Raw genomic sequence first — 115,343 nt, 5'->3', positions numbered from 1 at the left:
TGTGAATAAGATTTTGCACGATCCGATGGTACAGTTGCGCGCTCAGCAGGATATTGAGGCGCGGCGGCAAGCGATGCAAACTTTGCAAACACTGTTTAATTTGGATGTGGATGTCAATCAGCAGTACAGCTAGTTTGTCATTAGTCATTGGTCATTAGTCATTAGTCAGTTGACAGGAAAGCAGTTAGCCGTTGACCCGAAAGCAAAAGTCATATTGTGTCCGGTCAATTACCATGAATAAAAATGCCTCCAACCCTTGCGGCAAAAGCATCATTCGGGAGGGTAAATTGCTCGAACCTGATATCAGTTATCATTCAACCAATAACTAATGACTAATAACTAATGACTAATAACTAATGACTAATAGGCGAATTTATCAAATAATCCTACTGATTGCGGGGCTATGGCTGGTTTTTGAATTTGCCTCCCGCATTGCGGCAGAAATTCTCTGGTTTCAGGAAGTTGGATATCTTCAGGTTTTTCTGTTAAAGCTGAAAACTCAAGGGTTGCTGGGGGCGATCGCAATTGCTGTTTCTTCTGCCTTTTTGCTCGGAAATTTGGCTTTAGCCCGCCGCCTGCAACATCCCGCAGAGGAAATGAAATCGCCGGTTGCGGGGCCCCTATTCGCTTCACTGAGGGCGAACAAAACGGGGAAGAGTTACGAATTACCGGTTGCTAAATCCCAAATTACCTTTTCCTGGCTGCTGTTGGCGGTATTCGGATTGAGTTCGATCGCAACTTTGACAGTAATTCACTGCGGGCTGTTAGCTGCAAACAGCCTCACCTATTTCGGTATAGCTGACAATTTGCCTGCACCGCCCGTGCAATTGGGAATAGAGTCAATCCAGCAAATAGGGGTGCAGCTATTTTCTCGCTGGTGGGAGTTGGGCTTGCTGCTGGGGACAATGTTAGCTGTAGCAATTAAGCCTGATTTTTGCCTGCGGGCGATCGCCCTTTTTCTCAGTTTGGCGATCGGGCTGATTGCCGTCAGTCGCTGGACAAAAGTTTTGCAATATTTCCACCATACTAATTTTAACACAACCGATCCTCTTTTTAATCAAAATATTAGCTTTTATGTATTTATTTTGCCAATCTTAGAGTTGCTAGGATTCTGGCTGACAGTTGTATTTTTGTACGGTTTAGTATCTTGTGCTTTAACATATTTGCTGTCTGGAAATAGCCTGATTCAAGGGAGATTTTTGGGGTTTTCTCGATCGCAGCAGCGGCACTTGTACGGGTTGGGTGCAGCTTTTATGCTAGCCACTGCATTCAGCTACTGGCTGGGGCGCTACGCATTGCTGTATTCACGGGGAGACGTTAGTTACGGGGCGAACTATGCTGACGTGACGGTACGGCTGCCCTGCTATGGATTTTTGAGTATGTTGGCGGGGGCGATCGCACTTTTGATGCTGTGCCAGGTTTGCCAACTCAAAATTAAAAATGAACTCATAAAAAAGATTATTTTAGCGTGGCTAACTTTAAGTTGTTTGGGAAGTTGGCTGCTGCCAACAATTGTGCAGCAACTCCTAGTTAAACCCAACGAACTAGCACGAGAACAGCCGTACATCCAGCACAGCATTGCCTTTACTCAAGAAGCCTTTGACCTCAAGCAAATTGAAATAAAAACTTTCGATCCCGTCGGGAAACTTACTTATGCCGACTTAGAAAAAAATAAACTTACTATTAGCAACATCCGCCTCTGGGACAAGCGACCGCTGCTGCAAACCAACCGACAGTTACAGCAAATCAGACCCTATTATACATTTCCTGATGCCGATATCGATCGCTACACAATCAAAAATGAAAAAACAAAAAAGGGAGCTTCTGAAAGCCAACAAGTGCTTCTGGCAGCGCGGGAATTAGATTACACAGCAGTTGCCCCCGAAGCTCAAACTTGGGTGAACCAACACCTGGTTTACACTCACGGTTACGGCTTTACTCTTTCTCCCGTAAATACAGTCGGTGTCGGCGGTTTACCCGATTATTTGGTCAAAGATATTGGAGTTGCAGCCCAGAAAGGAAAGACTGCTTTGGAAATAACAAGCGATCAAATTCGGGCCAGTATTCCGATCGGCTATCCGCGAATTTACTACGGCGAAGTAACCGATGCAGACGCGATGACGCCCACAAAAGTCAAAGAATTCGACTATCCCAGCGGCGAAGACAATGTTTACAATACTTACAGCGGTAGGGGCGGAATTGCGATCGGCTCTATGTGGCGGCGCTGGCTGTTTGCTAATTATCTCAAAAATTGGCAAATGGCGCTCACCCGCAATTTTACGCCAGAAACTAAATTGCTGTACCGCCGAAATATTAACAAAAGAGTCCGGGCGATTGCTCCTTTTTTGCGCTACGATTCCGACCCGTATTTAGTAGTAGCAAACGCCAATCTTAGCAAAGATGATATAGAAAAAGAAAAGGATGAAAATGGCAACGAGATTAAGGCTTCACCCTCGGCAACTGATAAATCTCCTAACTATCTTTACTGGATTATCGATGCCTATACAGCCAGCGATCGCTATCCGTATTCTGACCCGGGAAATCATGAGTTTAACTACATCCGCAACTCCGTTAAAGTAGTAATTGATGCCTACAACGGGTCTGTTGACTTCTATGTTGCCTATCCCTCCGATCCAATTATTAACAGTTGGATTGCTATCTTTCCCGGAATCTTCAAACCCCTTGACAAAATGCCTCCGGCTCTCCGCAAACATATCAGATATCCAGTAGATTTGTTGAGCATTCAATCGGAACGCTTGCTAACTTATCATATGGAAGACCCGCAAGTATTTTACAATCGGGAGGATTTGTGGCGAGTTCCCAATGAAATTTATGGCAGCGAACAGCAGCCCGTAGAACCGTATTATTTGATTACGAAACTGCCAACGGAAACAGCAGAAGAATTTATTTTGCTGCTCCCATTTACACCAGTAAGCCGCAACAATTTAATTGCTTGGATTGCAGGGCGATCGGATGGTGGCGATTACGGAAAATTGCTGCTGTATCTGTTTCCCAAACAGCGATTAGTTTACGGCCCGGAACAAATAGAAGCTTTAATTAACCAAGATCCAGTTATTTCCGAACAAATATCTCTCTGGAATCGCCAGGGTTCCAAAGCAATTCAAGGAAACTTATTAGTAATTCCGATTGAACAATCTTTACTGTATGTGGAACCTCTTTACTTAGAAGCCGATCGCAATAGTTTGCCAACTTTAGTCAGAGTTATTGCTGTCTACGAAAACCGCATCGTCATGGCAGAAAATCTTAATTTGGCACTCAAGGCACTTTTTCAGGGAACATCCACCAATAAACCCGCAATTGTGCGACCTGTAGAAGGAACTAAACCAGCTTTAAAGAGTGAATGAACCGCAAATGACGCAGAGATAAGAGAAAGCGATAAGATGGGAGAGATAATTTTTTTTGTTTATAAGTCGCGGAATTGATGTTAATTAGTAGTCTTGATATCCTGCCACCAAACATCGACATAGGGCCACATCAATCTCTCGTCTCCTCCAGAATCTAGTTTCACTGTCACCTCATAACGGTCAATATGCGTGAGCTCGCCAGTTTTGCCATTCAAATACAATTGTTTGAGATTGTCGGTGATAATTTCTACTCTTTGATTCAACAGCGGAAGCATCTGGGTAGAAGAACCCTGAAACGGATTTTTGCCTTTGATTGCATAGCTACCTATCAAAAATAAGCACATTGAAGCTAGGAAAAATACCGTACAGAAACCCACAATTAGCAGTGTTTTTTGTTGCCCAAAATTGGTATAAACGCTTGCAATTCCTACGATGATACTTCCGACAAATAAAAGACTTGGCACTCACAGGCTATCTCCCAGAAACTCGCTACCAAAAAACATCAGGGCTATCTGAAAACCACATAATGCAGCCACCCAACTCCACCCAGTTAACAACGATGCAGATAGTAGCCAATTCATTGCTACAGTAAAGGCGAGCGCCCTTACTATTGCCCCAATCTGAAGGGAAGAAGAACAAAAAAGACTAAAGCATAAGCAAAACCCGCAAAAGCCAGTGCTAATCCACTAATTATTTCGTTCCAGTTCAGCATGACAAGGGATTTTTGGAGCAGTAAAGTAAAGCGTTCATCTTCTGTTCTGATAGTAGCCGTTGAAAATTCCAAGCGGACTAAGGCTAGGAAATCTAACGTTAGGGTACACCACAAGCAGCTTACCGCTATATTTGGGGGAGCGAACCAATTTGTTAGCCTCGCGTGCTATCCCAGTTTCCGAAGGCAGAAGTCAGCCGGATCTGAAGGTAGAATTTTCAAAAAACCAGATTATTTAGGGTCGATCGACTTAACAAATTGTTGCACAGGTTGCGGTAGAGCCGGCACAAAAGTCTTTCTAAAACCCTTAACATCGAACACTCGCCACAAAATACCCACCGCTACCGTCAAGAAAAATAACGCTCCCAAAAAATTGAACGCACTAGACAAAAAACCGCTGTTCCTTTTTGGCGGAGGTGTAATATGTTTCAGGCGATATACAGCCGGCTCGTAATCTCTGGACTCCTCGCGACTGCGGGGCGGCGTTTTGGGGCGGGAACTCGCACTGCGCCTCTCAGTCAAACCCGTTTTATGAGTTTTACTAAAACTGCTGGACGACTTCAATTCAGAATCGGCACGCGTCCCCGTTAACTTGCTAGCAGAAGCCCCCGTTTGGCCTACGGCAGCCTCCTGAATTCTGCTGTTAGAGCGCTGAGTCGATTTGCGATCGGCGAGGCTGCGCATCAAACTTTGCAATTGCTGAGTCGCCGCCGGCGGGCGTTCCCCTTTCCTCGCCCAATTTAACAGCATCGCCCCGGTAATCCCGCAAAGATTCGCAGCCCCCACAGAAGCCAGCCGCTTCAGCAGAGGCTGGCTGTTGGACACAAAAATCACCAATGTGTCGGGGTGTTCCTGAGCCAAACCATAAACGCACTGAGCCGTCGCTACCACGAGCATTGCTGGCTTGCTTTGATTTTTGATCGAAGGTTCCAGAGCTCGGTGTGTTTCCTGAGCGTCAGTTGCAATCCAGCCGCTGTCGGCAAAAAAGCGCATAAACTCTCTAGCTACTTGCTCTTGAGCTTTTTCCACCGCTTGCCCTGTCAGACGATCTATTTCGTCGTACACTACTTCCGGGATATAGCAAGTTCCCACCTTGGCATATTCTTGCCACACTTGAGTTCTGCCAGCCATTAAAACATCTGCATCAAAAGTTACCAATACAGGAGGAAGTTGATTAGCCATGACTTTATCCTATAGGCTCAGATAAGTTATTTAAACTCGATCTATCAAGTTTAAACAAATTTTGGGTTATAAAAAAATCAACTTTTGGTAATAGATAAATTTCCCAGGGCGGGGTTCTTAATTGGAAATTAGTAGTTAGGAACCCGATCGCCCGAATTTCCCCAGTTCGATCGCTCAATTCCTATATGCCACTAATTTACTGCAACCCTAGAGCCTATTACCAAAGACGCACCGCTACTGTTAGTTTCCGATTCCCAGACGGCCCGCCAAAGCCGGAGTCAACGGCAACAGCGAAGCAATCATCAAGAACAAAGCTAGCAAACCCAAAGCCGCGCGAGCGTCGTCAGGCTCAGTTAGCTCGTTGAGGCTCGGCCGCTCCAGATTGCGCTGTAAAATCAGAATCACGATCGCCCAATAGAGAGCCAAAGGATTAACTAAAGAAGCGATCGCCAGCACCACAAACGTCGCCAAAGTAGCGCGACTTGCTATTTTCCGACCGTAGATGGCTTGCACGATTCTACCCCCGTCCAACTGTCCCGCCGGCATCAAATTAATCGCCGTTATTACCAAGCCCAACCAACCGATAACTACCAGCGGGTGAACGTCAACAATCTGCTGCTGCAAGGCCGAACCCAAAACCACTTTTGCCAAAGTTCCCACCAAAACCGAGCCCTTGAAAAATTCTGCGGGAATTTGAAACAAACTGCCGGGGTGAGACAGCAGCAAACCCGTTACCAGCATTAGCAGAGAAACTATTCCCCCAGCGGCTGACCCGGCAAAAGCGATGTCAAACAAAACTTTACGGTTGGGCAGCAGCGACTCAAAACGGTCGATCGCTCCAAAACAACCTATCTGCAAAGTTGGTATAAAAAACGGCCAACTCAAGCCAACTTTGTACCGATTTGCCAGCACTCGGCGAGCAATTTCGCCAGAGCCTAAAACCGCCCAAATTCCGGCTGCAATTGGCAGAACTTCTAGATATCTAGTCGGCGAGTTAAAGAAATCGAAACCTAGCAGCAAACCGCCTGTCTCTAAGCTAGTAGCAATTGTTGCCAGCAGCAGCACGATTGCTAGGATTTTTTGAGATACGGTAGTTGGCTGCGGGTCGTTGGTGCTGGGCAAGATAATAACTACTGGCTTGTCGTCCTGATTTTCTACTAAAAATAGGCGGTAGCGATCGTTTAATTTTTCTTCCAAACTTGCCGTCAAACGTGAGTGTACTTGTTCTGGGTCTCCCCGGAGATTGCCTTTCAAGATTACCCCATCTTGATAGGGAATCGTTTCTGTGGCAAAGAAAGTATCAATGCCAAAGATGCCTTTAATTGCCTTGAGGTCTTCACCTGGAACGGGAATTATTTCTAATTCATTATTCGCAGGCGAGGAGGTGACGATCTTAATGGTTTCTTTGGCTGGTGTTGGCTGCGAGTCAGGGGCCGAGAAACCATCGCTTTGGGACTTTACCTCAGCAGCATCGGGGCGCGATCGCAGCACTGCATCGGATGCAGCCTTACGCAATTCCCGGCCCAGATAAATGTACAATCCCGTGGATGCCACCAGCAGCAACAATACCGCAACTAGATTGAGGTAAATCCCGGCGGCGAATAAACCAAAGAACAGCAGCCAGGGACTCATCAGCGCAACAGACTGCAACCAAGCCAAAATTCCCAGTTTGCCAAAAGGTCTGGCGCGATAAAATCCCCAACCCAGAATTCCCAGAGCAACCAATACGAGCGCAATTGTTGCCGTATTTTCCGATGCAACTATAGGCATTCCGGTTGCTTGCGCGAATAGGGGCTTTAATCGGTCGATCGCGCTGCGGTCGAGTAATAGCATTAAATTTTGGGAAATATGAAATAGAGTTGTTGGGAACATATCCAAACCTGTCGGAAACTAGCCTGATTACTAAGGATAACCCCTGAGGGCTACTCAGCCCACAAGCGGCTGCTGGTGCTGTTTTAACATCGCAGGCGCTTGGCTATTGACACAATAGCCTCTTTATGATACCACCTCGGCTGCGGCAAACATATACTCACAAGGGTAGGAGTGTCGATCGCCCGGAAGCGGGAAGATCAACCCGGGTTTTGCAGGCGGGGCTTTTTCAAGGATTTGTTTCGGATTCGAGCATCCGAAACAAATCCGAAACAAATAAGATTTCAACCGCTCTCTCCTTTTAGGTAAAAAAGTGCTGAAACCCTTGATATCATTAAGTTTGTGTAACGGGTACGGCAGGACTTGAACCTGCGGCTCGCTGCTTAGAAGGCAGCTACTCTATCCAACTGAGTTACGCACCCAACTCAAAAATTGCTAACAAGATTATTGTATCGGTGCAGTGTGCGATCGAGCAAGTAAATAATGTTATGACTTACGCATAAACCGGTTTGATGTACGAAAATACGGGGTGGATCGCGAGGGATCGGGAAAAAAACCAAGGTGATGAGAGTGCTTGTGCGTCCAAGAGTTTATCTGACAAAAGCTGGAGCGACTCACCTGCAAACAGCACAATTGTAAATTTACAATCAAAATTAGGTAGGACGTGAACTAATGTAAGGTATTTAGAGGTCGAGTTAAAACCCAAATATTTTGTTGCTCGGATATCTCCAGAAAATAAGACGGAGCTCAGACATGATAAGAGTCACAGGTGCTTTTTCGGAGATGTAGATCTGTTATGTTAACATCCGATAGTGGTAAAGCCTAAAACGCTGACCGCATTACCGAAAAATCAGAGATCGTCCCCTGATTTTAGGCATGAGTTGAGCCATAATGACTAATTTGCTGATATTTAGTTATGTTTCCTAACATTGTGCTCGACTTGATATTTGATAAAAATGTGGTAGAACTAGGATTGAAAGACTCATGTGAAAATCCTTGATGCTATGGAGCCTGTATATAAGCTTCCTCTACGGCATTAAAGCAAAAGAGTCAATCGACCGCTCGGTACGAGCGCGAAAATCAAGCGTTGCCAGTACAGCAGTTGTAAATTGTGGGCGGGGGATTTTCCTTCGTGCATTGATTGATACGCCAAGGCTGAGAGACAATCTCAGCTTAGATACTTGTTAGCATTGGTTAGCAAAAAAGTATCGGAACCCTTGAGGAGAGTACCATCTCTAGGTGATCGGGAGCAATCCTGCTAATTTAAGTGGACTCGCTGAATCAAGAATCCCCTCGCCTTTAGGCATGGGGAGTGTCAAAAGCACAGCACCTCGGCCATGACAGGAGTCAAATCGCAGTGTCATGTTTATTCTGAAACGGCAGGATGTTGAAATAACCAATTTTCAACACCCAAAACGGGATCAACAAATTCCCATTCTCAATTATCAGGGGCAGACTTTTCGCCTAATCAGCGCCTTCAACGGCAAGCAAGCAGAAGACGCCAGAGCCTTGTGGCGGGACTTAACCGACAACCGAGGCAAAGCCTGTGTTCTGCTAGAAGAGCCGGATCGATATAGCGTCTGGGGAAAAGTCCGTTTAGATCAGCTTGCCGGTGAAGAACCGGCAGGTAATGAAGCAGCAGCCAAAGCACCGCTGTTCGCGCAGGGTTGTCTGCTGCTCCTCCAAGCTGTTTACTTCGATGTAGAAGACCTCTTAGGCGCAAGGCAAGCCGCATCGTTTCAGAAAGATATCGCCAAGGTATTTCAGCAGGGAAACTTCCCCCAGGCAGACTCCGCTGATGCGATCAAAAATTGGCTAACCGTTAGTCCATTGCAAAATCACAAGGCGCCCCCTTGGCAAGAGCAGCATCTCAAGACCTTATTGCAAGAACTCCACCGTTTGGGCAAATCATACTTTGGCAATACGGACTTCGCTGAGGGAGTCAGCGATGTGCTGCAAGATATGTCAGCACCGGATCGCACTCAGTTTATAGATTGGCTGAAACAATCAGCCCTCAACAAGTTGTGGATCGCAGCATAGAAGATATTTGACAATTGCTCAGACAATTGGGCCCAGATAATTGAGTCCAGATAATTGCACTGTAGGGGGTACGCGATATACAGGTTGGATTACCAACGTGTATTAAGCAACCAAATTGTTGAGTCGTTTTGGAAGCCAGTTAATGTCTGGCCATTTAACTAAATTTCGATCGCTCGCACTCCCCTACCCATAATCATTGATATGAGTGGGGGAGTGTGGAAGTAAAAAAACAGATACAGCAACATTTGAGGGTATAATTTCAGAGGTAGATTTGGTACTGTAAAAGCCTTAATGGTGGAGACATATACCGTATTTCTATCATTAATTTCCGGGAAAAAGATCGACTAACGACTAATTCCTTGAATTAGTAAATGGATATTATTCTTGCTTAGTCTTTCTAGAGTGTACGAGGGCAAAAGTCCCAAGGACACGCTGAGGACGCCAGTTTTTCCGGGAGCGTCAGACAAAGCCTCTGTTGCGAAAGAATCCTCATCTACAATCAAAGATTGAGATGGGGTGCGTTCAACCGCTAGTTATGTCTCGTGGAATCCCTATGAGTAGCACTTCAGAAAAGTCATCTACATCTTCATCTTTACTGTCAGCTCAGACCCTAGTGATTGCGGGCATTGTCTGGGCTGTAATGGCGCTGCTGTTCTTTTTGCTGTTCAGCGTCCCCTTCTCAGCAGAAGAGGGTTTACCTCTTTGGTACTCGATCGGCACTTATATTTTTGAATGCGGAGCATACTTCGGAGCGGCTTTAGTTTGTTTTAGAAACTGGAAAAGCCCGCACATGGTCAGCGGGCGCAACGTCTGGCTGGGCATTGGTCTGGGGATGCTGTTCTATTTCATAGCCGGCGTCCTGTTCGGGGTTTGGGAACTCTATTTCGAGTTAGACCCGGACGTGTCTCCGGCAGATGCGTTTTATCTGGGCAGCTATGTGGTACTGATCGGGGGGATGGTTATAGCTGTGACTTCCAAGCGGCTGAATCTAGAAATTTGGCAGTGGGGTTTGTTAGGGGGAATTGCCGCCTTCGGGATTGCTGTAGCTATCTGGGTTGCTGCACCTGACTCTTGGAGGACACAGCTAGGAATGGCTCCCCCAGCCACTCAGGAAGTAGTGACAGAATCTGCACCAGCAACCGCGGCCAAAGGAAGAGCGCCTGCTTTGGACAATTCGTCCAAGTTACAGGCAAAAGGAGCAGCAGCGACTGATGCTGAATCAGCACCCGAAGAAGAAGCAGCAGCAGAAACCAAAGCTCCGGCATGGGTGATGGCACTTGACAAGCAACTGTTGCCTTACAAAAATGCAGTCAATTTGTTTTACATCGTCGGGGACGTTTTTCTGCTGATTATTGCTACTGCACTGCTGCTGGCGTTTTGGGGAGGACGTTTTTCCCAATCTTGGAGAATGATTGCGGCTGCAACTTTTTCGCTTTACATCGCAGATATGTACTTTAAATGGCGCGATACTCAGGCTGAGGGTACTTATCAAAGCGGCAGTTTGCTGGAAGTCTTTTTTGTGTTCAGCGCCATCCTGTTCGGGATTGGAGCTATCTTGGAACATGACATCTCAACGCGTTCTCGCCAGAGCAGACGCAGTCGTCGCGCAGCGTAGCGATTTGAGATTGGGGTTGGTTTGGCAAGCGAGGGGGACGCGAAAGCTTTTTTGCCCTTGTCGGCATCTCTGAGCTTGAAATCGAAGATGAAAAATCACAGTTCGCTGACTGCTAGCCTGCGTCTTTTCACGTCTTTTTCCTGGAAAACTTGGCATGACGCCTACAAAACTCTCCGATTCAGACAAACGGGAACTCATCAGGCTGTACCGACAGTCAAACGAGAATACTATCACTCTGGCAAAGCGCTACGGAGTGAGCAGTTCGACTGTGAGGCGCATCATTCAGGGGGCTTTGTCGGAGCCGGAATACGAATTTCTCGTCCAGCAAAAACAAAAGCGTGTGTCCGATCGCACAAGTGTTTCTGAACCGACAGAGGCCACTACTGAGTCGTCGGCCGATCGCGAAACCGATCCTGTAGCTGTCCCCCTGTCGGAGTCAGTCCCTGTCCCGCAGTCAGCCTCAAATTCGAGACCGACGATCCGAAAGCGTTCGGGATCAGCCCCTGAACCAGTTGCAGAACTCGAATTTCGAGGAAATGTAGAGTCGGATTTGGATGTTTCTGATTTGCCAGATGCCCAAGCGGCCAATGTTGCCGATGGCAGCCACCGCGCTGTTGTGACTGGTGAATTAAAGGCAATGCTGCCAGCAGAAGGGCTGCTGGCAGGTGAAGATTTTAGCGATTTTGAGGAAGATGAGGAGGAGGATGAGGATGAGGATGAAGATGATTTAGATGACGACTTCGACGAAGATTTAGAGGATGAAGATTCTCTGTTTGAAGGCAGTCTGCTGGGTTCAATATCGTCGGGGGAGTCGATCGAGCTTCGGGCTACAGGGCTGATTCAAGTTTTGCCTTTAAGCGAAGCATCTCTTCCCAAAATTTGTTATTTGGTGGTCGATCGGGCGGCGGAGTTAATCACTAGACCTCTAAAAGCTTTTGGCGAACTGGGTCAAATTCCGCCTGCGGAAATTCGCGAGAAAACCCTGGCAGTGTTTGACAATCACCGAGTGGCCCGCCGATTTGCTACTCGCAATCAAAGGGTTTTCAAGATTCCTGACAGCAGTATGCTGCAAAAAGCGGCGCCTTATTTGCTAGCTAAGGGAATTACTCGGTTGCTGATTGACGGTCAGGTGTATTCCCTCTAAAGGTTCAAATCTACTTAATATTGTACGGTGTCGGATTCTTCGGGATTTGCCTGAAATTTAGGACGCGAGTTTTGGGAATCTGAAAGGTTCCACAGCGGTTGCAGTAGCGCACCTCCGATCAGTCCTGCACTCATGCTCATTGCCAATACTACTCCTACGGGTATTTGTATCGATTTAAAAAAGATAAAATTTAAGGATACTGGGGCAGCGTTCTGCACGGAGATAATGCCGATCGCGCTTGCTAAAATTGCTACTAAAAAACTAATGGCGAGCAGAGGAATTGTTTTCATAAACGGGTTTACAGGCTAATAATTTAACTTATATACTTGTTTTATAATCTCAATATGTGTAAAAATTTTATTTTTGCAAACCGCCCACTATATAATAGTCTACAATAAGATTAGGGAAAAGTCAAGTAGATGCGGAAAAAGTTGAGTATTTTTTTCGATCAATTAAAACTCAAACAAACATGAATAAATTTACACATACCAAACTTAAACAAATCCAAGTGTATTGCAAATATATAACTGGCCCAGCAGTATTGATGATGAATGTTCAGAGGCTTTATAAAATTTATAAAAAATATGTAAGGTGCGCATTGCGCACCTTACAATCTCAAGCGGTAGGGAAAAAACCCCGCGTTGGAATAGGTAGAAATTTAAACAGGTTCTAACTGGGAAATTACCTTTTCCATGTGTTGGGCAACTTGGCTTTCTTTTTCCACAGAATTGGTTTCCATGTAAACGCGCATCAGGGGTTCGGTTCCCGAAGGCCGCAGCAGTACCCACCCACCGTCTTCAAGATAAAGTTTAATCCCGTCTTTGCGGCCGATTTCCTTAACGCCGATACCTGCTACTTCTTTGGGGGGATTCTTGGTAAAAGATTCCAAAACGGCTGCTTTGTGGGCGTCATCTAGGTGCAAGTCCAAGCGTTTGTTGTACAGGGGGCCGTCGGCTTCTTTAATGGCTTCTTCGACTAGCTGAGAAAGCGGTTTGCCTTCATAGGCGATCGCCTCAGCAACTAGCATATCAGCCAAAATCCCGTCTTTTTCGGGGATGTGACCCAAAACGCTCAAACCGCCAGACTCTTCGCCACCGATGAGCACCGCTGTTTCCCGCATTTTTTCGCCGATGTATTTAAAGCCGACTGCGGTTTCGTAGATTGTTAAACCGTACTTGGCGGCCAAATTGTCCAGCAAGTGGGTAGTTGCGACTGTACGGACGATCGCCCCAGTCAAGCCTTTATTCTTCACCAAGTGACGCGCCAGCAGCAACAGCACGGTATTTGGAGTCAAGACATTTCCCAACTCGTCAACAATACCAAAACGATCGCTGTCGCCATCCGTAGCCAAACCCAAATCCGCCGAATCCTTCTTAACAGCTTCCACCAACTCGACTAACTGTTCGCCCTTGGGTTCGGGCATTCCGCCGCCAAACAGCACGTCGCGGTAGGTGTGAAAACTTTCGACATCGCAGCCGCAGTGTTCCAAAACACCGTCGAGATAGCCGCGAGAAGTCGAATAAAGGGCGTCGTACTTCACCTTCAACTTAGCAGAGCGAATCCGCTCCACATCTATCAAAGTATAAAGAAACTTCAGATATTCGGGTTTCGGGTCAAAAGTGGAAATTTTATCGTTGTGACTGCCTTTGGCTGGGGCATCAGAAGCACCAGCAATATTTGCCACAATTGTATCGGTAATTTCCGGGGTTGCGGGGCCGGCGTAGTCGGGGATGTATTTGATGCCGCAGTAAGGTGCGGGATTGTGCGAAGCCGTGAACATCAAAGCTCCTGCGGAGTTGAGATGCTTGGCGCTGTAGGCGATGACTGGTGTGGGGCAATCTCGATCGACCACTTTCACAGTCCATCCCAAATCTGCCAATACTTCAGCCGCCGTGCGGGCGAACTCGTCTGCCAGAAAGCGGGTATCGTAGGAGACTAGAACTGGGCGGTCTTTGGTGTAAGCGGTTTCTAGGTAACTGGCGATCGCCCTGGTTACTTTTCGCACGTTGGCAAAAGTAAAGTCATGGGCAATCAGTCCCCGCCACCCATCGGTTCCGAACTTGATTTCTGTTGAATTGCTGCTGGCGCTCATTTTATCCACTTCCTCTCGTCCTATTAATCCTACCCGAAGGCATAGCCTTAAAGACGTACTGGCCGTGCTGTTTGTGAGGAGAGATCGCCCGTGGGGCCCAATCAACCCCATCTTATCGCTATGGGGGCAAGCTCTCTCTGCAGGAGGAGGACTCGAACCAGCCGGAGTTGATAATCTTGAAGAGCGATCGGGAGAGCCTATGTAAATTCCGGTTTTGAAAGGTGGTTTGGCGATCGAATAAACGCTTCAATAAACGCTTATCAATTGCGGGCGGTTGGAAAAGCTAAAAAAAAGCTAAAAAACCGCGATGGCAATGGCATTAACGAAACGCACATCAATTTTATTGTAATCTTAAATTTAATTATTTATTTATAAAAGCAGCTCGTTTTATTTGTGACGGTTTCCTAACAACCGCAAGGCTAAAAATACATTTCTCATTTAGCTAGGGAAATAAATTAATCCAAATCACCGCTCGCTGGTGCTTTAGCGTAGGTTTTTTGAGAAAGTAGGGCGATCGACAAAAGCGATTTAAAACAAAGATAAAATATTTCAAAGCTGAGTTTTTTTGAGACACAATTGACTTAAAGTCTAAACTTTTAAGACAAATTAAATTTATTTACTGCGGGTTTTACTGGTAAAAAAAAAATAGGGTGGCGATTCACAGGATGACTGTGTTCTAAAGCACAATAAATAACGTTATTAACGTATATATTATAAAAGATGCAGGCAGTAGAGCCAAATGGCCTTTAGTTTTAAGCACAATGGCGGATGACTGTCAGCGTACAAATGCAGAAAATTGTAGTTAACTACATTAAAAATTAGGAGAACAGATCGAGTGCGACTTTCTAAAAAAACGAGGTTTCTCATGACGGGTATTTCACAAGTATCTTCAAAGTCTTTACCAGCAGCAAACGAAATTCAACAGGGCGACAGTCTTGCGTCACAGGGTATTACCGACTCGGACACTCACAAACTCCCAGAGGCTAAAAGTGTCAGCGTTTCTTCCTTCGCAGTTAGCTGGGCAAAAAAATATTACAGTACAGTGGCGGCACGAGAAAACCAAGCCCCACGACAAATTCCCCCAAGCCCAGAGTTGACTAATTTTGAGGGAAATCGAGCTAAAATAGTTGACAAATTGACAAATACCCTGAAATTAGCCAGCGAGATAGCTTGGAGTAGAGTAGAAGCTGTTTTAGGGGAACAAATAGAGCGGCACGCGATCGATCCGAGCTTAATTAATCCTTTAGAAATTGCTGCCGACACTAGCACTTTATATCGGAAAGCAATAGACGCTTACGCCGATAGAGAACCTGTTTTCCGCTTGTCAGTGCTGGTGGGAAAAGATATTATCCAAGTGAGGCGGAAATACTCAGAGACAGATCCGTTAGTGCTGGGATTTGTGACGTTAGAGTTTCAATACACTAGCAAAATCTTGTTAGGATGTCTTTCGGAGTCAGAGCGATCGGAATTTACACCATACTTAAAAGTTATAGACGACTACCTGCACATTCCCTACGGAGAGATTAACGAGGCTGCTGCGAATCAGCCCCCGAATTCAAGAGCTCTATTAGCCGTTCAGGATTTGTTGCAGCATACGACTCAGATTGCTAGTGCAGTGTACGATCGGGCTAGTTCCCAGCATCAAGGATACCGCAGCAGCAGCGGTTATTTAAGCGATCGGGAGGTAAAAATTTCTGGCATCCGGGATGTCGAGATTTTTCAAAGCTATTTGTGCTGGTGCGTTTTGGAAGGTACCATTCGCCCGGTACAGCAAGAATTGTTTCCAATTTGCGTGATGTTGTACCCCAAACTTCATGTAAGTTGGGAGTTAGTGCAGGATATGCTGCTGATTTTGTTTTGGGAAATATCCGATCGGCTTCCTGATGAAGATTTAGCGGTATTTTTACCTTACTTGCGTACTTTGACAGAGATGTTTTCCAGCAATGTATTTGATAATTAGGTAATTGGTAATTGGTAATTGCGTCAAAATTTACCAGTTGCCTATTTAAAATTAAAAGCTGCAACTGCCAAAGATCCCCAACCGACAATAAAAGCAACTCCCCCCAGCGGCGTAATTGCACCCAGCCATTTGATGTCAGTCAAACTCAGGGCGTACAAACTGCCGGAAAAGACGATCGTGCCGGCAATAAAAGCCCATCCAGCGACTGCAAAAAAGGTTTGAGACTCTTGGGCGGTGCTCAAGAGTAAAGCGACAAGTAATAGAGCCAGGGCATGGTACATTTGATATCGAGCGCCGGTCTCAAAAATTACTAAAGCTCGATCGCTCAATTGATTTTTCAAAGCGTGGGAGGCGAAAGCACCGCCTGCAACGGATAAACCTCCGAATACGGCTGCGGCTGCTATAAAAATGCGCATTAAAATTAGCGTTGACATAATATTTATTTAATTGGGAATAAGCAAGAAGGAAGAAGGAATAAGGCAGAAGAAACACATCTAATTGTTGAGCGAGAAAGTGGGCGGTGCGTGCCGTACTTGTCATTGCGGGCGAGAGCGAAGCAATCGCAGAGTATGGAGGTTCACTGGCGTAACTCTGGGAAGGGAAGGTGCGCGGTGCGCACCCTAGGTTTACGATCGATTAGCTTTTTTGCAGATATTTTTAACCTATCTCCGCACAGCTTCCAGCAAGCGAGAATAGTAAAAGCTAGTGCTATTCATGGCTGTTCTTTTAACAACAAAGCCGTTGCTTTCTAAGATTTTGATAATATCTGCTTCGCGGTGCTGGTAAGCGCGGGTAGTTTTGCTCGGGCCGGGGAAAAGTTCGCCAAATTTTTTGAGGGCGGTGAGTGCTAAAGTTTTGGGGGCAAAACTGAGAATTAGTCGCGATTGGGCGATCGAACTTAGGTGAGCGATCATTTCAGCAGCCTTATTTTGAGGATAGTGGATTAGCACGTCCAAACAAATCACTGTGTGGAAATTGCCGGTTAAAGCTTCCAAATCTTGGGCGGCGAAGGATATGTTGTAGAGCTTGCCGGGAACTGCTGTCGATCGATCGTAAGCTTCTGCTACCATTTTTTCAGAGATATCGCTAGCGCAAACAATTGCCCCAGCCTCAGCTAGAGGAATGCTCAGAGATCCCACACCGCAGCCGGCATCGCAGACGGAAAGCCCGGGCAAATTGCCGTCAGCTTGCAGCCATTCGATGACTGTATCCACCGTTTTCTGGTGCCCGGTGCGGATGTCTAGCTGAACTTTATTGACTTTGCCATCGCCGTAAATTCGCTGCCAGCGATCGAATCCCGTCGAGTTAAAATACTGTCTAACAATAGTCTTGTCGTCTACCAAATTCATCGATCTGCCTGCTGCTGAGTTATTGCCAACGGTTAGATATTATATAGCAATCCGGTTCGGAAAACGCGCAACTGGCAACCATCGATTTTAGATTGGCGATTTGAGATTTTATATCAAATCCGGTAGCATCGGAATTAATATAACCCGCAATCAGGACACGGCAGTGTCGTGTCCCTACAATAAATCTGGCGCGCAAGAAACGGCACTGCCGTGTCTTCTATATCATTCCGGCGCAGCCGGAATTGATATTAGATTAAAACCGCCAATCTACAATCTCAAATCGATCGGGTAATACCAGTTCCCACATTCCCAATTCTTGAATTCTTTAATCTAAAATGGTATAACAGGTTAAAAGAGCCGATGCCAAGTCAATTCCTTGGTCGCCGCATTTAAGTTCCAGCGCAACAATTGAGTTGCCGATTTGCCAATAATTTCGGAAATTCCGATCGCACTTCTCGGAGATTCAGTTGCCAGCGCGATCGCACTTTCGGCGTCGCAAATTCCCCATTTCACCAAATTCTGCACTCCCGCCAACAGCGGCAGAGTTGTGCCTGCCAAAGTAGCAGATTCCAGGGGCGAGTGGTAATCTAATCTGACCCAAGCCGTACCTTTTCTCACTTCAATTTGTCGGGAATCCCAAGGATAAACACCGTCAGGCATACCCAAAGGAGCCAAAGCATCGCTCACTAAAAAAACGCCTTTTTCATACCTACCAGCGCGCAGCAAAAAATCAATCATTGTCGGAGAAACGTGCTTGCCGTCAGCAATTAAACCGCATTTTACCCCCGGATAAACGATCGCCGCTCCCAACAAACCCGGTTCTCGGTGGTGCAAACTCGGCATCGCATTAAAAGCGTGAGTTACCATTGAAGCTCCCCGAGCAAATGCTTGCTGGGCTTGCTCAGCCGTCGCTTGGGAGTGTCCGAGGCTGACGGCAATTCCCAAACTTTGCAAATAAGAAATGACTTCGCCCGTGCTGTCTAACTCCGGCGCTAAAGTAATTATTTTGACAATATCGGCACAATCTCCTAAAACTTGCTTGACATTTTCTATAGTTAGCGGTAGTAAAAACTCAACTGGGTGAGCTCCTCGCTTCTGGGGGTTGAGAAAAGGGCCTTCGAGGTGAACACCGAGAATTTCCGCTGTTTTGGTTTTATTGATTGCCGGAGCAGCGGTTTGTACAGTGCGGATATAATCAGCTATAGTCGAGAGCGATCGCCGAAATTTATCGAGCGAAGTTGTTACCAAAGTCGGCAAAAAAGCATCGACTCCCTGATTCCACAAAAATTGACAAATTTTCGGCAAAATTTCAATTTGCTTGCTTTCTAAATCGGGGAAAGCAAAACCCAGGGCCCCGTTAATCTGCAAGTCAACACCGCCCAGAGAAAGCCAATCGCCTGCTACATCAACAACTTGCAAATCGGGAGGACAAATCCGTTTAAATACGGCGTCCATCGGCCAAACTTCTTGAATGATGCCCGTTTCGTCAACAGCAAGCATCTGCAAATCCTTGTAACCCGGGAGGCGAGCATTGAGAATATCTGTGGGGGCGGCAGTTGGGGTTGTGGGTTCAGTCATCCGATTTTAGATTTTAGATTTTAGATTTTAGATTTTATATTCGCTACGGATAAATCCGGTGGCTGGCGATGAGGATGGACAGCTTTTTGCTGGCAGCACGGCTGCTCAGACTGTCGCTGATGGCAAAATTGCTTTTAAGGGTCAGTTTTGGTACAAAATATCTAAATTTGAGTTAACGCAATCATTTAAAATTAGCATTTATCTGAAATCTGAAATCGGAAAATTGCATGAATCAACCGACAGTTGGAATTATCATGGGTAGCGATTCGGATTTGCCAACCATGAAAGATGCGATCGCAGTTTGCGAAGAATTCAGCGTTGCTTGCTCAGTGGCGATCGTCTCGGCGCACCGCACGCCGGATCGCATGGTGCAATACGCCCAAACCGCGCACCAACGAGGCTTGAAAGTCATTATCGCAGGTGCCGGGGGAGCGGCACACCTTCCGGGTATGGTAGCATCTTTAACGCCCTTGCCAGTAATTGGGGTGCCGGTACCGAGTCGCCACCTGCAAGGCATAGATTCGCTGTACTCGATCGTGCAAATGCCAGCCGGGATACCCGTAGCAACAGTGGCGATCGGCAATGCTAAAAATGCTGGGTTGCTGGCAGTTCAAATATTAGCAGTTTACCAGCCAGAATTGCTAGAGCGAGTCTTGGATTACCGCAAAACTTTGTCGGAATCTGTAATGAAAAAACAAACTCAGCTAGAAGAGCTAGGCTATCAGAAGTATCTCAATCTGAACCAATAACCTCTAAAGTTTTGTAGTATAATTGGGAGTTTTAGGAATAGGGCTGAGCAGATTAGTTGTAAAAAGGGTGAAAATGATTAAAATGACTGTCGGAAAGAAAAACTCGAAACAAGTCAGGCGGGAGGCTTTAAATTTGCCAGCAGCTAACTTTTTGACGAAAGTCAAAAGGTTCAAAAAATTACAAAGGACGATCGCCCGCCTCAGTCCAAGTTGGCAAGCCTGCATACCAATAGCAGCAATCATCGTCTTGGTGTGGGGATATGCGGCGGTAGCCCAAACAGCTCCCAGGCCAACAACCGAGGAACAATTAGCAAGTCTTAAGGTGGGCATGGATACCATGTGGGTGATGCTTGCTGCGATGCTAGTGTTCTTTATGAACGCCGGTTTCTGTATGTTGGAAACCGGTTTTTGCCGCCAAAAAAATGCAGTCAACGTGCTGTCAAAAAACTTGATTGTTTTTGCACTTTCTACGATCGCCTTTTGGGCGATCGGCTTTGCATTAATGTTCAGCAACGGCAACGGTTTTATTGGCAGCAGCGGCGGATTTTTCCTGTGGAATGTAGCGGACAACAGCCCCGCCACAGGAGACGCTTATCAAGGCATTTTCAGCTCATTAAACTGGACGGGAGTCCCCCTCAACGCTAAATTCTTTTTCCAATTAGTTTTTGCCGGAACGGCTGCCACGATCGTTTCTGGAGCAGTAGCAGAGCGAGTTAAATTCATTGACTTCTTAATTTTCAGCTTGCTGTTAGTAGGCATTGCTTACCCAATTACCGGACACTGGATTTGGGGCGGCGGCTGGCTGGCAAAAGCAGGCTTCTGGGATTTTGCCGGTTCGACAGTGGTTCACTCGGTAGGCGGTTGGGCTGCTTTGATGGGAGCGGCATTTTTGGGGCCGCGGATCGGCAAGTACCGCGACGGCGATACTGTGGCGATGCCGGGACACAATATGAGCATTGCCACCCTGGGCTGTTTGATTCTCTGGTTGGGCTGGTTCGGGTTCAATCCCGGTTCGACAATGGCAGTCGATCCAAATGCGATCGCCCACATTGCGATCACCACCAACACGGCGGGTGCCTTCGGGGGAGTTGCTGCAACGATTACTGCTTGGCTGTACCTAGGCAAACCCGACCTTTCGATGATTATCAACGGCATCCTCGCCGGCTTAGTCGGCGTAACAGCGAGCTGCGCTTGGATCAACGTACCCAACTCTGCCATAATCGGCACGATCGCCGGTATCCTGGTAGTTTTCGCAGTAACTTTCTTCGACAACTTGAAAATTGACGACCCTGTAGGGGCAACTTCAGTTCACTTAGTCTGCGGCATCTGGGGAACTCTGGCAGTTGGCTTGTTTGCTGACGGGCCTACAACTGGACTTTATACCACAGGCCCGGCAGCCGGATTGCTCGTGGGCGGAGGTTTCGGTCAACTCTGGTGGCAGTTGGTCGGCATTATCTCTGTAGGCGGGATGACCGTGCTGCTGAGTACGATTTTTTGGATGGCACTAAAAGCTTTGCTGGGTATCCGCGTTTCTGCTTTAGAGGAGGCTGAAGGTTTGGATATCGGCGAACACGGGATGGAAGCTTACACCGGGTTTGTGAAGGAAACGAGCTTGGACAACAGAATTGAGGGTGGCTACGGCGGTTATGCTGGGGGTTCTGGAGGTAGGACTACCAAACTGTAGAGCGTGCGAAGAGATCGACCAATTCAGCTTTCGTGTCCTAGATTAGCTATTTATAAGCTAATTTACCCCTTTATATCAATTCCGGTTACACCGGAATGATTGGGAGTGGGGAGTCGGGAGTCGGGAGTCGGGGAATGTGGAATTATTGATCTTGACTTGATCATTCCCATGCAACCGGAAACGATATTATTCAGAAAAACCGCAATCTGAAATAGCCGGTAACTTATGGCTGTCTATCGTTGTGCTCGCGTTTCAATCTTCGATGCGAACGCGGGCATATTTTTAATTGTTAGTTTACTTTTAATGGCTACATATAGCAGTTTTCGATTGCCTGAGATGTGCGCCGATAATTAGTAGTTGGTAATGGGGAAATGGGAATTGAGAATCTGTAACTGACTAGCGTTGCAAACTGGTGTATTGGTTAGAGTTTATCGGCAATTGCTTTAAGTTCTTCAACGATGCGCTTATTCTTGGAATTCCTGCTGCCATAAAGGCGGGCTGATAACATGGTGATTATTTCTAGTATATCTTTAGCTACATCCTCCTCACAGCTAGCATCTTCTGTGTGATTGATAATCACTACCTCTGTCCCAAAGTGTTCGCACAAACTAAAAATTAGTTCAGAACCAAATCTCAGCATTCTGTCTTTGTGAGTTAACACCAACCTTTCTACTTGATTGTCTGCGATCGCCCGAATTAGACGTTGTAAACCCCGCATACTGTAATTAACCCCAGAACCCACATCATCAATGATTTGGAATTGCCAGCCGTGAGATGCACAAAACAATTCCAAAATTTGTTTTTGTCTGTCTAAATCATCTTTTTGGTCGTGACTGCTAACCCGAGCGTAAGCAACGGTTAAAGCGCCGTTGGGTTTTAAGCCGAGAAGATGAGCTAGGTCATACCGTCTGTGACCGTTAGCCGTGCGTTCCGGTATTAGCTTGCCTTCGGCTTCCCACCTGCGTAAGGTGGAAGCGCTCACACCTTTAATTTTGGCTGCTTCAGTTATAGTTAATTTTTTCATTTTTGGATTTTAGCATCAGAAATGAGTAAGTTCGATCAGTTTTAGATATATTTTTGTGCAGTGCAGCGGCTTTGACAAATCCGATTTCGGTGCAAGAAAGTTTGGTAGCCAGATTTTTTATGGTAAAGTAGTGCGAAAAAGCAAAGTTCTGCATCGCTGTCGCGCCCAACACAGCACAGTGCTTGATTCTTACAAGAATTGAGGCTTTAATTGAGCGGTAAAATTTGATGCAGCAATGAGTGCAAATTATTCGGTGTGATGCCTGCAGATAGCTTGAGTTTATGGAGAAGTTTGGAGGAGGTAGCAGAAGTAGAACTCATAAATCCCTCTTAGGGATGGAAGTTAGCCGATCGAAAACTGTTCCGGTTTGGGCTTTGCTATCTTTGGTGACGAACGGGGTACTGATGCTCACCGTCGCTCAACTACTGCTGCGGGGACAAAACTTGACAGAAAGCTTCCAGGCTAATGATGCGGTGACGGCAGAAAGCGCCCAGGAACAAATTGACCAACCGGTGACCTCTGCAAACGCAGTGCTAGACGTGCCCGTTCCAGGACCGCGACATAAATGGACTTACCAGCAGTGGGTGACGCAGTTGGGTCGCGAAGCTGAAGCGGCGGCGGCGAATCGACCCTCCAGACTGAGTGTTTTGGCTGGGGATTCTCTGAGTATGTGGTTTCCGACGAAGCTGTTACCGGTCGATCGAATTTGGCTGAATCAAGGGATTTCCGGGGAGACTTCCGTGGGTTTGCTGAAGCGGTTGCAGTTGTTCGATCGAACTGTGCCGGATACGGTGTTTGTGATGATCGGGATTAACGATTTGTTGCGGGGGGCCAGCGACGAAGGGATTTTGGACAACCAGCGGCAGATTATTCGCGATTTGCGGTGGGCTCACCCCAAAGCAGAAGTAGTTGTGCAGTCGATTTTGCCGCACAGCGGGGAACAAGCTACTTGGGAAAATCGCGATCGGCTGTTGGCGATTCCTAACAGTCGGATTCGCGCAATAAATCGGCGGCTGAAAGAAATTGCTAGTTCTGAAAATGTTTTGTATCTGGATTTGTACCCGCTGTTTGCGGATGCTGACGGCAATTTGCCAACCGAACTCAGCACAGACGGCTTGCATCTTAACGATCAAGGTTATCTGGTTTGGCGATCGGCCCTGCAACTGTTCGGTCAGATGCAGTTGAAAAATTAGTCATGAGTTATTAGTCGTTAGTTAGAAAGATGAAGGATGAAGTCATATTCTCCCCGACTCTCCCCCTCTCCTCCTCCCACTCTCCCCAACTCAAAACTTTCCCCCTCTCCTCAACTCGCCCTCCCCAAATACTCTGCTGTCAAAGGCTATGTCAAGTAGCGACCGATAGATTAAGAAATACGATCGTTAGCTATTTAGTATAGGGTGATACAGAAGTCCTGTTTGTACAAATGGTGCAATCCAAAAGGCATAGACCATTGAATTGATAGTTGACAAATTTAGATGAGTCCGGCTATACGAAGTCGGGGGTTGAGGATTGGGGAATTATCTATTGAAGATTTGTTCCGCTAAAACAGGGACTTAAAACCAAAGCACTATTGCATCTAAAATCCTCGCATCTAAAATTGGCCCGGTCTTCCCTGAAAATTGCTGAGTATGAGAAGGTACAACTAACGTGATCAAAAAAAGTTTAACGATCGGCATCATCGCGCTGTGGCTGTTAAGCGTGCCGCTGACGAACAATGCCTTAGCTCAAGATGCTGCTGGTGCTGCAGCGGTGGCCCCTAATCCGATCGACACCGGCGATACGGCCTGGATGTTGGTCTCCTCAGCACTGGTATTGCTAATGACACCGGGGCTGGCGTTTTTCTACGGGGGACTGGTGCGATCGCGCAACGTCCTCAACACCATGATGATGAGCTTAGTCATGATGGGACTGATCGGCGTCACCTGGACGCTGTGGGGCTACAGTTTGGCATTTGACGTTTCGACTCCAGCGTCCGAAGGCTTTGGTAAAGGGATCGAAAGCTTCATCGGCGGCTTCGACTGGATGTTCTTGAACAACGTCACTGCAGACAAACCAGATCCGATCGGCTACGCACCGACAATACCCCACCAAGTCTTCATGGTGTACCAGATGATGTTCGCGATCATCACTCCAGCCTTGATTTCCGGGGCGATCGTCGAACGGGTAACATTTAAAACCTATTTCTGGTTCGTGCTGCTGTGGTCTACCTTCATCTACTCTCCTTTAGCCCACTGGGTTTGGGGTAGAGGCTGGCTGCAGGCGATCGGAGCTCTCGACTTTGCCGGTGGCACTGTCGTACACATCAGTTCCGGCGTATCAGCCGTAGTCGCAGCTTGGGTAATCGGGCCCCGCAAAGACCACTTAAACAAGCCCCACACCCCCCACAACGTACCCTACGTGTTGCTGGGAATTGGGATGCTGTGGTTCGGCTGGTTTGGCTTCAACGGCGGTAGTGCTTTGGGAGCTGGTTCTTTAGCAACAGTGGCTTTTGTCACCACGATGATTGCTACAGCAGCCGGCGGTTTAACTTGGACAATTGTGGAATGGGTGCTCAAAGGCAAACCCACAGCAGTGGGAATTGCTAGCGGTTTCCTAGCGGGATTAGTGGGCATCACACCTGCGGCTGGATTCGTGCTTCCAGTGGGAGCGCTTTTGATCGGATCGATCGCTGCTGTTTGCTGCTTCTTTGCCGTTAGTTTCCGGGCTAAGCTGGGATTTGACGACTCTTTGGATACCTTCCCGATTCACGGCGTCGGCGGGACTGTGGGCGCGATTCTGACTGGCGTGTTTGCGACTAAAGCGGTTAACGCTGCCGGAAATGACGGGCTGTTTGCCGGGAATCCGGGGCTAATCGTGACCCAGTTGGTAGGCGTTCTAGCTACTTACGTGTTTGCCGCTGTGGGCACTTTTGCGATCCTGAAAATTTTGGGGCAGTTTATGGAACTGCGAGTGCCCTCATCTGCTGAAGACCAAGGTTTGGATATCGGCCAGCACGGGGAAGAAGCTTACGGTGAGGATTTTGCCGGCGGTTTCAGTTCGTTTGAATCGAGCTCTCCTTTTGCGCCGAAGAAGGTTTGAAGCTGATTTTCTGAATAAGTTCGATCGTGCAGAGACTCAGCTATCTGGGTCTCTCGGCTTTTTTTAAGTTTTTTTTTACGAACCGCGAAGGCGCGAAGAGCGCGAAGAAGGAAGAGGAAGAAGGGTTAAGATGAGAGAATTATGCGTTTGATGCCTTCTTTGAGGATCGGAACGTTGAAGTTGATCAGAAGGCCTAGGGTGTTTTTGGTCATTTTAAGATAGGAGATAACTTGGGCTTCATGGATGGGAGCTAGCTTTTCGACAGCTTTTAATTCGACAATCAGGATATCGCCAACCAGAAAGTCTAATTGACCTTCGCCAACTGGATAACCTTTGTAGGTGATTGCTACTAGCTTTTTGGGGTGACAAGCTATCCCCCGCATCCGAAATTCAACTTCTAAGGATTCCTGATACACTGATTCTAAAAATCCTGGCCCCAAAAGCCGATGCACCTCAATAGCCGCCCCAATCGCTCTATAAGCCAACTGTTCTACCTGTTCGCCCAATTGTCTCATTCTTCTTTCGCGTTCTTCGCGTCTTCGCGGTTCATTGCTTCTTGCTTCTCCATGTGTCGATCGTATAAATAGCATATCCCCTCTTCGCTATTGAGCCAATAATCCCGATCGCACCCCAGGCATTCTAAAATCAAAGGTAATTAACCTAGATTTCTACTCGATACGCATGGATACTAAAGCTTTTAAACGATCGCTCCAACAGTCTGAGAACTACCACCGCAAGGGTTTCGGACACGAAGTTGAGGTAGCTGGCGTGATGCAGACGGCTTATCAAAGCAGTCTGATCCAGCAAATTCGCGACAATAATTACAGGCTGGAACGCGGCGCAGTCACGATCCGACTGGCTCAGGCTTTTGGCTTTTGCTGGGGGGTGGAACGCGCTGTAGCTATTGCTTACGAGACTCGCCAGCATTTCCCCTCCGAACGGATTTGGATTACTAATGAGATTATTCACAATCCGTCTGTAAATCAGCATTTGCGCGATATGGAAGTTGGTTTTATTGCTGTTGAGAAGGGGCAGAAAGATTTTTCAGTTGTCGATAGCGGTGATGTGGTAATTTTACCGGCTTTTGGGGCGAGCGTGCAAGAAATGCAGTTGCTTAATGATAAGGGCTGCAAGATTGTTGATACTACTTGTCCTTGGGTTTCTAAGGTTTGGAATACTGTTGAAAAGCACAAAAAGAGGGATTACACTTCGATTATTCACGGTCAGTACAAGCATGAGGAAACTGTTGCTACGAGTTCTTTTGCTGATAAGTATTTGATTGTGCTGAATTTGCAGGAAGCTGAATATGTCAGCAATTATATCTTGCACGGTGGCGACCGGGATGAGTTTCTGGCTAAGTTTAGTAAGGCTTATTCTGCTGGTTTTGACCCGGATCTGGATTTGGAAAGGGTGGGGATTGCTAACCAAACTACTATGCTCAAAACTGAGACAGAGAATATGGGCAAGTTGTTTGAAAAAACGATGATGCGGAAGTTCGGTCCGGAAAATCTGAATGAACATTTTCTGAGTTTTAATACTATCTGCGATGCGACTCAGGAACGGCAAGATGCTATGTTGAGTTTGGTTGAGGAAAAGTTGGATTTGATGCTGGTGATTGGGGGTTTTAATTCTTCTAATACTACGCATTTGCAGGAAATTGCGAGCGACAAAACTGTTCCTTCTTATCACATTGATTGTGCGGAGCGCATTTTACCGGGAAATCGGATCGAACATAAGCCTTTGGGGGCTGATTTGGTGGTAACTGAAGGTTGGCTACCCGATGGTAAAATTGTGGTAGGCGTGACTTCGGGTGCTTCTACGCCTGATAAGGTTGTTGAAGATGCGATCGATCGCATTTTGGCGATGAAAGCCCCTGCGGTTGCCTAATTATATCGTTTCCGCTGGCATCGGAATAATCATTTTTCGAGTGCAGTGCGAGCGTCTCGCTCTGTTGGCGAGCCAGACGCTCGATCGCGCTCGCAAACAGAGTATTATTCCGATGTTACCGGATTTGATATTCAACTAATTTCAACCGATGAATTCTCCGCTGTTACCCGATCGCTCGCCTTTGTGATACTATTCACCCGCGTCATCGCTTCTGTGAATTTCTCCCTGCCTCCAACAGATTATTTTTTAAATAAAATATGAAAAGTTGGCCTTTTTTTGTGGCTAAAAAGCTTGACTTGGCTATTTTGATAATGTATTATTTAATAATGGAAATATTGGCAAAATTTAAATTTATCTCAACACTCCCATTATTTAAAATATACCCCAAAAATCAACTTAAGTCAATAGGTAAAAACTCTTTTCTTCGCGCCGCAATTTGAAACTGCCAAAGGAACACGAACGATACAAAAATCGATGCAAAAAAAGGCGAATTCAGCTTTGCAGGCTATCCTAGATTGTCTGGTGTCTGGCTGAATTAGGAGACGCAAGAGAGCGACTTATTGCATCTCTGACTTAAGAGGGATGCGAGAAGGAGCGAGGCTAAACTACACACAAGATCGATCGCACATTTGAGCCTTAAATTTATAGGCTTTGGCCGCCTGCCTGCCCGCACCAAAAATTCGGCTAGTATTAATCCAGCTAAAATAAAAGAAAAAGCAGGACTCGCGTGCCGAGTATTTCATGAAACAATCGCTGACTAGCCAAATCACCGCAGGTATCGGAATGGCCGTGGCGCTACTGATTTTCAATGCGGCAACTTCCTACCGCAACACTCTCAAGTTAGTCGAAAACGAACGCTGGGTTGGCCACACTCACCAAGTTTTAACCGAGCTCGAAGCCACGCTTTCCACGTTAAAAGATGCTGAAACCGGACAGCGCGGTTATTTGCTGACGGGAGAAGAACGCTATTTAGAACCGTATCACAGCGCGATCGCCCGCATCAACGAACAAGTAGTCGGATTGCAGCAGCTAACCGCCGACAACAACCGACAGCAACAGCGCATTCGCGACTTGAAAGTTGCGATCGACTCTAAATTAGGCGAACTTGAAAAAACCATCAATTTGCGACGCCAACAAAACTTAGAAGCAGCCCTGCGGCGAATAAAATCAGGTAGGGGAAAGCAAATCATGGGCGACATTCGGCAGCAGATAGCCGCCATGACTGCCGAAGAAACTCAGCTATTGCAGCAGCGCGCCCGAGAATCTCAAGCGAGTGCTAATTTGACAATCCTGACTTTTACCGTTGCCGCTTTAGTAAATTTCCTGTTGATGGTGTTGGTTTACTATTTGGTGAAGCGCGATCGAACTTTGCGCGACAATGCCGAAATCAAGCAAAATCAAATGTTAGAACAGCTAGAACACGATCGCCACTCCTTAGAATTAACCGAAGAACGTTTCCGCCGCGCCATTCTCAACGCCCCGCTGCCAATTATGCTGCACGCTGAAAACGGAGAAGTTTTGCAAATTAACTGCGCTTGGACAGAACTCTCAGGCTACCAACACTCAGAAATTCCCACAATTGAAGATTGGACAGAAAAAGCTTACCACAGCCGCAAATCGTTAGTGAAAGCAGATATAGATCGGCTGCACCAATTAAACGCGCGCATTTCTGAAGGCGAATATATGATTGCCACAGCCAGCGGCGAAAGTCGAATTTGGGACTTTTATTCCGCACCTTTAGGCAAGCTTTCCGACGGCAGAAGTTTAGTAATTAGTACCGCCATTGACGTAACTGCGCGCAAACAAGCAGAAGCAGAAATTCGGATGCTCAACGCTACCTTAGAACGGCGAGTAGAACTCCGCACCAATCAACTTCAAGCAGCTAACGAAGAATTAGAAGCTTTCACCTATACCGTCGCCCACGATTTGCGCGCTCCCCTGCGGGGAATGCAGGGATTAGCTGAAGCTTTATTAGAAGATTACCGCGACCTCCTCGACGAACTCGGTCAAGAATACGCCCAGCAAATTGTTAATTCTGGGCAACAATTAGAAGCATTGATCCAAGATTTGCTAGCTTACAGCCGCCTGAGCCGCGCTGATTTATCGCTGCAAGTTTTAGAGTTAGAATCTGCTGTCACCGAGGCAATTGCTATGGTACAAGCCGACGCTAAATCCAGGCACGCTCAAATCAGTGTTCGATCGCCCTTGCCTGCGGTAATTGCCCACCGCGTTACTTTAGTTCAAGTAATCGCAAATCTGCTCACCAATGCTATAAAATTTGTCGAAGGCGCACCGCCCCAAGTGCAGATATGGGCTGAGGAAATTGAGCTGCCTCAAGAGGGAGAGACAGACAGCGAGACAGCGGGAGAATTGGAAAGGGCAACAGTGGGGCAGTGGGAGCATTCCCAGTTACTGATTGCCAGTTGCCTATTGCCAGTCCGCATAATCCGTCTGTGGGTAGAAGACAACGGCATAGGTATTGCTGCTGAACACCAAAAACGCATTTTTCGGGTTTTTGAACGGCTGCACGGTATCGAGTCTTACCCCGGAACTGGTATAGGATTAGCTATTGTACAAAAAGGGATCGATCGCATGGGGGGTCAAGTAGGGGTGGAATCTCAATTAGGACAAGGCAGTCGATTTTGGATACAACTGAGGAAGCATGAGCCAAAGGCATACGATTTTACTGGTGGAAGATAATCCCGTTGATATTCTATTGATGCAGCGGGCTTTTCGGAATGAGATTTTTACTAATACTTCGCTGCAAATTGTCCGAGATGGAGATGCAGCGGTTTTTTATTTAAATGGTGACGGAGAGTACAGCGATCGCGATCGCTATCCTTTACCTGCGGTAATTTTACTAGACTTGAAATTGCCCAGGCGATCGGGTCACGAGGTTCTGGTTTGGCTGAAGCAGCAGCCGGAACTAAAACGCTTGCCGGTGGTTATGCTTACTTCTTCTAGCCAAACACTTGATGTCAAACTAGCTTACGATTTAGGGGTAAATTCTTATTTGGTTAAACCGATCGGGTTTGCTTCTTTATTGGAAATGATGCAGAGTTTTAGGGAGTATTGGCTCAACTATACCGAACTGCCGGAACCTCGATAATTTTCGGGTTTTTAGTGACGGTTCCCCGGTTTTTCTTCCTCGTTTCCTCGTTACCAGACTCTTCCTGGTAACGAGGAAATTAAGTTTCTAGTCAGGAAGCCCGTCCTCTATCATATTAAAGGGGCAACCTCCAACATTTTTATTATTAGTGATTGAGCGGCACTCTAGCTAACAGCCAAATTATCAATTGTTAAAATGGTACACATTCTGGTAATTGACGATAACCCAACGGATCGGCTGCTGGTCAAACGCGAGTTAGAGCGGCAATTCTCGCAATTGCAAATAACGGAAATTTCCGACGATAGATTATTCGGGGAAGCACTGAATCGAGGCGGATTCCATCTGGTAATTACCGACTACCAACTGCGCTGGACGAATGGTTTAGATGTGCTAAAAACTATCAAAGCCAGTTATCCAGAATGCCCGATTGTAATGTTTACGAATACTGGCAACGAAGAAGTTGCTGTAGAGGCTATGAAGTCAGGATTGGACGACTACATTATCAAGTCGCCGAAGCACTACGTCCGCCTTGGCGTTGCGGTTCGCGCAGTGCTCGATCGAGTTGCCGCCTGGAAACGAGTCGCCCGACTGGAAAATCAACTTAATTCTCTGCTAGAACGCTTAAATGTCGGAGTTTTTCGAGCGACTTCCCAGGGAAAGCTTTTGGAAAGCAATCAAGCTTTTTTGCACTTGTTTGATGCCAGCCATTTAGCAGATGTCCAAGGCATTTATCTCCAGCAATTGTTTTTGCAGCCGCTAGATGCAGGAGAGTCTCGGTCTCAAAATCTCGAAATTACATTTCCTTTGGCAGACGGTCGAGTAAAATGGATTCGGTTTACTCAATATCTCTACAGCGCCGAAGGTGAACGTACGATCGAGGGATTGGTTGAAGATGTTACGGAACTCAAGCAGGCTGAACTTGCTTTGCGCCAATTTAATGAAACTTTGGAAGATCGGGTGAGAGAGCGTACTGCTGAGTTAGAAGAAGTTAACGCACAGCTCGAATCGTTTACCTATTCAGTTTCTCACGACTTGCGCGCTCCTCTGCGGGGAATTTTGTTTTTTGCTGAAATGTTGCTCCAAGATAAAGCCAGCGAGTTGGATGCTACCGCACAGGATTACTTGTATCGGATGACCGACGCTGCAAGTCTGATGAATACTTTAATCGAAAATTTGCTAGAGTACAGCCGCCTCAGCAGGGCTAACTTACCGCTAAAAGCAGTTTCTCTTAATTTAATTGTGGCTCGCTCGATCGCGCAACTAGAAACTCAAATTGCCCAAACACAAGCTCGGATAACTGTTGTCGAACCGATGCCTGAGGTGTTGGCACATCCTCCTACACTGCTGCAAGTCTTGGCTAACTTGCTCTCCAATGCTATTAAATTTGTGCAGCCGGGGATAGAGCCGCAGGTGCGATTTTATGCTGAAGCGGAGGAGGAATATATCTGTCTTTGGGTAGAAGACAACGGCATTGGAATTGCATCTGAGTTTCATGAAAGAATTTTTGGGTTGTTCGATCGCCTGCACGGTCAAGAAGTGTATCCAGGGACGGGAATTGGGCTGGCGATAGCGAACAAAGGAGTCGATCGGATGGGCGGTGCGATCGGGCTGGAATCGACACTGGGAACCGGTACCCGATTCTGGGTAAAATTGCGCAAGTGCGATTGTTGAGGAAGCAAGTTCCGGAACGCGCAGTGAATCGGGATTTTAAAGATGAGGTTGCAGGGAAGAGGTTTTTTAACAGCCATATTCTGCTGTAGCTGCAAGAATCAATCAACCCGCTTCCTCAAACCACAATACAGAAGAAATAAGTAGTATAGTAAGAGTTAACCGATCTCTTGCACCGTTCCCGCCAGAGCAGGCTTTCTGACCTGTTCTACAACAACTTAATTAATTTGTTTTTTGTGGGACACGCCCCTGAAAGGCTGGTTGAGGATCTTAGAATCTGTAAGATATAATAAAATACAAGCAAATACAATCAACTTATTTGCAAGTCTAATTAGCCAGCCAAGTAAATATTCAAATTATCGAGATTGCTTAATAACATATTCTTAGATTAAAGAATGTTTGCGCCAATACAAAAAGTAAAAGCCCAATGCTGTCTATTCTGTTAATCGACGACAACCCGAACGATCGCCTGATGATAGATCGAGAACTGAGGAAAACTTTTGCCGATTTAGAAATTAAGTCGGTTATTGATATCCAAACTCTCGAACAAGCCCTGACCGCCGGGGGTTTTGACATAGTAATTACCGATTACCAACTCCACTGGAGTGACGGATTAACTATTCTCCAAAAAGTTCAAAGCCGCTACCCAAATTGTCCGGTAATTATGTGTACTGACAGCGGCAGCGAACAAGTGGCAGTTGAAGCGATGAAAGCGGGTTTGAGCGATTACGTATTCAAAGGGCGGCACTTCAAGCGGCTGGCCGGGGCCGTGGGCGAAAGCTTGAAAAAACAGCAGTTGCGCGAGAACTACGCGAAAACGTCGGCGCAGTTGGCAATTTCCGAGGAAAGGCTGAGGTTGGCGATCGAAGCCTCGAAAATGGGGACTTGGGATTGGAATTTATTAAATGGCGAGGTCGTTTGGTCTGAGGGACACGAAGTGTTATTGGGGTTGGAAAAAGGCAGTTTTGCGGGAACTTACGAAGCGTTTTTTGCCTGCATTCACCCGGATGACCAGGCTTCGATCGCCCGGGCTGTTGCCTTTGCTTTAGAAAACAAAATAGAATACCAATACGAATTTAGAGTCATTTGGCCCGACGGCAGCTTGCACTGGATCGCGAGTAGGGGCAAGTTTTTTGATGATGATACCGGTAAATCGGTACGATCGAGCGGCGTGGTTTGGGATATTACCGATCGCAAATTATCGCAAGCACGGGTGCAAGAAAGCGAGGAAAATTTGCGCTTTGCTCTAGAAGCAGCTAACACGATCGCTTTTACCTGGGATGTGGCATCGGGGGAAGTCCGCGGTTCGTCCAATACCGAAACCCAGATTGGTTTGGGCCCAGACAGCACCTGCGGTACTTTTGAGCAAAAAAAGAATGCGGTGCATCCAGAAGACCGCGAAAGCTTTTTGGCAGATGTGGATGCCGCACTCAGCGGGACGGGAGTTTACGAGTCGGAATACCGCCAAGTGCGACCCGACGGCTCAGTGATTTGGCTTCACGACAAAGGGCGGGTGGTTTTTGACGCATCCGGCAGACCCTTTCGGCTCTTCGGCGTGGCGATCGACATTACGGATCGCAAACAGTTAGAATACGACCGCGAGCGGGCGTTGGCGCGCGAGCAGTCGTATTTGCGCCGCCTGCAAAAGTTAACCTGCGCGTCAGTTGCCATCAACTCCACGCTGTCGGTGGCAGAAATACTTCAGTTAGCAGCAGATAGCGCCCGCCAAATTCTCGAAGTCCACCAGGTAGCGGTCAACCTCAACCCTTCCACTAACTGGGATGCGGGAATGAGCAAGTTTTCCATGTCAGAAAAATACGCCGCGTGGCAAGATTACTGCGAACAGCCAGACGGTACGGGCGTTTACCAGGAAGTTTGCCAGCATCAACGGGCGATGCGCATGACTCAAAGCGAGTTAGAGGCTCACCCGGCCTGGCGGGGGTTCGGCAAAGCTGCGGGCAAGCACCCGCCGATGCGGGGCTGGCTGGCTGTACCGCTGACGACTCGGGACGGCAGAAATCTGGGATTGATTCAGTTGTCCGACAAGTACGAGGGGGAGTTTGCCGAAGATGACCAAAGTATTTTAATGCAGTTGGCTCAGGCGGTGTCGGGGGCGATCGATAATGCCCGGCTTTACGAGGAATCTCAGCAGGCAAATCGGATGAAAGATGAGTTTTTGGCAACTCTTTCTCACGAGCTGCGATCGCCCTTAAACGCGATTTTGGGCTGGGCGCAACTGCTGCGGCAGCGCAGTTTCAGTCCGGCTGCTACTGGGCGGGCTTTGGAAACGATCGAGCGAAATGCTAAATTGCAAACTCAATTGATTGATGATTTGCTGGATATTTCGAGAATTATTCGCGGCAAGTTGACTTTGAATCCTTGTACGGTAAATATGATTTCTATGGTGGAAGGAGCGGTGAATACGGTGCGGTTGGCCGCCGATGCTAAGTCGATCGATTTGCGGTTTGCAATTGTAGATTTGGGCTTGGAGACTGCTGAATTTTCCGAACCCGGCGAGGTTTCTGACAATCCTAAATCTCAGTTAAATCCGAAATTTTGGGTATCAGGAGACCCCGGCCGCTTGCAGCAAGTGATTTGGAATTTGCTGACGAATGCGATTAAGTTTACGCCGCCCGGGGGGCGAGTTGACATCCGGCTGAAGCGAGTTGATTCGGAGGTTGAGCTGGCTGTTACCGACACGGGAATTGGGGTGGCTGCGAATTTTTTGCCTTACGTGTTTGAGTCTTTCCGGCAAGCGGATGCTACGATTACTCGCAATTATAGCGGTTTGGGGCTGGGTCTGGCGATCGTCCGGCAGTTGGTGGAACTCCACGGCGGCACGGTTTGGGCCCAGAGTCCGGGACTGGATATGGGATCGACTTTTACTTTCCGTCTCCCTTCGATGCAGGTAAATTCGATCGCCGGCGCTTCCTCGCCGGTTTTGGCTGGCGCTGGTAATTTACTGGGAGTTAAGGTTTTGCTGGTTGATGACGAGGTTGATTCGCGGGAATTTATGAGGTTTGTCTTGGCAGATTCCGGGGCCGATGTTAGGGCTGCATCGTCTGCTGCTGAGGCGTTTGAGGTGGCTTCGCAGTTCGGGCCGGATGTTTTGGTCAGCGATATCGGAATGCCGGAGGAAGATGGCTATTCGCTGCTACGAAGGCTGCGCTCTTTGAACATCAAGGGAGAGAAATTTTGGGCGATAGCTCTGACGGCTTATGCTAGGGATGAAGACCGCGATCGTGCTTTTGCTGCGGGTTTCGATCGGCATCTGTCTAAACCTGTGGCACCCGATGTTTTGGTAGAGACTATAGTCAAGTTCAGGCAGCAAGCGCTAACAACATAAAAAACTCAATTAATAATTAGGAATTGGTAATTGTGCGCTGCTTTGAGACTGGTTTCTCGATTAGGTGTAACACTTTATTAGTTCGGGTTAATATGCTAAGATATCCAAAAACCACGGTAATTAAGTGGACAAACTTCAGACAGACATAGAGGCAATTTACTCTCAGATTGAGGAATTGCGCCGGGAACGCCAGCAGCTTAGCAATACCGCGATCGCCCCCGCTGGGGATTCGCCCCGAGCGATCGCCGATGCTTACCGCCGTCACGCGAGGGAAACAGCACAAGTGTCGGCAGAAGTCAAGGGGATTGATGATGCGATCGTTGCTCTGTCTGCTCAACTGAATCAGAAACAGCAGCAGTCGGTAAACTTGCAAAGAATCAGTCCGATGGAGCAGCAAGTTGAAGAAGGAAGAGCGCTCGCTCAGGGACACGCGGAACGGATTAACGAACTGGCGGCGGAACTGGCGGCGGAAGTGAAGGGACTCAAAGCCATCGCCGACCAAATTAGCCCCAGCTACTGGCAGGTTTATTACAAGCCTTTTATTACTGGTTTTAAGAGTATTTCTGTTCCCTACGTGCGATCGGACGGGGATGTTTGGACTATTGTCAATCGAGTAGTTTAGAGAGGCTGCGGGAACAGAAATAAGAAGCACTCAAGACAATTTTTTTCCTTTTTCCTGTCCCTATTCCTCTACCTCAACCCCGCAGCAGTTGCTTAATAGTGCCGACCAATTCTTGAGGGTGAAATGGCTTGGCGATGTAAGCGTCGGCTCCTTGTTTCATTCCCCAGTAGCGATCGAACTCTTCGCTTTTGCTCGAACACATTACCACCGGCAAATTTTGGGTTTTAGGGTCGCTTTTGAGCCGGCGACAGACTTCGTAGCCGTTCATCCGGGGCATCACGATATCCAGAACGACTAAATCCGGGCGGTTAGCCTTGATTTGCTCTAGAGCTTCTACGCCATCACTCGCTACCGTGACGTTGAGCCCTCTACCTTTGAGCAAGTCGGCGATCATCTCCCGCAGAGTGACGCTATCATCAACAACCATAACTGTACTCATAGAATAATCCCTACCAAGTTTCTGGGTTGAAACGTTTACATTAACGTTTACCTTCAAAGGTGTCTTTTCCTGATTGAGATTGCGCTCTGCTAGATGTAGTTTACCCACTTTTGCTGATTTCTCAATCATTGTCTGAGTAATTATCGCAAAATTAAAGATCCGCGCAATCTCGGTTGACACACGAGGCTCTGTCCGTTAGTCTATCATTTTCTTTCTCAAATGGTACTTTTATCAAAAAATGAGGGTGTAGCTTGGTTGTGGGTTTCCGGTTGAGGACGGTGGCGCTGGGCCGCCTGCATCAACATTAGTCTAATTAGGATTTTTCGTACCTAAAGCCGATAGTTTTTGGTCGTAGAGCGTCTCTAAAACGACCGGGCGCTGGCGGTAGCTGTGACCGGTGTTTTTGCAACCGTTAGCAACGATTCCCAAGACGGAAGCTCCAGAAATTTTTAATTCTTCTAAAACTTTGCGAACTTGCGATCGGTCTGTTTGCCCAATTTGGACGACCATAATCGTACCGTCTGTGTGAGCTGCGATCAAGTGGGTGTCTGCCAAGCCTGCTAGTGGCGGGGTGTCATAAATCACTAAGTCAAAAAATGCTTGAAATTGCTCCATCAAATAGTGCATTTTTTTGGAAGAAAGAAGCTTGATCGGATCGGGGGGAATTTGGCCGGCGGTGAGTACGAACAAATTGTCTTGGTTCGGCGCTCGCTGAATCGCGTCGTTGAGGCTGAGGTCTGTGGAGATGGCATCGCTAAGCCCGCGCCCGTTTGGCAGTCCTAACTTAGCGTGCAGTTGCGGGCAGCGCAAATCTGCATCTACTAACAATACTCGCCGTCCGACTGCTGCTGCGGTGGCGGCCAGGTGCAAAGCTACTGTAGATTTGCCGTCTCCGGCTACGGCAGAGCCGACTAACAGCGATCGAATCGGCCTGCCTGCACTGAGCAAGTGAATGTTCGTGTAGAGCGATCGAAATGCTTCTAAAAATTGATAGTCCAACTCGCTCAAAATACTTGGCCCGAGCATTGGAGGAGTACGTTGAGCTTCGCCCGGTTCGACAACTTTCACTTGGGACGATCGAGCCGATGTTAGTTTCCTCGGTCTCGCTGGCGGTCGGCGCTTGACTTTTTTGGTAAACGGAATCACCCCTAGTATCGGCAATCTTGTGGCCATTCTCAGTGATTCTGGAGTGTGGAAAACAGTATTTAGCATCTCTACGAGCAAGCCGACTGCTATGCCTAGCAGACCGCTTAAAATTACTGCCAGCGCTAACTGTTTTTTGGTTTGTTTGACGGTAGCTGTTATATACCTGCCGAATTTGTCGAGGGGAATTTCCGGAGGATTGATCAGCACCCAGGGTACTTGCTGCTGAGCCGCATCGATCCGCAAGGCTTCTCGTTTTGCCAAGAAGTCCGACAAACTTTTAGTAACTACTTGCAGTTCCCGCTGTAAATTGTCGTATTGTCGGGTTGTCACTGAAAAGTTTCTAATTTTTTGGTTCAGATCATTTTGCAAAGCAGTCATTTCGCGATCGCGCGCTTCAATTTCTTTGATTTGGGTCTCTAAAGTTCCCATCACCACTTCTTTTGCTTGTTTAGTGGCGGTTAACATCAGCTCTTCCCGACTTTTTCGCAGCGCTAAAACTGGCAAACTGTCTTCTCTGTACTGAGCTAATTTCATTGACAATTCGGTGTCTATTTTCTGAATTTGACCTAAGAGTCCGCCGTAAGCTTGTCCTTGGGTCATCAGCAGCCCCTGGGGATTATTTTCGTTGAGTAATTTTTCATAGCTTTGGTAGAGGTTGCGCATCCCTTTTAGCTGTAGTCGGATTTCTACTTGCTTGCCCCGAATGCTTTGAACTTGTTCAGACAGAGATTTTCCCTCTAGCTGGGGCTCAAACAAGTTGCTCTGCTGCCGCAGTCTTTGGACTTGCAGTTGCAGAACTTCCACTCTTTGTCGGAGCTTGGGCATCTCCATATCTATAAAATTAATGCCTTGATTAATGCCCGTCAGCCGTTGTTGCAAGCTGTACTCTAGATAAGCTTTAGAAATTTTATCCAATACGCCGTAAATTTTTTGAGGGTCTGAATCTGTGTAGCGAACTTGTAAAATTTTTGTGCCTTGTTGTTTGCCATCTTTTGTGTAGCTGATGCGGCTGATCGACATTTTTGAGAGCAGTTCACTATAGTTAATCTTGGGATACGCAACTCGCAATTCCTTAATCACTGGCTGCATCATTTTGGGACTGCGCAAAATCCTAATTTGGGTTTCGTAGTCTACTAAGCTAATTCCTTCTATATTAATTCTTGCTAAGTCAGCCGCTTGGGTGTTGTTTAATTGTTTGGATTGCAAACCTTCAGCCGTTGCTGGTTCTACTAACAGGGAAAAGGAGCCTTCATAGTCAACAGTTATGCTTTTAGATGTGGCGAGGATTGCTGTTCCTGCGAGGGCGCTCAAAGCAATGGTGGCTGCTGCCATGACCAGGAAGCGGCGGCGCAGCACGCCTAACAGCCAGGACAAGTCTAGCTTTTCTTCCTCTGTCTCCTCGACGAAGTTATCTCTGTAGTTCTGAGCCGAGGGATCCGGCAGTTTGCCGTTTGATTTAGGTGTGAAGGGTTGGTAATCTTGTCTGCTATCCATATTCAGCCTGCGTATTTTTGAGGTTGATATTTTTGAAGTTGATATTTTTGAAGCGGCTGCGTCGCTACTGGGGCATCTTATTGTTTAGTTTATTCTAGCCTTTGCCAAGAATTATCCACCTCACCAGCCGCATTCTTACCTGAATAAAAATCGGAGAACGTTTATAAAATTTAACACTCCCGTAGCTGGCCCGACAGGCCCGATTACAGCGTTCATGCGATCGACAAAATTGACGAGACCCCTGCGAGATACGATAATCATGTCGTTGTTGCGAAGTTGAGGATTGGTTTCTTCGTTAATTCCTTGAGTTAAATTGACTTCGATCGTCCGTTTAGTAGCTGTACCGTCGGTATTGAGGCGGACTAGCTCAACTTTATCCCTTCTAGCTCTGGTATTCTCGTAGCCAAAAAATCCTCTGGAAATTAAAGCTTGATTCAGCGTGGCATTAGCGGGGAGCCTCAAGGGATCGAGGGATGTTCTGAGTTCTCCTACTACATAAACGTTAATGCCGGTGGGAGCAAAGTTAGTGGTAGCGAGCACGCCAGCTTCTGCGGGGTTGACGATCGCAGCTTTGGGCACGATGATCGTGTCTCCCTCCTGGAGGATGGTATCTTGGGCTCCGTCGCCGGACTCTAGGAACTGCCACAGGTTGACTGGGATAATTTGTTCGCCTCTTCTGGTGACGCGCCGCACTTGGATTTGCCGGATGTCGGCATCGGAGGTGATGCCACCGGCTAGCTGAATGGCCCGGATGACGGTGGGGAAACCTTCGCGGCTGAGGTCGTTTGTGGTGTTGCCGCCGATGACGACGTAAGCCCCGGGGCGGGTGACTTGACCAACAATGGAGATCGATCGAGGTTTTTCTGGGGGTGGCGAAAAGTTGGCCGTCGCAAATTGACGAGCTTCTGCTTGGTTGAAGTTGGCGACTGTGGGAATCACGATTGTGTCTCTGTCTTGCAAAATAATGTCTTGAGAGATATCTCCTTCTTGCAAGAATTTCCACAGGTTGACGTTGAGCACTTGATCGGCGCCGTCTCGTTGGGGACGGCGGACGCGGATGTTGCGGATGTCAGCGACACCCGTGACGCCTTCTGCGAGTCTGATCGCTTGGGTGACGGTGGGGTACTGGACACTCGGTGAGGCTCCCGGGCCGGGAGTTAGGGTGATGGTGAAGTTTCCGGGCCTGGTGACTTCTCCGATGACGCCGACGTTGAGGGGGCGGGCGGCGACGAGGCTGACTGTGACTATGGGGTCTTTGAGGACGCGGCGGTAGGCGTTGCGGATGATGTTGGTGGCTTCTACTAAGGTGCGACCGCGGATCGAGACCAAGCCGATCAGGGGCAGGTTGACTGAACCGTCGGAAAGGACTTCGTAGCCGCGGCTGAGTTCGGGTACTTCGAGTATTTCTACTTGGATGCGATCGCCGCCTCCTAGTTTGTAGCTTTCGGGCGATCGCCTAACGGGTGCAACGGTCTGGGCTTGGTCTGCGCCTAGCGGGATGGGCAGTTGTGCCGGGGTGCTTCTGGGGTCAGCGATGACTGTGGAAGCAAACAAGACCAGACCCACAACCGATGGGGCGATCTGTCTTGGAAAATGGGTGTTAACCATAAGCCACCTAATTTTATTCACTATGATTTATATAAGTTTAGCCTTTTTAGTGCTGGGCAAAAAGCTCATTATTTTAAGCTATAGCCGAATAAATAATGCTGTTTTTTTGCTTTATGGCTAATTTCTGTGTTAGCGTATTTCCGGGTTGACGGCTATATTTTATATCTAGATAACTTGAGCTTGTTTTTAATAAAGGAAAGCAATTATGACTCAACCAGTGTCTATACCGAATATGCTGAAAGATCTGATTTTCAGTAATTATTCATTAACCTTGATGGTAATTGCTATACTCGCGCTCGCGACTTTGCTATTATTTCAATTGGCCAGCATTAAAAAAATAGGTTTGGTTTTTGAAAAAAGCTTTGCTAGTCTTTATATTTTTATCTCTCCGTTTCTGACACAAACTCCTTTTAACTACTTGCATTTTGTTAATTTGCAATACCCAGAAGGCGGTATTCTAAAATTGCTACCTTATTTTTTTTACCCCTGGATAGTATTAATTTTATTTTCTAGAATTAAAGCTTTTGGTAGCAACTTTATAGATTTGTTTGCCAAAGTATTGATCGTGAATCCTTTTTTTTTACTTTATACATTACTGCCATCACTGTCTACATTATGGTCTCTAGTTCCTGAAGAAACGCTAAGAGCAGGCTTAGCTTTTTCAGGATTTACTGCTTTCGGATTTTACTTAGCCGCGCAATATAAATGGGACGATCTATCTCGTTTTTGGCGGTGGGGATACACGGCACTGGCTTTGGCTAGTTTTATACTCAAACCACCGGGAGCAGGCGATTTTGTCGGCCTGACCCAATCTAAAAATTCCCTCGGGGGAGTCCTAGCTTTATGTACGGCATTTTGGTATTTGCATTATTCTCAAGGAGCTAAAACTAACAAAGAACGCTGGATTTCTTTGGCAATGATGTTTTTTTCTTTTTACCTGGTGAGAGCTAACAAGTCGGGAGGGGCTCTAGTTATTACTATCATATTAATAATTGCAGTGTCCTCGCTGAATTTTCTGAAAAAGTTAAGTTTTCAGTGGGCATTTACTGCCATTATATGTTTCCTGGTGGTCAGCATAATTATGACAGTTTTTGTACTAGACAACCTAGAGGATATTATTGTAGGTGGGTTAGGCAAAGACTTGACTCTAACTGGGCGAACCGAATTCTGGCCGCAGTTAATTGATGCGGTCAACCAGCGCCCCTGGTTTGGCTACGGATACGATGGATTTTTTCAACAAGATAAGTTAGGTTCCGCTACTCCTGCTTATTTTATTTATACTACTAATGGATTTCAACCGAAAAATCCTCACAATGGCGCGATCGGGATCTTGTTAGCCTTCGGTTGGCCCGGATTAATCTTAATGATGATTTCTCTGCTGCTTAATTTGGCTTATGCCGTTCGGTATTTGAGTCGTAGCACCGTGGAAGAAGCGGGAATGCCTATTTGTTTCCTGGTGTCTATTATTATGAGCAACATCACAGAAGCTTATATCGTGACAACCGGAAATGCTTGGCTGAGTTATGTAATGTTGACAGTTCGACTTGCCATAGACAATGCTAGTAACACTTCCAACAGTAGCAGCAACTCTCCAAGGCGTTCTGTAGCTCGCAATGTCCACTGAAGTAAGGTTCCTTGGGAATATCGCTGATGTGCCAAGCTGTGCTATAATATTATCTAACGAGTCTAATTTTGCTGCATAGCCAAGCGTTCCACAACCGCCTTTATATTTTCTAAACACTTAAAAACTTCTGATGTTAGACAAGCTAGCTGCGGTAAGTCAAAAACTTGGGCCTGGTCTGCGCCAGGTAATAAGCAACATAGCTTGGCTGTTCACTGACCAAATCTTACAGATGGGTCTGGGTTTAGTCGTAGGCCTGTGGGTGGCTCGCTATCTAGGCCCGGAGCAATATGGCTTGCTCAACTACGCCCTAGCCTTTGTATCTCTATTTAGTGCGGTAGCCTCAATGGGGTTGGGCAGAATCGTCATTCGCGATATCGCTCGCAACCCTGAATGCAAAAATGAGACCCTCGGAACTTCCTTCGGACTGCAATTTATTGGCGGTCTGATTACTCTGGTGTTAACTGTCACCATGATTTCCCTACTTAAGCCCAATGACAGTTTGACTCGCTGGCTAGTGGGCATCATCGCGGCCGGAACTATTTTTAATGCTTTTGAGGCGATAAATTTTTGGTTTCAGTCCCAAGTCCAATCAAAGTATACAGTATTGGCGAAAAATTCGGTATGTTTTTTCGTCGCTGCTCTCAGAATTGGGTTGGTGGCAATTAAAGCCCCCCTGCTTGCTTTCGCCTGCATTCGATTGGCAGAGGTGGCAATGGTAGGCATGGCTTATGTATATTTTTATCAGCTTACTGGCAATAAGATTAAGGATTGGCAATTCAATTGGCGACGATCCAAGGAACTGCTAGTGGAGAGTTGGCCGATAATTGTGTCAGGATTGGCAGTGTATGTCTACTCGAAAACCGATCAGATTATGCTCGGAGCTATGAATAAAAATGCTGAACTGGGATATTATGCTGCCGCTGTTAAAATTGCGGAAATCTGCGATTTCTTACCGATGATCATATCAAGCTCTATTTTTCCGAAGTTAGCAAATTTGAGAAAAAACAATTATCAAGAATATCTAAATAAATTTCAAGTTTATTCAGATATTATGATATTTTTATGGTTGGGAGTGGCAATCCCCATCTCATTATTGTCTCCGTTGATCGTGCATCGGCTTTACGGGGAAGAGTATGCGAAGTCAGCAGCGGTACTAGCAATCTATGTTTGGACGCAATTTGGCAGTAACTTTGGAGTAGCCCGGAACACATACTTTACCATAGAGGGTCAGTTGCGCTACGGTCTTTACTTAACTGTGGTCGGTTCTATTTTAAATGTAGGGTTGAACTTGTTCCTGATTCCTAAGTATGGAGCTTTTGGAGCAACTGCTGCTACTCTGATAACTTATTTTTACGTGATTATATTAGTCAATTTCTTGATTAAGGAATTGCGACCTTTTGGAAAATTTATCTGGCGCTCTCTCAACTTATACGAAGCAGCTCGTAGAATCAGAGGATTGATACAGTGATTGAAATTAAACCAAGCATTCAACAGCGCTCGAATTGCCCCTATTGCGGCACAGAACTTAAGCCCAAAAGTGTTCTGTGGCAAGGTATCCACATTGTTCTGGACTCTAAGTGCGAGGGATGCGGCAGCGAAATAATCGACGATTTGAGAGTAGGTCATGGAGTAAAAAACTACATCCAAGTTAATTTAATAAAAGGAGAAGTTTTTGCAGCAGATACTTACAAAAAGGAATGGTTAGGCAAACCCTTACTCAATTCACTCCAAAATCCTCAACCCGATAAACTTGAGATTGTAAAAGAAATTTTTAAACCCTGCAATCGGGTAATTATCTTAAACTGTATCGATCATCTTTATGGTCACTCCTTGCTCAAGTTGCTAAATGCACAAAGGCACTTAGAATGCAACTCGGACTACGGGTTAGTTGTGATAGTTCCTAAGTTCTTAAGGTGGATGGTTCCCGATGAAGTTGCAGAAATCTGGACAGTACCTATTTCTTTAAAAAATGGCCAGAATTACTATCCCAGTTTCGCCGAGTTTGTGGAAGAAGAAACTAAACGCTTTGATGAAATTTATGTCAGCGAAGCTCATTCTCATCCCAGTCTGTTCGACATCACGCGGTTTACTAGAGTTCCCAAACATAACTTTGAGCAAGAAGAAATAAAAATTACTTTTATTTGGCGGGAAGATCGTTTATTAGTTAACCGTTTGCTGTTCCGAGTGCTTAGAAAAATAGATCGACGAGCAATGTCACTGCCATTGCAAAATTTAAAAATTCAGCAGTTATTTGAGAAGATCAGGTTGCAAGTACCAGAAGCAAAATTTGCAGTGGCTGGTCTGGGGACAAAAACTAAGTTTCCAGAATGGATTGAAGATTACAGGGTGGATAGTTTTAATGAAAAAATTGAAAAGGAGATTTGCCACCTTTATTCAGAGAGCCGCTTAATAATTGGTCTTCACGGCTCCAATATGTTGCTACCCTCTGCTCATGCTGGTATGACAATTGATTTGATAGATGAGCGGTGGGGAAACTTTGCCCAAGATATTTTATACCAAGAAAGCGACCCTAGAATTGCTAGTTTTCGCTATAGATTTTTGCCGTATCAGACGAGCAATGATACACTGGCATTCATAGCGGCTGTGATGGTTCTGAAGTGGTCTAAGTTTAAATCCCAGATGACTGCTGATGTTATATAACGTCCGGCTAATTAGACATAATACCGAATCCGCTAGCATTCAACTATTTTCCGTGTTATAAATATGGATGAACTTGTCAATGTTGTGAAAGTCTTTGACATTTTTTCTCAACCATTGTTCATCCTTGTCCCACCACTTAAACTTCAGCAGAAAATCAATCTTTTGTTCATCAAACCTATAGCGAATAAGTTTGGCGGGAATTCCTCCACATATAGCATAAGGTGGCACATCTTTTGTGACAACGGCTCCGGCTGCGATGATGGCTCCATCACCAATAGTTACACCATCTACAACAATAACATTTGAGCCAATCCAAACATCATTGCCGATATGGACAGTTTTTTCCTCTTCTTCAAAATATTTTTGGTCTACAAAGGTTGTTCCTACTAGCATCTTGGGCGAATAAAATATCGGATGGCTTGAAACAAAATTTCCCACAGGATGTACGCCTAAGCGAATGATGCAGTTTGGCCCAATCGAACAAAAATTGCCGACAACACCATTGAAAATTCGCGTATTATCGCGCACATAAGTGTAAGAACCAATGACAGAATCTTCTATGGCTACGCGACTAGACACACTAACATTGTGACTGATAGTTGAATTGGTAACCAAAGCCATATAGTCTTGATAAAAATTATTATATTTAAACTTGTTTTTCCACCAATTGACTAAAAATCGCAGATATTCAGTGATCGGATTTTTGAGTATAGAACTGAGAAATGTTGAGAGTTTAGACATGGTTACTAATTACTTATTCAAGGTTAAATATTGTGCTGCCACATAACTTATTTATTTTTTTCTTAATACGCCTGATTAATGCGGGATGATAATCATAAAATGTATCTTGAGTGAATTGATCCGCTACAAAATTTCGGATCGCGTGGTTTGGATGCCTTAAAGGAAAGGTCATTGCTTCCGTTGGCATATTACTGTATATACTATCTTCTTGTGAAGTATGGGTGGCTTGACTGCCAAATCCAATATTAGAAATTAAATTTTTTTCGGGAATAATAGCAAGTCCATTTTGAACCCAACAAGTAAAAAGCCATCTAAAAAACCAATTGTTGACAGTTCCATCATAGGAAACTTGAAAAGCACTATCCCAAACTTTTACAGATTGAGGATTAGCTAATAAATTTTCGAGAAAACCTGCTTCCCGAAGTTGAGGCCATAACTTCATGTCAACATCATAGTATTGCCATGCTCTGCGCCAAGTCGCCCATCCCCAACAGTTACTAAAACGCGAAAAATAATAACTGTCTTCTGTTCTTTTTCTCCCAAATTGGAAATTTACACCACTAATTGACATAATCCGTTTGTCATCTCGGTAATGCTCTAATAACTGTTCACAAAAAGGGAAGAAGTTCGGGTGTGGCAAACAGTCATCTTCGAGAATAATTGCTTCCTCTACGGTATTAAATACCCAGTCGAAACCGCTAGAAATGCGATTCTTGCAACCAAAATTAATCTCTGAATAATTTTTCAGAACTTCACAGTCCCAATCTACCCGATCGATAATTGCACGTACCGCGGCGCACTTTTCAGCTTCCCCAGGTTTGTTGGCACGAGGGCCGTCAGCAATTACTAACAGCTTAGGGGGTTTAACTTGTCGAATCGCCTCGAAGACTTTTTCAGTAGTATCAACTCGATTGAAAATAACGAAAACAATGGGACTTTTTATCTGGGAATGTGGCATTTAAACTGTTCAACTCCAACGATTATAAATATTTTTGCTTAGTAGAACTCATCAATATTATAAATGTGCTAGGAAGCTTGCAGGCTTGACCTGTTAACTTAAGTTCTAAATTCCAATTTATCACCAAAAAGTTCGCGGGTCAACTATAATACAGCAATAGTTTACTCAGACCGACTTCTAGGACTGACGCTCTTAAACTCTCAAACCTTGATACCCCGACCCCCTTGGCTAAGTGGGGCACTCTTAAAGCCCTCTTGTGGAAGGGGGGACGCGACTGCGTAAGCCCTAATTTCGTTCTTGTAGCGGCGGTTGCAACCGCCGAGCGAGTGGCTAAATAAAACACTGTTACTTTTAGCCTTACCTATCGTTAAAAACCGCAAAACAGGGAAGAATGAACCGTACTAATATCGCCGTCCTTTTAACTTGCTTCAACCGCAAACAGAAAACATTAGCTTGCTTAGAGGCCCTTTTTAACCAGGCACTTCCAGCCAATGTAGATATTTCCGCCTATATAGTCGATGATGCCAGTACCGACGGTACCAGCGAAGCAGTTCACCAAGCCTACCCTCAAGTCAAGATTTTTCATGGGGATGGCAACTTATTCTGGAACGGCGGAATGCGCTTTGCTTTCACCGAAGCCATGAAAGACGATCCCGACTACTACCTTTGGCTGAACGACGATACAATTATGGATCCAGAAGCCCTTAAAACCTTATTAACAACCAGCAACCAACTCGCTCAAAAAGGAGAAACAAAAGCCATAGTCTCCGGTTCTACCTGCGATCCCCAAACGGGTAAAACTACTTACGGTGGTGTGGTGCGAGACCACCCCATTCTTCCCTTCCGATACCGCCTCGTAGAACCAACTCAAGAAGCTCTACTTTGTAGCACAATACATGGCAACTGCGTTCTACTTCCTCGCAATGTCGTCCAACTTGTGGGCAACCTAAATCCTGCTTTTGTCCATTATATTGGCGATTGGGATTATGGTTTACGAGCGAGACAGAAAGGATGTACAGTTTGGATCGCTCCCGGTCATTTAGGAACTTGTTCCCTGAACCCACAGGTGACAAAAACCGCCGCAAAAAATTTGAGCGAAGGGTTAGATAAAATGAGCACGCCGAAAGGTTTATCCTTTAAAGATGCGACCCTGCAACCGCCTGAAGAATGGAAAGTATTTACTCAGCGGCATGGTGGCTTGTTGTGGCCAATTTATTGGCTGCTACCTTATCGAAGGTTAGTTTGGCTTTCAGTGTTGAGTAAACTGGGATTGACTAAAAACAAAACTCAAGGTGAATAGGATGGTTGATAGAAATGAACTCCGCATTGCTTGGCTGGTTCCAGAAGTGGGACTGGGAGCTTACTGGCAGCCTGTTTTGAGAGAATTTACGAAGGTTTTTAAGAATACTGTATTTTATACGGGTGGGGTTTGGCCGGGGTTCGATCCAAAAATGCCTGGTTCGTCGGTAATTCAGTTAGTAGGAAAGACGAGTTTTGTGGAGACGACAAAGATAGATACAGGCTACGATCGTGGATTTATCGTAGTATCACCTAGTATTATCGGCTATCTGCTCGAATTTCGTCCTCAAGTCGTATTTCCCCAAGCTTTCTCTTTGTGGACCGTGATTGTAGCGCTTTTAAAACCGTTTATGCGGTGGAAGATTGCGATTATTTATGATGGTAGTTCCCCGAATACAGATTTTCGAGATTCCAGTTTTAGGACATTTGTTCGCCGCATCCTCGTGCGGTTTGCCGATGCTTTTGTTTCCAATAGCAATGCGGGTAAAAAATATCTGATGGAAGTTCTAAACGTACCAGAGGAGAAAATTTTTACCAGAACCTATCTCGTACCTGATGCAGGAGCTTTGCTGAAACGGTTGGAGCAAACTCAGCCGCCGAGTTTGCATTTAAAACGCCCGATTTTTCTGTATGTAGGGCGCATTACGGCGAGAAAGGGAATTAAAACGCTTTTAGAAGCTTGTGCTATTCTTAAAAGTCAAGGGTATGTTGATTATTCGCTGTTGATTGTTGGGAAGGGAGATCAGCGGGAAGAACTGGAAGCTTTTATTAAAGAGCGACATTTTGAAGAGCAGGTGATCTGGACTGGATGGGTGGAATATGGAAATTTGGGTTCTTATTTTCAGCAAGCTGATATTTTTGTGTTTCCTACTTTTGAGGATGTCTGGGGTATGGTTGTACCCGAAGCGATGGTGTTTGGAAAACCAGTATTGTGTTCTAATGGTGCAGCTTCCTGTGAGTTAATTGTGTCAGGCGAGAACGGTTATATTTTCGATCCTAGCGGTGCTAAAGAGTTAGCGGATAAAATGCAAATTTTTCTAGATAATCCTGATTTGATTAAATCCATGGGAGAGCGTTCACGACAGATAATTTCTCAAAAAACTCCGGAAACAGCCGCGAAAGCTTACGTCGAAGTTACATCTTTCTTGATGGAGAAGTAGGTGAAGGAAGGTGGGCAATGGATTTTGTAAGGAATTTTGTAAGGAATTTAACGGATGGAGGGAATAGGGGATAGGGAATCGGGAAAAATTAGCCATTACCAATTAGCAATTAGCAATGAAAGTTTTATTATCTGCGTTTGCTTGCGAACCGAATCTCGGCTCCGAAGAGGGAGTAGGATGGAATACCGTTATCCAATCTGCTAAACATCACGAAAGTTGGGTATTTACTCGCACGTTTTGTCGATCGTACATTGAAGCAGAACTAGAGCGGAACCCAGTGCCAAACCTGCACTTTGTTTATTTCGATCCGTTTGGGTGGAGCGAAGATTGGAAGGGGAAACAAGGATTGCTGCAACTTCACTACTATTTGTGGCAAATCTGGGCTTATTTTATCGCTCGTAAGCTCGATCGCGAAATCGGTTTTGACATAGTACATCACGTAACTTATGTCAAACATTGGTCTCCAAGTTTCCTGGCGCTGTTGCCGCATCCTTTTATTTGGGGGCCTGTGGGGGGTGCAGAAGCAGCACCAAAGCCTTTTTGGCAAGATTTTAGCCGCCGGGGCAAAATTTACGAAACGCTGCGAGCATTGGCTCAAAGCGTAGGAGAACGCGATCCGTTTGTGGGGCTGACGGCGCGCCGCAGTGCCGTGGCGCTGGCAACTACGGAAGAAACCGCCGCCAGACTGCGATTTCTCAAAGCAAAAAACGTGAAGATTTTCTCCCAAGTCGGTTTATCGCAGCAGGAAATTCAAGAACTAGAACAATTTCCTATCCCGCCGGAGCAACCAATTAGATTCATCAGTGTCGGTCGTCTCTTACACTGGAAAGGGGTGCACTTGGGACTCCGTGCATTTGCGGAGGCAAAGCTGGAACAATCGGAATACTGGATTGTGGGAGACGGCCCGGAAAGGCAGCGTTTGGAAGCTTTGGCAACAGAATTGGGACTGGCAAATAAAGTATTTTTTTGGGGAACTTTATCTCGCACTGAAACTCTTTCTAAAATGGGGGAGTCTCACGTTCTCCTCCATCCGAGTTTGCATGACTCTGGCGGTTTTGTCTGCACGGAAATGATGGGGGTTGGCCGTCCGACGATTTGTTTGGATTTGGGCGGCCCAGCTACTCAAGTGACGGCCCAAACGGGCATTAAAGTGGCTGCTACTGAACCCGATCGCGCTGTGCAAGGTCTAGCAGAAGCTATAGTGTGTTTAGCGCAGGATAGTGAATTGCGATCGCGCTTGGGTCGAGCGGGTCAAATGCGCGTCAGGGAAATCTATGATTGGAATATCAAAGGTAAATTCTTTGCCCAATTGTGCGAAGATGTATTCGACGGAAAATCAGGATAACTTCTGATTTGTTCGATCGGGCAAAACAAAGAAAACTATATTTTTCCAGGCGGTGAAACGTGGGCGTTGCAATCATTACTGGCTCGGCGGGTTTAATTGGCTCTGAGGCGTGTCAGTTCTTTGCCAAACAAGGCTTAGATATAGTTGGGATCGACAATAATATGCGCCAGTTCTTTTTTGGTGCTGATGGTTCTACAAACTGGAACCGCCAACTGCTCGAAAAGTCCTTGGGTACCAAGTATTATCACTTAGATGTGGACATTCGCGACTATGAAGCGATTACCAATATCTTTCAGCGGTACGGCGAGTCAATCGAATTAGTAATTCACACAGCAGCCCAGCCCAGCCATGATTGGGCTTCCCGTGCTCCGAAAATAGATTTTACCGTCAATGCCAACGGCACTCTCAATCTTCTAGAAGTAACTCGCTTGTACTGTCCTAAAGCGGTTTTCATTTTCACTTCTACTAATAAAGTATACGGCGATACACCCAACAAATTGCCTTTAATTGAATTAGAACACAGATGGGAAATTGAATCGGGTCACACTTACGAAAGCGGCATTCGGGAAGATATGTCAATCGACCAGTGCCTGCACAGTTTGTTTGGTGCTTCTAAGGTAGCTGCTGATATTTTAGTTCAAGAATACGGTCGATATTTTAATATGAACACCGCTTGTTTTCGTGGCGGCTGCCTGACGGGACCCAATCACTCTGGAGCTCAATTGCACGGCTTCCTCGCATACTTGATGAAGTGCGCCGTGACGGGAACTCCTTACACCGTGTTTGGCTACAAAGGCAAGCAAGTCCGCGATAACATTCATAGCGCTGATTTAATTTCGGCATTTTATGAATTTTATAAGGCTCCTAGAAGCGCCCAAGTTTATAATACTGGAGGAGGCAGATACAGCAATTGTTCGATGTTAGAAGCCATCCAGATGTGCGAGGCAATTGCGGAACGCAAATTTAATTGGACTTATGCTGAAGGGAATCGCATTGGCGATCACATTTGGTGGATTAGCGACAATTCAAAATTTTCCAGTCACTATCCTAACTGGAAAATGAAATATAACGTTAAACAAATCCTACAGGAGATTTATGAATGTAACCGCGAGCGTTGGCTGAAAGAAGGGTCGGATAATTGAGCTGGGAAAAAAGAATGTGCTGGCAATTTTGGGAAATGATGGAATACAAAGTTAAACAAACCCTACAGGAGATTTATGAGTGTAACCGCGAGCGTTGGCTTAAAGAGGTCTTCCATGATTGATAAAGGGAAAAAGAATGTACTCGGCATATTAGTTAATGCCGTTAACTATGAAGCGGCTGTTAGCAAAATTATTGCAGCAGCCAGCGCCGGAAAACCAATGTCAGTTTCGGCTCTAGCGGTTCACGGTGTAATGACTGGGGTTCTTGACAGCACTCATCGCTATCGGATCAATCACATTGACTTAGTATTGCCAGACGGACAGCCGGTCAGGTGGGCGTTAAATTTGCTCTATCGTACGGAATTGCCCGATCGAGTTTGCGGGCCGAATGCGATGTTACAAATCTGCGAACGTGCGGCAGAAGAAGGATTATCTATCTATTTGTACGGCTCTCAAGCTTCTGTACTGGAGGCTTTATCTTACAATCTTTGCCAACGTTTTCCCAAGTTAATTATCGCTGGAACTCAGCCTTCTAAATTTAGGCACGTTTCTGCCCAAGAAAAACAAGAAATTGCGCAGCAAATCCGCAACAGCGGTGCAGCAATTACTTTTGTCGGTTTGGGATGTCCGCGACAAGAAGTCTGGGCTTACGAATACCGGGACGACTTATCAATGCCGTTGATTGCTGTAGGTGCTGCTTACGATTTTCATGCGGGTAATTTGGCTAAAGCTCCTGAGTTTTTATCTAAGATAGGTTTGGAATGGCTGTTTCGGATGATTAAGGAACCCAAGCGCCTTTGGCAGCGCTATGTTTTTTTGAATCCGCTTTATATATGGCTGTTTTTGCTGCAAGCTTTGAAAATCAAACAGTTCGACCCCACAGATGCCACGCCGCCTGTGGAAGAAGTATTGTATGGTTGAAATTTTCAGAGCTGTGGTGAATGGTCAGTTGTCACAAATAAAAAGCCCAAAGCCCAAAGTAGGAATAATAATTAATTATTTTAACTTTCGACTTTAAGCTGGTGATGATTGGAATCTCGAATTAATAGGGTGTTTTCTATGACTTATGTGTTGCTTGTTTTGTAACTACTGTCTAGGTAACAGAAAAAGCGTCAGCCGTCCTTGTTGTATGATTTTGATGGTTTGCTATCGACAGCCAGTGTAGTCGCACCCTAAAGTTATGGTGGCGAGGTTTCTTATTTTGTCAGAGTTGATTTCTGGCCGAGAAGATTGGCTTTTGTATTGATTTATTCCAGGATTGACTGGGATTTCGCCATTGGGTTCAATGCTTCTATTTTGGGAAATTGGCGTGCTAGGATTAGCGGGATTTACCGCTAAGAGCATTAAGACTAAAGAAGGGGAACAGCTCAGCAAAGCCACTAGGTTTTTGTTTGCGATAACTTTCCAGTAGACGTGCAAGATTTTAGTTTAACAGATCGATCGATGGATTGGACGCGATCGCATAAAATTTCACTTTTTATTTGAGATTGCTTATTGGTATTGAAAGTCCGCCTGCGCGGACTTTCAAGTTTCGGGATAAGTCGAGTTTAATTATTTGCCAGCGTAAGCAGCCATCCGTTCTTTGATAAACCGGATATAAAAATGCCTGAAAGTAGACTTAATTACCCGCGGCATACCAAAGTCAATCGGCATCATACTTTCGGGCAACTTCCAATCCAAAACCTTGAGAATTTCCGGCTGCAAAAGCGGAAAATCAATCGCCTCTAAATTCGAGCAAAGTCCCAATCTCATCGCTGCAGCTACAGTCGGAACCGCCACCGGGTCAACATTAATAATTTCAACTAAAGTTCTGTCCAAGGCAAACACATCATCAGAGGCTCCCAAAATTCCCAAAAACTTAGGTTCGCCGCCGCTTGGCCCGTTACCTTCGTGACCAATAATTGCATCCAAAATCGTCAAATTTGGGTTAATTGCCCGGGCAGTTTCTACCAGCATTTCACCGAATCTGGCGCTATCTTTCCCAGCTTCCATGTGCCACCAAGCCTTCATTTTGCCGGGGACGCAGCCAAACAAATTTTTTACCCCCATTGTCACGGTTAATTGAACGTGAGATTTGAGTTTGGGCAAATTTATCACTACATCCGCTTCCATTGCTTCTTTGCAAATTCGCAGATGATTGAAATCTTCGCTGACAGTTTCGTAGCGTTTTCCTTGAAACTCAACTACTGGCAAATTCAGTTCTTCCAACAGCGGCAAATAACCGTTGGCTTTGGCTACACCCATTGCGCTGCCAAAAGCTGGACTATCGCCTAAAAATGGTTTTCCTCCCGCTTCAATTACCATTTTAGCCACGCAGTAAACCAATTCTGGGCGGGTGACGCATTCTTTTGTAGGACGAGAACCTGTCAGGAGATTGGGTTTGAGTAAAACCCGATCGCCCGATTTGACAAAAGCCGAGATTCCGCCCCAGGGTGCGAGCAAACTTTCTAAAGATGTTTGCAAAATTTGGCGATCGTATGAATTGGCGCGAATTAAACTAACAACAGACATAATTATGAATTAATTTGTAATTGGTTATCGATGGGGAATAATCTCAATGTAACGCACGCACGGATCGCCCTGCTTAGGGCGATTCGCGCGCACCTTACCAAGAATAATCTCAATACAAATGAGTCCTAAGTATCCATCGCCAATCTACCAGCAGCAGCCCGCTGCATGGTACTAACTCGCAGCGAGTTAGAGAATACTCCTTGACCTTGCAGTTCAGGGATAGCAGGTTTAACTTCAACTTTCACCAACCGGGCAGTACAGATAAAAACCGTTTGATCGGCTAAATGGAAAGTCAACCAAGGTTGATTTAACAAATGCAGTACTTCGTCTTGGAATTCTTGTGCAGGCATCGGGATAGTAAAGGTTTCCGTGTGACCTTCCACATAATGAAATGTCACTTGAGTTGTGTTCTCTTTATCTTGAGTTAATTTGCCAAAAGAACCTGCGCGCATAAATCTTGCTCCCAAACTTTAGACTATAAAAAAATTCAGAATTAAATGTAAAAGATTGAATTCTGAATTCTTTAACTTTAACCTGTGACAGCCGTTAGGCACAACTCAGAAGGCAGAATGCAGAATTCAATCAATTTCAGCCTTCTAGTTTCTAGCTGATAGCTTCGAGATCCTAAGCGTTAGCAGAAGATGCCGGCATCGCACTCATTTTTTCTAAATCTAGAACTTTTGCCAAGTCTTCTGCACTCATTAAACCCCGTTCTAGCACAATTTGTCGCAAAGATTTGCCCGTTTCTAGGGATTCTTTGGCGACGGCGGCGGCGTTGAGATAGCCAATGTGAGTGTTGAGGGCGGTAACGAGGGCGAGACTACCTTCAGCATAAGCGAGACACCGATCGCCCTTAGCTTCTATTTTTTCCAGGCATTTGGTGCTCAGGGCGCTGATGGTATTGCCTAAAATTTCGATGCTGTGAATGAGATTGTAGGCAATCAGGGGCATCATCACGTTCAATTCTAATTGTCCCGCTTGGGCGGCAAGGGCGATCGCGCTATCGTAACCCATAACTTGAAAACAAACCATCGATGTCATTTCTGCCATCACAGGATTGTATTTTCCCGGCATAATTGACGAACCGGGTTGCACGGGAGGCAGTTGAATTTCTTTCAAACCCGTTTTCGGCCCTGAGTCCATCAAACGCAAGTCGTGGGACATTTTAACGCAATCTTGAGCGAGATTTCGCAGTGCACCGGAGACATTTACAAACGGTGCCATACTCTGCATAGCTGCCATTAAATGCCTTGCTGGTTTCAAGGGGTGGTCGATTAATTCTGAGAGAATATCAGCAACTTTTTGACAGTATTCAGGGTGAGTATTTAAGCCTGTTCCTGCCGCACTTCCCCCCAATCCCAGAGATGTCAAATCATCGGATGCCCTGTCAATTCTCAAGGTATGTTCTCTGAGAATTTGCGCCCAAGCGCCGAAGGTATCGCCGAGTCGAACCGGCACGGCATCTTGCATATGAGTGCGGCCGGATTTTACAATATCTTTGAATTCTTCTGCTTTGTTTTCTAGGGCAACTACGGCATCCGACAAAGCCGGAAAAAGAGTTTTTTCTAACGCCAACAATCCGCCGATACGAATTGCAGTCGGAATCACATCATTTGTCGATTGACCGTAGTTTACATGATCGTTAGGACTGATGCGCTTGTAGTTGCCTTTTTCATCGCCCATAATTTCCAAGGCGCGATTTGAAAGAACTTCATTAACGTTCATGTGGTGAGAAGTTCCGGCGCCGGCTTGGTAGACATCAACTACAAATTGATCGCGCAATTTGCCAGCTAGGATTTCGTCGGCTGCTTCGATAATTGCTTGACTGATGTCTTGGGGAATGCAGCCGAGTTCGCCATTGGCGATCGCCGTAGCTTTTTTAATTAAAACACAAGCATCGACGTATGTTGATAAAGGCTTAATGCCGCTGATCGGAAAATTTTCAATAGCCCTGAGAGTTTGGATGCCGTAATAGACATTAGATGGGATTTGTTTGTCTCCCATCGAGTCGCTTTCGGTGCGGTAGCTGATGGTTTTGTGTTCGCTCATATCGCCTTGTTTGTGATGATTGGGAATGGGGGATTTTTTTTAAACACTGCTGACTGTCACTGCTGTTTTACCGTGCCTGCGGGCCCCGTAAAACAAAAGTCACCATTGTAAATAATTATCTCATACTCCGAGTTAAATCTCAAAGTTCAAATTTTAAATTAAGATTTTTTCCCTAAGTTTGTGCAAGTAGTTGTGTAATTCTGACTTTTTTAGTTTGCCTAATTCTGTACTTTATCAGATAAAATTTTTCTATTGTAAAATAAAACATTAAACCATGCTTAGGGTTTTTGTAACAAAAATTCAAGTTACAAATCTCAGAAAGTTGTTATATTTGGTAGCACAAACAATTTTGCAGCAGGCGAATTGCCAAAAATTATGCCGCGTTACCAAACCATAGATGATGTTCCTACCCTCCAAGAGGCACTCGAAGGAATAATTGTTGAAGATTTAAAAAAGCTGAATGCACTGTTGTCGGGCGATCGTAAATTAACCCGCAAAGCTGACCTGGTTGCTGGGATTAAAGAGCAAATGCAGGGACAAAAACTCAAGCAAGTTTGGGCGCAATTAGACGACCTGCAAAAAGCGGCCGTAGCGGAAGTCATATATGGGTCAGGTGGTGGCTATGATGCCGATGTATTTATGGCGAAATACGGACAACAACCAAACTGGGGAACAAGCGATCGCTATGGATATAACCGAGAACCCTCCCTACTATGCTTGTTCTTCTACGGCGCTGCGATACCCTACGATCTTGAAGAAAAATTGCTGAAGTTTGTGCCAAAACCTCAAGGAATTTCCTTAAATCTGGTTGGCGATGTACTGCCAGAGAATTTTATGGTTCGTGTAGAAAAACATAACTTTCGTACATCTAAAAAAGAGGTATCCGAGTACGAACTTCCCTTGACTATTTTTGAAATGGAACGGCCAGCCCCAAAGGATTTTGAAGCAGTTTTGCGTCTGATTCAGTCGGGCAAAGTTGCCGTTAGCGAGAAAACTGCATTACCAGGTGCCGCAACTCTGAAAGCGATCGCCGCTGTATTGCAAGGGGGTGATTTTTATAACGACGAACAGCGCCAAGCTACCTTGGAAAAGGGCGATATATTCTACGAAGTTGGTAACATCAAATCCTTTGCTTGGGCCGCGATCGCCCAAGCGAGCAAATTCGCCGAACAATCGGGCAAAAAGCTAGTTTTGACCAAAGCGGGACAGAAAGCTTTGCAAGAATCACCTGCCAAAGGATTACAGACAGCATGGAAGCGCTGGTTAAAAACAAACACTTTTGATGAATTTCGCCGCATTGATGCGATTAAAGGACAAACAGGCAAGGGGGCGCGCGGCATGACAGCGGCGGCGGGGCGGAGAGAGGCGATCGCCTCAAGGCTAGCAGAATGTCCTGTCGGTAAATGGATTCTGTTTAGCGAATTTAGCAGGTATATGTTGGCAACGGGCAATCGGTTTGAAGTAACCCGCGATCCCGACAATCTCTATATTTCTGAATTTGGGTATGGTAACTTAGGATATTCCGGCAGCCACGATTGGCATATTCTGCAAGAAAGATATATGCGCTGCCTGTTGTTTGAGTATGTTGCTACCCTGGGAATAATTGATGTTGCCTATGCCGATCCGTCCCTCGTACCCAGCGATTTTGACGATCTTTGGGGAACGGACGATTTGAGATTTCTCAGCCGCTACGACGGCTTAATATCTTTTCGCCTGACAGCTTTGGGGGCTTACTGTTTGGGATTGACTCACAATTACACCCCGCCAGCAATTGAGTTCCGTCAAACACTCCGCGTACTGCCCAATTTAGATATTGTTGTAGCAGGAGAAGGCATCGCGACATCAGATGCGATCGTCCTCGATCTCTATGCTAAAAAAGTTTCAGATGTCGTCTGGCAACTCGATCGACAAAAGCTATTTACCGCCATTGAAGCCGGATACCCGCTAGCAGAATTTAAAGAAGTTTTAGAGACAAGAAGTATCGAACCGCTACCCGAAACCGTACAGCAATTTCTGACGGATGTTACAGAACGGTCGAATAGTTTGCAAGATGCAGGAACTGTCAAGTTAATCGAATGTGCTAACCCCCATTTAGCAGTGTTGATTGCCAATGATTCCCGTACCAAAAAATTCTGTCAGCTAGCGGGCGCTAGCACTTTAGCAGTTCCATTATCCCAGGAAACTAAGTTTCGCAACGCCCTGCGGCAGATCGGCTACGTCTTACCCCAGCGGGATAAATAGTAATACCATTTCTCTAAAATCGTGCAACACTCTTCGACCCCCCCTAGCCCCCCCGCTGCATTGCGGGGGGAACAAGAATACTGTTGCATTCTTTTTTAAAATTGGTATAAGATCGTGTCCGGTGGTATCGATCGCACTCGCGCCAGGGTGCAGCAGTCGCATACAAATCCTGAAAATTATTACTCAGATTATCGCCCGACTCCTTCACCGCTACAAGTATCTATAGCAATCCTAAATCATTTGTGAGTTTCTTACTCCCTCCCCTTACCAAGGGGAGGGTTGGGGTGGGGTAAAAAAATTACGACTCCTGCAAGGATTGCTATACAACCAATTAAAATTATCTGCGTTTATCTGCCTTTTATCTGCCTTTTATCTGCGATCGCAACAACCTATGAATTATGTTCCCGAAAATGCTTTGATCGTGCAAAGCGATCGATCGATCTTACTAGAAGTTCACGCTCCCACAGCACAACAGGCGCGAGAAGCGATCGCCCCCTTTGCCGAATTAATCAAAAGTCCCGAACACATCCACACCTATCGCATCACGCCCCTCAGCGTGTGGAATGCGCGGGCGGCGGGAATGCCAGTTGAAGAGGCGATCGCAGCTTTGCGAAAGTATGCCAAGTATGCCATTCCTGAGTCCGTAGCGCAGGAAATTGAACTGTTGGGGGCGCGGTATGGATTAACTGTAATTGAAAGAATCGATGCGCGTCGCCCCGATTTACAACTGCGAATTGCCGATTTGCCCCTAGCGGAATTGCTGGTACGGGACGATCGCGTCAAACCAATGTTGGGCAAGCGCATCTCGGATCTTTGCTTTCAAGTCGATGCCGGGAATCGCGGCGTACTCAAGCAAGCTTTACTAGCGGTAGGCTATCCGGCAGAAGATTTGGCTGGATATGTTGAGGGTGCCGAATTAGGGATTTCTTTGCGCGATCGTACTTTAGGGGACTTGGCATTTAAGTTGCGTGCTTATCAACAAGAAGCAGCAGAGGCATTCTATCAGGACGGGGAGGTAAAAGGTGGAAGTGGGACGATCGTCCTACCGTGCGGGGCTGGTAAAACCATAGTCGGGATGTTAGCGATGAGTTTGGTAAAGCAAAAGACACTCATCCTCACCAGCAGTTTGACTTCAGTGCACCAGTGGCGCAGGGAAATATTAGACAAAACGAGCTTAACTGAGGATGCGATCGCTGAGTACAGCAGTGTCACCAAACAGACGGCTGCTGTCACCCTATCGACTTACCAAATGCTAAGTTATCGATCGAATAAAGATGATGAATTCCCGCATTTCGAGTTGTTTAATGCGGAATCGTGGGGACTGATTATTTATGATGAAGTCCATCTATTACCTGCACCGATATTTCGGATTACTGCTGAATTACAAGCACGACGCAGGTTAGGTTTAACTGCGACATTGATTCGCGAAGACGGGAAAGAAGGCGATGTATTCACGTTGATTGGGCCCAAGCGTTATGACGTACCTTGGCGCGAATTGGAAGGACAGGGATTTATTGCCACTGCCAATTGTACCGAAATCCGCGTCGCCCAAAATGAGGCGCAAAAAATGGCCTATGCCCTAGCGCCCCGCCGCCAACAGTTTCGCATTGCTGCTGAAAATCCGGGTAAGTTGGATATGGTACAAAGTTTATTGCAAAAAGAGGCGGGACATCGCATTTTAATCATCGGTGAATTTCTGGAACAGTTAGATGCGATCGCCAAAATTACCGAATTGCCTCTGATTACGGGGAAGACAAAACAGGCAGATCGCGATCGGTTATACGAAGCATTCCGTCACAAAGAGATTCCGGGATTAATTCTATCTCGCGTGGGCAATTTTGCCGTCGATTTACCCGATGCCGATGTGTTGATTCAAGTATCGGGAAAGTATGGTTCTCGCCAAGAAGAAGCGCAGCGCCTCGGACGAATTCTCCGCCCCAAACCCGACGGACACAATGCCAGCTTTTATACATTAGTATCGCTACAAACTTGCGAGGAAGATTTTGCCCGACACCGCCAACTATTCCTCACCGAACAGGGCTACAACTATCGCATAGAGGTTCAAAAAGATGTTTAGTCAGCGTTGCATAATAGACCTCGTACAATATTAACGCGCTTGTAAGTACCTTTTTCATCGCCCATAATTTCTAAAGCGCGATTTGAAAGAACTTCATTAACATTCATCTGGTGAGAAGTTCCGGCCCCGGCTTGGTAGACATCAACTACAAATTGCTCCCGCAATTTGCCAGCTATGATTTCATCTGCTGCTTGCACAATTGCTTGACTGATGTCTTCTGGAATGCAGCCAAATTTGCCATTGGCGATCGCCGTGGCTTTCTTAATTAAAAGACAAGCATCAACGTAAGTTGATAAAGGCTTAATGCCGCCGCTCGGGAAAATTTCAATAGCCCTTAGAGTTTGGATGCCATAATAGACATTAGATGGGATTTATTTGTCTCCCATCGAGTCGCTTTCAGTGCGGTAGGTTGCGGTTGATTTTTAGGTCAGATTAGGGAGTTGGTGATAATATCAAATTATCGCACGTTTAGAGGTAGTTTCATTGACGGATGAGGTTGAGAGAGAGGAGTTAATCGCCCAACTGCAGGCCACTGGAGTTAAGCATAACCCAGATGACATTCTGGGGATTGCCAGATTGTCGGATGGTAAAATTGTTTTTTTGGAGATTGGTAATGATCGTTCTGGGTGGCAACACATTCGCAAGGATCACGCTAATGACTTTGCCAACAGGGGAATTCCCGAAGACATGATTATTGATGCTATAATGAGTGCTGTCACTAGCGGCATAATTATAGGAAATCAAGGGACTAAGCGTAAGCGAGATGTCTATGAAAGTGAGTTCAACGGTGCAGTTCAATACATTTCAATAAGTGTCGGTGAGAATGGCTATATTGTCGGGGCTAACCCTACCAGAAAAGATATAATCCAGCGTTTACTTCGGGAGAGACAGTAATGGTGCAAAGAATTAAGCTGATGGCTGATTTTGATTGTTATCCGCTGTGGGATATGGATGATGGTGGCGATATCGCTCCCACAGAATTACCGCTGAGTGAAGCCACAATTGAACGTTTACTCAATTGGCAAAAGATTTATGATGGAATTATTGACTGGAATGATCCGGCTTCGGCTGGTTTTGCCACTATTAAGGAAGAGAGAGCTTTTGAAAGAAAAGGGATTAGTTTGTGGTGTCAACTTAAAAGAGAACTTGGAGATGATTACCAGGTTTTTTATAAGAGTCAATTGCACCAGCGGGTTCTAAATCCCTATGAATCGCGGTTAGGCAATTATTTAGATGCCCTTCTGCGAACGTCAGAATTGCCACAATTTATCCAAAAACGGAGGAGCAGTTTGGCAGAAAAAGAAGTTTCCAAAAAGCAATTTATTGCTCCCATAACGGTTGCTGTTACTAGAGGCAAAAGCATTGAAGCTCAAGGAAAAAGCAGAAGCGTCGATAAAGTTAAATTCAATGATGCGCTCTATTTCTATCAAGCAAGCGATCATCCCCCACACATTGTGCGTGCTAATCGCACAGCTAGAAAATTAATCCGTGATTTAGCCACGATAGAGAGTGATCAAAAAAAAGATTGAGTTGGTTACATTCCTCCTCCCAAACGACAAGTTGCTACACTATTAATAACTGCATCCTCACGCACATTTATGTTCGCAAATGTCCTCCTCGCTATCGCTCCCTACATCTCGGAAGTCCTCTCACCCATTGCCAGAAATATTGGCTACAAACTAGGAGAAGCCTTCGGCAATAACTCTCAAAAGTACCGAGATATCCTGATTCCCGCTCCCAATAACTCATCTGATTCGACTGAGATAGAGCGAGCAAAACAGCGTTATTCTCAAGAAATGCTGGAATACGCGAAAGCCAAAGATACCAGAGATAGGGAATTGTTAAAGCTAACAGTAGCACAAACAGCTCGCCGCCTTGAGTTGCAGGAACAGGAACAGCGAGACAGACTGAAGTTGGCAGCCTTGCAGCGGGATTTGATGCGGGAATTGCAAGCAAAGGATATTCAGGTCAAGCTGGCTGAAATTCAAACGATTTGGGATAAAGATACTTGGTTTTCTAAGTTGAATCGAGAGGAAACTAAGCAGATTTTACTTCAGCAGCAACACCGCCTCTTAATCTTACTATCACCGCCCAAAATTAGCAAGCGATGCCCGGAAACCTTCTGTGAAGATTTGCCAATTGAGATGAGAAGTGTGGGAGATTTTCTCAGACAGCATTATCCTCAACAGGATGTCTTACGCCCAGTTAAGTTTTATAGCGACTATTTCACAGAGTCGATTGGTGATATTGATGTGGAACGCTTGCAGCGAATTTTATCTCCGGTTCCTACTACAATTTTATATAGCGATATCAGCGACTATGCCGTAACTTTTCGCGTCGGCTTTTGGGGATTTATCAATAATCAGGAAGTCTCCCTGTTTTCTACCAAAGTTTTTGACTGGGAAGAGGCAAAAGATGCACTTTTAGCATCTGGAGTAAGTGAGAAAAAAGCCCTCCGCATGATTCGGCAGTTGATTGTGGCAATTCACAAGTTACTGGCGGGATTTTTAGCAGATTTGTATTATCTCAATATTGACCCCTGCTATGAACCTCAGTTGTTTAATTTAAGGGATGAATTGGCTGAAGATGGATTAGCAGAAGAGTGGGTAAAACCTTATTTTGATATTCTTCAGGATATTCAGCGGCGACAGCGAGAACAGTATGAAGAGGAGTTGAAAAAGCTGATTGAGCAAGTAGAGGCTGAACGTCAATCTCAAGAGGCTGCCAAAGCTGAAGCCCAACGCCAACAACAAATAAAAGAATCTGCCAAAGCTGAAGCCCAACGCCAACAACCAATAGAAGAAGCTGCCAAAGCTGAAGCCCAACGCCAACAACCAATAGAAGAAAAAATCCTTAGAAAAACTCACTCTTTCAAATGTGTCAAAACTAATCGCGTAGGTCAGTCATCTGTTGATTGCGTAGTTATTAGTCCAGATGGCAAGACCTTTGCTAGTAACAGCAGTGGAAATTGCAGCAAACTTTGGAATCTCCATACAGGAGAGCTGATTCGTAATTTCTCAGGGCATTCAGGTGCGGTTTATTGCGTTGCCATTAGCCCTAATAGCAAATTTTTAGCCACTGGAAGTTATGACAAACAAATTAAGCTGTGGAATCTGGAAACTGGACAAGAAATTAGCACTCTCAAGGGTCACTCACGTTTAACTCGGTCTCTTGCTTTTAGTCCAGACGGAGAAACTCTTGTTAGTGGGAGTAATGATAACACTATCAAAATCTGGGAGGTAAAAAATAGGCGAGAAATTCGCACTTTTACAGGGCATTTAAATTTGGTTTGTTCTGTCGCTATTAGCCCTGATGGACAAACTCTAGCTAGTGGTAGTTGGGACAATACTATCAAACTGTGGAATCTGAAAACCGGACAGAATATTTGCACTCTTAGAGGGCACTCAAAGCCAGCTTTTTCTGTTGCGATTAGCTCGGATGGACAAACTCTTGTTAGTGGCAGCTATGACCATACAATCCAAATATGGAATCTGAAAACACAAGAGAAAATTCGCACTCTCAGAGGACATTCAGAATTAGTTTTGTCTGTAGCTATTAGTGCCTATGGAAAAATTATTGCGAGTGGAAGTAATGACAATACTATCAAGCTTTGGAATCTGAAAACAGGAGAGGAAATTCACACTCTCACTGGACATTCAGCCAGGGTTAATTCTGTCTGTTTTAGCCCGGATGGAAACACTCTGGTTAGTGGCAGTAATGATGAGAGTATCAAGATTTGGCGGTGTGATGGGTGAAGTAACAGGGAAAGATGACAATTATGGCGCGATTGGCAAACAGGGAACTACCAAACTTGACTGCATGAGAAATAAACCGATAAACGCTTAGGAAAGGTAATTGAAATGTCAGAAACAATTAATTTTGAGCAAGCACTGTTAGAGAATTTGCGACAGTTGCCAACTGATAAACAACAAGAATTGCTCGAATTTGCACAATTCCTGGTGCAAAAAACGGAACAGAAACAGCACTTATCCAGCGAAAGTTCTGAGTCTAACAGTTCGTCAACAACCGAACCTAGTCTCAAGCTATCACTTAGAGAAATTGCTACCCTGCCAATAGCAGAACGCCATAAAATACTAGCACCATTTATACCTGCTACAGCCGAAGATTTTTTGACATATCCTGAATTAACTGAGTTTTCGGCACTCGATGGCGAAGACTGGGAGACTGAGTATGACTGCTAACCCAAAACGAGGAGAGGTTTGGCTGGTACAACTCGATCCCACGCGAGGACAAGAAATTCAGAAAACACGTCCTGCGGTTGTGATTAGTTCGGAAATGTTTAGTTCTATCCCCATGCGGATTATAATTCCTGTGGCTACATGGCAACCTAAATTTCAAAATCGCCCTTTCATGATTCTCATTCAGCGAACTGAAGAAAACTGTTTAGACGCAGACTCAGCAGGCAATGTTTTGCAAGTTCGGAGTGTAACTACTGAGCGATTTGTCAGATGTATCGGAAAAGTTTCTGAAACGGTTGTGCAAGAATTAGTGATAGGCTTAATTATCTGTGTTGATTATCGTCCATAAAATCAGGAATGTCGATCGCCCGAATTAGCTTTCTGAACATAAAACACACAAGAGGGTAGTCAGTAGGTTGGCTGGCACTGGATTCAGGTTAACAGTGGCAAACCATCATCTAGTGGCGTTTCCTCTCTCAACCCAAACCTACCAAACCTACCAAACTATCAGCCGCCTTCCATCTTCAAAATTTACTATTCCGCAGGATGTTGATTGATTCCCACCGATCTGATTTTCTTTGTGACACAATAGATTTTAGTATCGATCTATGTGAGGATTGTTCATGGCTCGTTTTAATCAAATCCTTGTCCTTAGCGCCATCAGCCTTCTAGCTTTGGCTGGTTGCGACAGCGCTAAAGAAGCTTCCACTCCGCCAACTTCACCCGCCCCGGTTCCTGCTGCTACTGCTGTAAAAACTGAGAAAGCAGCATCCCAGGGAAACTATGCAGAATTGAGTGGTGTGGTTTCCAGTACCAAAGCAGCAGTTCAGGCTGGAAACTTTGCCAAAGCCAAAACGGAATTTGGCACATTCGAGAATTCTTGGAAGAAGGTTGAAGACGGCATCAAAGCTAAAGCTCCCAAAAGCTACGATGCAGTTGAAGAAACCGCCGAAAAAGTGACGGATGAACTCAAAAAGTCTCAGCCAACTAAAGACAAAGTAATTGCTGAATTGCAGTTGCTGGAAACGACGATTAATAGCATTCCCAAGTCTTAAAATTAAGTAGTGAGTGCCTGTTTCTAGTTAGAGTTTCGCAATTACTCAGAAACAAGCACTCAACGCTCGCTTCTTATATAACCTCAGTATTCCCAAACTTTCAACCACTATGAAGAGAGTATTTCGCAAGTACCACCGCATTCTAGGCCTTATTGTTGCTTTGCCGATCGCGCTGACTGTCGTGACTGGAATGGTCATAACTATTGTCCGAGAGTGGCCGCTCGGTATTGAAATTTCATCGAGATTTTTGTTAAAAATTCATACAGGTGAAATCTTTCACCTGCAAGCAATTTACCCGATTTTAAACGGCTTGGGAATGATAGGTTTGCTAGTGACTGGTTTAAGTATGTCGGGTGTGTTTGGCCGGAAAAAGCAGCCGAGTTCCAATGATTAAAATCAAATAGGTGAGGAACTGTGGTCGGTTATATTGTTGGACTGGCTAGAATTAAGAACGCTCTCACCTTTGAGAGTCGTGATAATATATGTAGGTAACGCAGAAATCTAACAAAGCTGAAGGGTGAAAATCCAATGAAACCCACTATTAATATCGAACAAACCGTGTCAGAAAATTTGCGGCTTCTGTCGAGAGAAAAACAAGAGGAAGTGCTCGATTTTGTGCAATTCCTCTTGTACAAAGCACAACCGACAAACCAGTTTAGCCTAAGTTCAGAATCTCGCCCTTCGCCAACAGAAACACCGCCTCTCCAGCGCTCCCTACTAGACGGCGAAGACTATTTAATTGACCCAGCTACTACTCGCAGCCACGACGCTTTTTTGAAAGGTTACGCACCCGAAGACGAAGGACTTTATGACGACTATTGAACCTGGTGATTTTTGGGTGGCAAATATTCCTTTTACAAACGGCGCAGACTCTAAAAAACGCCCCATACTTTTGCTGTGGTTGGATGGCGAGGATGTTGTAGCAGCCGCCGTCACCTCTGCCAAACCCCGCAGCCAAACTGATGTATTTCTTAATGATTGGTCTGCCAGCGGTTTGCGCGTTGCTTCAACAGTACGCTTGTCTAGATTAGATTGTCTGGAAAAGTCTTTATTGCTAAAGAAAATCGGGCAAATTTCTCAACCAGATGCAACAGCAGTGAAACAAGTCTGGGATTTGTACGTTAAGCCTCAATTCTAATGATAGTTCGATCGCCCTCAACTCCCCAACTCGCCTCAACTCCCCCCTCCCATGCCCCAACCCCGCACAATACTTAATAAAAACTTTACAAAACTTACCCGATCGCCCAACATGGGTTAGAGTTATCCTAGAAAATCCAGCAATCCTGCAAAGCGTCAACCTTCTCGTCACTTATCCAGTGGTTCGATGACTCAAACCCAAAGCACTAAAACCGCCACCCCAACTGCCATTTATTCCTTGACAATTGCTCCCGCCTGTGTATTGCGGGGTCGATCGGCGATCGCACAAGCCGGAGATGCGATCGCCCGTTTCGGAAAGCGCCCGCTAATCGTCGGCGGCAGCAACTCCCTCGCCGCCGCCCAACCCTACCTGCAACCAATCCTCGAACAGCAGCAGTTAAAATCCGCCGAAACAGCATACGGCAAGGATTGCAGCGAAATCAGCCTCGAAACCCTCCGCGAAGCAGCCCAAACCCATCAAGCCGACTTCATCATCGGAGTTGGTGGCGGCAAAGCCTTAGACGCAGCCAAACTCGTCGCCCATCAGTGCAAAATCCCGATCGTCACAATACCCACATCAGCAGCCACCTGTGCGGCTTGGACAGCCCTTTCTAACATTTATTCAGAACAAGGTGCATTCCAATACGATGTCACATTAGCCAGATGTCCCGATTTATTAATACTCGACTACGGCTTAATTCAAACCGCACCGCAGCGGACATTAGTAGCAGGAATTGGAGATGCGATCGCCAAATGGTACGAAGCATCAGTCAGCAGCGGACACTCCGAACAAACCCTGATAATTTCGGCCGTCCAACAAGCTAGAATACTGCGCGATATTTTATTCCAAAAATCAGCCGCAGCCCTCAAAGAACCCGGTAGCGAAACCTGGCAAGAAGTCACAGATGCAGCCGTATTGCTAGCAGGAGTAATCGGCGGAATTGGCGGCGCTCAATGTCGCACCGTCGCCGCCCACGCCGTCCACAACGGCCTAACTCATTTATTAGCAAGTCACGGCACATTGCACGGCGAAAAAGTTGCTTACGGCATTTTAGTACAACTGCGACTAGAAGAAATGCTGCAAAACAATCAACTCGCCGCCACCGCCAGACAGCAACTGCTAAAATTCTACGCCGAGATTGGATTGCCCCAAACTTTAGACAACCTCGGACTCGGAGACATTACCATCACAGAATTGCAGCGCGCCGCCGACATAGCCTGCAATCCTAATTCCGACATCCACAGACTGCCTTTTAAAGTTGTTCCCCAACAATTAATGGCAGCGATGGTTTCTACCACCGCACCTGTGGGAGAATTAAAGATTAAGAATTAAAACAGTTTGTAGTAAGGACTAAAGTCCTGAAAAGGCTGTGCTAGCAAGGACGAAAGTCCTTACTACAAACCAGGAAAACTGACAACTGACAAAAAATAAATGACCTTGGATTGGATTAGCCCTGCTGACAGGTTGCAAAAACTACCGCCCTACGTATTTGCCCGTCTCGACGAACTCAAAGCCCGCGCCCGCGAACAAGGACTCGATTTAATAGACTTAGGAATGGGAAACCCCGACGGTGCCACTCCTCAACCAGTAGTAGAAGCCGCCGTCGCAGCCATCCAAAATCCTGCCAATCACGGCTATCCACCCTTTGAAGGAACTGCCAGTTTCCGCCGTACTATTACTAAATGGTACAGCCGCCGCTACAACGTTGAACTCGATCCAGAAAGCGAAGCATTGCCTCTGTTGGGTTCTAAAGAAGGTCTAGCACATTTTGCGATCGCCTACATAAATCCCGGCGACTTAATATTAGTACCAAGTCCTGCTTATCCCGTATTATTTCGCGGCCCGATTATCGCTGGTGCAAAAGTTCACAACATCATCCTCAAACCAGAAAACGACTGGGTAATTGACTTAGCCGACATTCCCGACAGCGTAGCCGAACAAGCCAAAATACTCTACTTTAATTATCCCAGTAATCCGACTGGAGCAACAGCACCCCGCGAATTTTACAAAGATATTGTTGCTTTCGCACACAAACATCAAATTTTGCTGGTTCACGACTTGTGTTATGCGGAATTAGCCTTTGACGGCTATCAACCGACAAGTTTATTAGAAATTCCCGGCGGGAAAGAAATCGGTGTTGAATTTCACACCATGTCCAAAACTTACAATATGGCCGGCTGGCGTGTCGGTTTTGTAGTAGGAAATAGCAAGATTATTCAAGGTTTGCGGACATTAAAAACTAACCTAGATTACGGTATATTTTCCGCATTGCAAACAGCAGCGGAAACAGCACTGCAATTGCCCGATAGTTACTTGCACGAAGTGCAGAATCGTTACAGGACTCGCCGGGATTTCATGGTGGAAGGATTGGCAGAATTAGGGTGGAATATTCCTAAACCTCTGGCTGCAATGTATCTTTGGGTTCCCTGCACTCCGGGCATGAGTTCGACTGATTTTGCCCTGAATGTTTTGCAGCAAACGGGTGTTGTTGTGACTCCTGGCAATGCTTTTGGGCCGGGCGGCGAAGGATATGTGAGAATTAGTTTAATTGCAGATTGCGATCGACTGGGAGAAGCATTGCGGCGCTTGAAACAAGCAAATATTCGATATTAGTTATTGGGCATGGGGCATGGGGCATAGGGCATGGGAATTGGGCATTGACTTTCAAGTACAATCTTGACGCAATTGACTAATTAATTAAATTCAACCTATCCTCATAACCCAGCATTATCTTCTGCAAGGTGTTCTGCAACTTCTGAAATTCTGAATCATTTACAGAAAAAGCAATTCTTGCCTCATCGCAATTTGTATGAGGATTGGGTCTTGAACGATCGAAATGAACAATTAAGCGTTCGCGGTTTAAAGTAACTTCTTTAATTCCTCCATATTCTCCCCAAGACTGATCGTCTATCTCCCAGTAGACACTCTTTAGGTTAGGAAGAGCATCTTCTTGATGAAATTCATGTCTTTGCATAACAAAATAATGTTCGTTATCCTCCCCGGACGAAAAACCAATATAAAATGACTCTTGAATTCCCACAAGTTGTGCAAAAAGTTCAAACACCATCATAAACTTAATCCACTTGTTTTGGTGAGCTATTTTAACCGGAACTTCCCCTTCTACGCTCTTAACTTTTCTCTGAAACCATTTATAGCGGTTCTCAAGAAAGTGAAGTAAGTAGGCTGCGTCCCATGCCCTATTGGTGTCAACTTAACATCAAACCGATAGTCCGGCAGGGGTTTAAACCCCTGCCTCAAAGCTAAAGTCCTCTCAAAGAGGACTGAAGAACTCATTAGTCCTCTTTGAGAGGACTTTAGCTATTAGACAGGGAATTCATTCCCTGGCGGACTGACGGGTGGGCGGGAGGACTGGTGGACCAAAAGCTTCAGTTGACACCAATGCCCATGCCCCATGCCCTATCCCAATTCCCAATAACTACGCTTTTTTTATTTCATTAGTAATCCAGTCAAAAGTTTGCATAACTTGCTTGAGGGCCGATTCATCTTGCAAAGTAAACAAAGCTAGACTCGGCGACCTTCTCTCGCCCGGTTCTATAGGTAGCGACAGACCGATCGAACTCAGCTTGCTTCTCAATTCCAGCCAATTTTCTTCCGCATTAAACGGCGGCCCGGAACCGTAATTGTCAGCAGAAATCTCCATTCTGCCAGCAATATCTACAGTGAATAGCTGATAGGGTTTTCTTCCCCTTTGAGGCAATTGAGCGGCGAAACCGCCGTAAGCGTCCCCCGTTCCCCAGTGGATTTGAACTTCGGGTTCTTGACTTTTTGCCCAAAGGTAAATTGCTTTTGCCATTTGCGCCTCGTCCGCGCCCCGTCTAGCTTTGATTTCCGCAAAAAATGAAGATTCATCCCAGCGCCGTCTTTCGCGTGTTGCGCTGGATTTTTTCTGCTGTGCTTCCGCTGTCTGACCGATCACTCTAGGAACCAAAGTTTTGAGGCCATCTTCACTTACATACTGCTTAATTTCCAGGGCCAAAACTTCAACCGGGTCCATTTGTTCGTTGAGAAATTCCACAACTCGGCGCATTTCAGCGGAAATCTCGTCAGCTACAAACACTAAGCGAACTTTACCCGCTTGCAAATTAGTTTTAACCTTCTGCCAAAATCTGTCTTCATTAGCATCTGCACCGAGAAACTCTTCAAAAATCTGTTCTGGATCGCGACCCCGATCGCGACAATTAGCTTCAAACAGAGCAATAATTGAATCGATGGGCCAGTAAACCAACGCATTAGCAGCATAGTCGATCGACTGACCCAAAACTTTTTGCCGCAGTTCGGCATTAGGAGTTCGCCGGACATCCACCAAAGTAGGAACGGCATTTTGGTCGAGAAACAAATGATCCAGCGACCACTGCACCGCTGTTTCCTCATCGCTGGGTGCAGCTTCCCGCGAAATTAACAGCCACCTCCGCGCCGTAGCCCGATCGATTTGGTCTCCCGCGATCAAATTAGGATAAGTTACTAGCAAGTCTTGTAACTGGTCTTCCGAGTCGTAGGGCTGTTCCATCATTTCTACCAGCCTGTCGTCGTCCTGAATCAGATAAATACCTCCAGCCATGCAAGCCCACCTACTTAATTTTAGATTTTAGATTTTAGATTTTAGATTTTAGATTTCAGGCTTAGTTATTAGTCTTCAGTCTTCAGTCCGCAGCCAATAAATTCTGAAGGCGGAAGGCATTGCCCAGAATGCAATAAAAATTTTGAATTCAATAATTTTTATTGTTTGTTAATTCAACAAAAAAATCCTTCTGACTAATGACTGATGACTAATAACTGATGACTGATGACTAATGACTAATACAACCAGTAAATACTCGCTGTGCCGGCCCGGTCATGTAAATCCGCCCAGAAACTTCTGCCCATTCGATTTCCAAAACGCCGCCGGGGAGTTCAACCGCAGTTGCCCGATCGCACTTCCCTACCAACACCCCAGCTACCACAGCAGCACAAGCACCAGTCCCACAAGCTAGAGTAACACCCGCGCCTCTTTCCCACACCCGCATTTTTACATAGTCCGAACGTATCACTTGAATAAATTCCGTATTGGTACGCTGCGGGAAGGCTTTGTTGTGCTCGAATTGAGGCCCGACAGTTTCTAAAGCAACAGCCGAAACATCCTCTACAAAAGTAATGCAGTGAGGATTGCCCATGCTGACGCAGGTAACAGACCAAGATTTATCAGCAACTTCGATCGGCACATCAATAACTTTGGCATCCGGTGCAGCCAAAGTTGTCGGAATTTCCGCAGCCAGCAGCCGGGGAACCCCCATATCCACCTTCACCTGACCGTCCGATCGCAATTCGGTGATAATAACGCCCGCACCGGTGTGAATCCGGTACTCAGTCTTAGATTCACTCCCCCCCTTAACAACGGAGGGGTCAATTTCTTTCGATTCACTCCCCCCCTTAGCAAGGGGGGGTTGGGGGGGGTGAATTTCAGACCCTTCCAAATCGGCGATAAACTTAGCCAAACAGCGAATCCCGTTGCCGCACATTTCTGGTTCCGAACCGTCGGAGTTAAAAATCCGCATCGTATAGTCAGTGTCGTTTTGACCCGGAAGAGCAAATATCACACCGTCTGCGCCAATCCCGAAATGTCGATCGCACAACTCCACAGCTTGTTCTGGCGTGATCACTGGTTCTGACGAGTGGCGGTTGTCAATCAGAATAAAATCATTTCCCAGTCCGTGATACTTCGCAAACTCGATCGGCATAAAAACAAACCTCTTTTGGTTAAAACTGATTAGATAATTTGATCGCCAAATTACCCATTTCCCAGTATTATAAAACTTTCTGCAATTTATAGTCCTTTCTCGTCAAATATCAACAAATATAATTTTTATAACTCTACAGGGATATCTAATTAATGCTGATGTCAATGGCTCAATGAATATCGGTAGAAAAGTAACTGCCAATGGGTTTCTCCCTCATCGGGTACAGGCACTTGTAATTGCGACAGTAAGGGTTAAACGATATAAACAGAAGAATATGGTTTAAGGTAATATTTGACTATATTTTTCTGAACTATGTCTGAATTTGAGACCGGATTGCCCAGCGTTCGCTTAATACAAAGCTACATCAAAGACAAACAACAGGTGGAGATCAAACTCCTGACCGGCGACTTAGTAGCTGGCAGAATTTTTTGGCAGGATAATAGCTGCATTTGCCTCCTCGATCCATCAGAAACACAAATTCTGATCTCGCGGCCAGCAATTGCTTATCTCAAACCCAACGGCTGAGAGTGGGGAATGGGGCATGGGGCATGGGGCATGGGGCATTGTTGACTGTTGACTGTTGACTGTTGACTGTTCGCTGGAAAGCTCACCACAGTCAACTGCCAACTGCCAACTGCCAACTGCCAACTGCCCGCTGACTAATCGCTAAACAGCTTTTCGCTGACTTGGGCGGCGACAAAAGGCAGCTTTAAAGCAGGTTGCGGCACCGGCGGTGAGGCCGTCCGCTGCATCAAGCCGAGCTCGTAGAAGCCGCCGCACAGCAGCAAACGATCGCCTTCTTGCAAATTGCTAGTTCCGTCGGGCCAGCGAGTAAATTTCCCTTCCCGGCGGATCGCCCGCACCTGCACCCCGTACTGGCCCAGCAAATCTACCTCTGATAGTTTTTTGCCCGCCCAAGGGCTGTTTGCTGGCAGCCTCAGCCACTGGCAAGAACTGTCGCCCTGCGGCACTGCAACTTCCCCCTTCGCCAGCAACTCAAAACTGATGAGTTCTTCCGGTTCTCCCACTACAAAAAGCCGATCGCCCGACTGCAAAGCAGTCTTGCCGTTGGGATAATCAATTTCCTCGCCATCTTTGCGGACGATCGCCATTACGCTGACCCCTGTCAACTGCCGCAAGTTAGTTTCTTCCAGAGTCATGCTGGCGATGGGAGAACCCGACGGCAAGTTGTACCACTCGCTGTTCATATCTCGAACCGCCACTTTCAAATCCCGCGAAACCGCCAAAGGTTCGCGCGGTGGCCGCAATTCCAGATAGCGGCTGCTGCGAATTTGCTGCACTTCCCGCGCGATCGCGGTTGCCGAGATCCCGATGCCAGCCAGCAAGTGGGCAGACAGTTCTAAACTCGCCTCAAACTCCGGCTGCACGACTTCCCAGGCCCCCAGTTGGTAAAGCAGTTCGATGTCTTTATCTTGGTTAGCGCGCACCACAATATCCAAATCCGGGACTAATTCTAAAGCCCGCTTCAGACACAAGCGAGTGCTCATGGGATCGGGAAGGGCGATCGCCATTGCTTTTGCCCGTTCCACCCGGGCCGCTTCCAATACGTGCCAACTGGCAGCATTCCCGTAAATGTAAGGAATTCCTTGCATTCTGCAGTCTTGAATTCTACTTTCTGACTCGTCGATCACCACAACTGAACAGTTGCGGCTTTGCAGCATTTTGACTAAAATTCTGCCGACTCGCCCGTAGCCGCAAACCACAACATAATTTTGTTCCGGCAAAGTTTCAGCTATTGCCACAGGTTGAGATGTTTCGTCAAAATAGCGCTGCAAAGGCCCGAATTTTTCCGCCCATTTCAATAACTGCGGCACGCTTCTCAACACAAACGGAGTCAGCACGAGGGTGACGGCTGTCGTTCCTAAAATTAATAGATAAACGTTCCGCGAAACCAGCCCCATAGCTTGGCCGGCACTAGCTAGTACAAAGGAGAATTCTCCTATTTGAGCTAAGCCCAAACCTGCGATCAATGCTGTTTTTAGCGGATAGCCAAATAGTCGGACGATCGGCGTTATAATCAAGAATTTGCCGACAAATACTATAAATACCAGTCCCAGAATTACTTCTAGATGGTTCCACAGAAACACCGGGTCAATTAACATTCCGATGGTGACAAAAAATAAGGATGCAAAAATATCTCGCAAAGGCTCGACATAAGTTAGAGTTTGGTCGGCATATTCCACCTCCGAAATCATTAAACCCGCCACAAATGCGCCCATCTCGATCGAAAAACCCAAATATTCTGTAAGCAGCGCAATCCCTAAAGCCAAAACCACAACTCCCAGCAAAAACAGTTCCCGACTTTCTGTTTTCGCGAGGTAGCGCAGCAACTGCGGTACCATCCAAATGCCAGCGACTACAGCACCGGCAGCAAATAACCCGATTCGCAGCAGGGCCCACGCTACCGTCATGCCGATCGCTTCTGCTGGCTGGTTGAGTGCCGGCAAAACTGCTAGCATTAGCCCCAAAGCCAAATCTTGAACTACTAATATTCCCAGCATGACTTGACCGTGGGAAGTACCGCCTTCATTGCGCTCCATCAAGCACTTGAGTACAACTGCGGTCGAGGAAAGCGACAGAATCGCTCCTAAAAACACGCCTTGAGCAGGCGATTCTACCCACCCTACAGCCAAGGAAATTGCAGTAGTAATGGCGATCGTCAGCACAATTTGCAAGCCCCCCCCGCCCAAACTAATGGCTTTAACTTTCTGGAGTTCGGCGAAAGAAAATTCCACTCCCAAGGCAAATAACAGAAAAGCAACCCCGAATTCAGCCAGGGTGTCTACCTGAATTAATTCTTTAATCAGCCCCAAACCGGCCGGCCCAACTACGATCCCTCCTAGGAGATAGCCGAGAATTACCGGCTGTCGCAACAGCGATGCAAAGAGTCCTCCTGCTGCGGCAGCAGCGAGAACTAGAACTAAGTCAACGATCAGTCGGAAGTCTTCTTGCACAACTTTATGAAAAAAGTATAAAGTTATATTATAGTGTCTAATGTGTTGACTATGTTTAGTTAGTTGACTGTAGTTGGTGAGCCAGGGCAACTGCAACTATATAACCCGGTATTTTTTGATACCCAAGAGTTTCTCTCCTCACAAAAAGCTTAACCTCTTGCAAGTTGATGATCGAGGCATTGGGGCTTGATTGGGGGTAATTTTTCACCTCAACCCGATGAGGGTGGATAGATTAAATCAAGTTACTTTTTTAAATTTATTTCAGGCGGGGTGGAGTGATTTTAATTACCTTTTTGTAGTGAGTGGTTTGATCACGGTGTACGTTCACAGATCGGCGATCGGTAAAAAGAATTAGTTAAAATATTTTTTATTTATTCAGGCCCTGCTTGCGGATTTACCCGATATACTGGATAATTACTAAAGCACTTGTGTGTTTTAGTCTAGTAATCCCCGGTTTTGCTAACAATAAAGATTTAGGTTTTAGACAAGTAATTTTGTCGTTTCTCTTGATACCTCAAAATGACAAGTCCATTCGGGATGTAGGTTGGACAAAGCTGCCGTCGCACCTGTAAAGACTGCGCTAGAGGCGATCGAGTCCCTAACTGTAGGACACCCATATTTCCTCGGTCACGAACTGAGTATTGCCGATTTCTACGTAATTCGGGTCTTCACCTACCTATCGCAAACCCCAGAGTACGAAGCAACGATCGCTCAAACTCCGAAACTGCCGACTTGGTGGAATGAAGTCAGTCAACTTTCCAGCGTCAAGAAAGTCTGTGCTTGACATCTTTAGCATTTTATAAATCACGGGTTTACAACCATGTCCCATTTATTTGAGCCATTCGATCAACGTGGCGTTAGTTTCCGAAATCGCATTGCAGTTTCTCCCATGTGTCAATATTCCAGTGTTGATGGGTTCGCGAATGATTGGCATCTGGTTCATCTCGTCAGTCGAGCCGTAGGAGGGGCGGGGCTGGTGATGACTGAAGCAGCAGCAGTCGAGCCTGAAGGACGAATTACGCCACAAGATTTGGGAATCTGGCAAGATGCTCACATTGAAATGTTGGCGCGAATCGTCGAGTTAATTCACCGCAACGGTGCGGTTGCTGGAATTCAACTTGCTCATGCAGGTCGAAAAGCCAGTACAGCAGCTCCGTGGGATGGCGGCGGTGTGGTTTCGGAATCTCAAGGAGGATGGACTACGATCGCGCCTAGCGCCATTCCATTTGAACCCGGTACCCCCGCCCCGATCGCTCTGAGTATCGAAGACATTCAGAAGCAGACAACACTCTTTGTCAGCGCAGCCCAACGCGCCCTCGAAGCCGGATTTGACGTAATAGAGATTCATGCGGCTCACGGCTACCTACTGCATGAATTTATGTCTCCCTTGAGCAATCAACGGACTGATTCCTATGGTGGCACTTTTGAGAATCGCATCCGGTTTTTATGTGAAGTCGTAGAAGCGGTGCGAAATGTTTTGCCGGATCGAACACCGCTTTGGGTTCGCATTTCTGCAACCGATTGGGTTCCAAATGGTTGGGACATTGAACAAAGTATTGTACTCAGCTATAAATTAAAGTCACTGGGCGTTGATTTAATCGATTGTTCCTCAGGCGCCATTGTACCGGGTGTAAAGATTCCGACGGGTGCAGGTTATCAAACTACCTTTGCCGAGAGCATTCGACGCTCCGGGAACATCGCCACCGGAGCAGTTGGTATGATTACTGCACCCGCGCAGGCTGACCACATCATCCGTACAGGTCAAGCAGATATGGTATTACTTGCCAGAGAAATGCTGCGCGATCCTTATTGGCCGATGCGGGCTGCGAAGCAACTACGTCAGTCGGTGCCTGCTCCAATTCAATACGCTCGCGCTTGGTAATTAAGCGGATTTGCGATCGGCCGGGTGTTCGCCTATGCTATCGAGCAACCCGCTGATGTCGATGTCAACGAAATTATCATCCGTCCGACTCGTCAGGAGTTGTGAAGTGGGGCGCATGAGAGTCGATCGACTCCACTGAATTTAACCCAATGGCTCAACGGGAGACCGAATGGCTGGTGAAATGCACTACATTCGAGGTTGCACAGGTAAGCCGTTGCTGCTGATTCATAGTTTGGCCCGAAGCTGGCGATCGGGGCATCCCATCCTCAACGAGCTCGCGGCTAAACGCGATCGGCTTGCTTGCGGAGAAATCAGCAAAGTTTGTCGGTGGGTTCGATCGCACATCCCCTCGCGATCGGTTGGCACTCCCAATTCGTTTATCTGAGGACATCGTTGTGTCGATCGCACCTTCCCCCGTCCAACCCAACAATCTAATCAATCTAGCAACCATAATATCGGATAATTGTAAAGCAATTAACCAAGCTAACAGCATGAGTATTGACCAATTAAACACAGACTACGGCATTGCCGGGAACCTCACCTTCGCCACCGGAAACGGTGGTTTCCCGATGATTCACATCGACAACGGTCAAGCCAAAGCCTTAATTTCTGTGTATTCCGGTCAAGTGCTCTCCTTTCAACCAGCCACTGAAACCACAGACTTGATGTTCGTCAGCGAAAAAGCCTACTATGCCGAAGGGAAAGCCATCAAGGGCGGTATACCAATCTGTTGGCCCTGGTTTGGCCCCGATCCCGAAGCCTTGGGGCGTCCGAGTCATGGGTTTGTGCGGAATCGCTTTTGGAATGTGCTAGAAACCGCCACAACCCCAGACGGCGCAACCAAAGTCACTCTAGGACTCAAGGATACCGATGAAACTAGAGCAATTTGGCCCCAAGCCTTTGAACTGGCGATCGCAATTACGATCGGCACCAGCCTCACTGTAGAATTAATCACCCGCAATCTAGGCGACAAAGCATTTCCCCTCACCCAAGCTTTCCACACCTATTTCCAAGTCGGCGATATCAACCGCGTGCAGGTTTTAGGCTTAGAAAATAGCCAGTATCTTGATAAAGTTGATGGTGGTGTGGAAAAAACTCAAGTGGGTGCAGTGGTCGTAACAGGTGAAGTCGATCGCATTTATCTTGATGTCACCAATGAATTAGTCATTGACGATAGCGCCCTAAATCGTCGGATTCGCATTAAATCATCGGGTAGTAAATCCGTCGTAGTGTGGAATCCTTGGGTGACAATTTCTGCAAATATGGCCGACCTTGATGATGCAGATTATCAGCGTTTACTCTGCGTAGAAACGACCAATGCAGCTACAGATATTGTGGAAGTTCCCGCTCATGGTGAGTTCCGCTTGCAGGCAATTTACAGCGTTGAACGCGACTAAGAAATTAGAGCTTAATCTCAGCGGTGATGGGGCCAAAATTCCCAGTAAGGGGTTCAACATTTCAATTGGATATTTTGGCCGTTGCTCAAATCCCACATACAAGACTGGGATTGTTTCGTTAAATACAACTTAAATGCCGATTAGCTGATTGAATTGAAAAACTCTGTCACCCTAATGACTAATAATACCAAATCCCAAATTTCTCCCCTGTTTATTTCTTAGTCCGCGAAGGACGTTCGGCGAAGCTGAGTCGAACCGTCTAGCCGCAGACCAAAGTTTGTACGATCGGTTTCAACCGCCGACTCCGATCTTTCTACTTACCATCAATTATTATGCAAAACTTCAACTGGACAAAACTTCAAAATGGATCAGACATTCGCGGTATCGCCCTAGAAGGCGTTACCAATGAAAAAGTCAACCTCACCCCCGAAATTGCGACAATCTTAGGTAAATCCTTTGTGAGTTGGCTGGCGCAAAAACTCAATAAATCAGCAACAGAATTAACGATCGCGATCGGGCGTGACAGTCGCTTATCAGGGCCAACCTTAATGCAAGCAGTCATGGAGGGAATCGCCTCAGTTGGTGCAACCGTGTACGACTTTGAAATGGCCTCAACACCCGCCATGTTTATGAGTACCATTACCCCTGGTTTTGATTGCGACGGCGCGATTATGCTCACTGCTAGCCATTTGCCATTTAATCGAAACGGCTTAAAGTTTTTTACCGCCAAAGGTGGGTTACAAAAACCGGATATTACAGATATCTTAGCACTAGCCCAAAGCAATAACTTTCAGCCAGCCGCATCGCCCGGTAACATTACAAAGCATGATTTCATCTCTGTTTATGCTAACCAATTTGTCAAAAATATCCGGGAATCAGTCAATCATCCAGATAATTTTGAGCAACCGCTAACAGGATTAAAAATTGTTGTAGATGCAGGCAATGGTGCTGGCGGTTTTTATGTTGATAAAGTCTTAAAACCTTTAGGTGCTGACACTAAGGGCAGTCAGTTTTTAGAACCAGATGGTACTTTCCCCAATCATGTGCCAAATCCCGAAGATAAACAGGCAATGCAGTCAATTTGTCAAGCGGTAATTGAACATCAAGCTGATTTTGGGATTATTTTTGATACCGATGTCGATCGCAGTGCGGCCGTCGATGGAGTTGGCAAGGAACTCAATCGCAATCGCTTAATTGCCTTGATTTCTGCGATCGTATTACAAGAACACCCAGGCTCTACCATTGTCACCGATTCTATCACCTCTGATGGCTTGACACAATTCATCGAACAAGATTTAAAAGGGATTCACCATCGCTTTAAACGCGGCTACAAAAATGTGATTGACGAGTCGATACGCCTCAATAAAGCCGGACAGGAATCATGGCTGGCGATTGAAACCTCTGGACATGGAGCTTTGAAAGAAAATTACTTTCTGGATGATGGCGCTTATTTGGTCAGCAAATTATTGATTGAATTGGCTAAATCAAAGCTAGCAAATCAATCTTTGCCAGATTTAATTGCAAATTTAAAAGAACCCGAAGAAAGTGCAGAATTTCGGATTAAACTTGGTGTGGATGATTTCCAAGCCCAAGGATATCGCGTTATTGAGCAACTGCAAGAATTTGTCTCAACCCAAGCCGACTGGAAAATCGTTCCCAATAACTACGAAGGTCTGCGAATTTCCTGCACGTCAGCTAGCGAATCCGGCTGGTTTCTGTTACGCTTATCACTCCACGATCCGGTGATGCCTTTGAATGTTGAGTCTAATGTTAAGGGTGGTGTCGCTCGCATAGTGGCTCGGCTTTTAGCTTTTTTCCAAACAACAGAATCCCTTGATTTGTCGGCACTATCGAGCTAAGTTTTACTGGTGCCAGACTGTTAGTAAACCAAACCCAAGGAGTAATTTAATCATGTGGCTTTTAATCATAAAATGTTCTGCTGCAAGCTGGGATATCCATTCCAAAGCTTTCAAAGCGATCGCTGCCAAATATCCGGCCACGCCTTTCTCTTCCAAAAAGATGAAAGGCGATGGTCAACGCATCATGGAATATCAGCTTGAGAATGTCAACGATGTAGAGGAATTTATGGAAGAATGCTTGACTTTAGATGGTTTCACTGCTACCTTTGAATCCCTATAATTATAGGTGATAGATTATAGCCATTCTCAATTTTTATCTACGGCTGTTTCTCTCGACTCATTGCGGATTGCTATAGTTAGTCTAGATAATTAAAAATATCTCCGCGAGAGAAACGTTAAGCACAGCTAGTGATGGTAATGACTGTGAATCGAGGCAACTGCGGACTAAGTGCGGAAATAGTTACGGATCTGATTGTGCGGTGGCGGCAGTTGAAAGCAAACCGCCAGTTCGATCGCGCCGTCTTTTGGATGGTGCGTCGCTGACAGATTATCCCTGGAACCTGTAGATTGTAGAAGGCGACGCACCCTACAAAGAATCAACAGAGAAAAGAGCCAAATAGCCAGAGAGAAGATCCCTTACCGGGAAAACTAGGATGGGGAAGAATACGACGACATTGCTACGCGAAAACCCTCTATCAAAGAAGAGCCGATGCCTTCCCGATACGGGCTGTGACACAGGTACAAGATGCGATTGAAGCGATCGTAATCTGTGTGCTGGATAGACTCAAGGTTCATCCGAATTGAGAGTGGGAGAATACCGCCAGTTGGTGCGCCTTTGTCGGTATCACCAAAGTTAATGCCGCACCATTCCGCAACCTTGCGGTGCATATCGTAAAGTCCAAAAGCATTGGGCCCAAAACTCCCCACCTCCTTTATTTGGCGATGAAGACCCTGCGGTGCATCAAGGTCGGGATGATTGCCTTTACGGTTAACTTCTATTATAGTTTCCATAAAAAAATTACCATCAAATGAGGCTGTTGTACCGGCACGACAAGCATATTCCCATTCTGCTTTACTCAGGAAACGATATTTTTTTCCAGTTTTTTCCGAGAGTTTTCTACCGAATTTTAAGGCCCAACGCCACGATACATTTTCAACAGGAAGTTTTTCGCCTGTGAAACTCGATTCATTGATTTTCTTTCCCATTACTGCTTCCCACTGTGCTTGGGTGATGGGGTATTTGCTTGCATAAAAAGCGGGTATTGTGACTTGAGGCTTCCCACCTTCCTCATAAACTCTATATCTATCACCTTCTGTTACTGGCGAACCCATCATCAATTTACCACCGGGAATGTAAACCATTTCCAGCACAATTGAGTGGCCGAGGTCTTCGGTGAAGCAGAAAGCAAATGACTTAAGGCGGCTGCTTTCTTTTCCATACTGATCGACTGCGCTCGCCTCAAATTCAAATATATTAGAAAAGTTTTGTAAATATTGTTTTACCTTCTCATCATTCCTATCTTTCAGCAGTGAATAGGCAGCTAATTTTAGCTCGACTGACTTATCCTGCAATGCTCCCATTATCAAATCTAATCCTGCATCTCCATATTTCAGCGCTTCCGACAGTGCAGCGATCCTCACTTCAAGGGTGGGCGAGGCTAATCGGCTTTTAACGCCTGCAATTCCTCCGAGTACCGCCGCATCTAAAGGAGTTGAATTTTGACCGCCAAGGATGGCATCATATTCTCCGGGTCGAGCCTGCTCGTTTGGCATGATATTTTGACCTCTGTACTATTAATCTGTACGATGCGATGGTTATAACATTTATATAAAATATACGTCAAATATTCATCACTTATGCAGCAATACGGTTAAAACATAGATGCCAACAGAGAAAAGTCAGGAAGAATAGACTCTGGGATTGCTTCGTTCCTCTCTTCGGACAAGCATTAACCCAAGCGTATAGACTTATGCAGCTACACTAAAAACCAGAAAAATAATTAGTTGCGCTTGGAGTTTTCACAGGCGACACTTAACAGACTTCGCACGAGTCATAATAATGCTTGAATTTCTAAGGTGAGAGGGTACTCAGATGGCAATTTTTGTGTAACATTAGCTAAACAAAGATTAAGGATATCGGGCATGACAGCGACTGTGAATCGAGCCAACTCCGAATCAATTGCGGAAAGAGTTGTGCGTGCTATTTTGAAGTGTAGGCTGTTGAACGCACACATGAAGAGATCGATTTTGAGCGGGGGAATTGTTGCTGGTATTCTAAGTTTTGCCCTGCCAGTGCAAGCTTTGCAGGTAGTTGTGACGCCGGCAAATCCCCAACTGGGAGATACGCTGTCAGTAATGATTCAGGTTGACGGTAACGGCGGGGAAACTCCAAAAGTTTCTTTACAGCAGAAAAACTACCCTGCGTTTCCCATTGGCAACGGACGCTTTCGGGCCCTGCTGCCGACGACGCCTGCAGAGAAACCCGGTGCCCGCCTTGTTCAAGTCGCAGGTGACGGACAAGTGCAGAAGCTAAGTGTGCAAGTGCGCGATCGAGATTTTCCCACTCAATCCATCTGGCTACCGCCTGGGAAAGACGAGGAAGGTACAGATGCGGAGTTCGATCGCGTAGACGCATTTAAAGCACTGGTGACACCCCAAAAATTTTGGGACGGCAAATTGTTGCGCCCCAACTCCGGCGAAATTACCACTATTTACGGAGTTCGCCGATACTATAATGGGGTATTTGCTCAGGACTACTACCACCGCGGCGTCGATTACGCGGGTGCTTACGGTTCCCCTGTAGTCGCACCAGCAGCAGGTCGGGTGTCTCTAGTGGGACGCGAATCTCAAGGGTTCAAAATCCACGGGAATGTCGTTGGTCTCGACCACGGTCAGGGGGTAGCAAGTATTTTGATGCACCTCAGCCGGATTGATGTCAAGGAAGGCGATGTCGTGAAAGCCGGTCAAGTAATTGGTGCTCTGGGGTCAACGGGGGCTGCCACAGGCCCTCACCTGCATTGGGGACTTTACGTGCACGGGCAGTCCGTCGATCCCGTACCTTGGCGGCTTCAGGGAATTGAGTAGGAATTTTTACGGGTTTTGACGGATTTATCAGTCAATTATGGGGTAAGTTTGTGGCTGGGGTGTGCAGATAACTTTATGGGTTATCAGTATTGAGTTAGGATTTGTATAAAATTTCTCAACTCAACTCTCAAAACTCGAATCTCAAGACGCTAACAATCGCGTCTTCACAAAACTTTATTGATGATGCCGTTGAGCGGGGACGCATATATGAGTATTGAAAAAATTGTTGAACAAGCTTTGCAAGACGGCTATTTAACGCCGTCTATGGAAGCTGAGGTGGGACGGATATGCAATACGGCTTCGGAATTGTCGATCGAAGAGTACATGGCTCTCGATCGCCTGATGGGCTCTTTGTTGACTGGCGAAGTTGTGGTTTTGCCACGCAAACAGTTCATCAACGTGATGGAAGAGTTGGTGCTCAGCGATGCGATCGCTAGGGTGGCCGAAATTGAGGCGACGAGCGACCTGAGTCTGGATGTGGGAGATATTGCAGCTTATGCTTTAAATAGGCTGCCACCTCTTTACGCTACGACGGAAGAGGGAGCTCACTTTCAAAGGGCTAGGGCTAAAGAGCAACTTCACGATTTAATTTCCAAAGAAGTCAACGCAGCGATCGCCCGCAACTTGGACAGACCCGACACCCCAAACCCCACAGCTTTGGGCAAGTCTTCGGGAAACGAAGTTCTTTCACAGCTAAGCACTTGGCTGCAAGCTAACGCCACTAATTTTGAGCCGCAGCCTTAGTACCACCCCAAAAGCTCTATTTTAGTTAAGTCGATCCCGCTCAATTCAGAAAGCGGGATTTTTAGTTGGTTTCTGAGCAACCAACATCTAAACGCACAAGACAGAAGCCAGAATTCAAGAAAAAAAATTAAAATTTAAGAGTTTTTCTTTGATGTAAAAAATAAAAAACTCCCTCTTCCTTCTTCCTTGTTCCTGACATCCGTTACATCCGTTGCCGAACTTCCTTCTTCTTTCAAACAATTAATTGTTGCTGTCAGAAGAGTCACCCAAGGGGCCGACGGTAACTTTTGTCTCTCGTTTTTCGCGTTTTTTTCGTTCCGCTTGGATGACATCTTGAAGCACTATTCGCGCTTGAGCCATTTTTTCCAAATTGCTGCGGTACAAATCTAAATCTTTGCTAACTTTGTCTTCTGGGAGGTGCAATGCTGCACAGACTTTGGCGATCGCGCCGTTTCGCGTTTCTTGGTTTTTTACCAAGTCGGGGTCAGCTTTTTCTAACAGGGAGAACAAACCGATCGCAAACAAGCGGCTGTACTTAAATTGAGGGTTGCTGGCGATCGCCCCTAAAGACGCTTGCAAATCCGCTGTATCTTCAAAGCTGGTCGAGCGATCGAGCCACGAGAGCAACTCTTGCCCGGAAAGTCGCTCCGCCAAGCTTTCCAATCTTTGAGCGTCTTGTTTGTAGCGATCTGGATCGTCTTCTAGGGACTTGCACAAAGCGTTAAAAATCGAAACTCTGTCTGCTTCTGGGGCGTACCCGAGCATGAATCGATCGAAAGCTGTCACTACACCCAAAGCATAAATCGGGTCGTATTGAAAATCGGCATTTGCCGAAAGCAAGTGCATTTCTACCATCAACTCTTCCACCACTCGACGGTAAATTGAGTTGATCGGTCGAGTGTGAATCGTATAGAAACTTCGCTTAGTATCTGAAACAGTACGGTTATTGTTCACCTGAGTCTTATAGATAAATAATTTTGCCGCAGCGGGCGTGCCAGCGCGGCGTGAGTAAAGTCGGGGGAGTCTTTCTGCGATCTGGCTGACAAAAATTGCCAGTTTTTTAAGCGTTGCCGCCTCCTTGCGAGACAAAATTTTATCAAAAATATTTTACGCCCGATCGGCAGCAACAATTAATCTGTCGCACTACGAGAGCCAAACCCCAGTATCTTTACAATCATAGCTCTTCTGGGATCGCTCATAAATCTAATCTTCTGACTTGCGCAGCCCAGAGATCGCAACCCATATCACAATAAGTTTTTTCTGTCAAGCCATGAACCTGAAAAATCAAACAAACATGACAATTTCTCCTGAATTAAGAGCTTTAGCCCAGTACATGGCGGGCGAATTTGACAACCGGGAACAAGCGCTAGCAGACCCGGCTTGGTACGTCCACCTTCGTTTGTGGCAAAGACCCGTACCCGTTCCTCTTTTTTCCGAACCCAGCATTACTCTGTTTGCCGAACAAGCCAACATTCTGGAATTAGACAAGCCATACCGCCCCCGCATCGTGCAACTGAGGCACTCACAGATAGCGCCGGGACTTATAGAAGCTCAGTATTATATGTTCCACGACATTGAAGCCGTCAAAGGAGCCGGTTGCAACCCCGACTTGCTTGGAAAGCTAACGAAGGAGCAAATCCAACTCCTCCCCGGCTGCACCCTCTCGGTTGGGGTGCAAAATGTAGCCTCAAACGGCTATCGGTTTCGGGCATCTTTGCCGGAGGGCACTCGCTGCGGCTTTGCCTACGGGGGGCAAAATTACCAAGTAGACTTGGGGTTTGAAGCTGCAGGCGAGGAATTTCTCAGCTACGACAAAGGAATCAGCCCCACGACAGGCAAGGCTATCTGGGGAGCCTTAATGGGCCCTTTTAGATTTGTCAAGCGTCAGGATTTTGCTGCTGAGATATTGGGTTGAACCACAAAGCAACAAGAAAGAAGGAAGAAAGATTTAGTTATCTAGGACAGAAGGCAAGACTTTACCTTGACATATTCTTCTACTTTAGTGTTTTGGTGAATGTTTCAACCTTTCAAGAAAGGAATAAGGCAGAAGGAAGCAGGCAAAAATTTACCTGCTTCCTGTTCTTCTGCTGGGTTTCTGCGCGCTTCTGAGTCTCAAGCTTAAATTACCCGCGACACTGCAACCGATGCCAGCAGGAGTGCTCAACTTGCGCGCGGCACCCCCTCTAGAGCTTCTTCTTCCGTTTCAAAGATTTCAAACACAGAATCCATCATGGTGACTTCAAACACCAGTTTGGCTTCTGGATGAACATTGCAAATGCGGAAACTTCCCTTAACTTTATCCGCATCCCGCATACCTGCTACAAGTGAGGTCAGGCCAGAACTATCGATAAAGTTAACCTGACCAAGATTCACTACGACATGGCGGCTGAGTTTGGAAATACACTCTTGCAACTTGAGGCGGAATTGCCAAGCTGTAGTGATGTCCAACCGTCCTGTCGGTGCTAAGACGATAACTGTTGTACCGTCTTGAAGCGTGTGGGTTTTTTGATCAATATGAATCACTGACCCTTCCCTCAAATTTATTATCTATCGCGGTGGTTACTGTCCCAGTAGTTTAACTCAGGTCGGTGACTGCTGAGGCATCCAATTCGCCCAATCTTGCGGTTTTAAGAACTTGGAGTAGAGTTCGGCTTCTGGAGAGTTGGGTTCTGGCTCATAGCAGTATTCCCAGCGTACCAAAGGCGGCAGGGACATCAGAATCGATTCGGTGCGTCCGTTGGTTTGCAAGCCAAAGGTCGTGCCTCGATCGTACACCAAGTTAAATTCAACGTAACGGCCGCGGCGGTAAAGTTGGAAATTACGCTCGCGATCGCCGTATTCTTTCGATCGGTGCTTTTCCACAATTGGGGTGTAAGCCGGCAAAAATGCCCGGCCGCAGTCCTGTACGAAGGCGAACAGCGACTCCCAAGTCCTAGGTTCCGGCACCCCAATGTTGTTGCTGCACTCAGCGGCCTTGCCTTTGACATGATGGTCGCGGTAAAGCGCGCCTTGAGCGCTTTGGTAGTCAAAAAACAGGCCGCCCACGCCGCGGGTTTCTTGGCGGTGAGGCAGGTAGAAATATTCGTCGCACCAGAGTTTAAATGTCGGATAATATCCGGGATGGTGGCGATCGCAAGCTGCTTTCAGAGTTTTGTGAAAATGAGCTGCATCCTCAGCCAACGGGTAATAAGGAGTCAAATCGACACCGCCGCCAAACCACCAAATCGGCCCAGCCTCAAAATAGCGGTAATTCAGGTGAACCGTAGGCAAATAGGGATTGCGGGGGTGCAGCACCATCGAAGTGCCCGTTGCATAGAAATCGTGACCGGCAGCTTCTGGGTGCTTTGCCAGAATCAAAGCCGGCAAACTTTCGCCCCAGACTTGGGAAAAATTGACTCCCCCCTGTTCAAAAACATTGCCTTCCCGCATGACGCGAGAACGTCCCCCGCCGCCTTCGGAGCGTTCCCAAGAGTCCTCTTGAAATTTGCCCAGGCCATCGAGCTGTTCGAGGGATTGACAAATTTCGTCTTGTAGGCTTTTCATAAATTGGCTGACTCTAGCTCTAGAGTCAGCGGGCGGCAAAAACGGGGAAGTGGCGGTTTTAAGTGTTGTAGAAACTGTCATCCGATTTTAGATTTTAGATTTTAGATTTTAGATTGAAGAATTGCGACCACGGATCAATTGGGGGATTGTGACCAAATTGCTTTCGGTCGTAGAAATTCTTGCCGATCGCATTTGAGTTTGAGATTGACCGTGAGTCCCAAATCCTGTCGTCATGTAATTATGCCACCGCAGGTCTGCAAATGATCGCTATGAAGTTACATTAAAAAATAGCAATAAAAATATACTTAAACCTGCGATCGAAAATTCGCTAACCCAATTGCAGAGCTATGGTGGAGAACACAATGCCCAAGACACTCGATGTCAGTTCAGTCTTAGAAATCCTGCGACCCGTGCAAGACCCCGAACTTCAAAAGAGTTTGGTGGAATTGAACATGATTCGTAACATCAAAATTGACGGCGGTGTCGTCAGCTTTACTTTAGTGCTGACAACGCCTGCTTGCCCGCTGCGAGAATTTATTGTCGAAGATTGCCAAAAAGCGGTCAAACAGTTGCCAGGAGTCGAAAAAGTGGCGGTGGAGGTGACAGCCGAGACGCCACAGCAGAAGGGAGTGGTCGATCGCCAAGGCATTGAAGGAGTGAAAAATATTATCGCAATATCCAGTGGCAAAGGCGGCGTCGGCAAAAGCACGGTGGCGGTAAACGTGGCAGTAGCGCTGGCGCAAACCGGCGCTAAGGTGGGTTTGCTGGATGCGGATATCTATGGGCCCAACGACCCGACCATGTTGGGTCTGGGGGACGCGAAAGTGATGGTTAGGGACGGAAAAAGCGGGGAAAGCCTCGAACCCGCGTTTAATTACGGCGTCAAATTGGTGTCGATGGCGTTTTTAATTGACAAAGACCAGCCCGTAATTTGGCGCGGCCCGATGTTAAACGGGATCATTCGGCAATTCCTCTATCAGGTGAATTGGGGCGATTTAGACTATTTGATTGTCGATATGCCTCCGGGTACTGGAGACGCGCAGTTGACAATGGCGCAAGCGGTGCCGATGGCTGGTGTCGTGATCGTGACGACGCCGCAGACTGTGGCTTTGTTGGACTCCCGCAAGGGGTTAAAGATGTTCCAGCAGTTGGGTGTGTCGGTGTTGGGAATTGTGGAAAACATGAGCTATTTTGTGCCGCCGGATATGCCAGACAAGCAATACGATATTTTCGGTTCCGGCGGCGGGGAAAAGACTGCTGCTGAGTTGGGAGTGCCGCTGTTAGGCCGCATTCCGCTGGAAATTCCGTTGCGGGAAGGTGGCGATTCTGGGGTGCCGATCGTGGTGGGACAACCGGGTTCTGCTTCCGCTAGAGAGTTGCGGGCGATCGCGGGTCGCATTGCGGGTAAAGTTTCCGTAGCAGCCTTAGCCTAACAAACTCTCGTTTCTGGGCTTTGCCTCGTGTTTTCCTGTTGACGAAGATTTGCCTAGTTCTCAGGCTCTGCTTGGGAACTAGAAACGAGAAACGGTAAGCTATAAACAGCCAACTTAACATTCAAAGAATTATGATTTTTCCAGGTTCGGCAGTTCGAGTTAAAGATAAGGGTGAGATTTACTACACCTTTCAAGGACAAGTCCAGCGAGTTAGCGACGGGAAAGTAGCGGTACTGTTTGAAGGCGGGAATTGGGACAAGCTGATCACCTTCCGGCTGTCGCAGTTGGAACTTGTTGATGCTACGGCTGGCCGCGTGAAATAGTCAGCGGTCATTAGTCATTGGTCATGGGTAATGTGTAATTTGTAATTGGTAAAGTACCCATGACCAGGCTACTAACTGAAGAACCTTGACTAATGACTAATGACTAATGACTGATGACTGATGACTGATGACTAATGACTAATCATTAAAACTATGCGTTTACCTTTACCCCAATTTGCTACAAAAGAGCGCCATCCCGATCGCATTGCTGAGGTGATCGAGACGGCAACTTCGGAGTTTTTGGCTCAATGTTTGGAACCGGAAGACTTGAGTTTTCCCGTGATGCCGCCTTTTGGGAGTTGGGTGAAGGCCGAGGATGAAGAGTCGAAAAATCAAATCTACGGCGTGGTTTATTACGCTACGACTAGCCCGATCGACTCGGTGCACAGAGCTCGCGCTTTGGGTTTGTCGCTGGAAGAGTTGCGGGAGGAACAACCGCAGATTTTTGCGATGCTCAAAACCGAGTTTCGAGTGGCGATTGTGGGGTTTGAGGCTGCGCCGGAAAGGTTGAACGGTCACGGCCCATCGAGGGGTAAAATTTATCAGTATTTGCCGCCGCGCCCGCCGCAAATTCACCAGGCGGTTTATCGCTGCGAACCGGATGAGGTGATTGATTTTACGGTGCAGTTGGATTTTTTGAGGACGCTGCTGGGGGTGGCTAATGCGCCGGTGGATGCGCTGACGGCGGCGGCGATTCGGGAGATTTATCAGTTGCGGATGCGCGATCGATCTTGGTTGGTGGAAGCGGGGAGGAGTTTGAGTGTTTTGCTGAAGGATGATTACGATCGGTTGAGAGTGATTTTGAGTCAGATTCATCCGTAAGCATCGCGCTCACTCCAACCATGCGTCTAAGTCTAATGTAAAGTGATGGGTATTTTGCAGTAAAAAAGAGCGACCTTGTTTAACTAAATTGCCTTGACAAATAACCGGAATTCGGGCTTGATAAGCTTTGACTGCCAGTTCGTAGACTGGTTCTGCTAGTTCTAACTGAATACGCCGCAGCTTGCCAACAATAACGCCTGTCAAAGTTAATTTTCCGGTGGCTGCTCCTTCTTGCAAGTTGGTGACTATGCCTTGAATGGTAATGTTAGGAGCTGATGTCAAGAGATTGCTGAGAATTTCGAGCTGGGAACGATTTTCAGCAATTTCTAGGGTTTGTAAAACTTCAGCCATCCGGCGGGGAAAGTCTAAAAATTCTGGTTTTAATGGTAGCAGAATCTCTAACTCTTCTGAGGTTTCGCTGTGGCGATTCCAGAGAGAAGCTTTATCGTCAATTTGTCGCACTTCTTGCCAGCAATGCGTTTCGAGGTAAGTACGCACAATTTCGGGCTGTAGATTTTTGAGAATTTCGGGATCTCGAACGGTGACTATCATAGGGTTTCGCCTGCTTCTATTAGCTGCATGAGGGTGGTAAGAGCTTTTACATTAAAAATATTCTGTCTGGGTATGGAAATTGTAACAGTGGTTTGATTCAGGGTTGGGTGTTGACCTCGCAGAGAAACCCAATAACCGCAATATTTCAGGCAAAGTTCCTGTTGAGATTGGATTAGCCAATTGTCTAAATTGTCGGGTACGACTACAAGGATTAACAGTCGGGGAGTCTGAATATTTTCTACTTTCAAGTCATTGTAGTTCTTGACTTCGAGCGGATATCTAATTGCTTCCTGTCCAATCACATCCCTAGATGTGCATTTTACCTGGAGTTCAAGTCGGGGATATCGAATAATTCCACTTCCCATACCGCCAGCAAGAATGATATCGATGCCGTCAAAATCTAATGGTCTAGCTGCTATCTGGAAGGAGTAGCCAGCCGAGGCAGCAACTGCATAAATATACGCATAACTGAACTGTTCTTTTTGCTGGTTAATGTCCACGATCGCTATTTGTTTAGTCTATCTCAAGCATAACTGGCATCGGAGGCGATCGCTCCTACCTTTGTGTAGCGCATTAGATGACAATTAGCAACGTTTACAGGAGCATGACTCTCTGACACAATCGGGAGCATGGGAAGAGCCGGTAAAGCCCTCAAAAAAATATTAGAGGCACACGATATCAGTCAATATCAATTGGCGGCAAAGATGGAAATCGATCGCTCAAACGTTAGCCGTTGGGTGAGCGAAGAACGAGACCCATCTGCCGAGGCGGTATTTGCGATTAAGCAAGCGTTGCAGACATTCAATCGGCAGGCGGCTGATGAATTCGTCAGGTTGTACCTGGGAAATGGCGAGGAAAACGGTTAGGTTCTGAAGTGTGGAGAGTGTGGCACCGATCGCCCTTGCTGCATTCAAGGGCGATCGCCAATTAGTTTGTGAGAATTTATTTAAAGCGAGAAAGATTATATATTGTCAGCTATTTGTTGAGTCTATTTTAAGCATAGGTGGCACGGGAGGCGATCACCCGATCGCCCGTATTATTACTCTTCGAGTTTTTCCTCCAAATCATCTAAATACAAACGAATGAAATCTGCTGATGCCTGTGGATTAATTTGCTGTAATCCCTTGCGAATCTCTAGAACCGCTTCAGATGCCGGATCTCTATTCTCGTTAACCCAACGGTTAATGCTCGATCGTCCAATGCCCATAATCGCTGCCAATTGATTTTGGCTGATGCCATAGGTTTCTAAAACCTGCTTCAGCGCCTTTCCTGCCTTACTCATGGCTTCTATGTTCTCAGAAGCTCGCAGCTAAGTAAAGATTGTTGACATTATTACTCTTCGAGTTTTTCCTCCAAATCATCTAAATACAAACGAATGAAATCTGCTGATGCCTGCGGATTAATTTGCGATAGTGCTTTCCGAATGTCCAACACTGCCTCTGCTACGGGATCTCTACTTTCATTGACCCAACGATGAATGTTGGAACGTGCTACCCCCATTGTCACAGCCAAGCGATTTTGACTGATGTTATAAGTTTCCAGCACTTGCTTGAGTGCTTTGCCTGCTTTTCCCATGCCTCAGATTGTCTCAGAGGGCGATCTCTTCGTAAATGTTGCTTCTAGGCAACATTGAGGATAGAACGATTGTGTTGCTTCTAGGCAACACAATCGTTCACTGCAAAAACAAAAACGCTTATGCCGAAAAACTTCCTTACAAATGCCCCAGCAACCGATACTGCTACAGCGACTGTAACTGTCGCGGAGCCTCCGCAACCCGATCGAGAACCGGTCAAAATCCTGCTGATAGGTTCTCCCAAAGCGGTGAGGAGTATCATTCACATCCTTTACTGTTTGGGTTTTGCCTCTGTCAGCGAGTGGAGCCCGCTGCAACCTGCCCAAAAGCCCGGTGAAGTTATGAGCATTCTCATGCGCTACCTGCGGCTGTAGGGGTGATATAACATTCTTTGCGGGCGTGAATTACTGCCAACAGCTTGTACAGTCTATTCAGACTTTAAGAGGTGTTGGCGTTAGAATTAGACCGCGATCGCTCGTTGTTCACTATGCCTTTCGGGCGATCGATCATTAGTTTGCAATAATCTATTTAAACCGAGAAAGATTATATGTGGGTAGAGATAACAGCGCTAAATCAAGTTCCCGAATGGGATATTTTGAAGGTAAAAGTTGAGGGTACTTCGCTGATTTTGAATCGTCAAGGCATGAATGTCACTTGTTACCGCAATGCTTGCACTCATTTAGAATATCCGATCGACATGGGTAAGGTAAGCGGCGGTATCATTACCTGTCCGTTCCATAAGTATCAGTACAAGTTAGATAGCGGTAAATGTTTGAATGCACCCGCCGATTCCCTGGAATCTTATCCGGTAAAGATTGAGGGCGATCGCGTTTTTGTAGAAATAGATTAGTTATTCGTTATTCGTTAAGTCCGACAGGGGTTTAAACCCCTGTCTCATAGCTAAAGTCGTCTCAAGACGACTGTAAATTAATATGTGATATCAAGTCCGGCTTAAATACCCCCTCACTCTGTTAGTCTGCGGAGGCAGACTTTGTTTTTGTAGTAGCGGTTTCAACCGCCGAACCATCGAGGGAGTCGCTTTCAACCTACCATTTTCGCGCGCCGCTGACGGAGGAAAATCACCAAAAGCCCGATCGCACCTACCGCCAACAGCAGCCATTCTTCCGGTTCAGGAACCCCCGAAACGTTGAGAGGATTGTTCGGCTTAGTTAACTCCTCCTTACCGGATTCTACCTCTCTGTCAAATCGATCGCTCTTAGCTTCTGCTTGTTTGAGTTGCTCCCTTTGCGCGTCATTAACTAACACAATCATCGAAGAATAAGGCGTCACCACTTTGAAATTTTTAGCTACTGCGTGCATCGCATCCAGTTGCGTCAATTGATTTGAACTTTTCTGTTTGCTAAGTGCAGTTATCAACTGCCGCGCCGCTATCGGTTTAAAGCCTTCATTTCCGGCATCTTTTGACTCTGCAACTGCCGCCGATTTTGCGGTTTTTTTCGACTGCGGGGTTTTGGCATAACTCCAAGCATAGCCATCAACAACGCTAACTGTAGATTTGCCCGAAGCTGCTGTCGTCGCCACTCGCTGCATCGCCTCTTTCATATCCGTAGCAACTCCACCGCCGCTATCTTGAATCACCTTTAAAGTTGAGTCGTCGTAGCCGGGGGGCAAACCTCCCAAATGCACTGTCCACAGCGGTGCAGAGATGGAAACTTTAGGTTGGCGATCGTCTGACAATTCGTAACTGTGGCGATCGGTCACTACAAATACAGTATCGTAAATTTTATCGCCCCGCAACTGTGCAAATTGTTGCAGCATATCTTTGAGCTGGATCGTACCGTAAAACGTCACCTTTGCCGCATCGAAATTGCGTACATCTTCCACCAACTTAGGCGGCATTCCCGCAGCGCTGGCGACATACAAATCAACAGCATTTTTGGCTGCTGCATTAGCTTTCAACCATTCAAAAGTATCTTTGACTTGCTTACTTTCCGCCGCCATGCTGCGGGAAGTATCGAGAATCACTGCCAACTTTTTGCCTTGCGGTAGCGAGTAATTTGCATCAGCCAGCGGCTTAGCAGAAATGATATTTCCTCCCGGTAGAACCGCCTGCTGCGCTGTTAGAGGTTGCTGTGCGGCTGCGGGCAAAAAGGGTGGCAGCCAAGTTTCTCTTGCTTCTTTCCCGCTGTATTTTACCTCTTTTCCGGCGATCGTGCGGCGAGTATTTTGGTTCCAAAAAATGTTGCGTTTCTCAGCCAAAACAGGCATAGCCCAACCCTGCGGCTGCCGCATGACTTTGTAAGTAAGCCACAGGTGCATTTCCGTTGGCCCGTCAGTTTGGGTTAATTCTCGTTTAGCCGGGATTGGAAAAGCCCGCAAGCGGTATTGTTTTGGGCCAATTTGTTCTAGCAAAGCCGGATCGACTCTTTCTGCTACCTGTTCGTTGTAGACTTGCTGGGCGGCACCGCGAGGCGATACAGTAAATACAAAACGCTTTTTCAAATCCCCAGTATCTCCCAGCCAAATTCCTGTCACTGCGGCGCTTTCCGGCAAGGAAAAGTAGTAGAATACTTCTTGCAAGTTTGTTGTTTGATTTTTGTAAACTTCGTAGAGTTGAACATCAGCCCAATCGCCGTTTTCTTTGACTGTAACTTCTTGCGACTGCAACCATACCTTTTCCTCATTGACATTCAGCAAACCAGCTTTAGCTTCTTCTCGGTTAAATGTTGACTGCACCGCGTGTTTTACTGATTCTGTGTCCCCTTTTTGCAGTTCGGTATCGAAGAATTGACCGTAGAGTTTTTCTGCTTTTTCCACATCAGCACTAGAGCCTTGATACAAAAACGGCGACATTAAAAAATTATAGCTGTTCTGCACTGTCTGAGCGGCTGCTTCAGGAAAATTCAAAGTATTTTTGTATATCTCATAAATGTGGTTGTTTTCGCTCACAGTGCTGAGGTAGCGGTAAGGGGACAAATAAGCGTTAACTAAGCCCGATCGAATCATATTAGACTTGGCTAATAAAGTTTGGCGAACCGTGTCATTTGCGGGGGGAGTCGCCAGCATTTTCATTGCTGCAACTTGTGGCTGCTGCTGCAAAGCGGAGAAAATAGCCAGCCACGCTGCTATGACTCCCAAACTTCCAATTATCGCTTTATTTTTCCCATATTGTGCAGCAAAACTATGCCATATTTTCCGCCCGGAATGAATGTAGAGAAAGCCGTACAGCGAAGGCATAACCACGAATAAGCTACAGGTTAAACCAAACAAGATAAAGGATAGCGGTATCCAAATTAAAGCCGATGCCCACGCCCCGTATTTAAACATCTCCAGAAATGGTGATACCCATGTAAATTTGAAAAATTCAATGACTAAAGTGAAAAATCCCGCAACTGTAAATAATCCTACTGGTAGAGCGTAAAACATCAGCAATGTTGCCGCCCAAATACCAACTACTAGCATTAAACTGTGGCAGGATAATTGCAACCATGCACTTTGCTTTTCTCCAATTAAGCTTATAAAACGATGCTGTTTGTTATGGGAAGTTTGGGAATCTGAAATGTTTTGAACATTTTCTATTTTCCCTAGATATCCGTACAGCATTTCCACTAAAAATGCTGCAATGCACAAAGCAAGAGTAGCGATGATTTGAGAACTAGCAGGATTCAGCTCTCGCAGCAGAAATAATCTGAGTAAGCAGAGCAAAAATAAGGGCGTTTCTACTCCGTAAAACAATCGCATTAGCTGTAAGGGTTGATTCCTAAAAGTTCTGAATCCGATTCTGGTAGATATTGTCGGTATTGCTATCAGTGCTGTTAGGGTTAAGAAAAATTCAAGGGGGATAATTCCGTCTATTGTGGCTTGGATTAAGGGAATTCCTAAAACGGGCAAAATCCCTAGATAAACAATTGATAAAAATGTCAGGTTCCACAGCCAAAAAATTGACTGAAAAATTATATTAAATACCAGTTTTAATCTTTTCATTTTGGCCTCTTTTTAAGCTATAATTGACGGCACTGTGTACAGTATTAGCGAATTTTTTTATTTCAGAACTTGCGGGGTTTACCGAACTATCAAATAGAATGGAAACTAGCACCCAAGTATGATTTTTTTGAGTGATGTCGCTGCCGATGCGGGACAAGAAGTTATCTGTAGTTTGCTGGGCCGATTGCAGCCAGTAGGCAGCAGATAGTTGGTTGTCTTTGAGAGACAGCCAGCGCGCCGTTACAGCAGGAGTTAGCTGTTTTCTTTCTATTCGATTGACGGGGATACCGCTGGCTATAAAACACAGCTCGGGTGCGTGATAAGTCTGCCAAGATGTGCTCGCTACTGTGAGCATGGAACCGCGCAAGTTGCCTGAGACAAATCTCTTTTTTTCTGTTTGGGTGTCTGGGTAATTGCCAAAGAATTTTTGTTCGCTGGCATTCAGCGGGATTGATTCGGATACAATTTGTTCGGGAAATTTCAGGGGGGCGATCGCTAATTTTTCACTTTCTACATGATACAATTGAGAAATTGCACCCAAAACAGCCACCGCCACAATTAGTCCAGGCTTAGCGAGAGGCTGATTTTTGAGTATTTCTAAATCCCGTTGCGAGTTAAAATCAGTTTCTTTTGTTTCTTGAAATTTTGGAACTTTTTGCAGCATCAACCAACTTAAGAAGCAAGCGCAGATTAAACCCACAATTCCCAGGGGTACGTGCAGGATTTCTGCATAGGTGGGCTGTTGGAAAACTTGGGCGACAAGCACTAACACGGCAACCCGCAAAGCGTTAGCAGACAACAACATTAAGAAGTTAGCAGCGCATACTGCCAGCCATTTTAAACTCAATTTACGCTTTTCCAGCCAGGTAGCAGCCAGCAAAAATAGCGTTCCCACTAAGAGAGTTTTAATGCCGCTACAAGGCACGTCAATGTGAGCGATACCGTTTTCCAAAACGATAATATCGTAAGAAGAAATAGCCCCAACTTGCAGCATTGAGAGCAACTGTTCTACTACTTGAGCAGTCACTACTCGCGCCGGCAAACCTAAGCCGCTATTCAACTGACTGTTGAATGGTAAAATACAAGCCAGCAAGCCCGCAACTGGCAAGTTTTTTCGCCAAAAGTTCGGCTCCACCAATAAGCCGCACAGCCCGTAAGTTCCTAGGATAAATAGCAGGACAGTAATTTGTTTGATATCAATTATGCACTGAAGGGCGATCGAGCAAATACCCGCACCCAACATCAACAGCAGCGGATATCGCCTCAAAACGAAATTGGGCGAAAATCCAGGCGGACGATCCTCTTCGAGGGCTGCGCTAACGGAGTTCCCGCTCGATCGCACTACTAATGCTACAATCAAAAAAGCAATTACTATCTTGTACAGTGTGGGTATCTCAACAAGCGAGGATAACAGCCACTTAACTGCCGAGATATTAGCCCAAAACCAAGCAAGCGCTAACAAAAAAGGAGCCAGCCAAACCAAATTAACCCCTGAATTGGGACTGACAGCATCTGGAAGGTCAGAATTGGGAATATTGGTGCGCTGCATGATACCGCTTGACATTCACGTTGGTGACATCTTAGCTCAGCAAAATTGGTAATGCCTAGACCGATTATTTAAGTTTTGTCAAGCTTCGATTTTCTCTACAGAGGAGCTAGCGTTATAATAATTAATTTTAGCGGAGGTAAAAATGAGCGAAAAAAGCCCAGGATACAAAATTGTTAGCGATAACCGACAAGCACGTCATCTCTATGAAATTATAGAGACATATCAGGTAGGCATCGAGTTGAAGGGAACCGAAGTCAAATCAATTCGAGAAGGAAAAGCCAATTTGCGGGACGGATATGGCTTAGTTCGGAACGGCGAACTGTGGCTGATCAACGTTCACATTTCGCCCTGGAGAAGTGCTAGCAACTATTTTAATCACGAGCCGCGCCGCACCCGTAAATTGCTGATGCACAAGCAGGAAATTCGCAAATTAATCGGCAAAGTAGAAGAAAAAGGCTTGACTTTAGTGCCGTTAAAAATGTATTTGAAAGGCGGCTGGGTAAAACTTGATATCGGTTTGGGTAAAGGGAAAAAACTCTACGACAAGCGCGAAGATTTGAAGAAACGCGAAGATAAGCGGGATATGGAAAGAGCCATGAAGCAATTTTAGTCATTAGTCATGGGAGCTTCTCACTTTTGCAACCAAGCTAGAAATTGGAGTTTTGAGGCAGGAGGCAGGAGGCAGGAGGCAGAAGGAAAGAGGAAGAAGGAAGGAGCCACAAGAAGTATTTTTACAAATATGAGATGCTCCCTCAGTCATTACTCATTAGACATCTCCGGAAAAGAAACTAAAACCTTTGCTACTCTAAGGTTTAAATTTCATTTTTGGAGATGTTTATTAGTCAGGAGTCATTAGTGATTAATGATTGGTGATTGCTGATTAGTGATTGATTATTTTAAATCGAGTTCGGTTAATTACTCATCATCAAATTGTTCGATATCCCCGTTGAGAACTTTGAGGACTTCCGTGGTCACTATCAACTTAATTAGAGTTATTTCACCGAAGTGCATCTTACAGCAGATTGCAAGTTGATGAAACACACCCCCCATTGAGTAATCCTTCTAGGAGCAAAGCATTGCCGTGTAACTACTGTACTTCATAAACCTGCGTGCTGTATCTCCTAATACAGTCGCATACTGTCGATCGACTGACCGCTGACTAAGTATTATTACTTAGACAAAGGGAACAGTTCTACCTTCTTCCTGTTTTCGGCTTCCTTTTTCCTGAAAATATCCGGATGGCTTGTGGAGTCTCATGAATGATTAACCTATGCTCGAATACATCTAGGTAGTGGGAGCATTACCCAAGCATTCGGCTGTGGACTTGCAAACTCTTATGAGAAATGGGCTCAAGCCTGAGTCCTTTCCTAAGATTATGATGCCATTAGGGTGGCAATTAAATCTGGCAAACAAAATATAGCCCAACTCTCAGGTTAAAATATGCTAAAAATGAGACCATTAGCTAACATTTTCAATGTCATAAAAGAGCCAGCCAAAAAGCATCACAACTCGAAGTGGGGAGCCTTCTTGCTGATGCTAGCAGTAGGCTTTGGCGGCTGGCAAATTGGGTTGCCGGAACTGGCATCATTTTTTAATAATATTGCGTTTGAAAACTACAAAGCCAATCGATTGGCTGATACTCAACAAGCCTATGAGTTAGCACTTTCTGTCGATCCCAAAAGCCGAACAGCTCTTTACAATTTGGGATGGCTTTGCGAAGAGGTGCAAGATTTACAGTGCGCTCGAGGAAAATATCTGCAAGCTGCCAAACTCGGCTTGCCAGCAGCTTACAGCAATCTAGCTCGCTTGTATATAATCGATCAAAAAAACTCTGCTGCTGCCGTTCACTTGCTGTGGCAAGGTTTGAAATTAGCTGAGGACGATCAAGTTAAATATTCTTTACTCAAAAACTTGGGATGGGCGCGCCTTGAACAGGGTCGATATTCAGAGGCATTGCAACATCTGGATGCAGCGATTAAACTTGATAGTGAAAGACCAGCAACTTACTGCTTAAAAGCGCAAGTCCTAGAAAAGATGAAAAACACGAAGGAAGCGCTACCGCAGTGGAAAATTTGTCTAAAGTATGCGGATTCTCAAGAATTCGATGAGGATATATGGATAGGAATGGCACGTCAACGATTAAACGAGGAAAAAACAAATAAATGAAACGCACAGTTTTGTTTTCATCAACCATACTGGCAATTATAACGGTACTGGAGCTAAGTCAAGCCTCAACAGCACTGCCAACTCCTTCGACTGTTAAAATTACAGTTAATGAATCAGTCGAAACGCCGTTCGACTTCAATCAATCGACGTGGCGGCGGTGCAGAGATAGAGATGGCGGAAAATATCCGTGTCCGAGATTCATCCTGCCTCAGGAGAGCGAAAAATAAGAGTTATTTTCAAGAAATTTTGTAGAGTGTAACATCACCACTTTACAGCAACAGGTATGTAGTATGTAGTAGTATGAAGGGTGCGCAGTGCGCACCTGATAGCATTTGAGATTTGAGATTAAATAATTGAAGAATTGGAAACAACTTAATGACTATAATGGTTTGCAGCTTGCATAAAGCTGCATTCTTTTTTTGAACTGGTATAACTATTAATAATTCCTGTGTCCGCTGTTGCTGGAATCCGCACCGGGCGGGGAGAAAACCCCGCCAGCAATTCTATCTACTCGCCCTCCGTCAAAACTGAATCTGGCTGCTGCTGCGAGTTGCTGTAAAAACTAGCAATAATCGCCACCATCAACCACCAAAGCATATTAACTTCCGGCCGATACCAAACTGTATCGACAAAACCGTGAGCCATCATGCCGGCTAAAGTTGCGATCGCCCCAATCAACCAAAACCCCTGACTCGATTTTAGATTTTGGATTTTAGATTTGGGATTTCGGGATTCTTCCTCTAAATTAGAAATGTTAAATTGTGAATCCCGCAGATTTTTTATTTGCAACAAACCTTGATTGACGGTGACTGTCATCAGCCAAAGGAAAGACATTAAACCGATAAAACCGGTTTCTACTGCAATTTCCAGCAGCACGGAATAAGCGCTCAAAGCAGTAAATCTTGGCTTCATATAAAGCGGATAAACTTTATTAAAAGCAGTGTTTCCGGGGCCAATTCCGAGAATTGGTCGATCGCGAATCATGTCAATCACCGCCGTCCAAACATTCATCCGAAAATTGTTACTGCTGTCACCACGGCCGACAAACATACTCGAAACTCGATCGCGCAGCGGCTCCACTAAAGCCACTCCCAAAATTAAGGCTCCAGCCAAACCTCCTAACCCTAACGGCAGGGCCCAAGTTCGCCAGAACCGAGGCATCAAAGGACTGTACCAATACCAAAGCAGCACTAAAAATACCACAAGCAGAGCCACAAAACCGATCCAAGCACCCCGGCTGTCCGTGTAGCGCAAACACGCGCAATTCACCACCAGCATAGTGAGCGCTAAAAATTTTGTTCCCCATCCTTTCCACACAAAAAGTGCGGCGGCGCTCAATGCAATGGCCGGCAGCAAATAGGAACCCAGCAAGTTTGGATTGCCCAAAAAGCTGTAAACTCGCGTGACATCGGCTTGAGTAGAAGTCGGATCGTTCCAAGTAGCTAATGGTGGCACTTTGTCAATCCACTGCCGCACGCCGTAGAAACTTACAACTAGAGCGACGTTCAAAAATACGGCAACTAACCACGATCGCCAACGGGGCGATCGCAATATCCGAGCCATCAGCGCAAAAAACAGCAAATACAGCGTTAGCTTGCTCCAACCGGTAACAGCCGCGACTTTCACCGGCGACATTGCGGTTGCGACGGTGGCAATGCCCCAGTACAGCAGAACCAACAAGTGAATGGGCGTCAAGGCGATCGCGCGATCGTCCGAAACAGTCAGCAGCACCCAAAATGCAGCGCCAGCCGCCATCAACACTCCCACCAAGGCATTGTTCACAAACGGCGCCAAACCGAAAGTCAAGCCCAGCAAAACAAAACCCAAGGGTTCTGCCCACTGCATCAGCCAGCTACTCTGCCGCCAACTGCGTAAAGAGCCGATCGCCAAATTTAATAAATAACTTCCACTTTGCCACTGAGAGAGCGGCAAATTTGCCAGACTTAACTGTTGCCAAACTGAATTCATTGCTATTTTAGATTTGTACTTAGTAATCGGGCATTGGGCATCGGGCATTGGGCATCGGGCATTGGGCATTGGTGATTGGTTATTAGTTATTAGTGGAAAATTGCCATTAGTTATTAGTTCTTATTGGGAATTTGTTATTAGTTATTTTATTATAAAACAACTCACAACTCACAACTAATAACAACAGTCAACAGTTAACTAACTTCATCCCTTAACAACCAACAACAGTCAACAGTCAACAGTCAACAGTCAACAGTCAACAGTCAACAGTCAACAGTCAACAGTCAACAGTCAACAGTCAACAGTCAACTAACTTCATCCTTCCAACAACTCCGTAGCATTGGTGCAGGGGAGCCAGAGCACGTAGCGATATCCAGATTCCGGGGCCCCTTGAATCGAGAGTTGACCGCCTTGAATTTCCACCAATTGGCAGCAAAGCAGCAGCCCCAAGCGTTCCCTGGCCCCGTAACCAGCTAACACCGGTGCGGTATCCTCGGCATTTTGGGCCACCAAAGCCGCCAACTCAGAAAACGCCAGCGTTAATCGCTGCGAACCCTGTGTCGGGAGTTGCGGTTCTCCGGGGGAGTCGGTTTCGGAGTTCGATGGCGAACCGCTACCCGATCCGACCTTCAACAAGTAGTCGGTGTAGAGTTTAGCATGGGGCAAACTTTCTCCCAACCAAGGATGAAAAACCCAAACTCCGATGTTGATACCGTCTTCTTTCCGAGAAACGTGGACTCGAATCACGCTGCCTGCCCCAGCAGATTGAATAATGCTAAAAATTAAGTGGTGCAGCATTTGCTGAACCTTATCTTTATCGACCAACCAGATGCGCGGCCCGGGCCCCATCGACAAATTAATTTCTTGCTCTCGCCTACTTGCCGCCGGCAACAAGATTGTCACAACCTGCTGGCACAAAGTTTCTATATCGACTGCGGTTCGCTTCAACGTGAAAGCGGAATCATCTAGTTCTGCCAGTTCCAAAATTTCTTCAACTAGCGATCGCAAAGATCGGCTGCTGTCTTGGATCACATCAATATATTCTTTTTGCTTGCTCGTTAAGGGGCCATAAATTTCTTGTTTCAACACGCTTGCCATGCCGAGAACAGAAGTGAGCGGTGTGAGCAATTCCTGCGCTAAATAATTCAGCAGTTTTACCTTAATTGAGTTAGTAGACAAATCGATAGGTTGGTTAGTCATTGGTAATTTTTATTGGTTCATTGTCGAGCGAGCGTTGGCGGTTCATTAGACCTATTCCAAAAGTCTATAACAATGTGTTTACACTTCACAAAAGAAAAAGGTAGGAAAGAAAAATATATATTCCTTCTTCCCTCGAACCTCTTCCTTCTTCCCTCGAACATCTTCCCGATCAGACTAATTAAGATTTAATCATTCTTTCTAAAGCTGATTGCAAGTCTTGAGTGAGTTCGGCCACTGCTAACCTGCGGCTGGTTTGATATCCCTCCCAACGATCGCCCACTGATATCGGTTCGCCCACGGTCATTTGTACTTGCTGTTTGCCCAACTTCGGTCGGCCGAAAGGATTTCCCCCTTTGATGCGAGCCAGTACGTCCCACAGCAGTAAAGTTGTTTCTGCCAAACGTTCTGCTGTTAGCTTTTCTTCGACGTACCTGCCCGTGACGGACACGAAACTTTCTACAAGTCTCATGTGCCACATCCGAAGACTTGCTTCTTCAGCGAGGCGATCGGCTAATCCTCTTTCTAAGGGAGAAAGTGCTGCAATATTTTTGATATCTTCTCGATAAATATAGTCCCAGCCTGCTTGTTCCAGACGGCGGCAGCGGTCTATTAAACTGCCTTTTGGCTTTAAATTAAAATATTCTTCTGCTACTTGCAAAGCCACGTCTAACAGTGCTTTCAGTCGAGCGATCATTACTTCATTGCCCGAATCGTTTGCCGTTTTTTCTGGGAGCGATAACGATGTTAAAATAGATGTTGGTGGCGGTAATGTTTTATGATAAAAACGGCTGTAAAACTCTTCCATCACTGCTAGCAAATGACCGCCCAGTCGGATAAGGCGCAGATATTGGAATTTGTGATTAGGGTTTTCGGAATCGGGATTGGCGGTCTCTAAGTTGGCGATCTCGGTGCGATCTAAGGGTGGCAGTCCGCAATCAATTTCTAATTGAGTTAAAAGTTTTTCTAGGGGTTGCCAAGGTGGGTTGACATAGCGGTATTGAATGCCGATCGGCACAATTAAAACTTTTTCAGTGCGTCCGGCTTTTAGCAAATCTTCAACGCACCAGAAGCCCATTTGAGCAATTCCCGGTTCGAGGGGGCTAACTATTTCATTGTGACCGTTGGTGGCGCCTTCTGGGGCGGCGGCGATCGGGAATTGGCTGTTGGCAAATAAATTGCGGGCCGATCGCAATCCGAGGCGATCGATTTTACCGCGAACAATCGGAGTGCCGCCGAGGTGAGAATACAACCAGCCCACGCCCGCACCAGCCCAGAGGGGAATGCCGCGATCGTAGATAAAGTGGGAATGTACGGGGGATTTTAGGGGAATGCCTTTTGCCCGCGCCGCCTGGGGAACGAGTTTCCAAATTAGTTGTCCCAAACAGTACGGATCGTCTGAGTTGGGGTGGCGGAAGGCTAGCAAGAAGCGAACTTTCTGATTTTGAAATTGGTGGAATAGTTCGGCGAGGGTTTCGACGTTTTCGGCTTGAATGTGACTGATACTCGTCCGAAATCGCAGCCACCAGGGGAGTATTTGCTTACAACCTTGCATCACTAGCGGGTTGTAGGCTGGGGGTATGAATTCCAGCGGCGGCTGAACTTGGCTAATTGAATTGGGCATTTTGCGATTTTAAATTTTAGATTTTAGATTTTAGATTACTAGGCTGCGGTAAAAACTTCCAATTGTTACAATGCTGAAGTTTTTTTGATTAACCGCAGAGGAAACAGAGGACACGGAGGAAGAGAGGAGATAGCAAAACGTGTCAATTTAACGTCAAAAGTATTACCTGTCTTGGATCGAATATTATGTCCAGTCGATCGACCACAATATTTTGGTCGGGGCCGGTTTACGGGATTTCTGGCTGATATTACAGATCGGGGGTGAACCCGGCCACACAAGAATTACCAAAATAATTTGGTTTAAAGCCCCGTCCTTGTAGGACGGCTTTCTGTGCTATACTTACGCTAACACGACAGGCGTAACTATGTTGGTATTTGAGGCAAAACTTGAGGGAACGCAGCAGCAGTACGAGAGGCTAGACGAAGCCATCCGCACTGCTCGCTTTGTTCGCAATAGTTGTCTCAGATACTGGCTCGACAACTTGGGAATCGGCAAGTACGAGTTAAGTGCCTACTGCGCTGTCCTAGCCAAAGAATTTCCCTGGGCCGCTAAACTCAACTCGCAAGCGCGTCAGGCTTCTGCTGAAAGAGCTTGGTCTGCAATTGCGCGGTTCTACGACAACTGCAAAAAAAGCAAACCAGGGAAAAAAGGCTTTCCGCGCTTTAAGAAATATCAGACCCACGGCTCTGTTGAATATAAAACAACAGGTTATAAATTGTCGTTCGATCGACTTACTATCACTTTCACTGATGGTTTTGAAGCCGGAAGCTTTAAGCTGTGGGGAACTCGCGACCTACACTTCTATCAATTAAAGCAGATTAAGCGAGTCCGCGTAGTTCGTAGGGCTGACGGTTACTATGTGCAGTTTTTGATAGACCAAGAGAGGTTAGAAAAGAGAACACCAACTGGTAAAACACTAGGTTTGGATGTTGGCTTGACGCACTTTTACACCGATTCAGATGGTCAAACAGTTGAGAACCCGCGTCATCTCAGGAAGTCCCATAAAGCACTCAAACGACTGAACCACCGTTTTTCGAGAACAAAAAAAGGCTCTAAAAACAGAGCCAAAGCGAGAAACCGATTAAGCAGAAAACACCTCAAAGTAAGTAGACAGCGTAAAGATTTTGCCGTGAAATTGGCAAGATGCGTAATCCAGTCTAGCGACTTGGTAGCCTACGAGGATTTGCAGGTGCGAAATTTGGTCAAAAATAGAAAGTTAGCCAAGTCTATTTCTGACGCTGCATGGTCTAATTTCCGGCAATGGTTGGAATATTTTGGCAAAGTGTTTGGAGTGGTAACAGTCGCTGTGCCTCCGCACTACACTTCGCAAAATTGTTCTAACTGTGGAGAAGTTGTTAAAAAGTCTTTGAGTCAAAGAACGCACCGCTGTCAGCACTGCGGTGTTGTACTAGACCGTGACTGGAATGCAGCAATCAACATACTGGAGTTAGGACTTCGTACCGTGGGGCACACGGAAACGTTAAACGCCTCTGGAGACATCGACCGCTGCATTGGTGAGGTAACTCCTCAATGTAAGTCGAGTCGTGGAAAGAGGAAGCCTAAACAGTGATGTTTAGAATCCCCGACCGTTTACGGCGGGGAGGATGTCAAGATTATTTTACAGGACTAGATATGAACCCATCATCTTTTTTACCCCCTGTCCTTGACAAGGGGAATGCGAGGGGGTCAATCGATTTTAGATTTTAGATTTTAGATTTTAGATTTTAGTCGGATACAGGTTTTTTATTTCTCCACGGATGAATCCGGGGGCTTGTATCCTGGATGCTTTCGGTCGGAAACTCGACTAAAAACGATATTTATCCTCAGTTTCAGCCTTCAACACAGATTTTTGCAATCTAAAATCTAAAATCTAAAATCTAAAATCCTATTGTGCGGCTTCAAATATCATTTCCTGGAAGTTGATGACATCCGATCGCGGATCGCAGTGGGTGACTTTGACTTCTAGCCGATCGCCTATGGCGACCGATCGACCAAATCGCATTGCCAATTCTAAACCCAACTCTTCCAATAAAATCAATCCGAGATTGCTGTCTTCCCTCAACCAGCGCAGCATTAAAGCTTCCCAAACTTCGTCTGGGTTGCGCCGCAAATATTCCAATCCCCAATAGCGGTTAGTTTGGCGTTCGACAGTGGATGCTTCTTTAACTGCGGTACCGAGACACATCACAATGTCCTGTATTTCTTCAGCGGAAAAAGGCAGTGGTTCGCCCCGCAGGTGGGCTTTGATTTGGAAGTGAGTCAGCAAGTCGGTATAGCGGCGGATCGGGGAAGTAACTTGAGTGTATAATTCCAAACCCAAGCCGGCGTGGCGTCCGGGGGTGAGGCCCATTTCGCTGCGCGGCATACAGCGACGCACGGCGCAAGCGCGGGCGGGGCCAGCAGGCACGGCCAGCAGTTCTTCATCGGGAGGGAGTTCGGGCTGTGGCTGATAGCGGTAGGGTATGGGCAGGTTGTTAGCTTGACCGTAGCGGGCGGCTAGTTCGCCGGCTAAAATCATCATTTCGGCTACTAGCATCCGGGCTGTGGAGTCGTCGATGACGTGGATTTTGATGTCGTCGCCGTTGACTTTGATGACGGATTCGGGCATGAAAATGCTGATTGCCCCTTGGGCTTCCCGCCATTTTTGCCGCAGTTTTGCCGCTTGTGCGATCGCTGCTATTTCCGGTTCTGCTTCGATTCCCAACTCCAGCATTTCGTCTACGTCATCGTATGTCAAGCGGTAGGTGGGTTTTATGGTGCTGATGTGGATGCTGTAATCTTGAGCCGCGCCGATTTCGTCTAAGGTGACGCTGAAGCTGAGGGCGCTGCACTCTTTGCCTTGAATTAAACTCATCGGCCCGGTTGCCAAAGCTGGGGGAAACATGGGAATCATTCCCGTGGGCAGATAAACCGTAGTGGTGCGCTTTCTGGCTTCGAGGTCGAGTTCGTCTCCGGGGGAAAGCAAGCGGGTGGGATCGGCGATGTGTATCCAGATCCGCTGCTGGCCGTTTTCGAGGAATTCTAAGCTGAGGCCGTCGTCGATTTCGGTGGTGCTTTCGTCGTCGATCGTGTAAACCTTGAGGTGAGTTAAATCGAGACGATTTGTGTCCGAGTCGGTTGGGGGATTTTCTAGGCAGCGTTGGGCCACTTCTAATACCTTTGCGGAGAATTGTAGGGGAATTTGGCTGCGCCGCAAAAACAGGTTTTCGTGGGTACTCCAGAGGCCGAGATCGACTAGGAGCCCAAAGGCTGCTTCGGAGTTTTCGGAGCGTTCTAAGCTGGCTAAAGTTTCTAAAGCCGGGGTGCGGTGCGTTGCTTCTTCTCCGAGGAGGGCAAAGCGTTCTAGGGCGTCGAGGCGAGTTCTGTCGCTATTTTCCCAATCTACATTTTCCCCTGCCAGCCGCTGTTTGACTCGATCCCAAAATCCTTGGGATTCTTGGTGTCGCTGCTGTTCTACTTCTTGCTGGTGTTTGATTTCGGCTACTTGGGCGGCTGAGCGCGGTTCGTAGCGATCGCCCTTTTGTTTGAAATACAGCTTATCTGTTGATAGCAAACAGTAAGCAGCGTAACACTGGGCCGCACTGCGTTCGGAAAATAGCAGCATTGCCAGGGATTCGGGGTCTGCCGTTTCTCCGTCGCCGACTAGGAGTTCCCAAGCTACTTCCAAACTCGACGGATCTGAGTAGGCTTCTACTTCTTTGAGAAATTTGGGAATGTCGGAAGGTTTGTAAGTTTCTCCGACTACTTCGTAGCTGATTTGTTTGGGCGGTATGCTGTGCGGTTGACCGTTTTCATCTACCACGACCCAGTTTTTCTTGCCGTCGGGGCGATCGGCAACTGCCAGACGGCGGTCGCCGTGTACTCTAAATTCTACTAACGTTCCCTTCTCCACTTGCCAGCTTTATATTTGAGATTTTGGATTTTTACAGTAGCCACTTATCGAGTTTCGAGCTTGCGATTTGAGATTTTGGATCTTGGCAATTTTTATGGTCAATTGTGACAGTTAAAATCTAATAAAAAGTTGTTCTTTTTCTTTCTTATTTTTTAACTTTTGACTTTGGATTAAGACTTGCGCTGCGGCGACTCTCAACCCTATTTCGCGATTATTTCGCTGCATTCTTGCTGCACTCTTAATAGCAGAAAGACGTTGTTTTCGCGCAAGTCTTATTCCCAGTCCAAAATCTAAAACCCAAAATCCCAAATCCTGTTAACCTTCTTGGTTTACGAAGGGCATCAAAGCTACAATTCTTGCTCTTTTGATGCTTCTGGTCAGGTCTCGCTGCTGTTTTGCCGTCAAACCGGTAATCCGGCGGGGCAAAATTTTACCGCGTTCTGTGACGTATTTTTTGAGCAAATCGACATCTTTGTAGTCGATCGGGTCTCCTGGTTTGATGGGCGAAACGCGCCGGCGAAAGTAAGTCATGGTTTGTTGTTTATTGACTGTTGACTGTTGACTGTTGACTTAGTTTTTAGTTATTAGCCGTTAGTTGCTAGCCGTCAGGAAAGCATTTGTTAGTTAGCTGCTTTTCGCGGGTCAGTCGATTTTAGATTTTAGATTTTAGATTTTAGATTTACTCCACAAATGAATCTGGGAGCTTGAACCTTCGTCTAAAATTTTGCGCTCTCCACTCAGGATTGTCGGGGGCTTTTACCCGTTTTTGGGCGGGTTCAATATCGATTGCCAACAACTGATGACTGATGACTAAGGACTAATGACTAATCACTACTTGATCTCTTTGTGGGCAGTGTGCCTGTTGCAATGGGGGCAGAACTTTTTGAGTTCCAGCCGCGCCGTCGTGTTGCGGCGGTTCTTGGTGGTGGTGTACCGAGACACGCCTTTGGAGCGTTTGCTTACGTTTGTACGGCACTCAGTACACTCTAGAGTAATTATGATGCGGACGCCTTTAGCCATAATTCTAAATAAATTTCGACTAATTTAAACACAATTTATTATCTTCTCACATTGCTCTGCACTTGGTCAAGCAATCTTCTAACTTTGATGTCGAGGGAGTAGCCGCGGCGGGCTCCGACAACGATCGTCCCGCCGATGCGATCGTGGAAAGCTTGGGGAAACCTTTCGCCGGAGTTGAGGGCAACGCTACAGTCGATCGCCAGGGGCAGCATCAGCAGCAAGACGGCGGCGTTGGTAGATGTGAGCCCAGCTATACCTGCGAAGGCTAAGCCAGCGCAAATGCCCAGCAATGCCTCGCGCTTGCACAGTTCTTGCACTCCCGGAGTCCGTAGGAATCTGGTATCGGCAATTTTCATGTCCAAGGCCCAGCGCCCGAGACTTTGACCTTGGTTTTTCCTGACGATGGCTACGCGCAGGATCAGCCACAGCAATACAAAAAATATGGTTTGGACGATCGCATTATTGCCCAGAAGCAAACTGGGCAGCCAAACTGCGATTCCGTCGATGCAGAAGGCCGCTGCGCGGCGGCCGACGGATACTTTGGGAAGGAGAGGTACTAAATCGGAACTCATAGGCAAAAAGGTCGATCGCCACTAGCTACTTTTTCATATTAAGCTGTGGATTAATCGATCGGCATCTATGGCGCATAACTCAACTTCCAAGCCAACCGCTAATTATTCAAGCTGAAAATGGATTTTCGCCAATTCCCAACTGCTTTTTCGACTTTTCCACCTGTTCCCACAGTGTTTGGATCTGAGTAAATGCCTGTTCTACAGAGATTTTACCGTTAGATGTCAAGGAACTGATGTAGCCCACTCGCTGAGAAAACTCTTGTAAATTCGCATTAAATACCACATTCTCTGGCTTTACTTCACCGTAATAGCGATTTTGAGGATATAAAAAATTTGAATTTGCTACCATTGCTTTAACCTCGGATGAAAACTTTTTTCCTGAACTTATCAAGATTATTATAAACCGCGCTTCCCTTCTCAAGTTGTGCTGTAAGTAGCAAAAATCATGTGATATTTTGGGAGCTTTTTTGTGATGGCAATTACACCGAGAGATGAAGGCGACAAAAACCTAAGTAACTTCACGTTGTATAAAACTTACCCATACGGGGTCAAGAATCAGGTTTCTGGGTTAAGGTTTATAAGTTCCGATTAGGCGTCAAAACGTGGTTTTTGTTCGTCCAGGACTGACTTATTAAAATAAGTGACAAAAACTCCAAAAATGGATATGATTATTGCCCACATAAATAGTTATACTTTTAGTAGGAAACTGCGTAATGTCTCCCAATGCGCGATCGCCTCATCCCAAACCCCGGCTAAGGCAAGTGTTAATCAGACTTGCCATCGCCGTAATTGCTGCTGCTGTTATCGCCTTCAACATTCCTCACTCCTTAATTCCCGTGTTTAAAGAATCCGTATCCGAAGCAAGGCAGCCACCAGAAATCCAGAACCTGCTCGCCGGCCGGCGCAAAATTGTGACAGTGAGCGACAGCATCACCGAGGCCGGAAAATACCCCGGAGGTTACGTTGTCTGTGAGTCCTAAGTTTGAATAGTAACACCTGCTTTTGGTCAAGCAGGGAGTGCTGGAATCCCTAAGCTTTTAGCTACTACGAAGTAGTATAGCATTGACAATCAAAATCAGCCACATTTTTTAAGTTGTAAGTGATTTAGTCCTTAACTCTCTGCTAGATTGCTTTTAGCTCTTAATAAGAGCATGGTAGTGGTTGAGAACTTAACTTTTATTTGCGGTTTGCTTTCCACGCTGTCCGCTTTACGTCAAGTTTCTCGGCTCAATATCAAGGTGAAAAATGCAATGACACAATACACTAACAAGGCATTGGACAGTAATTCGCAGGAGGTTTTATGGTAATGGTTGACTACTCGCTTTTCACATTGAAGCTTTTCTCGGCACTAGGTTGCGGGCTGATGGCTGGAGTCTTCTTCGCCTTCTCGACGTTTGTGATGAAAGCCCTTGCCCGACTCCAACCAGCACAGGGTATTGCCGCCATGCAAGCTATCAATATAACGGCGATTAATCCGTTATTTATGACGGCGCTATTCGCAACGGCTGCTGCTTGCATCTTTCTGGCTATCTCCTCGCTTTTAAAGTGGCACCAACCCGGTGCTGCCTATTTGCTCGTTGGCAGCCTGCTCTATCTTGTCGGTACTGTAGGAGTGACGATCGCGTTCAATGTGCCGCTAAATGATGCGCTGGCGACTGTCGAGCCAAGCAGCACTGACGGTGCGGGTTTATGGGCTAGATACCTTACTGAATGGACGTTCTGGAATCATGTTCGGACGGCTGCGGCGCTGGCGGCATCGGCTTTGCTTACCCTTGCGCTCAGTTATCGAGCGGTACAATTTTAATTTGACATTTTTACTTTTGAGCGATCGCGCGATAGATGCGATCGCAAAAACGAAATTTATTGAGGAGGGTAATTATAATATGGTTGTGCTGCTGGAGGGTCATATTGATGGTGATCGTAGCGGTCTTTATTTGAATTAAAAGAAGCAAACGCAAAAAACATTGTTATTATCAGTGCTATGATACATCCACACCCAGACGAAGTATTTTTTTGAGAAGGATCATCCTGTAATTGATTTGGGTTTTCGGTATTATATTCAATGTTTTGAGTAATATTTTGGGTATTATATTCAATGTTTTGAGTAATATTTTGGGTATTATATTCAATATTTTGACCATTTTTATAAACTTCCCAAAGTTTTCTTGCCGCATTTGGATCGCCAAGATATTCAAGATATTCACAGGCCAGCTCAACAATTGCTGTTGTATCTACACCTCTTCTACTTGTCCATACCCATGTTCCGTGTTTAGTTACATATTTATTAATTTTTTGTTTTCCTTCTTTAGATGTCCTAAAATTAGTAGGTGCTTTATTAGGAGGATTCCCTATTGCAGCGTAAAGATTAGTAAGAGAAACTTGTTTATTCTCAATTGTTATTTCAATTCCATTGTAAATTAAGTTTGCCATAATTACACCAGGATTTTGAATTACTTAAACTTTGATCTTTGCTGCTCGATCATCAATCAACTGTTTTACATCTTTATCAACTGGATTATCTAGGGGTAGATAGGCACCTAAGATGCAGCGATCGCACATAGTCATGGCTTTAATTTCATTCTTTTGGTAAATTTGGATCTTCGCGACAAGTCGAGAGTGGTAATGCTTCACCGCCTTGAATCGTGATAATCCTCATCCGACTGCTATCTACAACAACATTTAAACAAGCACAGTTATATCCGTGATTGCCATTGGTTAGAACAACTTCTTTCCCATCAGAGATGGGAATGGTATCCATTCCTTTAGGTGGAGATTGACCTTGCTGTGAGATAGTCCAAGTGCCATCTCTGTCTTTTAAATACCAATTTCCAGGTGTGGGATTTTGCAACCATCCACACCTAGTTTCTGTAGCCTTAACAGGCAAAGCTATGACAGAAATAAAGGACATGATAGCCAGCATAAGCAAGCTTCTTTTCATAACTCTAATCATTTCATCACCTCTTTGGTAAAGTATCACTACAAGCGGATTCTTTAAATTGTTGAAGCAACCGATTTCTATCCGCTGGGGGAAGATAACTCATTAATTTAGCTGGATCGACTAACGGTTTAGGCCAAGCGTATTCGTAGATACCAGGTTGCTCATTTCTAGTGTTAACAAAAGCGACTCCTAAATAGTTGCCTTGTTGAATGATACTCGCGAAATTAGTTGTTTTGATGGATTTTCCAGAGATAGTTCCTTGAGCAAAACTTATCCCCATGTCATTTTCTGTGGGAATAAAAGTTTCTATAATACAAACTTTACCTTTAAGAGTTGAAGGGTAAATATTTTGAGTTTCTTCTAGTGCCGTCCATTGACCGAGAAAAGGTGCTACATCAGGATTAACTGGCAACCAAGCTCTAACAAACGCGTTCAATTTCTGAGTCTCAGTTTCATTACGGCGATCTCGAATATAAAAATCACGATTCCCCGGCGACGGCGAAGCCACAAAATTGCGAAACCGATTCATTAATTGCTGCAATTCATTCTCAGTTGGGTATCGTTTAGATTGTTGTGCAATAATTGGTAAACAAGAACCCAAAATTATTAAATTGACCATCAAGGCTACTAGCCGGCGTTTTCTCATAAATAATACTCTCAAGTTCTGTTAACCCTGAGTTTACCAGCAAATCAGCACATCTCCTCCTTGCTCATAAAACCTATGTATAAACCACCACTCCCACAGCCCCAACTCGATCGCACACCAATCACCTCCGATCGCACTGTGCTAAGAAAAACATACGCGATCGCCAAAAAAGCAGAGCGCCACAATTGGGCAAAACTAATAACCTGTGCGGTTATATTACTGCCTGCAAACCTCGCTTTTTCTGTTCCTACTTACTTGGGTAGCGAAACAATTGCTGAGGCTGACAGCGCTAAATTTACTCAAAAGGTTAACATCATCCTGGCTCAAGACAGCACCCAGGTGCCGCTGAGCATTCGGTATGGTGGGACAGAAGCTAGGGGAGGCTTTGTCCTCATTCAACTTACTGCACCCAATCGAGATACAACTCAACCGGCTTACGGTGGCAAGCTTCGTTTCTACGATGTTCATCTTGCCAAAATGTTTGAAACTTCCCATTTTTTGTGCCAGCAGTTTAGAGGCGTTTCCGGTTATGAATGGGTTTATTCAGCAGGTAATGGAAGTATTCGCATGGGAAACTTTAGAATTCCCTGTAGTTTAGCTAGCGAAATGGCTTCAACCTACGGCTTAGGTAAGCCAGAACGCACAAACATTGCCAAAGATACCGAGGGCGGCCCTCCTGAATCAGATGTCTATTCTATTCCGATTTTAGACATCACCGGTTCTAAGGTTCAGCGGTGGATGAATTTTGTGCAAAATTTTAAACCAACTAAGTAGGTAGGCGTAAAAAAACCAAATTATGTTAAGATCAGTAAAAACTCAAGATTTAATTTACAAAATTAACAAATATGGGCGCAGGTTTAAGAGTATTTCTCAATCAAGAAGAAGACCGAACACTATTTGAATTGAGGACGGCAACAACAGTACCTCAAAAAGTAAAATATCGAGCA

At 46.0% G+C, this 115,343-nt stretch carries 105 protein-coding genes, 1 tRNA gene and 1 pseudogene (1 of these 107 running past the window's edge); 62 read left to right on the top strand and 45 right to left on the bottom strand.

Annotated features, from left to right (window positions below; all coding sequences use genetic code 11):
* Both QUA78_RS03870 and QUA78_RS03865 read left to right on the top strand, forming a co-directional pair.
* Positions 1-133, top strand: the final stretch of a protein-coding gene (locus QUA78_RS03870) for a glutamyl-tRNA reductase (protein ID WP_333299754.1). The gene continues 1,160 nt to the left of window position 1, outside the view; the window shows 133 of its 1,293 coding nt (coding positions 1,161-1,293); its start codon lies beyond the left edge, outside the window; its stop codon occupies positions 131-133.
* Between the two features lie 223 nt (positions 134-356).
* The gene (locus tag QUA78_RS03865; protein ID WP_333299755.1) at positions 357-3,365 is read left to right on the top strand and encodes a UPF0182 family protein; all 3,009 of its coding nucleotides are present in this window, start codon (positions 357-359) and stop codon (positions 3,363-3,365) included.
* Positions 3,366-3,445: 80 nt separating this feature from the next.
* Here the strand turns inward: QUA78_RS03865 and QUA78_RS03860 are convergent, their stop codons facing one another.
* The 4 genes from QUA78_RS03860 to QUA78_RS03845 all read right to left on the bottom strand — a co-directional run bounded on the left by QUA78_RS03860 (position 3,446) and on the right by QUA78_RS03845 (position 7,547).
* A complete protein-coding gene (locus tag QUA78_RS03860) occupies positions 3,446-3,829 on the bottom strand; it encodes a hypothetical protein (protein ID WP_333299756.1) in 384 nt (127 codons plus the stop codon).
* 476 nt (positions 3,830-4,305) lie between these two features.
* Entirely contained in the window at positions 4,306-5,256 is a 951-nt protein-coding gene (locus QUA78_RS03855) for a PIN domain-containing protein (RefSeq protein ID WP_333299757.1), read from the bottom strand.
* Between the two features lie 240 nt (positions 5,257-5,496).
* The gene (locus QUA78_RS03850) at positions 5,497-7,128 is read right to left on the bottom strand and encodes a site-2 protease family protein (RefSeq protein ID WP_333299758.1); all 1,632 of its coding nucleotides are present in this window, start codon (positions 7,126-7,128) and stop codon (positions 5,497-5,499) included.
* Between the two features lie 345 nt (positions 7,129-7,473).
* Positions 7,474-7,547: transfer RNA gene (locus QUA78_RS03845), tRNA-Arg, on the bottom strand.
* 940 nt (positions 7,548-8,487) lie between these two features.
* On the opposite strand from QUA78_RS03845, the gene QUA78_RS03840 reads away from it, so the two are divergent.
* From QUA78_RS03840 to QUA78_RS03830, 3 genes are all read left to right on the top strand, one after another.
* Positions 8,488-9,165, top strand: a complete 678-nt coding sequence (locus QUA78_RS03840; RefSeq protein ID WP_333299759.1) for an Npun_F0813 family protein — start codon at positions 8,488-8,490, stop codon at positions 9,163-9,165.
* 553 nt (positions 9,166-9,718) lie between these two features.
* Entirely contained in the window at positions 9,719-10,780 is a 1,062-nt protein-coding gene (locus QUA78_RS03835; protein ID WP_333299760.1) for a hypothetical protein, read from the top strand.
* A 154-nt stretch (positions 10,781-10,934) separates the two neighbouring features.
* Positions 10,935-11,924 carry a hypothetical protein gene (locus QUA78_RS03830; RefSeq protein ID WP_333299761.1) on the top strand — a complete coding sequence of 330 codons (990 nt, stop codon included), beginning with the start codon at positions 10,935-10,937 and terminating at the stop codon, positions 11,922-11,924.
* 14 nt (positions 11,925-11,938) lie between these two features.
* On the opposite strand, the gene QUA78_RS03825 is transcribed toward QUA78_RS03830, so the two are convergent.
* Entirely contained in the window at positions 11,939-12,214 is a 276-nt protein-coding gene (locus QUA78_RS03825) for a LapA family protein (RefSeq protein ID WP_333299762.1), read from the bottom strand.
* Positions 12,215-12,582: 368 nt separating this feature from the next.
* The gene (locus QUA78_RS03820) at positions 12,583-14,016 is read right to left on the bottom strand and encodes a phosphoglucomutase/phosphomannomutase family protein (RefSeq protein ID WP_333299763.1); all 1,434 of its coding nucleotides are present in this window, start codon (positions 14,014-14,016) and stop codon (positions 12,583-12,585) included.
* Between the two features lie 865 nt (positions 14,017-14,881).
* Here QUA78_RS03820 and QUA78_RS03815 point away from each other — a divergent pair.
* Complete coding sequence (locus QUA78_RS03815; RefSeq protein WP_333299764.1) at positions 14,882-15,976, top strand: hypothetical protein; 1,095 nt, start codon at positions 14,882-14,884, stop codon at positions 15,974-15,976.
* A 41-nt stretch (positions 15,977-16,017) separates the two neighbouring features.
* On the opposite strand, the gene QUA78_RS03810 is transcribed toward QUA78_RS03815, so the two are convergent.
* The 3 genes from QUA78_RS03810 to nagA form a co-directional block, all read right to left on the bottom strand.
* Complete coding sequence (locus tag QUA78_RS03810) at positions 16,018-16,410, bottom strand: DUF423 domain-containing protein (RefSeq protein ID WP_333299765.1); 393 nt, start codon at positions 16,408-16,410, stop codon at positions 16,018-16,020.
* A 228-nt stretch (positions 16,411-16,638) separates the two neighbouring features.
* Positions 16,639-17,325, bottom strand: coding sequence for a magnesium protoporphyrin IX methyltransferase (gene bchM / locus QUA78_RS03805; RefSeq protein ID WP_333299766.1), 687 nt, complete (start codon positions 17,323-17,325; stop codon positions 16,639-16,641).
* A gap of 348 nt (positions 17,326-17,673) precedes the next feature.
* On the bottom strand, positions 17,674-18,903 hold the full coding sequence (gene nagA, locus QUA78_RS03800) for an N-acetylglucosamine-6-phosphate deacetylase (RefSeq protein ID WP_333299767.1): 1,230 nt from the start codon (positions 18,901-18,903) through the stop codon (positions 17,674-17,676).
* 227 nt (positions 18,904-19,130) lie between these two features.
* On the opposite strand from nagA, the gene purE reads away from it, so the two are divergent.
* Positions 19,131-19,652 carry a 5-(carboxyamino)imidazole ribonucleotide mutase gene (gene purE / locus QUA78_RS03795; RefSeq protein ID WP_333299768.1) on the top strand — a complete coding sequence of 174 codons (522 nt, stop codon included), beginning with the start codon at positions 19,131-19,133 and terminating at the stop codon, positions 19,650-19,652.
* A gap of 82 nt (positions 19,653-19,734) precedes the next feature.
* Positions 19,735-21,336 carry an ammonium transporter gene (locus QUA78_RS03790; RefSeq protein ID WP_445302323.1) on the top strand — a complete coding sequence of 534 codons (1,602 nt, stop codon included), beginning with the start codon at positions 19,735-19,737 and terminating at the stop codon, positions 21,334-21,336.
* 421 nt (positions 21,337-21,757) lie between these two features.
* Here the strand turns inward: QUA78_RS03790 and QUA78_RS03785 are convergent, their stop codons facing one another.
* Entirely contained in the window at positions 21,758-22,360 is a 603-nt protein-coding gene (locus QUA78_RS03785; RefSeq protein WP_333299770.1) for an IS607 family transposase, read from the bottom strand.
* A gap of 281 nt (positions 22,361-22,641) precedes the next feature.
* On the opposite strand from QUA78_RS03785, the gene QUA78_RS03780 reads away from it, so the two are divergent.
* On the top strand, positions 22,642-23,553 hold the full coding sequence (locus QUA78_RS03780) for an SGNH/GDSL hydrolase family protein (protein WP_333299771.1): 912 nt from the start codon (positions 22,642-22,644) through the stop codon (positions 23,551-23,553).
* Positions 23,554-24,007: 454 nt separating this feature from the next.
* Positions 24,008-25,438: an ammonium transporter gene (locus tag QUA78_RS03775; RefSeq protein ID WP_333299772.1), complete on the top strand. Its 1,431-nt coding sequence runs from the start codon at positions 24,008-24,010 to the stop codon at positions 25,436-25,438.
* Positions 25,439-25,563: 125 nt separating this feature from the next.
* Here the strand turns inward: QUA78_RS03775 and QUA78_RS03770 are convergent, their stop codons facing one another.
* Entirely contained in the window at positions 25,564-26,028 is a 465-nt protein-coding gene (locus tag QUA78_RS03770) for a GxxExxY protein (protein ID WP_333299773.1), read from the bottom strand.
* Positions 26,029-26,119: 91 nt separating this feature from the next.
* On the opposite strand from QUA78_RS03770, the gene QUA78_RS03765 reads away from it, so the two are divergent.
* The 6 genes from QUA78_RS03765 (at position 26,120) to QUA78_RS03740 (ending at position 36,070) form a co-directional block, all read left to right on the top strand.
* A complete protein-coding gene (locus tag QUA78_RS03765) occupies positions 26,120-27,325 on the top strand; it encodes a 4-hydroxy-3-methylbut-2-enyl diphosphate reductase (protein ID WP_333299774.1) in 1,206 nt (401 codons plus the stop codon).
* Between the two features lie 741 nt (positions 27,326-28,066).
* The gene (locus QUA78_RS03760) at positions 28,067-30,025 is read left to right on the top strand and encodes a CHASE3 domain-containing protein (RefSeq protein WP_333299776.1); all 1,959 of its coding nucleotides are present in this window, start codon (positions 28,067-28,069) and stop codon (positions 30,023-30,025) included.
* Positions 29,988-30,434: a response regulator gene (locus QUA78_RS03755; protein ID WP_333299777.1), complete on the top strand. Its 447-nt coding sequence runs from the start codon at positions 29,988-29,990 to the stop codon at positions 30,432-30,434. The genes QUA78_RS03760 and QUA78_RS03755 overlap by 38 nt, the downstream gene beginning before the upstream one ends.
* A gap of 195 nt (positions 30,435-30,629) precedes the next feature.
* Positions 30,630-32,105 (top strand): ATP-binding protein, encoded by a 1,476-nt coding sequence (locus QUA78_RS03750; protein ID WP_333299778.1) that lies wholly within the window; start codon positions 30,630-30,632, stop codon positions 32,103-32,105.
* A 424-nt stretch (positions 32,106-32,529) separates the two neighbouring features.
* Complete coding sequence (locus QUA78_RS03745; protein WP_333299779.1) at positions 32,530-35,448, top strand: response regulator; 2,919 nt, start codon at positions 32,530-32,532, stop codon at positions 35,446-35,448.
* A 124-nt stretch (positions 35,449-35,572) separates the two neighbouring features.
* Positions 35,573-36,070 (top strand): hypothetical protein, encoded by a 498-nt coding sequence (locus tag QUA78_RS03740; protein WP_333299780.1) that lies wholly within the window; start codon positions 35,573-35,575, stop codon positions 36,068-36,070.
* 73 nt (positions 36,071-36,143) lie between these two features.
* Here QUA78_RS03740 and QUA78_RS03735 read toward each other — a convergent pair whose 3' ends face one another.
* The 3 genes from QUA78_RS03735 to QUA78_RS03725 form a co-directional block, all read right to left on the bottom strand.
* Positions 36,144-36,509, bottom strand: coding sequence for a response regulator transcription factor (locus QUA78_RS03735; RefSeq protein WP_039886668.1), 366 nt, complete (start codon positions 36,507-36,509; stop codon positions 36,144-36,146).
* 309 nt (positions 36,510-36,818) lie between these two features.
* Positions 36,819-39,149, bottom strand: coding sequence for a polysaccharide biosynthesis tyrosine autokinase (locus QUA78_RS03730; protein WP_333299781.1), 2,331 nt, complete (start codon positions 39,147-39,149; stop codon positions 36,819-36,821).
* A gap of 135 nt (positions 39,150-39,284) precedes the next feature.
* Complete coding sequence (locus QUA78_RS03725; protein WP_333299782.1) at positions 39,285-40,757, bottom strand: polysaccharide biosynthesis/export family protein; 1,473 nt, start codon at positions 40,755-40,757, stop codon at positions 39,285-39,287.
* Between the two features lie 205 nt (positions 40,758-40,962).
* Here QUA78_RS03725 and QUA78_RS03720 point away from each other — a divergent pair, with 205 nt between their 5' ends.
* The 3 genes from QUA78_RS03720 to QUA78_RS03710 all read left to right on the top strand — a co-directional run bounded on the left by QUA78_RS03720 (position 40,963) and on the right by QUA78_RS03710 (position 45,042).
* A complete protein-coding gene (locus QUA78_RS03720; RefSeq protein WP_333299783.1) occupies positions 40,963-42,381 on the top strand; it encodes an O-antigen ligase family protein in 1,419 nt (472 codons plus the stop codon).
* Positions 42,382-42,511: 130 nt separating this feature from the next.
* Positions 42,512-43,849 carry a flippase gene (locus QUA78_RS03715; protein WP_333299784.1) on the top strand — a complete coding sequence of 446 codons (1,338 nt, stop codon included), beginning with the start codon at positions 42,512-42,514 and terminating at the stop codon, positions 43,847-43,849.
* On the top strand, positions 43,846-45,042 hold the full coding sequence (locus QUA78_RS03710; protein WP_333299785.1) for a hypothetical protein: 1,197 nt from the start codon (positions 43,846-43,848) through the stop codon (positions 45,040-45,042). The genes QUA78_RS03715 and QUA78_RS03710 overlap by 4 nt, the downstream gene beginning before the upstream one ends.
* A gap of 39 nt (positions 45,043-45,081) precedes the next feature.
* Here the strand turns inward: QUA78_RS03710 and QUA78_RS03705 are convergent, their stop codons facing one another.
* Together QUA78_RS03705 and QUA78_RS03700 are read right to left on the bottom strand one after the other, a co-directional pair.
* Complete coding sequence (locus QUA78_RS03705) at positions 45,082-45,783, bottom strand: CatB-related O-acetyltransferase (protein ID WP_333299786.1); 702 nt, start codon at positions 45,781-45,783, stop codon at positions 45,082-45,084.
* 13 nt (positions 45,784-45,796) lie between these two features.
* The gene (locus tag QUA78_RS03700) at positions 45,797-46,741 is read right to left on the bottom strand and encodes a glycosyltransferase family 2 protein (protein ID WP_333299787.1); all 945 of its coding nucleotides are present in this window, start codon (positions 46,739-46,741) and stop codon (positions 45,797-45,799) included.
* Positions 46,742-47,132: 391 nt separating this feature from the next.
* On the opposite strand from QUA78_RS03700, the gene QUA78_RS03695 reads away from it, so the two are divergent.
* From QUA78_RS03695 to QUA78_RS03675, 5 genes are all read left to right on the top strand, one after another.
* Positions 47,133-48,041 carry a glycosyltransferase family 2 protein gene (locus tag QUA78_RS03695; RefSeq protein ID WP_333299788.1) on the top strand — a complete coding sequence of 303 codons (909 nt, stop codon included), beginning with the start codon at positions 47,133-47,135 and terminating at the stop codon, positions 48,039-48,041.
* Position 48,042: 1 nt separating this feature from the next.
* On the top strand, positions 48,043-49,200 hold the full coding sequence (locus QUA78_RS03690) for a glycosyltransferase (RefSeq protein WP_333299789.1): 1,158 nt from the start codon (positions 48,043-48,045) through the stop codon (positions 49,198-49,200).
* A gap of 115 nt (positions 49,201-49,315) precedes the next feature.
* Positions 49,316-50,545, top strand: a complete 1,230-nt coding sequence (locus QUA78_RS03685; RefSeq protein WP_333299790.1) for a glycosyltransferase — start codon at positions 49,316-49,318, stop codon at positions 50,543-50,545.
* A 59-nt stretch (positions 50,546-50,604) separates the two neighbouring features.
* On the top strand, positions 50,605-51,687 hold the full coding sequence (locus tag QUA78_RS03680) for an NAD-dependent epimerase/dehydratase family protein (RefSeq protein WP_333299791.1): 1,083 nt from the start codon (positions 50,605-50,607) through the stop codon (positions 51,685-51,687).
* Positions 51,688-51,762: 75 nt separating this feature from the next.
* Positions 51,763-52,608 carry a WecB/TagA/CpsF family glycosyltransferase gene (locus QUA78_RS03675; protein WP_333299792.1) on the top strand — a complete coding sequence of 282 codons (846 nt, stop codon included), beginning with the start codon at positions 51,763-51,765 and terminating at the stop codon, positions 52,606-52,608.
* Positions 52,609-53,238: 630 nt separating this feature from the next.
* Here QUA78_RS03675 and QUA78_RS03670 read toward each other — a convergent pair.
* The 3 genes from QUA78_RS03670 to QUA78_RS03660 all read right to left on the bottom strand — a co-directional run bounded on the left by QUA78_RS03670 (position 53,239) and on the right by QUA78_RS03660 (position 56,247).
* Positions 53,239-54,198: a DUF362 domain-containing protein gene (locus tag QUA78_RS03670; protein WP_333299793.1), complete on the bottom strand. Its 960-nt coding sequence runs from the start codon at positions 54,196-54,198 to the stop codon at positions 53,239-53,241.
* Positions 54,199-54,323: 125 nt separating this feature from the next.
* The gene (locus QUA78_RS03665; RefSeq protein WP_172190955.1) at positions 54,324-54,650 is read right to left on the bottom strand and encodes a hypothetical protein; all 327 of its coding nucleotides are present in this window, start codon (positions 54,648-54,650) and stop codon (positions 54,324-54,326) included.
* 172 nt (positions 54,651-54,822) lie between these two features.
* Positions 54,823-56,247 carry an aspartate ammonia-lyase gene (locus QUA78_RS03660; RefSeq protein ID WP_333299794.1) on the bottom strand — a complete coding sequence of 475 codons (1,425 nt, stop codon included), beginning with the start codon at positions 56,245-56,247 and terminating at the stop codon, positions 54,823-54,825.
* Positions 56,248-56,622: 375 nt separating this feature from the next.
* Here QUA78_RS03660 and QUA78_RS03655 point away from each other — a divergent pair, with 375 nt between their 5' ends.
* Positions 56,623-58,488, top strand: coding sequence for a hypothetical protein (locus QUA78_RS03655; RefSeq protein ID WP_333299795.1), 1,866 nt, complete (start codon positions 56,623-56,625; stop codon positions 58,486-58,488).
* Positions 58,489-58,879: 391 nt separating this feature from the next.
* Positions 58,880-60,565: a DNA repair helicase XPB gene (locus tag QUA78_RS03650; protein ID WP_333299796.1), complete on the top strand. Its 1,686-nt coding sequence runs from the start codon at positions 58,880-58,882 to the stop codon at positions 60,563-60,565.
* On the opposite strand, the gene QUA78_RS03645 is transcribed toward QUA78_RS03650, so the two are convergent.
* Positions 60,562-60,936: a lyase family protein gene (locus QUA78_RS03645; RefSeq protein WP_333299815.1), complete on the bottom strand. Its 375-nt coding sequence runs from the start codon at positions 60,934-60,936 to the stop codon at positions 60,562-60,564. The genes QUA78_RS03650 and QUA78_RS03645 overlap by 4 nt on opposite strands.
* Before the next feature lie 112 nt (positions 60,937-61,048).
* On the opposite strand from QUA78_RS03645, the gene QUA78_RS03640 reads away from it, so the two are divergent.
* The 11 genes from QUA78_RS03640 to QUA78_RS03590 all read left to right on the top strand — a co-directional run bounded on the left by QUA78_RS03640 (position 61,049) and on the right by QUA78_RS03590 (position 69,570).
* Positions 61,049-61,459, top strand: a complete 411-nt coding sequence (locus QUA78_RS03640; protein ID WP_333299797.1) for a hypothetical protein — start codon at positions 61,049-61,051, stop codon at positions 61,457-61,459.
* Complete coding sequence (locus tag QUA78_RS03635; RefSeq protein ID WP_333299798.1) at positions 61,459-62,094, top strand: hypothetical protein; 636 nt, start codon at positions 61,459-61,461, stop codon at positions 62,092-62,094. Before QUA78_RS03640 ends, QUA78_RS03635 begins: the two co-directional genes overlap by 1 nt.
* A gap of 69 nt (positions 62,095-62,163) precedes the next feature.
* Positions 62,164-64,320: a WD40 domain-containing protein gene (locus tag QUA78_RS03630; protein ID WP_333299799.1), complete on the top strand. Its 2,157-nt coding sequence runs from the start codon at positions 62,164-62,166 to the stop codon at positions 64,318-64,320.
* A 105-nt stretch (positions 64,321-64,425) separates the two neighbouring features.
* Positions 64,426-64,767: a DUF2281 domain-containing protein gene (locus QUA78_RS03625; RefSeq protein WP_333299800.1), complete on the top strand. Its 342-nt coding sequence runs from the start codon at positions 64,426-64,428 to the stop codon at positions 64,765-64,767.
* The gene (locus QUA78_RS03620; protein ID WP_333299801.1) at positions 64,757-65,113 is read left to right on the top strand and encodes a type II toxin-antitoxin system PemK/MazF family toxin; all 357 of its coding nucleotides are present in this window, start codon (positions 64,757-64,759) and stop codon (positions 65,111-65,113) included. Before QUA78_RS03625 ends, QUA78_RS03620 begins: the two co-directional genes overlap by 11 nt.
* A 274-nt stretch (positions 65,114-65,387) precedes the next feature.
* On the top strand, positions 65,388-65,819 hold the full coding sequence (locus QUA78_RS03615) for a hypothetical protein (RefSeq protein ID WP_333299803.1): 432 nt from the start codon (positions 65,388-65,390) through the stop codon (positions 65,817-65,819).
* A 109-nt stretch (positions 65,820-65,928) separates the two neighbouring features.
* Positions 65,929-66,213, top strand: coding sequence for a peptidase (locus QUA78_RS03610; protein WP_333299804.1), 285 nt, complete (start codon positions 65,929-65,931; stop codon positions 66,211-66,213).
* Positions 66,214-66,347: 134 nt separating this feature from the next.
* Positions 66,348-66,641: a hypothetical protein gene (locus tag QUA78_RS03605; RefSeq protein WP_333299805.1), complete on the top strand. Its 294-nt coding sequence runs from the start codon at positions 66,348-66,350 to the stop codon at positions 66,639-66,641.
* Complete coding sequence (locus QUA78_RS03600) at positions 66,628-66,957, top strand: type II toxin-antitoxin system PemK/MazF family toxin (RefSeq protein ID WP_333299806.1); 330 nt, start codon at positions 66,628-66,630, stop codon at positions 66,955-66,957. The genes QUA78_RS03605 and QUA78_RS03600 overlap by 14 nt, the downstream gene beginning before the upstream one ends.
* A 186-nt stretch (positions 66,958-67,143) precedes the next feature.
* Positions 67,144-68,289: an iron-containing alcohol dehydrogenase family protein gene (locus QUA78_RS03595; protein WP_333299807.1), complete on the top strand. Its 1,146-nt coding sequence runs from the start codon at positions 67,144-67,146 to the stop codon at positions 68,287-68,289.
* 99 nt (positions 68,290-68,388) lie between these two features.
* Entirely contained in the window at positions 68,389-69,570 is a 1,182-nt protein-coding gene (locus QUA78_RS03590) for an aspartate aminotransferase (protein WP_333299808.1), read from the top strand.
* Positions 69,571-69,646: 76 nt separating this feature from the next.
* Here the strand turns inward: QUA78_RS03590 and QUA78_RS03585 are convergent, their stop codons facing one another.
* The 3 genes from QUA78_RS03585 to dapF all read right to left on the bottom strand — a co-directional run bounded on the left by QUA78_RS03585 (position 69,647) and on the right by dapF (position 72,692).
* The gene (locus QUA78_RS03585; protein WP_333299809.1) at positions 69,647-70,027 is read right to left on the bottom strand and encodes an Imm10 family immunity protein; all 381 of its coding nucleotides are present in this window, start codon (positions 70,025-70,027) and stop codon (positions 69,647-69,649) included.
* Positions 70,028-70,393: 366 nt separating this feature from the next.
* Complete coding sequence (locus QUA78_RS03580) at positions 70,394-71,536, bottom strand: hypothetical protein (RefSeq protein ID WP_333299810.1); 1,143 nt, start codon at positions 71,534-71,536, stop codon at positions 70,394-70,396.
* A gap of 229 nt (positions 71,537-71,765) precedes the next feature.
* Complete coding sequence (dapF, locus tag QUA78_RS03575) at positions 71,766-72,692, bottom strand: diaminopimelate epimerase (protein WP_333299811.1); 927 nt, start codon at positions 72,690-72,692, stop codon at positions 71,766-71,768.
* Positions 72,693-73,004: 312 nt separating this feature from the next.
* On the opposite strand from dapF, the gene QUA78_RS03570 reads away from it, so the two are divergent.
* Positions 73,005-73,217 (top strand): Hfq-related RNA-binding protein, encoded by a 213-nt coding sequence (locus tag QUA78_RS03570; RefSeq protein WP_333057289.1) that lies wholly within the window; start codon positions 73,005-73,007, stop codon positions 73,215-73,217.
* Positions 73,218-73,351: 134 nt separating this feature from the next.
* On the opposite strand, the gene QUA78_RS03565 is transcribed toward QUA78_RS03570, so the two are convergent.
* Positions 73,352-75,667 carry a cation:proton antiporter domain-containing protein gene (locus QUA78_RS03565; RefSeq protein ID WP_333398592.1) on the bottom strand — a complete coding sequence of 772 codons (2,316 nt, stop codon included), beginning with the start codon at positions 75,665-75,667 and terminating at the stop codon, positions 73,352-73,354.
* 544 nt (positions 75,668-76,211) lie between these two features.
* On the opposite strand from QUA78_RS03565, the gene QUA78_RS03560 reads away from it, so the two are divergent.
* The 7 genes from QUA78_RS03560 (at position 76,212) to QUA78_RS03525 (ending at position 81,348) form a co-directional block, all read left to right on the top strand.
* Positions 76,212-76,451, top strand: a complete 240-nt coding sequence (locus tag QUA78_RS03560) for a glutathione S-transferase domain-containing protein (RefSeq protein WP_333305436.1) — start codon at positions 76,212-76,214, stop codon at positions 76,449-76,451.
* Positions 76,452-76,487: 36 nt separating this feature from the next.
* Positions 76,488-77,549 (top strand): NADH:flavin oxidoreductase/NADH oxidase, encoded by a 1,062-nt coding sequence (locus QUA78_RS03555; RefSeq protein WP_333305438.1) that lies wholly within the window; start codon positions 76,488-76,490, stop codon positions 77,547-77,549.
* A 169-nt stretch (positions 77,550-77,718) separates the two neighbouring features.
* Positions 77,719-77,934 (top strand): hypothetical protein, encoded by a 216-nt coding sequence (locus QUA78_RS03545; RefSeq protein ID WP_333398591.1) that lies wholly within the window; start codon positions 77,719-77,721, stop codon positions 77,932-77,934.
* Positions 77,909-78,946, top strand: coding sequence for a D-hexose-6-phosphate mutarotase (locus tag QUA78_RS03540; RefSeq protein WP_333398590.1), 1,038 nt, complete (start codon positions 77,909-77,911; stop codon positions 78,944-78,946). The genes QUA78_RS03545 and QUA78_RS03540 overlap by 26 nt, the downstream gene beginning before the upstream one ends.
* A gap of 332 nt (positions 78,947-79,278) precedes the next feature.
* The gene (locus QUA78_RS03535; protein WP_333305444.1) at positions 79,279-80,805 is read left to right on the top strand and encodes a phosphomannomutase/phosphoglucomutase; all 1,527 of its coding nucleotides are present in this window, start codon (positions 79,279-79,281) and stop codon (positions 80,803-80,805) included.
* Between the two features lie 52 nt (positions 80,806-80,857).
* Positions 80,858-81,085 (top strand): hypothetical protein, encoded by a 228-nt coding sequence (locus tag QUA78_RS03530; protein WP_333305446.1) that lies wholly within the window; start codon positions 80,858-80,860, stop codon positions 81,083-81,085.
* A gap of 137 nt (positions 81,086-81,222) precedes the next feature.
* Entirely contained in the window at positions 81,223-81,348 is a 126-nt protein-coding gene (locus tag QUA78_RS03525; RefSeq protein WP_333305448.1) for a hypothetical protein, read from the top strand.
* Between the two features lie 105 nt (positions 81,349-81,453).
* Here the strand turns inward: QUA78_RS03525 and QUA78_RS03520 are convergent, their stop codons facing one another.
* Positions 81,454-82,578 (bottom strand): formylglycine-generating enzyme family protein, encoded by a 1,125-nt coding sequence (locus QUA78_RS03520; protein WP_333305450.1) that lies wholly within the window; start codon positions 82,576-82,578, stop codon positions 81,454-81,456.
* Between the two features lie 459 nt (positions 82,579-83,037).
* On the opposite strand from QUA78_RS03520, the gene QUA78_RS03515 reads away from it, so the two are divergent.
* A complete protein-coding gene (locus tag QUA78_RS03515) occupies positions 83,038-83,889 on the top strand; it encodes a M23 family metallopeptidase (RefSeq protein ID WP_333305453.1) in 852 nt (283 codons plus the stop codon).
* A 207-nt stretch (positions 83,890-84,096) separates the two neighbouring features.
* On the top strand, positions 84,097-84,633 hold the full coding sequence (locus tag QUA78_RS03510) for a late competence development ComFB family protein (RefSeq protein ID WP_006631395.1): 537 nt from the start codon (positions 84,097-84,099) through the stop codon (positions 84,631-84,633).
* A gap of 240 nt (positions 84,634-84,873) precedes the next feature.
* Here the strand turns inward: QUA78_RS03510 and psb29 are convergent, their stop codons facing one another.
* Entirely contained in the window at positions 84,874-85,587 is a 714-nt protein-coding gene (psb29, locus tag QUA78_RS03505) for a photosystem II biogenesis protein Psp29 (RefSeq protein WP_333305455.1), read from the bottom strand.
* 340 nt (positions 85,588-85,927) lie between these two features.
* Between psb29 and QUA78_RS03500 the strand changes: the two genes are divergently transcribed.
* A complete protein-coding gene (locus QUA78_RS03500; RefSeq protein WP_333305451.1) occupies positions 85,928-86,548 on the top strand; it encodes a chromophore lyase CpcT/CpeT in 621 nt (206 codons plus the stop codon).
* Between the two features lie 245 nt (positions 86,549-86,793).
* Here QUA78_RS03500 and QUA78_RS03495 read toward each other — a convergent pair whose 3' ends face one another.
* Positions 86,794-87,156 carry an STAS domain-containing protein gene (locus QUA78_RS03495; RefSeq protein ID WP_006631392.1) on the bottom strand — a complete coding sequence of 121 codons (363 nt, stop codon included), beginning with the start codon at positions 87,154-87,156 and terminating at the stop codon, positions 86,794-86,796.
* 57 nt (positions 87,157-87,213) lie between these two features.
* Complete coding sequence (gene hemF / locus QUA78_RS03490) at positions 87,214-88,257, bottom strand: oxygen-dependent coproporphyrinogen oxidase (RefSeq protein WP_333398589.1); 1,044 nt, start codon at positions 88,255-88,257, stop codon at positions 87,214-87,216.
* A 281-nt stretch (positions 88,258-88,538) separates the two neighbouring features.
* Here hemF and QUA78_RS03485 point away from each other — a divergent pair, with 281 nt between their 5' ends.
* The 3 genes from QUA78_RS03485 (at position 88,539) to QUA78_RS03475 (ending at position 90,754) form a co-directional block, all read left to right on the top strand.
* On the top strand, positions 88,539-89,609 hold the full coding sequence (locus tag QUA78_RS03485; RefSeq protein WP_333026460.1) for an Mrp/NBP35 family ATP-binding protein: 1,071 nt from the start codon (positions 88,539-88,541) through the stop codon (positions 89,607-89,609).
* A 131-nt stretch (positions 89,610-89,740) separates the two neighbouring features.
* The gene (locus QUA78_RS03480) at positions 89,741-89,932 is read left to right on the top strand and encodes an NAD(P)H dehydrogenase subunit NdhS (protein WP_333135231.1); all 192 of its coding nucleotides are present in this window, start codon (positions 89,741-89,743) and stop codon (positions 89,930-89,932) included.
* A gap of 153 nt (positions 89,933-90,085) precedes the next feature.
* Positions 90,086-90,754 (top strand): HAS-barrel domain-containing protein, encoded by a 669-nt coding sequence (locus tag QUA78_RS03475; protein ID WP_332959789.1) that lies wholly within the window; start codon positions 90,086-90,088, stop codon positions 90,752-90,754.
* A gap of 9 nt (positions 90,755-90,763) precedes the next feature.
* Here QUA78_RS03475 and QUA78_RS03470 read toward each other — a convergent pair whose 3' ends face one another.
* Both QUA78_RS03470 and QUA78_RS03465 read right to left on the bottom strand, forming a co-directional pair.
* Complete coding sequence (locus tag QUA78_RS03470) at positions 90,764-91,306, bottom strand: hypothetical protein (RefSeq protein WP_333303308.1); 543 nt, start codon at positions 91,304-91,306, stop codon at positions 90,764-90,766.
* Positions 91,303-91,806, bottom strand: coding sequence for a DUF4365 domain-containing protein (locus QUA78_RS03465; RefSeq protein WP_333303309.1), 504 nt, complete (start codon positions 91,804-91,806; stop codon positions 91,303-91,305). The genes QUA78_RS03470 and QUA78_RS03465 overlap by 4 nt, the downstream gene beginning before the upstream one ends.
* Before the next feature lie 129 nt (positions 91,807-91,935).
* On the opposite strand from QUA78_RS03465, the gene QUA78_RS03460 reads away from it, so the two are divergent.
* A complete protein-coding gene (locus QUA78_RS03460) occupies positions 91,936-92,172 on the top strand; it encodes a helix-turn-helix transcriptional regulator (RefSeq protein WP_333303310.1) in 237 nt (78 codons plus the stop codon).
* Positions 92,173-92,345: 173 nt separating this feature from the next.
* Here QUA78_RS03460 and QUA78_RS03455 read toward each other — a convergent pair whose 3' ends face one another.
* Together QUA78_RS03455 and QUA78_RS03450 are read right to left on the bottom strand one after the other, a co-directional pair.
* Positions 92,346-92,588: a helix-turn-helix transcriptional regulator gene (locus QUA78_RS03455; protein WP_333303311.1), complete on the bottom strand. Its 243-nt coding sequence runs from the start codon at positions 92,586-92,588 to the stop codon at positions 92,346-92,348.
* A 50-nt stretch (positions 92,589-92,638) separates the two neighbouring features.
* Complete coding sequence (locus tag QUA78_RS03450) at positions 92,639-92,881, bottom strand: helix-turn-helix transcriptional regulator (RefSeq protein ID WP_333303312.1); 243 nt, start codon at positions 92,879-92,881, stop codon at positions 92,639-92,641.
* Positions 92,882-93,001: 120 nt separating this feature from the next.
* Between QUA78_RS03450 and QUA78_RS03445 the strand changes: the two genes are divergently transcribed.
* Together QUA78_RS03445 and QUA78_RS03440 are read left to right on the top strand one after the other, a co-directional pair.
* The gene (locus QUA78_RS03445; RefSeq protein ID WP_333303313.1) at positions 93,002-93,253 is read left to right on the top strand and encodes a peptide ABC transporter substrate-binding protein; all 252 of its coding nucleotides are present in this window, start codon (positions 93,002-93,004) and stop codon (positions 93,251-93,253) included.
* Between the two features lie 173 nt (positions 93,254-93,426).
* The gene (locus QUA78_RS03440; protein ID WP_333303314.1) at positions 93,427-93,729 is read left to right on the top strand and encodes a Rieske (2Fe-2S) protein; all 303 of its coding nucleotides are present in this window, start codon (positions 93,427-93,429) and stop codon (positions 93,727-93,729) included.
* 191 nt (positions 93,730-93,920) lie between these two features.
* Here the strand turns inward: QUA78_RS03440 and QUA78_RS03435 are convergent, their stop codons facing one another.
* Together QUA78_RS03435 and xrtO are read right to left on the bottom strand one after the other, a co-directional pair.
* The gene (locus QUA78_RS03435) at positions 93,921-96,824 is read right to left on the bottom strand and encodes a TIGR02921 family PEP-CTERM protein (RefSeq protein WP_333303315.1); all 2,904 of its coding nucleotides are present in this window, start codon (positions 96,822-96,824) and stop codon (positions 93,921-93,923) included.
* Positions 96,799-98,388 (bottom strand): exosortase O, encoded by a 1,590-nt coding sequence (gene xrtO, locus QUA78_RS03430; protein WP_333303316.1) that lies wholly within the window; start codon positions 98,386-98,388, stop codon positions 96,799-96,801. The genes QUA78_RS03435 and xrtO overlap by 26 nt, the downstream gene beginning before the upstream one ends.
* 127 nt (positions 98,389-98,515) lie before the next feature.
* Here xrtO and smpB point away from each other — a divergent pair, with 127 nt between their 5' ends.
* The 3 genes from smpB to QUA78_RS03415 all read left to right on the top strand — a co-directional run bounded on the left by smpB (position 98,516) and on the right by QUA78_RS03415 (position 100,766).
* Entirely contained in the window at positions 98,516-98,983 is a 468-nt protein-coding gene (gene smpB / locus QUA78_RS03425; RefSeq protein ID WP_006631384.1) for an SsrA-binding protein SmpB, read from the top strand.
* 839 nt (positions 98,984-99,822) lie between these two features.
* Positions 99,823-100,539, top strand: coding sequence for a tetratricopeptide repeat protein (locus QUA78_RS03420; protein WP_333398588.1), 717 nt, complete (start codon positions 99,823-99,825; stop codon positions 100,537-100,539).
* A complete protein-coding gene (locus QUA78_RS03415; RefSeq protein WP_333303318.1) occupies positions 100,536-100,766 on the top strand; it encodes an Osc7112_2153 family protein in 231 nt (76 codons plus the stop codon). Before QUA78_RS03420 ends, QUA78_RS03415 begins: the two co-directional genes overlap by 4 nt.
* Positions 100,767-101,046: 280 nt before the next feature.
* Here the strand turns inward: QUA78_RS03415 and QUA78_RS03410 are convergent, their stop codons facing one another.
* From QUA78_RS03410 to QUA78_RS03400, 3 genes are all read right to left on the bottom strand, one after another.
* On the bottom strand, positions 101,047-102,507 hold the full coding sequence (locus QUA78_RS03410) for an IctB family putative bicarbonate transporter (protein ID WP_333303319.1): 1,461 nt from the start codon (positions 102,505-102,507) through the stop codon (positions 101,047-101,049).
* Between the two features lie 315 nt (positions 102,508-102,822).
* Positions 102,823-103,707: a histidine kinase dimerization/phospho-acceptor domain-containing protein gene (locus QUA78_RS03405; RefSeq protein ID WP_333303320.1), complete on the bottom strand. Its 885-nt coding sequence runs from the start codon at positions 103,705-103,707 to the stop codon at positions 102,823-102,825.
* Between the two features lie 178 nt (positions 103,708-103,885).
* A complete protein-coding gene (locus QUA78_RS03400) occupies positions 103,886-105,328 on the bottom strand; it encodes a 1-acyl-sn-glycerol-3-phosphate acyltransferase (RefSeq protein ID WP_333303321.1) in 1,443 nt (480 codons plus the stop codon).
* A 364-nt stretch (positions 105,329-105,692) separates the two neighbouring features.
* Here QUA78_RS03400 and QUA78_RS03395 point away from each other — a divergent pair, with 364 nt between their 5' ends.
* Positions 105,693-106,898 (top strand): transposase, encoded by a 1,206-nt coding sequence (locus QUA78_RS03395; RefSeq protein ID WP_333303322.1) that lies wholly within the window; start codon positions 105,693-105,695, stop codon positions 106,896-106,898.
* 315 nt (positions 106,899-107,213) lie between these two features.
* Here QUA78_RS03395 and QUA78_RS03390 read toward each other — a convergent pair whose 3' ends face one another.
* The 5 genes from QUA78_RS03390 to QUA78_RS03370 form a co-directional block, all read right to left on the bottom strand.
* Positions 107,214-109,220: a ribonuclease R family protein gene (locus QUA78_RS03390; protein WP_333303323.1), complete on the bottom strand. Its 2,007-nt coding sequence runs from the start codon at positions 109,218-109,220 to the stop codon at positions 107,214-107,216.
* A gap of 315 nt (positions 109,221-109,535) precedes the next feature.
* Complete coding sequence (gene rpsR, locus QUA78_RS03385) at positions 109,536-109,751, bottom strand: 30S ribosomal protein S18 (RefSeq protein ID WP_006631377.1); 216 nt, start codon at positions 109,749-109,751, stop codon at positions 109,536-109,538.
* Between the two features lie 300 nt (positions 109,752-110,051).
* Positions 110,052-110,240, bottom strand: coding sequence for a 50S ribosomal protein L33 (gene rpmG, locus QUA78_RS03380; RefSeq protein ID WP_172186750.1), 189 nt, complete (start codon positions 110,238-110,240; stop codon positions 110,052-110,054).
* A gap of 38 nt (positions 110,241-110,278) precedes the next feature.
* Complete coding sequence (locus QUA78_RS03375; protein ID WP_333303324.1) at positions 110,279-110,812, bottom strand: RDD family protein; 534 nt, start codon at positions 110,810-110,812, stop codon at positions 110,279-110,281.
* Positions 110,813-110,918: 106 nt separating this feature from the next.
* Complete coding sequence (locus tag QUA78_RS03370; RefSeq protein WP_333303325.1) at positions 110,919-111,161, bottom strand: DUF7219 family protein; 243 nt, start codon at positions 111,159-111,161, stop codon at positions 110,919-110,921.
* A 364-nt stretch (positions 111,162-111,525) separates the two neighbouring features.
* Here QUA78_RS03370 and QUA78_RS03365 point away from each other — a divergent pair, with 364 nt between their 5' ends.
* A complete protein-coding gene (locus QUA78_RS03365) occupies positions 111,526-111,792 on the top strand; it encodes a hypothetical protein (RefSeq protein ID WP_333303326.1) in 267 nt (88 codons plus the stop codon).
* A gap of 419 nt (positions 111,793-112,211) precedes the next feature.
* Positions 112,212-112,616, top strand: coding sequence for an anthrone oxygenase family protein (locus QUA78_RS03360; RefSeq protein ID WP_333303327.1), 405 nt, complete (start codon positions 112,212-112,214; stop codon positions 112,614-112,616).
* Between the two features lie 56 nt (positions 112,617-112,672).
* Here the strand turns inward: QUA78_RS03360 and QUA78_RS03355 are convergent, their stop codons facing one another.
* The 3 genes from QUA78_RS03355 to QUA78_RS03345 form a co-directional block, all read right to left on the bottom strand.
* Positions 112,673-113,242, bottom strand: a complete 570-nt coding sequence (locus QUA78_RS03355; protein ID WP_333303328.1) for a hypothetical protein — start codon at positions 113,240-113,242, stop codon at positions 112,673-112,675.
* Between the two features lie 145 nt (positions 113,243-113,387).
* Positions 113,388-113,732, bottom strand: a complete 345-nt coding sequence (locus QUA78_RS03350; RefSeq protein ID WP_333303329.1) for a DUF4087 domain-containing protein — start codon at positions 113,730-113,732, stop codon at positions 113,388-113,390.
* A gap of 34 nt (positions 113,733-113,766) precedes the next feature.
* Entirely contained in the window at positions 113,767-114,372 is a 606-nt protein-coding gene (locus tag QUA78_RS03345; RefSeq protein WP_333398587.1) for a hypothetical protein, read from the bottom strand.
* 99 nt (positions 114,373-114,471) lie between these two features.
* On the opposite strand from QUA78_RS03345, the gene QUA78_RS03340 reads away from it, so the two are divergent.
* Together QUA78_RS03340 and QUA78_RS03335 are read left to right on the top strand one after the other, a co-directional pair.
* On the top strand, positions 114,472-115,170 hold the full coding sequence (locus tag QUA78_RS03340) for a hypothetical protein (RefSeq protein WP_333303331.1): 699 nt from the start codon (positions 114,472-114,474) through the stop codon (positions 115,168-115,170).
* Between the two features lie 71 nt (positions 115,171-115,241).
* A pseudogene (locus QUA78_RS03335) lies at positions 115,242-115,343 on the top strand (IS630-like element ISAcma27 family transposase); the annotation flags it as partial.

This window comes from Microcoleus sp. K4-B3, assembly GCF_036704615.1.
Lineage (GTDB): Bacteria > Cyanobacteriota > Cyanobacteriia > Cyanobacteriales > Microcoleaceae > Microcoleus.
This window is presented reverse-complemented; position numbering and strand designations above follow the sequence as displayed.

Coding starts and splice junctions, on each gene's coding strand:
- QUA78_RS03865 (WP_333299755.1), top strand. CDS start 357: ATGACTAATAGGCGAATTTATCAAATAATCCTACTGATTGCGGGGCTA.
- QUA78_RS03855 (WP_333299757.1), bottom strand. CDS start 5,256: ATGGCTAATCAACTTCCTCCTGTATTGGTAACTTTTGATGCAGATGTT.
- QUA78_RS03850 (WP_333299758.1), bottom strand. CDS start 7,128: ATGTTCCCAACAACTCTATTTCATATTTCCCAAAATTTAATGCTATTA.
- QUA78_RS03840 (WP_333299759.1), top strand. CDS start 8,488: ATGTTTATTCTGAAACGGCAGGATGTTGAAATAACCAATTTTCAACAC.
- QUA78_RS03835 (WP_333299760.1), top strand. CDS start 9,719: ATGAGTAGCACTTCAGAAAAGTCATCTACATCTTCATCTTTACTGTCA.
- QUA78_RS03830 (WP_333299761.1), top strand. CDS start 10,935: ATGACGCCTACAAAACTCTCCGATTCAGACAAACGGGAACTCATCAGG.
- QUA78_RS03825 (WP_333299762.1), bottom strand. CDS start 12,214: ATGAAAACAATTCCTCTGCTCGCCATTAGTTTTTTAGTAGCAATTTTA.
- QUA78_RS03820 (WP_333299763.1), bottom strand. CDS start 14,016: ATGAGCGCCAGCAGCAATTCAACAGAAATCAAGTTCGGAACCGATGGG.
- QUA78_RS03815 (WP_333299764.1), top strand. CDS start 14,882: ATGACGGGTATTTCACAAGTATCTTCAAAGTCTTTACCAGCAGCAAAC.
- QUA78_RS03810 (WP_333299765.1), bottom strand. CDS start 16,410: ATGTCAACGCTAATTTTAATGCGCATTTTTATAGCAGCCGCAGCCGTA.
- bchM (WP_333299766.1), bottom strand. CDS start 17,325: ATGAATTTGGTAGACGACAAGACTATTGTTAGACAGTATTTTAACTCG.
- nagA (WP_333299767.1), bottom strand. CDS start 18,903: ATGACTGAACCCACAACCCCAACTGCCGCCCCCACAGATATTCTCAAT.
- purE (WP_333299768.1), top strand. CDS start 19,131: ATGAATCAACCGACAGTTGGAATTATCATGGGTAGCGATTCGGATTTG.
- QUA78_RS03790 (WP_445302323.1), top strand. CDS start 19,735: ATGACTGTCGGAAAGAAAAACTCGAAACAAGTCAGGCGGGAGGCTTTA.
- QUA78_RS03785 (WP_333299770.1), bottom strand. CDS start 22,360: ATGAAAAAATTAACTATAACTGAAGCAGCCAAAATTAAAGGTGTGAGC.
- QUA78_RS03780 (WP_333299771.1), top strand. CDS start 22,642: ATGGAGAAGTTTGGAGGAGGTAGCAGAAGTAGAACTCATAAATCCCTC.
- QUA78_RS03770 (WP_333299773.1), bottom strand. CDS start 26,028: ATGCTATTTATACGATCGACACATGGAGAAGCAAGAAGCAATGAACCG.
- QUA78_RS03765 (WP_333299774.1), top strand. CDS start 26,120: ATGGATACTAAAGCTTTTAAACGATCGCTCCAACAGTCTGAGAACTAC.
- QUA78_RS03760 (WP_333299776.1), top strand. CDS start 28,067: ATGAAACAATCGCTGACTAGCCAAATCACCGCAGGTATCGGAATGGCC.
- QUA78_RS03755 (WP_333299777.1), top strand. CDS start 29,988: ATGAGCCAAAGGCATACGATTTTACTGGTGGAAGATAATCCCGTTGAT.
- QUA78_RS03750 (WP_333299778.1), top strand. CDS start 30,630: ATGGTACACATTCTGGTAATTGACGATAACCCAACGGATCGGCTGCTG.
- QUA78_RS03745 (WP_333299779.1), top strand. CDS start 32,530: ATGCTGTCTATTCTGTTAATCGACGACAACCCGAACGATCGCCTGATG.
- QUA78_RS03735 (WP_039886668.1), bottom strand. CDS start 36,509: ATGAGTACAGTTATGGTTGTTGATGATAGCGTCACTCTGCGGGAGATG.
- QUA78_RS03730 (WP_333299781.1), bottom strand. CDS start 39,149: ATGGATAGCAGACAAGATTACCAACCCTTCACACCTAAATCAAACGGC.
- QUA78_RS03725 (WP_333299782.1), bottom strand. CDS start 40,757: ATGGTTAACACCCATTTTCCAAGACAGATCGCCCCATCGGTTGTGGGT.
- QUA78_RS03720 (WP_333299783.1), top strand. CDS start 40,963: ATGACTCAACCAGTGTCTATACCGAATATGCTGAAAGATCTGATTTTC.
- QUA78_RS03715 (WP_333299784.1), top strand. CDS start 42,512: ATGTTAGACAAGCTAGCTGCGGTAAGTCAAAAACTTGGGCCTGGTCTG.
- QUA78_RS03705 (WP_333299786.1), bottom strand. CDS start 45,783: ATGTCTAAACTCTCAACATTTCTCAGTTCTATACTCAAAAATCCGATC.
- QUA78_RS03700 (WP_333299787.1), bottom strand. CDS start 46,741: ATGCCACATTCCCAGATAAAAAGTCCCATTGTTTTCGTTATTTTCAAT.
- QUA78_RS03695 (WP_333299788.1), top strand. CDS start 47,133: ATGAACCGTACTAATATCGCCGTCCTTTTAACTTGCTTCAACCGCAAA.
- QUA78_RS03690 (WP_333299789.1), top strand. CDS start 48,043: ATGGTTGATAGAAATGAACTCCGCATTGCTTGGCTGGTTCCAGAAGTG.
- QUA78_RS03685 (WP_333299790.1), top strand. CDS start 49,316: ATGAAAGTTTTATTATCTGCGTTTGCTTGCGAACCGAATCTCGGCTCC.
- QUA78_RS03675 (WP_333299792.1), top strand. CDS start 51,763: ATGAGTGTAACCGCGAGCGTTGGCTTAAAGAGGTCTTCCATGATTGAT.
- QUA78_RS03670 (WP_333299793.1), bottom strand. CDS start 54,198: ATGTCTGTTGTTAGTTTAATTCGCGCCAATTCATACGATCGCCAAATT.
- QUA78_RS03665 (WP_172190955.1), bottom strand. CDS start 54,650: ATGCGCGCAGGTTCTTTTGGCAAATTAACTCAAGATAAAGAGAACACA.
- QUA78_RS03660 (WP_333299794.1), bottom strand. CDS start 56,247: ATGAGCGAACACAAAACCATCAGCTACCGCACCGAAAGCGACTCGATG.
- QUA78_RS03655 (WP_333299795.1), top strand. CDS start 56,623: ATGCCGCGTTACCAAACCATAGATGATGTTCCTACCCTCCAAGAGGCA.
- QUA78_RS03650 (WP_333299796.1), top strand. CDS start 58,880: ATGAATTATGTTCCCGAAAATGCTTTGATCGTGCAAAGCGATCGATCG.
- QUA78_RS03635 (WP_333299798.1), top strand. CDS start 61,459: ATGGTGCAAAGAATTAAGCTGATGGCTGATTTTGATTGTTATCCGCTG.
- QUA78_RS03630 (WP_333299799.1), top strand. CDS start 62,164: ATGTTCGCAAATGTCCTCCTCGCTATCGCTCCCTACATCTCGGAAGTC.
- QUA78_RS03625 (WP_333299800.1), top strand. CDS start 64,426: ATGTCAGAAACAATTAATTTTGAGCAAGCACTGTTAGAGAATTTGCGA.
- QUA78_RS03620 (WP_333299801.1), top strand. CDS start 64,757: ATGACTGCTAACCCAAAACGAGGAGAGGTTTGGCTGGTACAACTCGAT.
- QUA78_RS03615 (WP_333299803.1), top strand. CDS start 65,388: ATGGCTCGTTTTAATCAAATCCTTGTCCTTAGCGCCATCAGCCTTCTA.
- QUA78_RS03610 (WP_333299804.1), top strand. CDS start 65,929: ATGAAGAGAGTATTTCGCAAGTACCACCGCATTCTAGGCCTTATTGTT.
- QUA78_RS03605 (WP_333299805.1), top strand. CDS start 66,348: ATGAAACCCACTATTAATATCGAACAAACCGTGTCAGAAAATTTGCGG.
- QUA78_RS03600 (WP_333299806.1), top strand. CDS start 66,628: ATGACGACTATTGAACCTGGTGATTTTTGGGTGGCAAATATTCCTTTT.
- QUA78_RS03595 (WP_333299807.1), top strand. CDS start 67,144: ATGACTCAAACCCAAAGCACTAAAACCGCCACCCCAACTGCCATTTAT.
- QUA78_RS03590 (WP_333299808.1), top strand. CDS start 68,389: ATGACCTTGGATTGGATTAGCCCTGCTGACAGGTTGCAAAAACTACCG.
- QUA78_RS03585 (WP_333299809.1), bottom strand. CDS start 70,027: ATGATGGTGTTTGAACTTTTTGCACAACTTGTGGGAATTCAAGAGTCA.
- QUA78_RS03580 (WP_333299810.1), bottom strand. CDS start 71,536: ATGGCTGGAGGTATTTATCTGATTCAGGACGACGACAGGCTGGTAGAA.
- dapF (WP_333299811.1), bottom strand. CDS start 72,692: ATGCCGATCGAGTTTGCGAAGTATCACGGACTGGGAAATGATTTTATT.
- QUA78_RS03570 (WP_333057289.1), top strand. CDS start 73,005: ATGTCTGAATTTGAGACCGGATTGCCCAGCGTTCGCTTAATACAAAGC.
- QUA78_RS03555 (WP_333305438.1), top strand. CDS start 76,488: ATGTCCCATTTATTTGAGCCATTCGATCAACGTGGCGTTAGTTTCCGA.
- QUA78_RS03545 (WP_333398591.1), top strand. CDS start 77,719: ATGGCTGGTGAAATGCACTACATTCGAGGTTGCACAGGTAAGCCGTTG.
- QUA78_RS03535 (WP_333305444.1), top strand. CDS start 79,279: ATGCAAAACTTCAACTGGACAAAACTTCAAAATGGATCAGACATTCGC.
- QUA78_RS03530 (WP_333305446.1), top strand. CDS start 80,858: ATGTGGCTTTTAATCATAAAATGTTCTGCTGCAAGCTGGGATATCCAT.
- QUA78_RS03525 (WP_333305448.1), top strand. CDS start 81,223: ATGACTGTGAATCGAGGCAACTGCGGACTAAGTGCGGAAATAGTTACG.
- QUA78_RS03520 (WP_333305450.1), bottom strand. CDS start 82,578: ATGCCAAACGAGCAGGCTCGACCCGGAGAATATGATGCCATCCTTGGC.
- QUA78_RS03515 (WP_333305453.1), top strand. CDS start 83,038: ATGAAGAGATCGATTTTGAGCGGGGGAATTGTTGCTGGTATTCTAAGT.
- QUA78_RS03510 (WP_006631395.1), top strand. CDS start 84,097: ATGAGTATTGAAAAAATTGTTGAACAAGCTTTGCAAGACGGCTATTTA.
- QUA78_RS03500 (WP_333305451.1), top strand. CDS start 85,928: ATGACAATTTCTCCTGAATTAAGAGCTTTAGCCCAGTACATGGCGGGC.
- hemF (WP_333398589.1), bottom strand. CDS start 88,257: ATGACAGTTTCTACAACACTTAAAACCGCCACTTCCCCGTTTTTGCCG.
- QUA78_RS03485 (WP_333026460.1), top strand. CDS start 88,539: ATGCCCAAGACACTCGATGTCAGTTCAGTCTTAGAAATCCTGCGACCC.
- QUA78_RS03480 (WP_333135231.1), top strand. CDS start 89,741: ATGATTTTTCCAGGTTCGGCAGTTCGAGTTAAAGATAAGGGTGAGATT.
- QUA78_RS03475 (WP_332959789.1), top strand. CDS start 90,086: ATGCGTTTACCTTTACCCCAATTTGCTACAAAAGAGCGCCATCCCGAT.
- QUA78_RS03470 (WP_333303308.1), bottom strand. CDS start 91,306: ATGATAGTCACCGTTCGAGATCCCGAAATTCTCAAAAATCTACAGCCC.
- QUA78_RS03460 (WP_333303310.1), top strand. CDS start 91,936: ATGGGAAGAGCCGGTAAAGCCCTCAAAAAAATATTAGAGGCACACGAT.
- QUA78_RS03455 (WP_333303311.1), bottom strand. CDS start 92,588: ATGAGTAAGGCAGGAAAGGCGCTGAAGCAGGTTTTAGAAACCTATGGC.
- QUA78_RS03450 (WP_333303312.1), bottom strand. CDS start 92,881: ATGGGAAAAGCAGGCAAAGCACTCAAGCAAGTGCTGGAAACTTATAAC.
- QUA78_RS03445 (WP_333303313.1), top strand. CDS start 93,002: ATGCCGAAAAACTTCCTTACAAATGCCCCAGCAACCGATACTGCTACA.
- QUA78_RS03440 (WP_333303314.1), top strand. CDS start 93,427: ATGTGGGTAGAGATAACAGCGCTAAATCAAGTTCCCGAATGGGATATT.
- QUA78_RS03435 (WP_333303315.1), bottom strand. CDS start 96,824: ATGAAAAGATTAAAACTGGTATTTAATATAATTTTTCAGTCAATTTTT.
- xrtO (WP_333303316.1), bottom strand. CDS start 98,388: ATGTCAAGCGGTATCATGCAGCGCACCAATATTCCCAATTCTGACCTT.
- smpB (WP_006631384.1), top strand. CDS start 98,516: ATGAGCGAAAAAAGCCCAGGATACAAAATTGTTAGCGATAACCGACAA.
- QUA78_RS03420 (WP_333398588.1), top strand. CDS start 99,823: ATGAGACCATTAGCTAACATTTTCAATGTCATAAAAGAGCCAGCCAAA.
- QUA78_RS03415 (WP_333303318.1), top strand. CDS start 100,536: ATGAAACGCACAGTTTTGTTTTCATCAACCATACTGGCAATTATAACG.
- QUA78_RS03410 (WP_333303319.1), bottom strand. CDS start 102,507: ATGAATTCAGTTTGGCAACAGTTAAGTCTGGCAAATTTGCCGCTCTCT.
- QUA78_RS03405 (WP_333303320.1), bottom strand. CDS start 103,707: ATGACTAACCAACCTATCGATTTGTCTACTAACTCAATTAAGGTAAAA.
- QUA78_RS03400 (WP_333303321.1), bottom strand. CDS start 105,328: ATGCCCAATTCAATTAGCCAAGTTCAGCCGCCGCTGGAATTCATACCC.
- QUA78_RS03395 (WP_333303322.1), top strand. CDS start 105,693: ATGTTGGTATTTGAGGCAAAACTTGAGGGAACGCAGCAGCAGTACGAG.
- rpsR (WP_006631377.1), bottom strand. CDS start 109,751: ATGACTTACTTTCGCCGGCGCGTTTCGCCCATCAAACCAGGAGACCCG.
- rpmG (WP_172186750.1), bottom strand. CDS start 110,240: ATGGCTAAAGGCGTCCGCATCATAATTACTCTAGAGTGTACTGAGTGC.
- QUA78_RS03375 (WP_333303324.1), bottom strand. CDS start 110,812: ATGAGTTCCGATTTAGTACCTCTCCTTCCCAAAGTATCCGTCGGCCGC.
- QUA78_RS03370 (WP_333303325.1), bottom strand. CDS start 111,161: ATGGTAGCAAATTCAAATTTTTTATATCCTCAAAATCGCTATTACGGT.
- QUA78_RS03365 (WP_333303326.1), top strand. CDS start 111,526: ATGTCTCCCAATGCGCGATCGCCTCATCCCAAACCCCGGCTAAGGCAA.
- QUA78_RS03360 (WP_333303327.1), top strand. CDS start 112,212: ATGAAAGCCCTTGCCCGACTCCAACCAGCACAGGGTATTGCCGCCATG.
- QUA78_RS03355 (WP_333303328.1), bottom strand. CDS start 113,242: ATGGCAAACTTAATTTACAATGGAATTGAAATAACAATTGAGAATAAA.
- QUA78_RS03350 (WP_333303329.1), bottom strand. CDS start 113,732: ATGCTGGCTATCATGTCCTTTATTTCTGTCATAGCTTTGCCTGTTAAG.
- QUA78_RS03340 (WP_333303331.1), top strand. CDS start 114,472: ATGTATAAACCACCACTCCCACAGCCCCAACTCGATCGCACACCAATC.